Genomic DNA, 115,343 nt, shown 5'->3' with positions numbered 1-115,343 from the left:
GCGCGCATGATTTTCCACGACATCGCCATAATTAACATAAGCATCTTTTAAACCTGTTGGATTGAGCCCCATAAAAGAATAATGAGCCCAGAATAAGGGACCAACTTGACCTTCCTTTGCGTTGTGCTTGATACCTATTGGAATATTTAATTTTTTAAGGTCTGATTTAATCTTTCCATTCCTTGCCCAACCCTGATTATAGACTGCGGTATCAATTGGGTGTGTGGGTGAGGAGGCTGCTAATACATAAGTAATCAAACATTCATCATAGCCTTGGATAGGATGGTTCATACCAAAATCATGACTTGGACTCCAGTGCCACAATAACACGTTCTTCCCATTAGTATAATGATTCCAATCAATCTCACGCCAAAGATCATCTGCCTTTTTAGCTATTTCCTTTTGTAAATTCGAACCATTCTTGAAATACTCACGAACCACAATTAAGGATTGTGTCAAAAATGCCGTTTCAACCAAATCACCACCATTATCTTTCTCACTGAATGCTTTAACTTTGCCTGAATCCCCAAAATACCAATGTGACCATGCTCCTTTGAACCTAGGGATTTTAGCTAAATAATCCATAATATGATTTAAACGAGATTCACCATCTTTTTTTGAAATATATCCTCTTTCCATCCCAACAACGATCCCCATAATACCAAAACCACTTCCTCCGGTAGTAACAACATTTTGGTCATTTTGTGGATATTCCCCATCTATATGGATTCGTTCCCTTGCTAATCCTGAATTTGGTTCAGCACCTTCCCAAAAATATTGAAAAGTTTGTTGTTGGATTTTATTCATCAAAGAATCATTGGACAAGGAAATGCTGTCTACCGATAAACTATCCTTGCTATTGTCAGTCTTTTGTGAATTTTGACAAGCTTGTAATCCTGCCATACTTAGTAATAAACCAATTGTTAGTGAACGTATCTTCATGTTATCTTAAATATTTGGGGAACTAAATCCCAGTTTTTTTAATCCATTTTTTACTTCTGGACTTTTCATTAATAGATTCCAAATTAACTGACTTCTATGATTTTCTATAGAAATAATAATAGGACCTTGATCAATCGCAATATAACTGTCAGCAAACCAAGCTTCATCTAATGAAAAACCATCCTTAAAACCATATTTACCCCATAACTTATCCCCAAGGATATAGTAGAAGAAATTTAAAGCTTCTTTAGACTCTTTTGGCGTAAATGCCATAGATGAAAGTGCTGCTGTAGGAGAAATAACCCCAATATCGTTATTGGCTGATTGAGCACCATATCCTGTAGGAATATCTCCTGCTGTCAACCCCCAATTAGTCTCAGAATATCCATAAAAACCATTTGGATTTGAAATGCAATAAGCTCTGTTAATTAAGGTTTGATTTTTTACTTGTAACTCATAGTCAGCATAAGAATCTTTTAAACCATTTGGATTAATTCCTAGAAAACTATATTGTGCAGTAAATAGGGGACCGCCAAGGTCAGGTCCAAGTGGTAAACTTAAATTATAAAATGTCTTACCATTCTTAATTGCTCCATTTTTAGCCCATCCCTCATCATAAACTTTTTTATTTATCGCAAAATTCGTAGAACCTGCCCCTAAAACGTAGGTTATTAAAGATTCATTCCATCCTTGGATTTTCAAATTCATATCCCAACCATGAACTGGACTCCAATGCCAATACAATACCTCTTGACCATTTTGAAAGAAATTCCATTCTACGGCGTTGAACAGTGCGTTAATGTCTTTGCTTAATTCTAGATCTTGAAAGTATTCTCTGGATACCAGTAAACCTTGAAATAACAAAGAGGTTTCTACTAAATCTGCCCCATCATCTTTATTGCTGAAAGGTTGTGTTTTACCAGTTGATCCATTATACCAATGTGAAAATGCTCCATGATATCGATCTGAACTCTTTAAAAATGCTACTATCTTCTTTGTGCGTTCTAGTCCTGCAGTCCTGCTTATAAAATTTCTATGAATACCAGTAACAATCGCCATCAACCCAAATCCGGTACCACCAGTTGTTACAGTTTCTGTCGAAGTATTCCGCTCCCTGATCATCCCGGATGCAGGATGTGCAAAGTCCCAAAAATAACTGAACGTTTGCTTTTGAACCAATGTTAATAATTCATCTTCACTAATACGTTTAAATTTATCCTTTGGATCATATGCCGTAGTGAAGGCAAGATTATATTGTTTGTTCAATGTTTTATTGAGGTTTCCCTTCAATGTATTCTTAATGAAGATTTCAAACTTCGATAAGGATGTTAAGGGTTGAACCGGCTTAATGGAAATTTTCTTTCCATTATCCATTAATTTAATGCTGCTTAATACGGTACTCTTTTCAGCATTTAATATCTGAATACTAGAACTCAAATCCTGCTCGATAACCGACTCATCAAACGATAATATAAATTCCGGATGCAAGTCAATTCCCTTGGGGTTTGTTCCTAAATCTTTATTGCCTATTGAAATTGATTCTACAGAAAAATTAGATCCTTGACCAGGAGTGGGGTCGCTCGATTTTGAACAACCAATCAGAAATACAGTAATAAGAATGAATATAGAATGCCTCATACTAAATCTTAATGAAAAGGGAAGACCAGAAGATCTTCCCTCTAATTGTATGAAAATTTACCAGCCAGTATTTTGTGTCATTTCAGGTGTTTGAATCAATTGATTATCTGGTATTGGGTAAAGATAATGCTTCGATTCAAATGGCTTGCCTGCAGCTTTCATGGCGTTCTCTGCCTGTTTTGTTCTTACCAAATCAAACCAGCGATCGTGCTCCATAGCAAGTTCTAGCCTGCGTTCTTTCCAGATTGCTAGGCGGATATTTGCTTGACCTGAAGCTGTAGTATTTGCTAATTTAACACGAGTACGAATTGCATTTAATGCAGTTAACGCTTCATTAGTATTTCCAAGCTCATTTGCTGCCTCAGCTTTTATTAAGTAAATCTCCCCCAAACGCATGTATCTAAGGTTTTTATCCGTATCTCCTGCACCGCCATTGGCCGAAGAATAGGCTTTCTCATTATACATTTCGTTCTCTGTATTACCGATTTTTAATCCGTCATACATAACTTCATTCCTGAAAATAATGGTCGCATCTCTTCTGATCTCATCCTTTTCCGCATTAAAAGCATCAACTAAATTTTGAGATGGCGTGTTAAATCCCCAACCAATTCCCGCAGAACCACCACGTGGGCCTTGAGTTTGTGAATATTGTTGAATCCCGTGAGCTATCGAAGAGCCTCTTGCCTGAATCTCAAATATAGATTCTGAGCCATTTTCGCCTTCTAACCTCCAGATCTTTTCATAGTTGGGTTCAAGACTATATTCGCCGGAACTAATTACTGCTTGGGAAAGGTCATAAGCTTGTTGCCACTGACCTTGATATAAATGTACTTTGGCAAGTAAGGCTTGAGCTGCACCTTTGGTAGCTCTTCCTAAATCTTTAGCCGCATATTTTGATTTTGCAGGCAAATGATCTATTGCAAATTGTAAGTCTGCCTCGATATAATCATAAACTTCAGCCTGAGGTACTCTTTTTATTAAGTCTTGCTCTTGAATTGGAATATCACCCCAACCACGAACTAACCAAAAATAATTGAGTGCTCTTAAAAATCGAGCTTCTCCAATATACCTGTTCTTCAATGCCTCATCTGTTAAACCATAGTTTTCTGTATATTCTATGGCATTGGTAGCTCGACCTATTGATTTATACCATTGTTCCCATAATGCTGCAAAAGATCCTGCAGTCGAAGTATAAGTAAGATTATCCAAAATGTCTTTATCACTTCCGGTATCAGTAGGAGAAGAACCCTTTTCTGAATTGTCTGAAATGATTTCAGTAATGCCTAAAAATGAAAATCCATAATTCCAATCAGTAAACATTCCATAAATCCCGTTAACTAAAACCTCTGGTGAGTAGTTTTCCTCACTATCTCCTGCTTCAATGATTTCATTCGATGGAACATCCAAAAAATCCTTTGCACAGCTGCTAACCATCAGTCCGGCAGCCATTAATAATGCTATATTTAAATTTCTAAATTTCATGTTTGTCGTAATTAATTGATTAGAACTGTACATTAACACCAAATAAGAAGTTCCTTGTAGTCGGGTAGGCTGAAAGCTCGATACCTGAGGTCAATGCTGGATTTCCATCACTTGCGATCTCAGGTGAAAATCCTGAATATTTCGTAAACATAAATGGATTTTGAGCAGTGAAATACAATCTCATATTAGATGTAGAGTTATATAATTTCTTGAAAGTATACCCTAAGGTGATGTTATTGATACGGAAATAATTACCTGATTCTAAATAATAACTTGAAGCATATGAATCTCTATCTGCCCCAGGATTTACATTTGAACCATTTGATGATATCCATCTGTTATTGAAAGTATCTTCCGTAATATTTTCACCACCATTAATTCTGGTGCCTTTTAATGCATTATAAATTTTGTTACCAGCTACTCCATATCCTGACAATGAGAAATCGATCGCTTTATAGTTGATTCCTAAATTGACTCCATAGGTTGATGTCGGCATATATGAACCAAAGAAAACTTTATCTCTGTTATCAATTACCCCATCGGCATTTTGATCTTTGTAACGTAAATGGCCTGGTCGTGGTGTTCCATATTTTGCACCGCTAGTAATCTCATCTTGGTTTTGCCAAACACCGTCTGCTTCCCACATCCACCATCCATATAATGGCTGTCCTTGCTTGATTTGTTTAGTGATTTGACCATTTGACAAACTTCCGCCTATAGCTCCGTCATAGGCAGGTTTAACATCGGTTAATTCATTGTGATTATAAGCATAGTTAACTCCTATGTTATAATTAAAATCTTCTGAAACTGAATTCTTCCAGTTTAAGATTACTTCCACACCATTGTTACGTACTTTGCCGCCATGATCATAAAAATTATTTGCAAAAGCAGAGTTCAAAATCGGCTGTACATTCATTAAAACATTGGTGTTTAACTTATTGTAATAATCAACTGAACCTGATAATTTTCTATCGAACATTTCAAAGTCTAATCCAACTCCTGTTTCTTGGGTTTTTTCCCATCTTACTGGTAATGCAGGACTGCCAAAGGCTGCTCCCAAAACTAAATCTTGCCCTGGACCAAATACATAATTGTAATTTGAACTTCCTTCAGCTGTCAATAATTGAGATACATTCAATGGAATGTCTTGATTTCCTAAAACACCCCAGTTTGCCCTTAATTTCAAGAAATTTAATACGGTATTATCTTTCATGAAATCCTCATTGGAAATCGTCCATCCTAATCCAAAAGAAGGGAAGGTGGCAAAATATTCACCTGTATTGCGGAATACGCTTGATCCATCCCGGCGAATAGTTGCTGTTGCATAATATTTGCTGTTGTAATTGTATTGGACCCTTCCAAAATAGGATGCCAATGCTCTTGGCGTGTAATATGTTTGGTTCACAACCTTAGTATAATCGGCAGATGCCATATCTAAATTCCAATACTGCTCTAAAACAGGTAGGTCATATCCCGTGCCTGATAACATATTCGAAATCCCAGATTTCTCCCTTGAAAATCCTGCTACTGCATTGATTTGATGGCCGTTAAAGTTCTTGTCGAATGATAAGAAAGTTTCCCACTGCCATCTGAAATCCTCATTTTTTCTGTAGTTTAAACTATTATTTGCATACCCAACAACATTTGGATTTTTATCTTTTAAATCTTGAAATTCTTGGTCTGTACGTAATGGATTACCGTTTAACCAAGCATCTTTGATATCTGTAAATGTTCTTGAATTAGAAAAAATCTTCGTACCACCAATTCTAGAATTGATTTTTAAGAAATCAAAAATTTGATATTCTCCTTCAATTCCTCCTTGAATACGTGTAGAGTTTAACAGTTCATTCGCACGTTGAATAGCGTAAACAGGATTACCTATTGAGTTTAAATTACCTGTGGTTTCTCCTGCTGCTGTTTGATAACCAGCGATACCTGTACTTGAATTATAAATTGAAGTTCCATATCGTCCATTATCAAACATGACTGGAGCAAGTGGCGTTTGACGATAAGCGTCATTGAATGCTCCAAATGGTTTTGGCGTAGATTTATTGAATGACAAATTTAAATTCTGTGAAAATTTAAGCTTGTTGTCCAAAAATTTGTAGGTATTGTTGTTGCGAATTGTATTACGAACGAATTTTGATCCATCAATAATCCCGTTTTCAGTAAAATTATTTACACTCACAAAGTAGTCAACGATTTCAGAACCTCCTGAAATATTAATTGCATTGTTATAAACCGTACCATTTTGAAGGATTTCATCAAACCAATCGGTGTTATTCGCTTGGTTCGGCTTTAACAGAGTACCTCTTCCAATTCCTTCAATGTTTTCGTTGTAATATTGAATATACTGGGATGCATTAGCCATCTTTACTTGGTTTAACATGTTTTTCATGCCAACATAACCTTCATATCCAATTTTTACATTTCCAACTTTACCTTTTTTGGTGGTAACCATGATGACACCATTTGCAGCACGAACTCCATAGATAGAGGCTGATGAGGCATCTTTTAAAACATCAATGGATTCAATGTCAGATGGATTTATACTATTTAAGTTGTCAGTTGGAAATCCATCTACAATATATAATGGATTTCTCCCTCCAAGTGCAGTTCCAAGACCACGAATGGTCACTTGCGGAGTAGAGCCGGGAGCTTCGGATGCAGTTACATTTAAACCCGCAACCTTACCTTGGATAGATTGCATTGCCGACATGGCCGGTTGTTTTACAATCTCTGCAGCTTTCACACTTCCGATGGCTCCTGTTAAGTCAACCTTCTTCTGCGTACCGTATCCTACTACAACAACCTCCTCCAGTGCCATATTCTCATCGTCCATAAATACATTGATCTGAGATTTATCGCCAACTACAATTGATTGTGATACATATCCAACAAATGAAAATACTAATGAATCGGTAGGGGCAGCCTCTAAGGTATAACGGCCTGCCTCGTCCGTCTGGGTGCCTCCTGAATTTCCTTTAATCGTAACGGAAACTCCAGGTAGTCCAATCATGCTCTGACTATCTTTAACCGTCCCAGTAACGGTCTTGTTTTGTCCATATAGCCAGCTAAAGCTGAGTAGGAAAACAAAGGTCAGTGTAAATAACTTCCTCATATAACAATGGTTTAATTGAGTAAATAATGTTTAGTTAAGTAATAAAAAGTGTTTATTCACTTAACAAATATGTGATGTATTAGTTTGGAATAGAAATTTACCATATCTACATTACTACTACACTTATTATTTACTTGCTCAAACTTATATTAAATAATTGTTAATTATCTGAAATGTAATATTATATATCTTTTATATTCCTTACAAATTCAACTACTAAGTGTATCAAATACACATAATAATATTAACCATCATGATGTAGTGTTGTAGTAGTATTAAGTAAAAATATGGGGTAAAATCCTTCAGAAATTCTAAATTAAATTTAAAATTTTAGCAAATTTTAAGCAAAAAGTACATCAGGTTTTAGCAAAGTAAGTAGGTACTTATATCATTTTATTGACTAGAATTATCAAAAAATAAAAGAGATTTTTATAATTCTAAAAGAAATTCTGTTAAGTTTTTACTGGTGGGTAAATTCAATTTTTTCCGTAATCGATAGCGTCTAATTTCAACCCCACGGGTACTGATATTCAATAGGGAGGCTATTTCTTTACTTGACATATTTAATCTTAAATATGCACAAAGTTTTAGGTCGTTAGGAACCAGTTCAGGATATTCTGACTTTAATTTTTTGAAAAAGTTCTCATGGGCTTCATTAAAACTTTTCTCAAATAAATCCCAGTCTCTGTCATCACTATGCGCTTCATCAATTAGTTTACTTACTTTACGTAACTGCTCATGGCTCAATTTGTTACCATTAGAATCATTTAAATTAGTTAATTCATGATGAAGATTATTCAGCATCTCATTTTTATAGACAATATTCATTGCAGCATTTGCAAGCTCTCGATTTTTATTCTCTAATTCCTGCAATAATTGTATGTTTTTTAATGAAATCAACTTTTTCTCGTTTGCCTCTGCTTCTTTTGCCAAATGGTCTTCCTGCTCTTGTAATAATTTTTTCTTCAATCTCCTCTGGTGATCTAATAATCTCTCTTCGTACCATCTCTTACCTAAATAAATAATCAATCCAAGAAGAATGATGTAGGAGAGAATTGCAACCCAACTAAAATACCATGGTGGCAATATTTTAAAGGAAACCGAAGTTATTTCGGATTGAATTCCATTTGGTGTGACTGATCGAACTTGAAATATGTAATTCCCAAAGGGTAGGTTTGTGAAATCCTTAAATGAAATTTCATCCCAATTTGACCAACCTTCTGTATAACCATCAAGATAATACTGATATTTTAACGGTGCTGAAGAATACCAGGGTGATGCAAATGAAATACGAATATTATTCTCGTTATTAGGTACCTCTAAATTATCATAAATGGAATAGGGGTCTGAAGTTGTATTCCAAATATGGGTTATGATTGGCTTGGGTAAATTTTGTTGGACCGGATAGTGGTTAAAATAAATAGCGAATCCATTGTCAAGGCCAATTAAGGATAAATTCTCATCAACATTCAATATCTGCTCATAATCATTCATCATCCTGCCTTTTAATGAATTCCATGAACTCGAGTCTATCTTTAATTTACCGTCTGTTAGAAATTGTATTTTCGCTAAATGTGATTTTTTTATAAACCAATATGCATTATTCTTTATTGGAATAATTTTGTTTGCTGTAGAAAAAGACGCTAATTGTTTATTTAATTCCTCATAGGGTTTAAAAGACCTTAAAATGTTATCATATAAATAGAATCCTGAATCACTCGCAAAAACTATATTGTTGGCTACATTATAGATCCCATATAATTTTGTGTCTTTAGGTAAGCCATTTGTCTCCAGCTTAAAGTCTAATGCCTCTCTGAAATCTGTAGATAGCTTGAAACTGAATACATTTTGATTGTTGCTTAGCCAAAAATCATTTCCAGAAATTTGCATCGCATGGCGGATTGGATCCTTTTTATAGGAGAATTGCTTAATGAAAGTCGGGGAATCTCCATCTTGCATCAGGCCTACACCTGTATAGTTAGTCTGTAACCAATAATTACTATTTTGGACAGCAAGAAATCCCCAGGCTCCCGTAACTGTAGAAATCCGCCGCATTCCTGATGGTTCTACAATAAAAGTCCCATTATTATGGCCGCAAATTAGACTCCCAGATATATTCTCTAGTTTCCATACCTGACCTTGAGAATTTGGTACTATTTTAAAATTTAATGACTTATAGGTATCGATGCCCTGCCAATCACTTACAAATAAACCCTGATTTGTGCCTAAATAGATCTTGTCTTTATAAATTATCGAACTATATACTGTTCCAATATGCCCAGTTAAGTCTGAATAATAATATAAGGGGCTATTAATGTCAATTCTATCTATTCCATTATCTAATCCTACCCATAAATTTGATTGCTTGTCAACTGCCAAACTTAATACTGTATTGTTCTGAAGTCCATTGTTTTTATTAATATGCTGTACAATCTGTCCATTTTGGTTGATGATGAAAACCCCATTCTGAATGGTTCCAAATGCATATTGATTCCCAAACAATTTAACGCCATTGTTAATCTGGGATTTCTTTAAATACTCCTGTGCTTCAGTTTCCCATGGCACAATACTACCGTCACTATTTAACTTAAACAATCCATTCTTATCCGTACCGATTATAACTTCAGTAGAACTATAAGGAAGCATAGTTAATATGTTAGAACCTAATAATTTACTTAAATCTTTAATAGGAGAGAGACTATTAGATTTTAACTCATGTAAACCTGACGGAATTTGTTCAAAAAACAACCTTCCATTGACTTGAAATCCAAAAAGAAAGGGCTCGCCATTTGCCGTGATGGTTGTAATTTCATTTTGATGATAGAGGTAACTTTTGGAAAATGTATGGAAATAAATCTTTTCACCGTCTATGATGATCCTCCAGATCTCTTCGTTCTTCAGCGCTTGTTTATCCTTAACCAGACCCGTTAGGCTGGTATATTCCATTTTTCCGTATAAAGATCTTTCCCAATAGCCAAATTCACCTGCGCCTCCAACCAAAATCCTTCCTGTTCCATCTATATTTACGCTCCTTAATCCTGCGTAATTCTTCATTCTAAATAAGGTCCACTCTTGACCATCGAAACTTAATAAGCCTTCAGTATTTGCAGAATAAATTATTCCATCAGAGCTTACCGCTAATCCCCAGTTCTGATTTCCTGCTTTATAAGTAGTCTTATTATATTGTTGAACAAATGGTGAGCCTACACGTGGAATGTTCTGGCCATATCCCAAGGTATGTTGACATATTGCCACTATAATAAATAAATAAAAATTTATTTGCTTCATAATCTTCCTTCGTCAAATATAATAAAAGGATTGAGGAACCTTAAATAGTCATTGGCTACTTAATGGAAAATCATTTAATTTGTATATGCTGAAATTTGCAAACGCAAAAATTAACCTCGGATTACATATCCGAAGGAAAAGACCAGATGGGTATCATGACCTGGAAACAATCTTTTATCCAGTAAAGCTCTATGACGTGGTAGAAATTACACCTCATGATACATTGGAGATGAGGATCAGTAACTCAGATCTATCTGCTGATCATCAAAATTTATGTATAAAAGCTTTTAAAATATTGGAAAAAGACCATCCAATTAAACCTGTATCTATTCATTTATTGAAAAATATTCCGATTGGAGCAGGACTTGGTGGTGGATCTTCTGATGCAAGCGCTACATTGCAGCTGCTCAATAACTTCTTTCAGCTTGGTATAAATAATGATCAACTTAAAGATTATGCGGCAAAATTAGGCGCAGATTGCCCTTTTTTTATAGACAATAAACCCATGTACGCTCAAGGGACCGGAACTGAACTTACCGATATTCAGGTAAACTTAGAAGATTATATAATCATTATTATTAAACCGGAAATTCACATTTCTACTGCTGAAGCTTATTCCAATGTCAGTCCTATGATTCCGAAAATTGATTTACGTGAAGCAATTAAATTACCCATCCAAGATTGGAAATATCATATTAAAAATGATTTTGAAATCTCCTTGTTTGAAAAATATCCACTAATTGCTGATATTAAAGCTAAACTTTATGAAAAAGGAGCTATTTACGCTTCAATGAGCGGTTCAGGATCTTCTGTTTTCGGAATCTTCGAAAAAAAACCAGAAATAGAAGATTTAAATAAATACGGAAAAGTTTACTTCCCAGTAGAATTGTAGAAAATTTATCATGCTTAGAATAACCATTTCATTAATCCTAAATATAGTTTTATATGTTTCGGCGTTAAATGCTCAGGAAATTATTCCTTTCAAGTTGAATAATCATTACAACATCATTGTAAAAGCATTAATTAACGAAAAGGACAGTGCCAATTTAATGTTCCAGATCGCGATGAATGAAGCTTCACTTTCTCCTGTCCGGATCAATAAAGTAAATTCTGTTCAATTTGACACAACGGAATTTGCTGAAGGACTTTCAAAGGTTAATAGGATTCAGGTGGCAAATACTACAATAGACAGTATATGGATTTGGAATAATGAATTTTCTGGATATGAATCCGACGGAAAGATTGGTATCCAACTTATGAAAGGCAAAATATTTAAAATAAATTACGACCAATCACAATTTGAATTATTTGATAAGCTGCCTACAACTTCCGACTTTATTCAAATACCATTATCCATTAAAAGGGGCCAATTATTTATCAGCATTAAAACCATATTAGGAAATCAAACCATACCTTCCGACTTCCTATTGCAGTCAGGCTTCTCTGGAGCTTTATTATATAGCAATAATTTTGCAGATCAGCACAACTTGGAAAACACCTTAAAAGTTCTGAACAAAACCACAATGTCAAATTCAGCTGGTCAAAAGATCAACAATTTAATATCCCTGATGCCAAAAATTGAAATTGATCAGTTTATGTTTGAGCATGTACCAGTAAACATTTTTACAGGAGAAATAAAAAACCAAGCAAACAGTTACATCGGAGCCGATCTAATCCATCGGTTCAATTGGATAATAGATATGAAAGCTGGAATAGCCTATATTCAAAAAAACAAAAACTATAATGATCCCTATTATTTCAAGAAACCGAATTAAATTCCATAATATCATAACCAGTAACAGAGCACAAACAAATATATAAATCCATCCTTCATCCAAACAAACCTAACAGCCTAATATACAACTACTATAATTAAACAATATTCTCACCCAATTATCTATGTCCAACTATCCAGGCTCTTATGTCTTATGTCTTTTGTCTTTTGTCTTTTGTCTAACTACTAACTACTAAATACTAAATCGCCTTTTTCTCTCCAAGTATCCAACTTGGTTTAGGCTCTTGAAGTTTAATAATTTTATTAGTGTCAGCGTATTTAGCGATATGAGTCGCTGCTTCATCAATATTATCTGTAAATAACAATAGATCTTGATCTTCAGGGCTGATTGTTCCTTCAGAGATCATTAAATCCACATGTTCATGAATATTTTTATGATATTCCATTCCCATAATAACGATAGGAAACTGTGATATTTTCTTTGTTTGAATGAGCGTTAGTGTTTCAAAAAATTCATCTAAAGTGCCAAATCCGCCCGGCATAATTACGAAAGCAAAAGAATATTTTCTTAATAATTCCTTCCGGACAAAGAAATAGTCAATATTCACAAATTTATCCATGTATGGATTATGCTTTTGTTCATGAGGCAATACAATATTGCAACCAACGGAATAGCCATTGACATCTTTGGCCCCTCTATTAGCAGCTTCCATAATTCCCGGTCCACCACCGGTCATAATGGTAAATCCCATTTCTGCTAATCTTGCAGAAATTTCCCTCGCTTTTATGTAATATGGATGATCCTCTCCAAACCGGGCAGAACCAAAAACTGTGACACAGGGTCCCACAAAATGTAGGGTCCTGAAACCTTTCATAAATTGGAATATAACCCCAATAGCATATTTTAGCTCATTCCAGCGACCTCGAGCTCCTTTTAGAAAACTGATTTCTTCTCGTACAAATTTATTACTCATGTTCTAAAGGGCTGTTAATTAATTCACTAGCTTCGTTCAGTAAAACTTTCTGTTTATCTTTAGGTATTTGGATTCTATCAAGGACTTGCGGTGATTTAACAAGGTCTTTCACTAGAATAATTTGATTTTTAAGAAGCATGGCTTTATCCTGCTCTGTTAGGTTGGTTAAGCAGGTAACAGGATACTCAGCATTACTATCAACTCTTGATTTTAAACAACTTGATTTTGGATAATCCCATGATAAAAGATTCATCCCGTAATATTCACCAAATGCGATGGAATCTGTAGTTAAATAAGCATTGGTAACTAGCCAACCATCAGTAAACTGCCTGTCCTGATTAAAAAAGTGATAAGAGATCCCTGTAATATCTTCTTTTCGGGATTTAAAATACATAGGCGTTGTTACGGAAACTTTCGCATCTGCATCATTTCGAAACTTACATTCAATCGCTAGCATTTCATCGCCCTTTACTGCAACTACATCGATTTCATGACTTACTGAATGTCCCTGAACAGTCTGACCAGTTACTGCTTCATATCCATCTTCTTGAAATAGTCTTGCAATCCATTTTTCAAAATAAAAACCTTCAGGACCCAATTCTCGAAGTGCCTTTTTTAAACTATATCTTGCTGCATAAGAGTTTTTCTTTCCTCGTAATGCATTAAATGCCATTTCATATAGCTCTTTCGTTGATATTCCGTCATAAACTTTTCCTTTAATCGTATCATAGACCATATTAACCTCATTTTCATTTGCTCCAGATCTAGTTAAGGAACGACGTAACGCTGTTTCATCAAATGGAACCAACTCTCCAGAATATTTTTTTACCCGCATGTTTTTCTTTTCTAAATGAAATTACAAAATATCTTAGTCTAAACACAAAATTTATACCCAACTGGAAACATTTTATATTTTCAATCGTTATATTGTAAAGGATTAAATTTCGAAAATTATGAGCGGTATTTTAAATTTTGCAATCGACAAAGTAAAGGAAAAACTAGATGAATCTTGCGAGTATGGAAACGTAGGAACATCAGAACGAATATTATCTGTAATTGCCGGTGGTTTTATACTGGGTATGGGGGCTAAAAAATTATTTAAAAACCCAATAACAGCATTTTCTGGAATTACTTTAGGAGGTGCTTTAATCTTTAGAGGAGTGACTGGAAGTTGCCCTATTAAAGAGGCTATTGAAGGAAAACAGCCTGAGGCCACAGTTATAGAACACAGGTATTTCGTAAAATAATATTCACTCTTATATTTATAATCGGTTTCATTATTAATGAAGCCGATTTTTTTTAATCAATATTTTATGAAAAGAATTGTTGTATTCACCGGCGCTGGAATTTCTGTTGAAAGTGGGTTGCCCACATTCAGAGGTTCTGACGGTTTATGGGAAGGTCATCGCATCGAAGACGTAGCAACCCCCGAAACATGGAGCCGTAATCCTGAATTGGTGCAAAGTTTTTATAACAAGAGGCGTACAGATTGCCTTGCTGCAAATCCTAATAAAGCACATCACAAATTAGCGGAGTTAGAGAAAGATTTCGATGTACACATTATAACCCAAAACATTGATGACCTTCATGAGCGTGCAGGGAGTAAAAATGTGATCCATCTACATGGCCAAATCAGAAAATCTCAATCCTCAATTGACCCAAATCTTATTTATGATATTGAGGGCGATAAGATTGATATGGGAGATAATTGTGAATTGGGCTCACAGCTTAGACCTCATGTTGTTTGGTTTGGTGAACCAGTACCTATGATGAATGAAGCATACAAGTTGGCCAAGTCTGCTGATGTCTTTGTGACTATTGGAACTTCATTGCAAGTTTATCCTGCGGCTAATCTTATATATGAAACTAAACCTGATTGTAAATTAATTTTAATTGATCCGAATGCTGAACAATATCATGTGCCACCGGTAGTCGTAAAAATTTCCGAAAAAGCAAGTGTAGGCGTGGATTATTTGGCGAAGCTTATTGCCAAATAAAATTTTGTACATAACAATATGTGTATTGTAAATCAGATAATTATGATGTTTATATAAACATATATTTTATAAAATGATTAAACTGAATGAATAAAAAAAAGGCTCAAACAAAATTTTATTTTGTTTGAGCCTTTTGTGTTTTATAATAAATTAAAAATGAAGTATTTATGTATTTTAATTCAATCTATTATTGATACTTGTTGTAAGTTTCAATAATTGCTGATCTCATTTGAGAAAATAGGTCCAAAACCTTTTTTAAAAATTCTTCATCAAGCATTTCGAAGACTCCATTAACTCCTCCAACTACATCTACTTCCGCAATTTTATAAGATTGCTCTAAAGTTCCTTGTTCAAACTTAATAATGAATTTTTGATTCATGCCAAAGATTGTAATCTTACAATCTGGATGTGGAAGTTCTGCTAAAACACGCATAATATGTCAGTTAATAAATAAAAAAGTTCTGGTCAATTAAGACCAGAACTTCAAAAATATAAATTATTACTATTCTAAACGACTCCTTGTGCTTTCATTGCTTCTGCGACTTTAATAAAACCGCCAATGTTAGCTCCTCTAAGGTAATTTACATACCCTGTAGGTTCTTTACCAAATCTTACACATGTTTTATGAATATTCTCCATAATTAGCTTCAACCGATGATCAACCTTCTCATGTGACCATTGTTGTCCTATTGCATTTTGTGACATCTCTAAACCTGATACCGCAACGCCGCCTGCATTTGCCGCTTTTCCAGGACCGAAATGAATCTTAGCCTGAAGATAAACTTTAATAGCCTCTGCCGTAGATGGCATGTTTGCACCTTCAGCAACTATTGTACATCCATTCTTTACTAATTTTTTAGCATCAGCCTCATTGATCTCATTTTGTGTCGCACATGGTAATGCTATATCACATTTAAACTGCCAAGGATTTTCCTTTGCATGGTAACTTGCTGAACTGTATTTCTTAGCATATTTCGCCAAATCCCGACCTAAAGTTGCTATAAATGTTAACTTTTCTAAGGTAAATCCTTCCTTATCATAGATGGTTCCTTGACTATTTGAAAGGGTAATAACTTTAGCTCCTAGTTGAATTGCTTTTTCTGCTGCATAATACGCAACATTGCCAGCTCCGGAGATACTGATCGTTTTTCCTTCAATAGTTTCGTTGTTATAATCTAAAACACATTGAACAAAATATAGTAAGCCATATCCAGTTGCTTCAGGACGAATATAAGAACCGCCCCATTGTGTGCCTTTTCCTGTTAATACGCCTGAAAAATTATTCTGTAATCTTTTATACTGACCAAATAAATAGCCTATTTCTCTTGTTCCAACTCCAATATCACCTGCCGGAACATCTGTTTCAGATCCGATATGTCGCTGTAGCTCTGTCATAAAACTTTGGCAGAAACGCATAATCTCATTGTCTGATTTTCCTTTTGGATCAAAATCTGAACCACCTTTTCCTCCGCCAATTGGAAGTCCTGTCAAACTATTTTTAAATACCTGCTCAAAGGCTAGGAATTTCAAAATGCTAAGATTAACATCGGGTGCAAACCTTAAGCCGCCTTTATAAGGACCAATCGCTGAGTTCATTTGAACACGATAGCCTCGGTTTACTTGAATTTGATTTTGATCGTCTAACCATGCTACACGGAATGAAACCACTCGCTCGGGCTCAACCATTCGCTCAAGTATCTTCAAATCAACAAAATCAGTTCTATTTTCTACGATATAAGGAATTAAATCCTCTACAACCTCTGTAACTGCTTGTAGAAATTCAGGCTCATTTGGATTACGCTGATCTACTTGCTTAATGAAATTCTTAAAATTAAGAGACATTTATTGATAAATAATTATATGATTCACCGCAATATTACCAAAAATATCATAAAAATGCCAATATTTTAGCTTTTTAATTCCTACTATTAATTTCCTAATTTTATTTTATGAAAGATATTCAAACCTTCGATGCACTTTTAATTAAAAATGGTTACAATCGTATTTCCCTAATGAATCAGGAGACTCCTTTAGTGCACCTCAGACATTTGAGTAAAGAATTAGATACAGAAATTTTTATAAAAAGGGATGACCTTTCCGAATTGGGGACAGGTGGAAATAAATTAAGAAAATTGGAATTTTTATTAGCTGAAGCCAAATCCCAAAGGGCAAACCGGATCATAACAGTAGGGGCAAGACAATCCAACCATGCCCGCTTAACGGCAATTACTGCAAAAATGATGGGGTTTGAAGTGGACCTTGTTCTTAAGAATTCTGTTCCATTGGATACTGAAAGTTATCAACTAAATGGAAATCTTGTCCTTGATAATATAGTGGATGCCAATATACATGAAATCCCTAATGATGGAACTGCATCAACCTTTATATCTAATTTAGCAAAACACTATGCTTCGGAAGGAGAGACCGTCTACATCATTCCAGTAGGAGGGTCAAATACCATTGGTGGATTGGGGTATGCAAGGGCTGCCTATCAAATAGAAAACCAAGCTTCTGAATTGGGATTGGATTTTCAACATATCGCACTTGCGAGTGGTTCTGGCGGTACCCATGCAGGATTGGTTGCAGGCTATCTGATTATGGAAAAGAAAATGTTTATTCATGCATATAATGTACAGCATGAAAGAGAACCTCTTCTTAGAGAAACTCATGACATTACAAATCAAATATTGGATATTTTTCATTTGAAAAATCAATTTGCTAGTCTAAATGACTATTTGTTAAGTAATGAATATGTTGGGGAAGCTTATGGCATACCTAATGAAGAAACTTTGAAAACGATAAAACACCTGGCTAAAACTGAGGGTATTATCCTTGACCCTGTATATACCGGAAAAGCATTTACCGGCCTTGTACATGATATCAAAAAAGGAAAATTCCCAAAAGGCAAACCTATATTATTTATTCATACCGGCGGAACTGCCGGCGTATTTGCATATAGCAATTGGTTTTAATTCCATATATTTAACAACTAAACCTTTTATTAACATGTTACGTAAAGATTTCATCAAGTCAATCAGTATCCTAGGAGCAGCAAGTTATTTTTCCAATTCATTGGCATATGCAACAGATATTTCTTCAAATCCTGTTAAAATAAAAAAAGGATTAGGCTATTATATGATCAAAGAAGAACTCTCTGTTCTTGATAAATTTAAACTTGTAAAGGATTTGGGATTTGATGGAATTGAATTTAATAGTCCATTGGAAATCCCTATCCAAGAATTATTAAATGCAAGGGAAAAAACAGGCATTGAAATCCCATCTACCGTCAACAAGGATCATTGGGGCAAACCTTTATCTGATCCCGATCCCGCAGTTCGCAATTTTACGATTGAATCAGTTGCAAAATCTCTTCAACAAACTAAGGAGCTAGGAGGGGACACCGTTTTAGTAGTGCCGGGAGTTGTTAGTGATACTGTTTCCTACAAAACTGCTTATGATAATGCACTTGATTCTATCAAAAGGCTTATTCCTCATGCTGAAAAGACCGGAATTAAAATTGGAATTGAAAATGTATGGAATAACTTGATTTTAAGCCCTGTTGAAGCAAAAGAATTTTTAGATAAGATTAATCATCCTTTAGTTGGTTGGTATTTTGACTTGGGAAATATCCTTCGATATGGATGGCCTGAACACTGGCTAGAAATATTAGGCGATAAAGTCTTTAAACTACATGTCAAAGAATTTAGCAAAAAAATTATGAACGAACAGGGACTAGGGAAGGGGTTTGGCGTTGAATTAACCGAAGGTGATGTTAATTGGTCTAAGGTGATGAAGACTATTAATGATATTGATTATAAGGGTGAATATATGACTTTGGAAGTTGGTTCTGGTGATCGTATTTTTTTAAAGAAAGTTTCCGAACAATTAGACCGCATTATACAAATGAAATTATAGGAAACTTCCTTTGCTTGAATTGAGTTTTATGATTAATTGATAATGATTACGATTCCTTCATTAGCCCAGGCCGCATGCTGGTAAAAACTCTGCAGTTTAACAAAATATTCTCGCAAATATTCAAATGCATGCGCATCCTCCCATATTTCGGGATATACATTAAGTTCTGCCATTTTATGTGGATTAAAACTTAATAATAGCATCTCCAGGTCTATGAATTTAATTTTCTCATTTAAACTTTTTACGGCTTGGGAATCAATATACCTTGCGGGGCCATATCCAAAATCTTGATTCTCGTCGATATCAAGCATTCCTGTTATAACTGCCGAAAGTGGATGCTCATGTTTGGAGATAGAATTTCCTGTCAATAGAAAATGTATTCCATCCCAAGCCTTGTCAATATCCAATTGTGGAACTTCAGTAAGCTCATTTGAATAAAAGTCATCCTCCAATAATTGACTACTATTCAAGTAGGCTGCAATTTTTTCCATGGATACCCTGCGAAGGGTGCAATACATTCCCATAACCCAATTTTATATTAAATTTAAGAAAAAATTCTACTTAAACTTTAACTATACCTCGGAATCCTCTTGCAGCATAATAGGATTCAGCTCCATTATGATAAGTAAATACTCGTCCAAACCGAAAATCTCCAAAAATTGCACCCCCTAAGTCTCTAATCTCAGAATTGGTCTCCAACCAACTAGATGTCTTTAAATCAAAATTTCCTAACGATTGTAATGCAGCATATTCTTCTTCATTCAATATTTTAATCCCCATCTCTTTTGCCAATTGAATGGCTGAGTTTTTTGGTTTATGCTCCTTCCTTGATTCTAATGCATCCTGATCATAACATAGACTCCTGCGTCCTTTGGGGCTTTCTGCTGAACAGTCAATAAAAATTATTTCATCATTATCATAAATGGAAACAACATCTGGCTCTCCCTCGGTTTCTTCCATTTCATTAATGGCTAAAAGTTTCTCCGGAGATTTCAACAGTTTTTGATGGATATCATCCCATTTCATCCCATTATGCCGATGCATGTTTTTCTCAAATCGTTTCTTTAAAATTTCAAGAAGCTCTATACGCCTAGTTTCGTCCAAGTATGTTTGATTTTTCATATCATTTTTTCTTATTCGAATTTACAACAAAATAGTCATAAGCTGCTTTGGAAACCTTAGCAATAATTTCGGCACTTCTCGGTTCTGTTTCTTTTGAATCTGTTACATAAACAGAAATATAGAACACTTCTCCATTCGGAAGAGACACAACTCCAATATCATTGACAGCTGCAATGACTTGAGTTGTTTTATTGACACCTGAATAGCCCGTTTTGTGGGCAACGACTGTGCCTTGTGGTAATAATCCTTTAATTCTGTTCCGTCCTGTACTTGTTGAACGCATGGTATCCCATAGAAATTTATAAGATGCCTCAGATAGCTGTTGCTTGGAATTTTTATAATAATCAAATAATATTTTATTGGAGGTTTTTACTTTAGTCCAATTGTCAAATTGTAAATCCCAGTTGGCCTGCTGAATTTCCTCAATCAATTTTATAGAAAGATCTTGATAGCCTTGATCATCAAAATATTTCTGAACAAAATCAGGACCTCCTAATAATTCGAAAAGAATATCACAACCCACATTATCACTTTCTGCTATGGTATAACGCAGCACTTCATGTAAAGGTAGGGTAGTGCCATTCGGATATTTATCCTTGATTGGGCTGTACATATCTGTTGTGACTGATTTTTTAGATATGCTAATGGGTTGGTCTAAAGTCAATTTACCTTGATCAACTTGATCCAAAATTACAATCCCTAAATGAAATTTATATGTGCTCTGTAATGGAAATGGATGCTCCGAATTAATTAGGATACTTTCAGAAAAATCATTATTGTTAATCGCAACACCAACTTTGGCGTCATAATTTGATAGTATAGCATTTATTTTTGATTCAAGATTTGCTTTGTCTTGTCCAAAGGATATTTGACAGGCTAAAAGAATAAGGAGGGTAAGTGAACTTAGTTTTTGGATCATATTAATTAGGATATGTATTTTTTATTTATCAACGGTCTGATTAAAAAATTTATTGTAATTCAAAAAATCATTTTTATGCAAAGTAAATTTTACTCAAACGTTTGCATCTTCAATTAAGCCCTGTTATAGCTATTTGATAGTTTTCAAAGACTTTTAAGATAATAAATTAACTGTATTTTAGGCCTTATTCCAGAATCAATTATTATTATGAAAAAAAATCTTTTATCATTTAGTTTAGCAATTTTATTAAGTTCTTGTGCCTTTTCTCAGAGTGCAGAAGACCTTCATCAAGTTTATTCCGACTTAACAATTTTTCAAGATGGTTTAGCGAGTAACCTAAAGAAAGGCGTAAATAAAAAGCAAATTAATACAATTAAAAACGAAGACATCAAAATCTTGGCGCAAGAACTACTTGCAGGAAAGAAAATTGACAGTTATAAATTTGCAACCTTTAATGCTTTACTCTCACCAAAAACCTTAGGACAAGAATTGAGTATTGGCGATGGTTATAGTAAATATGAAAATATTACGGGTGTTTACCTTCCTATTGGAAAACATATTGTCATTGCTGATGGAATAATAGAGGGAAAGGATATTAAATTAGTCGTGCCCAATTGGATGCGGAAGGCTCCAAACCCAGATGATCCTACAAAAGACCCAAAAGGATGGGGAATTGAAAAAAAGGAATTCAAGCTTAGAAATGGCGTAAATATTATTGATTTGGAGGATTTTGGTAGTCTTGCTTACATCAACTATTTTTCAGACCAACCAGAAAAGGAAAGCCCTATTAAAATTCACTTCATTTCTGGTAAAGTAAACGGTTACTTTGATATCAATAAACATTCTGATGCCGATTGGAATGCTTTTATCGATCATGCCGTTTTTCCTATCCTTGACGCTAAAGGTAAACATATACAGACCGCCTATCCCGTAGAAGCCTTGAAAAATTATGCCTATGGAAGAGGTAAAGAACTTATCAGCAACTATGACTCATTAGTTTACAGACAACACCGCTTAATGGGTCTGGAAAAATATAATAAAGTTCCAAAAAATAAGATTTTAGCTCGTGTAAACTATAACTATTATATGTTTAGGGATGGAGATGGAGTTGCTTACATGGGTGATAAACAAGGATATGCCATGAAAATGGTTGTTGATCCTAGTTCAGTGATCAAAGGAGATCCTTGTTGGGGCTTTAGCCATGAAGTAGGTCATGTGCACCAAACATCTCCAATGTTAAGTTGGGGTGGCCTTGGTGAAGTGAGCAACAATATTTATTCGCTGTATGTGATGAGATCTTTCGGAAATAAATCAAGGATTTTGGAACAAGATAACTTCAATAAGGCCAAAGCTAATATTATTGATAAAAAAATATCTTACCTACAAGATCCAGACGTATTCAATAGATTAGTTCCTTTTTGGCAATTGCAGCTTTATTTTGAAGGAGCCGGCCAACAACCTGATTTTTACCCAGATTTGTTTGAAAAATTAAGAAATCAAAATGTTAACAATAGACCTTCCAGACAAAAAATTAGAGAAAGATGGGGCCGCGAGGCTGCTGTGGTTGAAAGAAACCCTGCTGTACATCAATTGAATTTTGTGAAAACTGCCTGTGAAGTTTCTCAAACTGATTTAACTGAATTCTTCGACAAGTATGGATTTTTCCACGTAGGAGAGATGGAATACGACGATTATGGAGACTTCAAATACAAAATGACCAAAGAAATGGTGGATGAATGTAGGAATGCAATCAAAGCGATGAATCTAGCAAAGCCAAAAGTTGATATCTCATCCTTATCTGACAAGATTTAATCACTAACTATCAATATTATGAAAGCAGGCATATCTAATTATGCCTGTTTTTTTTTATCACTTTGGCATTACTTTATAAGTCGGATCATCTTCAATATCTACCTCTATAAAACCCTTTGCTTGGTCCAATAGTCTTACGCAATCCGGACTGAGATGTCTTAATGTTACCTTCTTATTTAGATCTTGGTATTTGTGAATTAGTTTTTTCAATATTTCTATCGCAGACATATCCACAACTCTAGATTCCTTGAAATCGATTATGATATGATCTGGATCTTCATTAATATCAAACTTATCCATGAAATTTCTTGTTGATCCAAAAAATAGCGGACCATAAATTTCATAGACCTTAATACCATTTTCATCGGTTGATTTTCTTGCCCGAATCCTTTTTGCATTATCCCATGCGAAGACTAAGGCTGATACGATAACTCCTACAAATACTGCCAACGCCAAATTATGGAGTGCTACCGTTATGGCTGCAACCAAAATACCTACCAAAACATCCGATTTCGGCATTTTAGTTAATAGTCTTAAGAAACCCCATTGGAAAGTTGAAATAGCAACCATCATCATGACACCTACCAATGCTGCCATTGGTATTTGCTCAATAACTGGTCCTCCTACAAGAATAACAAATAGAATTCCCAAGGCACCTACAACAGCTGAAATCCTCGTTCTGGCTCCAGCATTTATATTTACTAAAGTTTGTGCAACCATTGCACAGCCTCCCATACCAGCAAAAAATCCATTCACTATATTTGCCGTTCCTTGTGCCATAGCTTCTTGGTTAGAACTTCCTTTTGTATTTGTGATTTCATCAACCATATTCAACGTTAATAAAGATTCAATCAAACCAACTGCCGCCATAACTGAAGCATATGGAAATATAATTTTTAAGGTTTCAAGATTAAAAGGAACTTCTGGTATATGAAAGGAGGGAAATGCCCCACTAACTTTGGCTATGTCTATAACTTTCTTAGTATCAATATTAAAGAAGTACACCAAGGCAAAAGTAACAATGATGGCAATTAAGGAAGCTGGAATAGCTTTCGTAATCTTAGGAAATATCAAAACGGTAAGTACCGTTAGAATGGTCAATCCCAACATTACATAGAGTGCTGAACCGGTCATCCAAGTTTCTATTCCATCCTGTATAATCTTAAACTGCTTGACTTGGGCCATAAAGATAATAATCGCCAAACCGTTTAAAAATCCGTACATCACCGGTTGAGGAATTAATCGTACAAATTTCCCAAGCTTAAATGCGCCCACCAGGATTTGGAATACCCCTGCAAGTGCTACAGCAGCAAAAAGGTATTCTACACCATGGGTTGAAGCAAGTGCAATTAAGACAACGACCGTAGCACCTGCACCTCCTGAAACCATTCCAGGACGTCCACCTAACAGTGCAGTCACAATACCCATCAAAAATGCAGCATATAGCCCCGTCAATGGACTCAAACCTGCTAGGATAGCAAAAGATAAAGATTCCGGTATCATAGTCATTGACACCGTTAATCCCGCTAAAATCTCATTCTTATAATTAATCTTCTCTTTGGAAAGTAAACTGATAGCTTGAAGCTTCATTAAAATTAAATTAGGGAAGCAAATATGATGTTTTACATCTAAAAATCTAAATAAAATCAGTTAGTCAAATTGATTTTCCTTTAAACTCCAATATATCTCAGTGTTTTTATTGGCATAAAATCCCTCAAGGCCCGCTTGCTCAACAATAAATTGAACATTTTCCTTATTGGAACAAATATAGGTCTGAAAGCTATCCCAATGGCAGGTAATTAGTATTTTCCGATCATAAGTGTATAAATTAGGCTCAAAAATGATCTGTCTGATATCATTAAATATATCCTCAATCCAAACCAATTCCATGGTATCTCCAAATTCTGATCCAACGCATATCCAATCATAACCCAATAGCTGTATGGCTTTCAAAATTGAATTGATCATACTATAGGGCACACTACCTTCACTTGGACTCATGATCTGATATTGATCAATCTTATCTAATAGAGCATCCTCAAGGTCTGTATTTTGGCTTAGGTTATTTAAACCGCCTATTGATGTCCTCAATGCAATATCGATTTCACCAAAAGTCTTTAGGTCGGTTTTATGAATGATTTCTGCCCAAGTAATCGATTTAGTGTGCTTTAGGATTCGTTGCTTAATACTTTCCTCAAATTTCTCATCCCAAAAGTTTTCCAATGTATAGCTGGAAGAATCAAAAATCTGAGCAAATGGATTTAATGAAATGAAAACAGTATCAAATATTCCTTCATAAAATTGTAGAATAGGAACATCGGGAGGAGCACAAATACTATGCTTATCCATAGGAGGGAGGACCCTTGCTTTTTCTTTCATATTTCTTTCTGATTACAGATATACTCAACATCCTAAGTTAATCATTTTACGATTTATTTTGTTATCGCAAAACTAATAAGCATGCTCAATAGGAATGATTTGTAGATTAAAATCAATTAAAAAAACAAAAATTTTAGGATCTACTTATGATTACCTTATGATGTACTTAAGATCAACTTTCCAATATAACCGTATAGAAAAGCAACAATCGGGATATGATGAACAAAATCACCGAAATTCTAATTATATTAATGCCAATAACATTCACATTTACTAAAATTAAATAGAGAAAAGCTATGCCTTGGGATCCAGAAATCTACAATCGTTATAAAGATATACGTTACAAACCCTTTTACGATCTTTTAGAATTGATCGATGAAGATGGAATTGAAAAAGGAATCGACCTTGGATGTGGCACAGGGGAACAAACAGCAATTATAACACATCGCTTTAAAAATGCTGAAATCATTGGAATTGATTCTTCAGCAGAAATGCTGGCTAAATCAAAAGAATACGAGAATAGAAGGCTAAAGTTCAAGTTAGAACCTATTGAGCAAACCATACTCTCTAAGGACAAATGGGATCTTGTATTTAGCAATGCTGCCCTACAATGGATTGACAATCATCAAGAGTTATTTCCACGAATAGTCAAATTATTAAAACCTAATGGCCAATTAGCCATACAGATGCCGGTACAAACAGAAAATGTTTTGAACAAGATCCTGTTGAAGTTAGTTCAAGAAGAACCTTATGCCAGTCAATTGAATCATTTTGTAAGGAATTCTCCTGTATTAACTATGGATGAATATGCTCAAATTCTATTTGAAAATGATTTAACAGATATTGAAATCTATCAAAAGGTTTATCCAATCATTGGAGAAACTGCAGATGACTTCTATGATTTCATAGCAGGCTCAGCAGTAATACCATATATAGAATTACTGAAAGGAGAGGAGAAGGAAGAATTTATTAAGGAATTCAAAAAAAGGATAGGGGAGCACTATAGAAAATTTCCAGCTATCTATGCATTCAAAAGAATCCTTATCTATGCTCGATTAAAGAGTTAAGAAATATTTATAATTATATGTACGTACCACAAGTTAATAAAATGGATGACCTGATTGAGATTTTAGATTTCATGAAGAGGTTTAGTTTTGCTTCCATAATTACGAATATAGACCATATTCCTGTAGCTACGCATCTTCCTTTTATTATAGAATCCCATCAGGATAAAATCATTATTACATCACATTTTGCAAAGGCAAACAGACAATGGCAACATGTAGCCTCAAATAATAATTTGATCATTTTTACGGAGCCACACGCTTACATTTCTCCTCAAAATTATTTGAATGAACAAAACGTTCCCACTTGGAACTATATTTCAATTCATGCCTATGGGAAAGCCGAACTAATTAAAGATGAAGAAGCAATATTCGATATATTAAAATCTACGATAAACTTTTATGAAAAAGATTATTTAACCCAATGGGATAATCTTCCTGAGGACTACAAAACCAATTTAATTAAGGGAATAGTTGCCTTTAGAATTGAGATTGATAAAATCGAAGGCAAGAAAAAGTTAAGTCAGAATCGGAAAGAAATAGAAAAGACCAACATCATTAATAGTTTGAGCCAAAGTAAATCAGGAGCTGATCAGCTCATTGCAGAATACATGAAAAACGAATCAGCATCGACATAATATTATAAATATTAATCATTCTAAAAGATGACCAGCAAAATCTGAATAAAAATCGGTAACGACAACTACATATAGTAAATAGAATATGTTAGTAAAATCTATTTAGTAATTAGTTCGGAATTCTTCAACCTTTTTCAGTTTGACAAAACATATTTATTAAGGTTTTATTCGTGTTTTGTTCGAGTTTTGCTCGTGTCTCGTCCACACCTTGTCCATTTTTAATCCGGAGCTCGTCCGCTTGTGAGCGGACCAAGTCCGGATAAAGTGTGGCTTAGGTGCGGACTATTCACGACTAAAACACGAACAAAACCTAACTTAAAGTCCTCTAAAACATTTAGAAATCCATACTTGGATACATAAAATTGCTATCATTCTTTTTCTGACTAACAAAATCTATTTAATTTTAAGGATATGCAGGAAATTGATCAAATAAAGCTGGTAAAGACAGAATTAAAGGATTTGGAAAGATTATTTGAATTCCAAAAGCAAAAAGAAGGAATATACCTTGCAGCATTTACAGCAAGTGATCCGGGTGATAAAGAAGCATATCTATCTAAATTTGAAAGAATACTCAAGGATCCTAAAATTCAGAACTATACCATTTTTTTAAACAATATAATAGTGGGTAGTATTGCAAAATTTCCTTTGGATGGAAAAATTGAAATTACATACTGGATAGATCGAGATTTATGGGGAAAAGGAATTGCATCAAAATCACTAGCTAAATTAATTGAAATGGATTCCGATAGACCAATTTATGGACGAGTAGCTTTTGATAATTTGGCTTCACAAAAAGTTCTTAAAAAATGCGGATTTATTCGAATTGCTGAAGACAAAGGTTTTGCGAATGCTAGACAAAAAGAAATTGTTGAATATATTTATCAGTTAAGTTAATTAATTATTTTAATTTTAAATTCGAAGGGGAAGAAAATATATATTTATTAGAATTTCAAAATAAAAATACATCCGTTTTACAAATTCACACAAATGAAAATACCTATTATACTTTTATGTACACTCATTGTTCAATCCTGTCAAATAAGCGATTTTGCTAAAAAGGATAAACATTCATTGTATTTAAATACAATAATACCAGCAAATTCGTCGCTTGATATTTCTACCCAAAACACCAAGTCGTTTTCATTTGATACAATAATTAAATCAAAAGGTGAGATTAAACTTAATATTAATAATCAAGATATTGTTATGGATATTGGCCATAAATATACTTTTGATGTTAAGGACGGACAAAAAGTTAAATTTATAAATCCATCAAACCATAGTAACACAATCAGTATTAGGATTTATAATCATTCTTCAAAAATCATTAAAAATATAGAAAAATTAAAACATGATTAGGTTGATTACAATTACTCATAATAGTAATATTCCTTATTAAAACAAACAATACTAAAATGTCAAATAATTTATATTATGTTAAATAGGTTTTTACAATATCCCTTCTATTAATTTTCAAACCCAAACAAAACCAGTCCTTTTTAATCAAAATCTATAGCCCTTCTTTCAGCTAAGAATAATTCAATTTAATTTAAAACCCAGAACAAACAAATTAAAAAAACCTGCACAATCCTTAGCCAAAACCATTAACAAAAAAACGTGAACAAGATTTGCTCACGCTTTTAAATTATTCTTTATCCAATTTTTATTTCAATCAAATTATTCCAAATCTTAATCATCCTGTATTTCTACGAATCCTTATTCACTTGATCTTATAATCTTATAGTCCTGTTCGAATAATTAACACCCTGATCTTCCCAATCCTATAATCCTATAATCCTATAATCCTGTCATTAGAGCGGCTGCAACTGTCAAATTTGTCCTAGGATCAATTATAATTGCTCTTGAATTTTCTGGAAAATCATTTTGATAATCAAATACTAATTCATCGGCGGATTTAATTAATACACGACCTATATCATTTAAGCCGATAGATTGATTATACAATTGTTCTTGGCTGTGTACATCATATTTATAAAGAATCTCAGAAATCTTGATTTTACTCACTTTAGAGTGCGTTTGAAGTAAATAGATCTGACTAGGATCCAATTCTTTATTTTCAAACCAAGAAATATTAGCTTCGAATGATTTATCGGTTTTGGCAGGATGATTTGCACTGACGATAAAATCACCTCTTGAGATATCTATATCATCATCCAAATGCACAATTACTGAAGATCCATTATGGGCTTCTTCAAGGTTTTTTTCTGCAAATTCAATAGCTTTAACCTTTGATTTATAGCCATTTGGCAGAACCAACACCTCTTCTCCTACCTTTAGCCCCTCTCCTAACACTCTACCTGCATAGCCTCTATAGTCATGTAAATCAGAGCTTTGAGGACGAATTACCCATTGTACAGGGAATCTCCAGCCTTGATTTGTTGCTTCTTCAAACTCAATTTCTTCCAAGTAAGTTAATAATGAGGCACCATGGTACCAAGGCATTCTTTGAGAATGCTGCACGATATTGTCGCCCTTTAACGCAGAAACTGGAATAAAATCCACATCCTTCAAGCCTAATTTTTCAGCTAAAGCCAAGTAATCAGTCTTAATATTCTCAAATACAGCGAGTTCATAATCGACCATATCCATTTTGTTGACACATACCAAGACTTTTTTGAGACCAAGTATTTTGGCAATAAATGAATGTCTTTTGGTTTGTTCAATAACTCCTTTTCGAGCATCGATTAAGATGATAATCAAATCAGAGTTTGAGGCACCAGTTACCATGTTTCTGGTATATTGAATATGTCCAGGAGCATCGGCTATGATAAATTTCCTTTTTTCGGTTTGGAAATACTTGTATGCGACATCAATCGTAATACCTTGCTCCCGTTCAGCTTTTAAGCCATCGGTAAGAATAGCTAGGTCAATTGTGCCATCATCATTCTTTCGATTAGCTTTTTGGATGGCTTCCAATTGATCGTCTAGAATAGAATTTGTATCATATAAAAGTCTGCCGATTAGTGTGCTTTTACCATCGTCTACTGATCCAGCAGTTAAAAATTTCAAAATGTTCATTCTCTCGTTCCTCCTCAAATAAATTTAAAAATACCCCTGTTTTTTACGGTCTTCCATAGCTGCTTCAGAGACTTTATCATCAAGTCTAGCGCCACGTTCACTTACTGTGGAAGCTTTAATTTCATCGATGATATCATCTAATTCAGTTGCAATTGAATCTACAGCTGCCGTACAGGTCATGTCACCAACAGTTCTGAATCTTACCGATTTATGTTCTACAACATCATCATTATCAATTTGAAGAACAGGATCAGCAGCCATCCATTGACCGTTTCGGAAAACTACATCTCTTTTATGAGAAAAATAGATGGAAGGCAAAGCAATGTTTTCTCTTTTAATATAATTCCAGACATCAAGTTCAGTCCAGTTTGAGATAGGGAAAACGCGGACATTTTCGCCTTTTTGGATTTTGCCATTGAAGATATTCCACAATTCAGGGCGTTGCCTTTTGGGATCCCACTGGCCAAAATCATCCCTTACGGAAAAAATTCTTTCTTTCGCACGAGCTTTTTCTTCATCTCTACGGGCACCCCCAATGCAGGCATCGAAGCCATATTTCTCGATGGTATCCAATAAGGTAACAGTCTGCAGGGCATTTCTGCTGGCATTTTTACCTTTTTGCTCGACTGCTTTGCCAGCATCGATACTATCCTGCACATAGCCAACGATCAGCTTCTCTCCGATTTCGTTGATCAGCCAATCTCTAAATTCTATTGTTTCAGGAAAGTTATGCCCAGTATCGATATGAACCAATGGAAAAGGGAATTTTCCAGGTCTAAATGCTTTTTTTGCTAAATGAACTAAAGTAATCGAATCTTTGCCACCTGAGAATAAAAGTGCTGGATTTTCAAACTGTCCTGCCACTTCACGTAAAATGTAAATGGCCTCTGCCTCTAAATGATCTAAGTAATCCATTTTGTAAACTAATTATTTATGTGTTACATGTAATCCACACTCCTTCTTCGATTTATCTTCCCACCACCATCTTCCGGCGCGGAAATCTTCACCTTCTTGTACCGCCCGGGTACATGGCTGACAGCCTATACTAACAAACCCTTTATCATGCAATGGATTATAGGGTACGAAATTATCTTTAAGGTATTTTTCAACGTCAGATAATGTCCAGTTATATAAAGGATGAATCTTAATGATTTGGTTTGCATCATCCCATTCAATAAAATCCATTTGATCTCTATTTTGTGATTGTTCAGATCTTATACCCGTAATCCAAATCTGGTATCCTTTTATGGCCCGTTTCAATGGTTCAATTTTTCGGATATAACAACATTCCTTTCTGTCATCAACAGAGTTGTAGAAACTAGATGGACCTTTTGTTTCCAAAAGCTGTTCAACAGACTTTGTTTCAGGATAATAAGCTTTAATCTTAAGCTTATATAAATCCAGAGTTCGGTTCCATACATAATATGTTTCTGGAAACAAACGACCTGTATCAAGGGTAAAAATTGAGATACTCGATTTAGCTTCAGCAATTAAATGAGTAATTACCTGGTCCTCGATACCGAAAGACGTTGAAAAAATTGCATTAGATCCAAAATGCTGGTCTATATAGTGAATAATCGACCTTGCATCAGCTCCTGCTAAATCTGCTTTAATTTGCTCGATCATATTCATTTTGTTTAATTAATTGCTCAGTATGTGCGTTTAATACCGCGATTTTATCCTTTAAATCTCCGTTGATTTGATTTCTTAAATCTGACATTAGATTTAACGTTTCATCAATTTCCTCAGGCAATAAGTCATTCAAGAATTCCTTTAATCGCTTAGCAATAGTCGGTGACTTACCATTGGTTGAAATTCCGATCTTCAAATTACCTTTCTGTACTACCGATCCCAGATAAAAATCACATAAGGAGGGTTTATCTGCAACATTCAATAAAATATGGTGTTCTGCACACAGCTCTCTAACATAATTGTTGAGCTTAGGGTTATTTGTAGCAAGAATCACTAACTGTTTTTCGAACAAATCAGTTGCCGAGAAAGAACGTTTATACAGTTGTATTTGTGGTTTATCGGAAATGAATTCATAGAACTCATCAATTACATGTTCAGCAACGACTTTTACATTTGCATTAGGTGAATTTGCAATAAGAGCTTGAATTTTTTCCAAACCTACAGGACCAGCCCCCACTAGCAAGGTTTCAATCTGGTCTAATTTTACATAAATTGGAAAAAGCGTATTCATTAAGATTCTAAAAATTGAAGTTCTTGTTTCACTATTTCAAATTCCAAGTGTTTTGCAACCACCTCACCCAATACAATGATTGCGGGCACGCCAATTGCAGAAGCTTCCGCTTTCTGAAGAATATCCTCTACCCTGCCTAACACGATCTTTTCATTGGGAAGAGATCCATTCTGAATCAATGCAATAGGTAAATTCCCTTTCCCGTTTTCTTTATATAACTCAATGATTTGGTTTAATTTAGCAAACCCCATTAAAACTACTACTGTAGCATTTGTATTCACTGCAGTATATAAATCTTCTGAGAGAAATCCTGCTTTTGTAGCGCCTGTAATCACCCAGAAAGATTCGGAAATACCTCTATAAGTCAAAGGTATTTGTTGAAGTCCAGTTAAGCTGATTGATGAAGATAAACCCGGCACTACTGCAGTAGGAATATTGAATTTTCTAACATAATCTATTTCTTCTCCACCACGTCCAAAAACGAATGGGTCACCGCCTTTCAAACGCACTACATGTCCATGCGTCAAAGCATAATCGACCAATAGTTGATTGATTTGTTCCTGTGATGTAGAAAGTTGCTCTGCTCTTTTACCAACATAAATCTTAGTACAATTTTCAGAAGCTAAATCTAAAAGCTCTTCATTAACGAGCGCATCATATAAAATTACATCGGCTTTTTGGATGGCTTTAATCCCTTTTAAGGTTATTAGATCTGGATCGCCCGGTCCAGCACCCACCAATGTTACGAATGGTTTAATTTCCTTCATTACTTTCTTCTCCTCTCTTATTGATTTACTACACGCCATTCTTCCCTACGATCTTTAGCTTCAAAGCAGAAAGCTTTGGCTTGTAATAAATAGGTCTTTGCGAATTCCTCAGAAGGCTCGTATTTATTGATTTGTAAAACTCGGTCAGCAAATGATGATGGAAACTGAAATTGTTCAGCATTTACATAATGATTATCAAATTCCTGAATAACAGCAGTTTGTGTTGATACATTTAATCCTTTATCAAGAAGCAATGCCTTAGCGGTCCAAACAAATGAACTATAAGCGTGGTAAATAGCATCCGCATATTGTTGCTTTTCAATTGCCAATTCTGCCAATTCAATTTTTTCTTCCGCTTCCAATAATAGAGTTGCAACTAAATCGATGACAACGCCCGCACATTCCCCTACACCGATTGCGGTTTCAAAACTTTCTTCATGACCCCAGTCAATATGCTCATCAGGAGTTAAGTTGCCCAATTCTGCTAAGGGTTTTAATAACCTATAAAAATGGTCTTTTCCAAGTTGCTCATAATAGTTTAGAAAATTCTGATCTTGTTGTTTATTTGCTTTAAAATCAGCTAAGATAACATCAACAACCTGAAGCACACGTTTCGTAGGAACCTTGATCACACGTTCAGCCACTTTTCCCTTGCCATCGCCCAATGTACCTCCTCCAATCATCACTTGAGCTGCAGGAACTACATTTCCATTAACTTTTACTGAACTACCATGGAAACCAATATGTGCCAGACCATGTTGTCCACAAGAATTCATACAACCTGAAATCTTAATTTTTAATTCCTTTTCCTTGATGAAATCTTGGTGAAATTCATGGATATAGTTTTCAAGGACTCTAGCCATTTCTGTAGAATTAGAAATACCTAGGTTACAAGTATCCGTTCCTGGGCAGGTTGTAATATCCGCGGTACTATCGTAGCCAGGCTTCGCAAAACCCAAACTCAATAATACATTATAAATTGCAGGTAGAGATTCAGGCCTTGCATATTTAAACAATAGATTTTGATCTTGTGTAATTCTGATATCATCAGCAATAAGATTTCTTAATCCATCGACAAGAATCCTTGCTTTTTCGGTAGAGATATCACCCGTCTGAATATTGGCATATACGCCGTAGAATCCTTTTTGCTTTTGTTCGAAGGTGTTGGTGGATTTCCATAATTCAAATCCAAGAAGGTCATGAGGAATAACTTCCTCAGAAATTGTATTAGGAGCTGCCGGTTGCTTAATAGCTTCCCTATCCACAAGTACTATTTTATTTTTAACAGCAATCTTTTCTTCTTCAATTAGATTAAGGACAGTTTCAAGACCTAACTTTTGAACCAAATATTTAAATCTAGCTTTGTTACGGTTATTTCTTTCACCATTACGGTCAAAAACACGTAATGTAGCCTCTATGTAAGGAATAAATTCATCCTCATGTAAAAATTCATAAACTTCATGAGCAAGAATTGGTTGAGCCCCTAAGCCACCGCCAAGCATGACTTTAAAGCCTCTTTCTTCCTTGCCGTTAACAACCCGGATTTTTGGAATGAATCCAAAATCATGAATGTAAGAGAATGCCGTATCTTTATCACTAGAAGAGAAAGACATTTTGAATTTTCTACCCATTTCAGCACATACAGGATTTCTCAAGAAATATTCGAATGTTTTTTGCGCATAGGGAGAAACATCAAAAGGTTCATCAGGATCAATTCCAGCAGCTGGAGAAGCCGTTACATTACGTACGGTATTTCCACAAGCCTCCCTGAGTGTAATATCATCTTCAGCTAATTTAGCCCACAATTCCGGCGTTTTATCCAAGCTAACATAATGAATCTGTATATCTTGTCTGGTAGTTAGATGAAGGTTTTTGCTGGCATACTCATCAGAGATATCCGCAATCTTCAGAATCTGTTTAAAGGTAATTTTTCCAAAAGGAAGCTTTATCCTGACCATCTGTACACCGGGCTGACGTTGGCCATACACTCCCCTAGCCAATCTTAAAGATCTGAACTTTTCTTCAGGAAGTTCACCTTGTTGATAAGCTCTGATTTTTTTCTCTAGTTCTATAATTTCCTGCGCTACTACAGGATTTTCCAATTCTGTCCTAAAACTCTGCATTCTCTCTTCTATTATTAAAAAGGTAACTAAACACCCTTTTGATTAGGTTATCGTTAATGTTTCTTTGACAAATGTATAAAATAATTATAAAATAACTATACAAAGTCTACCAAATTACTATATATTTGTGTAATTAATTGAAACAGATGCTCAAAAAACACCATAAAACATTATTTAAATCATTAATAATTAGCGTGTTAATACTTTTTGTAACATTTTCTTGTTCGCCGAAAGTTGAACAAGGATATGATAAAGAAAAGGGATATATCGGTACAATTTCCATTTCCGGGGCATTTGCTTTATACCCTTTAGCGGTTTTATGGAGCGAGGATTTTAAGAAGATACATCCAAATGTGCGATTTAATATTTCGGCTGGAGGTGCAGGAAAAGGAATTTCAGATGTATTGTCCAATATGGTTGACATCGGCTTAGTTTCAAGGGATTTACACCCAATTGAATTAGAAAAGGGCGCCTTACCTATTGTTGTTGCCAATGACGCAGTAATTGGAACGATAAATAGTAATCATCCAAATATCAGCTCATTATTAAAAAGAGGTTTGAGCCAAGAAGAGCTCAAAGGGATTTTTGTAACTGGAAAAATAAAAAAATGGAGCGATCTGGATCCGAGCTTTGTTTCGAAGAATATTGAGGTCTATGTAAGATCCGATGCTGCAGGAGCAGCAGAAACCTGGGCTAAATATTTTGGAGCATCTCAAGAAGATTTACAAGGGATTGGAATTTTTGGAGACCCTGGACTTGCGCAAGCAATAAAAGATAATCCATTATCGATTGGTTTTAATAACGTCAACTATGTTTTTGACCTTAAAACTAAAAAGACGACCGATCATATTTCTGCATTACCATTAGATTTAAATGCAGACCATAGAATTGAACCTGCCGAGGATTTTTATACTGATTTAGACAGTTTAACAGCTGCTATAGCACAAAGCAAATATCCATCACCACCGTCAAGGGAATTGATGTTTGTTTTGAATAAAGATCATAACTCAAAGTTGCTACAAGAATTTGTAAGATTTGTTATGACAGAAAAGCAACAGGGATATTTATTAGAAAATGGTTTTGTTCCGTTGGAAAAAGAATTAATTGAAAAAGAAAGCAAAAAACTTATTGCCAGTGAATTATAGACTTATAAAAGATTTAGTAATAAAGAACCTCTCGGGCGTTCTCTTGGGTATATGTTTATTGGTAATCATTGCAATTGTCATAGGATTAAGCATTAAATCGGAGCCATTAATCTCCACGGAGTCCTTATGGAATATTTTAAGCAGTAGTGTTTGGTCACCTATGAAGGGCAATTTTGGTTTTTTACCTTTTATAATGGGGACGGTTTGGGTAACCTTGATATCACTAGTTATTGCGGTTCCATTGTGTTTGGCTGCTTCAGTTTACCTTGTGGAATATGCCGGAAATCGATTAAGGAACTTTGTTTTGCCATTGGTCAATGTTTTGGCGGCTATTCCACCCGTATTATATGGTGTTTGGGGCGTTTTGTTTGTCGTGCCGCTAATAGGAAATTACATAGCTCCCCTTTTTGGCATCAGCACAACAGGTTACTCTGTTTTTTCAGGAGGCATTGTACTAGCGGTTATGATTTTTCCGATTATGGTGAGCATTATGGTTGAGGTACTGCAAACAATCCCTAAAGAATTGAGATCAGTATCCTTATCCTTAGGCGCAACTAAACTTGAAACCATTCAGCAGGTTGTTCTTAAAAAAGCAAGACCCGGCATTATGGCGGCTATAGTTCTAGCTGTATCCAGGGCATTTGGTGAAACGATCGCGGTATTGATGGTGTGTGGAAACATCCCTAAAATTCCTCAATCCATATTTGATGCTGGCTATCCACTTCCGGCATTGATTGCAAATAATTTTGGAGAAATGATGTCTATCCCACTTTATGATTCGGCCTTGATGTTTGCGGCCTTATTACTATTCATCATCATATTGGGATTTAATTTGATTTCAAGGGGTATACTTAAGAGAATGGAGGCAAAAAATATATGAGCAATATAAACAGACGATTAAGGAAAGAGCGAATTGCTAAGATATTGATGCAGGCTTCGGGAATAATTATTACCGGCTCCTTATTCTTTATCATCGGTACCATTCTCTATAAAGGTCTTCCCTACCTCAGTTTGGATATGATCACCAAAACTCCACAAGGGGGATTTTATATTGGTAAAGAAGGCGGGATATTGAATGCAATCCTGGGTTCACTTTATTTAGCCGGTCTGTCGACTTTTCTAGCAACACTTATTGGTATACCAATCTGTCTTTATTTAAATATCTATAGCAAAAAAGGATCTAGAATAAGCAGGTTTTCCAAACTTGTCTTTGATGTGCTCTTTGGAATTCCTTCTATCGTTTATGGTGCTATTGCATTTAGTATTATGGTTTGGTTGGGAGTTCGTGCATCCCTTATTGGCGGTGTCATTACCATTACCTTGTTGACTATTCCGATTGTGGTAAGAACTATAGACGAATTGATACAGACGATTCCTACAGACCTTAACCATGTGACCACCTCATTGGGAGCAACACGTTGGGAATCGGCTAAGGTTCTATTAACCTATATTAAACCAGGTTTGTTTACGGCAATTTTACTGGCATTTGGCAGGGCGATTGGAGATGTAGCCGGAGTTTTATTGACGACAGGATTTAGTGACAATATTCCGGTTTATTTAGATGAGCCGACAGCAACATTACCATTAGCTATATTCTTTCAACTGAGCAGTCCTATTCCTGAAGTTCAAGGAAGAGCATATGCATCAGCATTGATTTTAACATTCATTATTTTATTTATCGTAATATGTACGCAATACCTAGCATCGAGACAGAAAAAACACAAAGTATAATCCATCAGGTAAATCCACATATACAGATAAAAGATTTAAATGTATATGTAGAGGATCAGCATATTTTAAAGAACATTAACTTAGAGATACCCAACAATTGTATCACTTCGATTATTGGTCCATCAGGATGTGGAAAGACTACATTATTAAAAACACTTAATAGATTATTGGACGATTCCACGGAAGTGAAAGTGACAGGTTCTGTTCTGGTCAATGGTGAAGATATTTACGGACCAGATGCCGAGGTTACCCATATTCGAAAAAAGATGGGTTTGTTATCACAGAAACCCTTTCCTTTACCCATGTCCATCTTTGATAATATTGCATATGGGCCAAAGATTCATGGAAATAGGGACAAAAAATCATTACAAGCAATTGTGGAAAGGCAGTTAAAAAATGTCGGTCTGTGGGAGGAAGTTAAGGATAGGTTGGACAGTTCTGCCAGTAAACTATCGATTGGTCAACAACAAAGGCTATGTCTGGCAAGGGGCTTAGCGGTAGAGCCTGAAATTATACTTGGAGATGAATCAACATCGGCCTTAGATCCCATTTCTACTCAGGTTATCGAGAATTTACTGATTCAACTAAAACAAGATTATACGATTGTTCTTGTAACACATATCCTCCGTCAAGCAAGAAGGGTTTCCGATTATATCCTATTCCTTTATAATGGCGAGGTTGTGGAATTTGGGAGGTCTGAAGATATATTATTGAATCCTCAGAATGAAATTACGCAACAGTATGTTAAGGGATTTATTTCATAATTCATATAGATAGAAAAAGGGAGCGATTTTAATTAATCGCTCCCTTGTTTTTATAAAGTATTTTTAATTTTTTAGGATCTATTTTCTCCTTCAGGACCTTCCTCGATAACTTCGGTAATTTCCTTTAATCCATCCTCATCGGAATCTTTTCTAAAAGGAGCTGCTTCATCAAACTCGCCTTCCCACTTTGCAACTACAACAGTTGCCAAACAGTTACCAATCACATTCACAGAAGTTCTTGCCATATCCATCAATTCATCTATACCAAGGATAGCAGCAATTACAAAGACAGGTAAGCCGAATTGGTCAGCTGTTGCGATCAAAATAATTAAAGAAGCTCTAGGTACTGCAGCCACACCCTTAGAAGTAATCATTAGGGTAAAAGCGATCATCAGCTGTTGTCCGAAGGACAAATCAATTCCTGCTGCCTGGGCAACAAAAATAGATGCTAATGATAAATATAATGAAGTACCATCTAAATTAAAGCTATAGCCAGTTGGAATTACAAATGAAACTATTTTTCTAGGCACACCAAATTTTTCCATGGCGCTCATTGCCTTAGGAAGCGCTGCATCTGAACTCGTTGTTGCAAACGCGATGGATACCGGTTCTTTAATAGCATTAACAAACTGTTTAACTGGAATTTTGAGGTAAAGAGCGACCGGTAATAATACGAATCCTAAGAAGAAAATTAACGCCAAATAAAGGGTTGCAAGGAGCATAAATAAGTTTTTGAGAATATCGACTCCTAGATGTCCGACGGTATATGCCATTGCGGCCCCTACCCCTATTGGGGCAAAGAGCATGACCAAATTGGTAAACTTAAACATGGCCTCTGAGAGAGATTCTGTAAAATCTACAAAAGGCTTTCGTTTCTTTTCATCCACCATGGCTAGTCCGATACCGAATATTACGGCAAAGACCACAATTTGAAGTACTTTATTTTCGTAAACAGATTTTACGATATTTTCAGGAAATGTATCTCTAAAGAAAGAGGTAAATTTATATAACCAATGTGCGCTTTCGTCAATATGTTCTAATGCGACTTTATCTGCATCAGAAATAGCAGAGGTTTTAGGAAGTTCCTCATGCGGCATATGTTCGATATCGATTCCAACACCTGCTTGTGTTAAGTTGATAGCACCTAGTCCAATAAAAATGGCACATGTAGTTGCACAGAAGAAGTACAACATGGATTTCCATGCCATACGGCCAACCTGTTTCAGGTCAGAATGTCCTGCAATACCAAATACTAAAGTAGAGAACAAGATAGGACCAACGATGGTTTTCACCAATTTTATGAATCCTTGGCTTAAAGGCTGTAAGGCCTTCGCAACATCAGGAAAGTCGAGTCCAACGAAGATACCCAGCACCATACAGGTTAAGATCCATGTGGTCAGGCCTTTTCGAACGATTGCATTCCAAATAAGTACAATTGCCGTAATCCAGCGCACGGCCATCATAGCAGCAGGAGGAATTGGAACAAGATCAAATTCGTAAAGCAAGGTAAGAATGGAAGCTATTGCAACAGTAAAAAGTAGAATATATCCTGTAGTTTTTTTAGACATGCAGATTTATTAGGGGGTTATTTATTTCTTATTTTCATTTTTTAGACGAACAAAAATAAAAAATTAGAGCTGCAAACCAAATAATTTACAGCATTGTATTCAAGGAATGACAATTATTCTATTAATTATTGACCACAAAACATGAATAAAGACAATATTAATAATCGAAATAGAGGAAAAAATAAATTATAAAATAAATAAACAAAAAAACCACCCTTAACTTAAGGATGGTTTTGATATCTTATTATTTGATTATTCAGCGTGCAACCAAGCTTTTTTAGCTAGAAGCTCATCTTCGGTTTCACGTACATCTTCATCATCAATACAACAATCTACAGGGCATACCGCTGCACATTGAGGTTCATCGTGGAAACCTTTACATTCTGTACATTTATCGGATACGATATAATATACTTCATTAGAAATTGCTTCCTGTGATTCATTGGCATCTAGTGTAACACCATCGCCAAAGTCTATTATTCCATCTAATGCTGTACCATCAGAAAATTTCCAGCTAACTCCAGCATCGTAAATTGCATTGTTTGGGCATTCCGGTTCACATGCTCCACAATTTATACACTCGTCAGTAATTTTAATTGCCATTTATGTCCTTACAATAAAATATTAAACTAATTTTGCAACTCAAAGTTAGTACTATTGATATATACTCAAAAATAAAAGTATACAAAATTAGTAGTTATTTACTTTGATATGGCAAATATACGGCAAAAAAACTACAGAATAATTCTAAATAGTAAGATTTTGAAAAAAGAACAAAGAATAAATGCATTCGTAAAACTGGGTGAATTGTTAGATTCAGTGGAATTTAAGAACGATTCTTTCCTTGAATCGTTGGTTCATAAGAATGCATGGTATACCCCATCAAATGTAAAGCAACAGATACAGGCAATTGCCAATAATCTAAAGAAAGAGAAATTGGAGAATTGGTTAAAGGATGTTCCAAACCATAGCATTCAAAAATCTGTTGGATTAGTTTTAGCCGGGAATTTACCGTTGGTAGGGTTTCATGATATCATGACGGTTCTATTGGCTGGCTTTGTGGCAAAGATTAAAGTATCTTCAGATGATGCGGGACTTACCAAATTTATCTTAGACAAGTTGTTGTTAATAGACCCAGATTTTAAGGACAAGGTATTATTTGTAGAAAAATTAGAAAATTATGATCTCGTAATTGCGACTGGCAGTAATAATTCAGCGCGGTACTTCGAATATTATTTTGGGAAAAAGCCACATATTATCCGTAAGAACAGGAATTCACTATCCGTTTTGACGGGTAATGAGTCAGATCAAGAATTGAACGGATTAGGCCATGATATTTTTGATTTTTTTGGGTTGGGTTGTCGATCAGTTTCTAAGCTATTTATTCCCCGGGGCTATAACATAACCCGTTTGATGGAAAATCTTGAGTCCTTTCATGAGATTAAAAATCATAGTAAATACAATAATAATTATGATTTTAATAAATCTATTTATTTGATCAATAAAAACAAGCATTTTGACAACGGCTTTTTATTGTTGAAGGAAGATGAAAACCTAGCTTCTCCCCTTGCAGTTGTACACTTTGAGTATTATGACAGATTAGAAAGAGTTGAAGAATTCATTATTGTTCATTCAAATGAAATTCAATGTATAACGACTGATGCAGATTTATCCAACATTGATGTTCCGGTATTTCCATTAGGCGCGAGTCAACATCCTACTCTTGATGATTATGCAGATAATGTGAACACATTGGCGTTTTTATTAGCGAACCAATAATTAGCATTTATTGTCGTTATATGATTATGAATTCGTAAAAAGTTATAATTTTGTTTGACTATGTATGTAATCAAGGTTAAAGGTGTTGCAAAAATTCCGGACTATGTCCAATTACGGGATGATGCATTTACACTTTTGGCATATTTCCGCGTGGATAGGCCAGACAAATCATTAGATAAAATCGGTCTTGGAGATAAAGCGGACTATATTATGGAAGTTGTCCGCGAATTGCCATTTGGCCAAATAAAGAAAATCGACTTATAAATATTATGGGAGAAACAAATACGGTTATAAAACTAAAACATGTAGATATCTATCAACAAAAGCATCTGGTTTTATCAGATGTCAGTCTAGATATCGCTCAAGGAGAATTCTTATATTTAATAGGTCAATCAGGATCGGGTAAGAGTAGTTTGTTAAAGATCATCTATGGTGATCTGTACATTGCTACGGGAGAGGGTATGATTGCAGGCTTTGATCTTAAAAAGTTGCACGAGAATGATGTACCCTATCTAAGAAGGAAACTTGGGATTGTATTTCAAGATTTTCATTTATTGAATGACCGTACCGTTGAGAAGAACCTTGAATTTGCTTTAAAGGCTACAGGTTGGAAGGAAAAGGCACTGATAGAGAATAGAATAATCGATGTTTTAGAAAAAGTTGGTTTACGTTCGAAATTAAAGAAAATGCCGCATGAGTTATCAGGCGGTGAGCAACAGCGTGTTGTAATTGCAAGGGCATTGTTAAACAATCCGGAAATCATTTTAGCTGATGAGCCAACAGGAAACTTAGACCCGGCGACATCTGAGGAGATTGTTTTATTATTACGTGATATTGCAGCATCAGGGACTGCCGTTTTAATGGCGACACATGATTACCAAATTATAAGAAATATGCCTGCCCGCATCTTAAAAACTGCGGACGGAGGGCTTCATGACAATGTCAGTATCTAATAGCTGACATTTAAGATTTAATCCGACATTTTTGCTAGTGGTTCATTGAAACACTGACAGCATGTCGGATTTTTTGTGTTGGCAAAAATTTTGTTGATATGCGAGTTAAGGTTAAAAATACAATACTATAGGAGATGATAAACGAGAACGAGAATATTCAAGACCCAGAGATGAACAATTCGGAGGAAAATGCGGAGCAAGGCTCAGCAATAACTGAAGAACTTAGCAATAAATTGAATGAATCAAATGACAAATACGCTCGTTTGGTTGCTGAATTTGACAATTACAAGAAAAGGACAGCAAAAGAAAAGATTGATTTGATGCAATCTGCTGGAAAAGATGTCATTCTAAAATTATTACCTGTAGTGGACGATTTTGATCGTTCATTAAGTTTTATGAAAGATGTACCTTCTGACGATCCGATGAAGCAAGGTATAGATCTAGTATATCATAAATTGAAAAAAACAATAGAACAACTTGGTGTAAAGGAAATCGATGTGTTAGGACAACCATTTGATCCGGAATATCAAGAAGCTATTACTCTTATACCTTCACCTACCCCAGATTTAAAAGATAAAGTTATTGATGTTATTGAAAAAGGATATACATTAAATGACAGTGTTATCAGATTTGCAAAAGTAGTTGTAGGCCAATAAATATAAAAGATGTCAAAAAGAGATTATTACGATGTCCTAGGGGTCAGCAGAACGGCAGAAGTAACAGAGATTAAAACATCCTATCGTAAGTTAGCTATCAAGTACCATCCGGATAAGAATCCTGGTGATAAAGAAGCTGAGGACAAATTCAAGGAAGCTGCAGAGGCTTATGAAGTATTAAGTAATACTGAAAAGAGAAGGCGCTATGACCAATTTGGCCATGCAGGGAATTCTGCATCCGGCTATGGTGGTGGCGGAATGAATATGGATGACATCTTCAGTCAATTTGGAGATATATTCGGTGGCGGCAATCCTTTTGAGAGCTTTTTTGGTGGAGGAGCCGGAGGTTCACGTGGCGGACGTCGAGTTCAACGCGGTACCAACCTTCGCATAAAGGTTAAACTTACTTTAGAGGAAATCGCTAAAGGAGTTGAGAAGAAAGTAAAAGTAAATAAACAAATTAAGTGTAATACATGTGACGGTACAGGTGCGAAGGATAAGAACTCATACCATACCTGTAACACATGTGGAGGTTCAGGTTCAGTAAGGCGTGTTACCAATACGATATTGGGCCAGATGCAAACGACTAGTACCTGTCCTACTTGTAACGGCGAAGGAGTTGAGATCACTGCTAAATGTACATCCTGTAAAGGTGAAGGCTTAGTTCGTGGCGAGGAAACAATCTCAATCAATATTCCAGCAGGCGTTAGTGAAGGAATGCAACTTTCCATGAGTGGTAAAGGAAATGCAGCACCTCGAGGTGGTATCCCCGGAGATCTAATTATTTTGGTTGAAGAGGTGCCTCATGAAACTCTTAAACGAGATGGCATCAATGTAATTTATGATTTATATGTAAATTTTGCAGATGCTGCATTAGGTACAAGTGTTGAAATACCGACGATTGACGGCAAAGCAAAAATAAAGATTGAACCTGGAACCCAAGGTGGCAAAATATTGAGACTTAAAGGAAAAGGTTTGCCTGAGGTAAATTCATACCATAAGGGTGACCAATTGGTTTATGTCAATGTATGGACTCCTAAAACGGTTTCAAAGGAAGAGAAAGAATTATTGGAGAAACTTAAAAATTCGGCAAACTTCAAACCTCAACCAGGGAAAAGTGAGAAATCATTCTTCGAGAGAATTAAAGAGTATTTTGAGTAAGAGACGTTAGACATAAGACATAAGACATAGACGTAATAGGTATGTCTGATAGATAGGAAAAAGGCTTGGAGTGTTCCAAGCCTTTTTTGGTTTTGTAATTTTAGGATATTTTGAGATGAGTGGACAGTTGTTTAAATTTTAGGATATTTTGAGATGACTGGAAAATTGTATGAAGTTTGAAATATGTCACACCTACGGCGTTGAATTCTACTATCTAAAATAAATTTCTATAGACATTGCATCCCTACGGGATTCATTGGATATTCCATCCCTCCGGGATTTGACAAATATATTATCCTGATGGGATTTGAAAATATGCTTCCAAACAATTGCTTTACTAATGCAATAAGAGTTTGATAAAAAAGTGGTTTAGGGGATTGTATTTCCTAAACCACTTTTAAGTATTTTTTTACAAAAATGACATAACAATCAAACCGGTCAACTCAATTTAGGGATGGACAACTATCTCGGCTCTAATGTCTTATGTCTTATGTCTTATGTCTAACCTACCGCCTCTCTAATTCTCACTAATTTTTCAAGGAGACCTTCAAGAAGGTCAAGATGAAGCATATTAGCTCCATCGGATTTAGCGTTTGCGGGGTCTGGGTGGGTTTCGATGAATAATCCGTCAGCGCCGACAGCAATTGCTGCCTTAGCGATGGTTTCAATCAATTCTGGTTTTCCGCCTGTAACACCTGAACTTTGATTCGGTTGTTGTAATGAGTGAGTACAGTCCATGACAGTTGGTACATTAAAAGATTTCATTACAGGAAAACCTCTAAAGTCAACGATAAGGTCTTGATAACCAAAAGTATTACCGCGGTCAGTCAATATCACTTTATTATTTCCAGAATCTTGGACTTTCTCGACAGCAAATTTCATGGATTCTGCAGATAGAAATTGTCCTTTTTTAATATTTACGACTTTACCCGTTTCAGCAGCAGCAGCTAAAAGGTCAGATTGTCTACATAGAAACGCTGGAATTTGCAGAACATCCACATAGGCAGCAGCCATTGCAGCTTCATGACTTTCATGAATATCAGTGACCGTTGGGACACCAAATGTAGCACCTACTTTTTCCAGAATCTTCAATGCTTTTTCATCGCCTATTCCAGTAAAAGAACTACCCTTAGATCGGTTAGCTTTACGATATGATCCTTTAAAAATATAAGGGATGTTTAACTTATCTGTGATATTTACGATTTTATCAGCAATGCGTAAAGCTATTTCTTCACCTTCAATGGCACATGGTCCTGCCATTAAGAAGAATGAAGTGGAATTGCCATTTTTAATATTTGGCAAATATGTATTAATCATATAATTTTTAATTACCTAGTTCCGACATAAATTTGATGCGCATCAATTGAATATCTTCAAAGGAATAATCCTCCTCACCCAATTCATCCAATGCAGTTTCTATAGCATCATTCTCAGCAGTTTTAAAATAATCATAAACTTCATCTTGGCGATCCTGATCGATCATTTCATCAACGAAATAACCAATATTAAGTTTTGTGCCTGAGTTTACGATTGATTCAACTTCTCTTAATAAATCCTCATAGCTAATTCCTTTAGAAGAAGCAATATCTTCTAAACTAATTTTTCTATCGATATTTTGAATGATAGAGACCTTTAAAGCGGACTTATTTGCTGTACTCTTAATAACAAGGTCCTGAGGTCTGTCAATATCATTATCTTCGACGTATTTTTTGATCAGCTCAACAAATGGCGCCCCAAATTTGATTGCTTTACCTGAACCTACCCCTTGGATTTGCTTAAGCTCATCAATGGTTATAGGATAATGAGTACACATTTCATCCAATGAAGGATCCTGGAAGATTACGAATGGAGGCAAAGATTTTTGCTTGGCAATCTTCTTTCTAAGATCTTTTAGCATTTTCAAAAGCTCAGCATCCAAAGCACCAGCCTGACCAGAAACCTCATCTGAACTATCAGATTTTGCGGTTTCCATTGGCTTGTTCAGCAAAAACTTCATAGGATAAGGATTATTAATATACCTCTTCCCTCCTTCAGTTAACTGTAATAAGCCATAATGATCTATATCTTTCTTGATAAAATCAGCTAATTCAGCTTGTCTGATTAAAGAATTCCAATAGTTAATTCCTTGTTCTTTACCTGATCCAAATAAGGGATGTGTATCGTGTTTGTATTTAGAGATCGGTTGATTATTTTGACCAATCAATACATTGATAATGTGCTGATCATCAAACTTATCACCCTGTTCTTTAATAAAATTTAAGACTGTCAATAGTGGTTCTTCCGCATCCAGATATGTTTTTGGAGCCCTACAGTTATCACACATCGAATTACAACCAGTTTCATCGAATTTTTCTCCAAAATAATGAAGAATCTGTTTCCGACGACATACAGCTGATTCAGAGTAATCAATAACTTCTTTCAATATTTGGGTACCGATTTCCTTTTCGGAAACGGGTTTATCCTTCATGAACTTGGTGAGTTTCTCGACATCCTTTTCAGAATAGAATGCTAAACAGTAACCTTCGCCACCATCACGTCCTGCCCTACCCGTTTCTTGGTAATACCCTTCCATGGATTTCGGAATGTCATGATGAATAACATATCTCACATCAGGCTTATCGATTCCCATTCCGAATGCGATTGTTGCTACGATCACTTCGATATCCTCCATTAGGAATTTATCCTGCGTATCAGCACGAGTTTTGGCATCTAATCCAGCATGATAAGGTAATGCTTTGATTCCATTGATATTCAATACCTCAGCAATTTCCTCCACTTTTTTGCGACTTAGGCAGTACACAATTCCCGCTTTGCCGGCATTATTTTTTATAAAGCGAACGATCTGTTTAATAACATCTTCTTTAGGTCGAACTTCATAATATAAGTTAGTTCTGTTAAAAGAAGATTTAAACAAGGTAGCATCGGTCATCTGCAGATTCTTTCGAATATCAGACTGTACTTTTGGTGTAGCCGTTGCTGTTAGAGCTATGATAGGGATATTCTCACCGATTTCATTAATTACCTGGCGAATTTTACGGTATTCAGGTCTGAAGTCATGTCCCCATTCTGAAATACAGTGAGCTTCATCGACAGCAACAAAAGATACGGTAATACTTCTTAAAAAGTTTACATTCTCTTCTTTTGCGAGCGATTCAGGCGCAACGTACAATAGTTTGGTTTTACCATCCTGAACATCCTGCTTGACGCGTTGGATTTCATTTTTAGTGAGGGATGAGTTCAAAAAGTGGGCAATGCTATCTCTGCCACCAAAAGCTCGAACTTGGTCGACTTGGTTTTTCATTAGGGCAATAAGCGGCGAAATTACGATTGCAGTTCCTTCACTCATAAGAGCGGGTAACTGATAACAGATAGATTTTCCACCACCGGTAGGCATGATTACAAAAGTATCTTTCTTATTCAGAACATTTGTAATAATGGCTTCCTGATCGCCTTTAAAAGTATCGAACCCAAAAAAATCTTGAAGATTATCGAAAAGTGATTTTTCTATTTCCATTGACTATGCAAAATAAATAGATGTAATAACGGTATGAATAATACGTGTTAAATAATGTATTTTTGTAGCGAACACATCATATTTATATATAAAATTAAGGAAATATTACGTGAAAAACAATATAGATATCAAATCGTTGGCGCAGAGCACTTTTGAGCTAGAAGCAGCCAATGTATTGGCTCTATCGGAAAAAATCGATACTGACTTCGTGGGAGTTATAGAGAAGATTTTGGACCTTAAAGGAAGAGTGATTTTAACAGGTATTGGTAAAAGTGCGATCATAGCACAAAAGATCGTAGCAACACTAAATTCAACGGGAACACCATCTATTTTCATGCATGCCGCAGATGCGATACATGGGGATTTAGGCATTATCCAATCCGATGATTTGATTATTGCTATTTCAAAAAGTGGCAATACACCTGAGATTAAAGTTTTAGTTCCCTACCTTAAACAGACAGGCAATATTTTAGTAGCCATGGTAGGAAACAAACAATCCTTCCTAGCAGAAAATGCTGATTATATCTTAGACACAAGCATCACACGGGAGGCCTGTCCCAATAACCTTGCTCCGACCACCAGTACCACGGTACAGTTGGCCATGGGCGATGCAATTGCAGTGTGTCTACAAACATTACGACAATTTACGGATCAAGATTTTGCCAAATACCATCCAGGAGGGGCATTAGGAAAGCAACTTTATTTAAAAGTTGGAGATCTATCAGATAACAATGGACTTCCTAAAGTAGATCCGACTTCTGACGTTCGGACGGTATTAATTAGCATTACAAAATTTAGGTTAGGAGCCACTGTAGTTGTAGAAAACAATAAGATATCCGGAATTATTACGGATGGGGATATTCGAAGAATGCTCGAAAAACATACGGATGTTTCAGGTTTAAATGCAAAAGAAATCATGTCTTTAAATCCAAAAACTATAGAACGCAGTGAATTGGCCGCAAATGCCCTGCATTTGATGAGGCAAAATAGCATATCCCAATTAGTGGTAACATCTGAGGGTCAATATGCTGGTATCATTCACCTTCAGGACATTCTTAAAGAAGGGATTATTTAGAATTTAGATTGTAAAATTGTTGTTGAATTATTTCAATTTATTGTCAAAGAATCGTATTCTTATAAAAATGGTCTTAGATTTGATTAAGTAAAGCAACGAAAAAATTGAAACAATGAAAAAGATTACAAGCATATGTGCAGTAGTGATTGCATTTATTAGTTTAACTGCGATGGGAATGTTGACGTCAGAATTTAAATTTGAGAAGGAAACACATGACTTTGGTAAAATTCCATTGAATAAACCAGTTTCTTACGAGTATAAATTCACAAATTCTGGTGACGAACCTATTATTATTTCAGATGTACAACCTACATGTGGATGTTCAGTAGCGGAATTCACAAAAACTCCGGTAAAACCAAGTGAAGGTGGAACTATTAAAGTGACTTTCAATGCTGCGGCAAAAGGTCCATTCACAAAGTCATTTATTGTAAAATCAAATACAAAAACTCCTGTTAAAACGCTTACAATCAAAGGTATCGTAGAATAAGGATTAGGAAATATATTTAAGATTTGAAATCTTAAATACTATGAAATAAGAAAGCCAAACAAGATGAGTTTGGCTTTCTTATTTTAGGACAAGCACAGTTTTATTTGTACTTTTGTAAGGATAAAAAACATAATTAAATTATAATGCCAACTATTTCTCAAAAGGGCATCAACATGCCCGCCTCCCCTATTAGAAAACTAACTCCATTTGCAGATCAGGCAAAGCGAGAAGGGAAAAAGATCTATCATTTGAATATTGGCCAACCTGATATCGAAACGCCAGAAATCATGTTGAATGCTTTAAAAAATATCGAATTTAAAGTATGGGCTTATACACCGTCAGAAGGGACTTTATCGTATAGAACTAAATTAGCAGAGTATTATAATAAAATTCACTATAACATCACTCCAAATGATATTCTTGTCACAAATGGAGGATCAGAAGCTATTACGATAGCTATGCAGGCCTGTTTAAATCCTGGTGAAGAGGTAATTATTCCAGAACCCTTTTATGCGAATTATAATGGGTTTGCTTGTTCATCAGATATTATTGTTAAACCCATTATGTCAACAATAGACAATGGATTTGCACTACCGTCTATAGCAGACTTTGAGAAGGTAATTACTGAGAAAACAAAGGCAATTGCTATTTGTAACCCCAATAATCCAACGGGATATCTATATTCCAGAGAGGAGCTTGAAGCCTTAAAAGAGCTTTGTTTAAAGCATGACCTATATTTATTTTCAGATGAGGCATATAGAGAATTCTGCTATGATGGCAGGGAATTTATTTCCCCTATGCAATTAGAAGGATTAGAAGAATATGTTGTTGTATTTGACACGGTTTCGAAGCGTTATTCTGCATGTGGAGCACGTATTGGCTGTATCATTACGAAGAACAAGGAATTATATCAAACAGCATTAAAGTTTGCGCAAGCGAGGTTAAGTCCATCATTAGAGGGGCAAATTGCCGGTGAGGCTGCGGTTGATACGCCAGATAGTTACTTTGAAGCTGTTTCAAAAGAATATACTGCGAGAAGAGATACACTAGTTGAAGGCTTGAATAAAATTGAAGGGGTCTTCTGTCCGAATCCAGGTGGCGCATTTTATGTTATTGCGAAACTACCGATAGATAATGCTGATAAATTCTGTCAATGGATGTTGGAGAAATTCTCATATCATAATGAAACAGTCATGATGGCACCGGCAACGGGGTTCTATTCGACTCCAGGAGCTGGATTGAATGAGGTTCGTTTAGCATATGTCCTAAATCAAGAGGATCTTAAAAAGGCAATGACCTGCCTTGAAAAAGGATTGGAAGAATATCCCGGAAGAACAAAATAATTAAACACTATCAATACTAAAAGCCGTATTCAAATTTTAATTTGGATGCGGCTTTTTTTATGGATTTCGAAAGTCTTTACCTCTTATTCAATGAAAAAATCTTTATTAATAATATAGATTTTATTAAATAGATACGTTAATAAATAAATACATCTAATTGATATTCTATGATTTATAAATAAAATACAACAATTATTAAACTAATGCGTTTATATAGTATAAACTAATGAAGAATATTTATGGATAAATTAAAGAAATTCGAATTAATGGAGAAAATATCCAGAGAATTAGAGGACATTAGAAATAGCCAGCAGGCTGTTTTAGAGAAAATTGCTAAAGTTGAAATTGATAATATAGAATTGGGAGATAAAACAATAGAAACAAAAATCCCTGAAATCTATCAACGTACAGCAGACAATTCTGAAGCTATTCTGGAGATCCTGAATTCCTTCCAAGAAAAAACCGATGAGTTTGGAAGCAAAAATAATATCGATCAATTGAAAGAACAACAAGAGATTGATAATATGAAATAATGGAAATGGCCTCGAATGAGGCCATTTTTATTTTGTATTCAATGCCCTAAGCTTGGGGCATTTCTATTTTTTGTTTGACGAGGTCAATTACAAATTTTAATTGTTCTTCCTGATTTAATTCAGAGTTATCCAATACAATTGCATCATCTGCCTGACGAAGTGGACTTTCAGCCCTGGTACTATCAATATGATCCCGATGGGAAAGATTTTCCTTTACTTCTTCCATGGTCAATACTTCTCCTTTGGCAGATAATTCAGCAAATCTTCTTTCGGCTCTAACCTGAGGACTAGCGGTCATGAATATTTTCAGGTCTGCATTTGGAAAAACAGTAGTTCCAATATCCCTTCCATCCATAACGATATTGCGTTTTTTTCCTAATGCTTGCTGTTGTTTCACCATTGCGGTTCTGACAGCTTTAATAGCACTAACCTCACTTACATATTCGGAAACTTCCATTGTTCTGATTTCTTCAGAAACATCGATTCCATTCAATAATATTTGAGTTTTTTCAGGATTAGGTATAAAATCTATGTGTATATCGTCCAATGCTTTAGTAATAGCATCATTATCATTGATATCGATGTTATTTTGCTGAACGTATAAAGTGACTGCTCTATACATCGCTCCACTGTCAATAAAGACATAATTAAGGTTCTTTGCGAGAGCTTTTGCTACTGTGCTTTTACCACAAGAAGAGAATCCGTCGATTGCAATTACAAAATTTTTCATAGGAAATTAATTAACCCCTCCGATCATCACTCCAGGTTTATTAACAATTGGGATTTTAATTAGATTTTCATCCACAATACTTTCCGGTAGAAACACGTATTTTTTATCATATATGGTCCCATCAATATAATAGCTTACCCAGTATTCATTTGTTAATCCAAATACCTGGGGATCGATAGCTTCAATTTTTTGGGAGGATAAAGAATCCATGTCACCGATAAAGTGTCTTAAAGTGGTTGTTTTTACATCTCTTCCATCCTTTTGACCATAACCTCTAGAGGAAACTAAAACATTCTGAATCTGCTTATCTTTTTCATTAACAAGGTACACATTCCAAACTTTCGAGGTTGGAGTTTCTGTTTCCAGTACTATCGCTACTGAAATATCTTCAACAATATTTAAAGGCAGATCCTTTTTCATAGAACTATTTCTTTTTTGCTTTTGTTGTCTTAGCAGATTTAGTAGTCTTAGTTGTTTTAGTAGCTTTTACAGTTTTTGATTTTTTTGTTCCATTAGATTTAGAATCTTCTTCTGCCCATTTCATAACATCGGCATAAGTAATTTTCTCTACTTCTGTACCTTTTGGAATTTTAAGGTTTTGCTTACCAAATCTTACAAAAGGACCCCACCTACCATTTTCAATTTTAGCTTCTGGGTTTTCATCAAAAATCTTAATGACCTTATCTTTATCTTTTTGGCGTTTTTCTTCAATGATTTGAATTGCCTGCTCTTGTTCTACATCTAATGGGTCTAAACCTTTTGGTAAGGAGTAGAAGCTGCTATTATGACGAATATAAGGTCCAAAACGACCAATTGCTACGGTCATTTCTTTACCTTCGAACTCCCCTACTTTTTTAGGAAGCTTAAATAATTCTAAAGCTTCTTCAAGCGTAATTGTTTCGATCATTTGACCTTTTCTCAATGAAGCAAATACAGGTTTTTCTTCATCTTCAGGAGTTCCTATCTGTACAAGTGGTCCGAAACGACCGACCCGAACAGAAATTGGTTTACCGCTCACTGGGTCTACCCCTAATTCACGTTCATGCGTTGCTCTATCCGCATTATCTAAAGTATTCTGAACTTCTGAATGAAATGGGCCGTAGAAATTAGACAACATATGCGTCCATTCCTTATATCCTTGAGCGATTTCATCAAATTCTTTTTCAACTTTCGCGGTGAAGTGATAATCAACAATACCTTTAAAGTGTTGAACTAAAAAGTCATTTACAAGTACACCGATATCCGTAGGGAACATTTTATTACGTTCCGCACCACTTATTTCGGTTTTTGTTTGTGTACTTACAGAACCCTTATCTAATGTTAAGACTCTAAAAGCCCTTTCTTTACCGTCACGATCTTCTTTGACTACATAGCCACGATTTTGAATTGTTGAAATGGTTGGAGCATAAGTAGAGGGTCTACCTATACCTAATTCTTCCAATTTCTTAACTAAGGAAGCTTCAGTGAATCTAGCTGGCGGTCTGGAGAATCTTTCCGTAGCGTTCATCATCTCAAGGTTTAAATTTAATCCTTGAGTTAATGGTGGAAGGATAGCATTATCCGTGTTGTCAAGGTCAATATCTTCATTTTCATCATCAGATGATTCGAAGTAAACCTTTAGAAAACCGTCAAATTTCATGATTTCACCAGAAGCAACTAATTCTTCAGGTCTAGTTGAGACAGAGATTTTAGCTATAGTCTTTTCAAATTCTGCTTCGCTCATTTGAGAAGCAATGGAACGTTTCCATATCAATTCATACAGACGTCTTTCTGAATTATCGCCTTCAATAGTGTGTTCATTAAAGTATGTTGGACGAATAGCTTCGTGGGCTTCTTGAGCACCAGCGCTTTTCGTACGGAATTGTCTTAGTTTATGGTATTTGTCACCATATGCATTAATAATCTCAGCCTTGGCCCCTTGTAATGCCGTATCCGAAAGATTTACGGAGTCTGTACGCATATAGGTTATGCGACCAGCTTCATATAATCTTTGAGCAACTTGCATGGTCCTAGCAACAGAAAAACCAAGTTTTCTACTGGCTTCTTGCTGTAAGGTAGATGTTGTAAAAGGTGCAGAAGGTGAACGTTTTGAAGGTTTAGTTTCAAGACTTTTAATAGAATAAATAGCATTAGCGCAGTCATTTAAGAACTGGTTTGCCTCTTCAACAGTAGGGAATCTGTTGGGTAACTCAGCTTTAAAGCGTTCTTTTACTTTGCCTGTATTAAAAATAGCAACAATTTTAAATGCTGCTTCCGCATTGAATTTATTGATTTCTCTTTCACGTTCGACAATTAATCGAACAGCCACTGATTGAACGCGGCCAGCAGATAAAGAAGGTTTTACTTTGCGCCATAAAACTGGGGATAATTCAAAACCTACTAATCTGTCTAAAACACGTCGTGCTTGTTGAGCATTTACCAGGTTGAAATCAATTTTTCTTGGGGATTCAATAGCTTTTAAAATGGCAGGCTTTGTAATTTCATGGAAAACAATACGCTTTGTTTTATCGTCATTAAGTCCCAGAGTTTCGAAAAGATGCCAAGAAATGGCTTCCCCCTCCCGGTCCTCATCGGAGGCTAACCATACTGTTTCTGCAGACTTAGCTAATTTCTTCAATTCACTTACTAAAGATTTTTTATCAGAAGGCACTTCATACTTCTGTTTGAAGTTATCTTCCGTATCAATTGCGTCATCAGTTTTCACTAAATCGCGGATATGACCATAACTGGATTTTACTAAAAAATCTTTTCCTAAATACCCTTCTATTGTTTTAGCCTTCGCAGGAGACTCAACTATCAATAAATTTTTTGCCATTTAAACTCTATGATTTCATGCAAAGAAAACGATTTCAAAATGGAATGCAAATTCTTTTTTACAGCATCTGATAAAAAAGTAAGCATAATCCAAACTCAATTAATCCAAATATCCAATAAATAAAATACAGCAAAAACGACAGAAGCAATACCATTAGTGGTCATAAATGCCCTATCAACTTTACTTAAATCTGTTGGACTTACTATGCGGTGCTGATATATTAATAAAGCACCATAAAATGCAATACCTATATAATAAAGAATACCTACAGGCATAAATAATACAGGTAATAAAATAAATATAAATGACAGGACATGAAGAACTTCAGAAATCCTGAGGGCATTTTTGGCGCCAAAATTAGCTGGGATAGAATTTAATCCATTTTCCTTATCAAATTCTTCATCTTGTAATGCATAAATAATATCAAAACCACTTACCCACGTTAGCACAGCCAATCCATAAAAAATTGGCACAATATTAAACTGACCGGTAACAGCTAGGTAAGCACCCACAGGTGCCAGGCCTAATCCAATTCCCAATACAATATGACATAAAGGAGATATTCTTTTCATATAGGAATAGAATAAAATCACGAATAATGCCACTGGAGCCAGGATAAAGCACATGATGTTGATAAAGTAGCAGGCCGCCATAAACACAATACAATTTATAATTGTAAATAAAAGTGCTTGTTTTGGACTGATACGTCCGGCAGGAATATCACGTACGGCAGTTCGAGGATTTAAAGCATCAATATCGCGGTCCAGGTATCTATTGAAAGCCATCGCAGCATTTCTTGCCGTCACCATACAGATTAACATGAGGAGAAATAATTTCCAATCAAATTGATAATCGGTGGTATGTATGGCAAGGAAAAATCCAATGATTGCAAAAGGTAAAGCAAAAATACTATGTGCAAATAGCACTAATGACATATATTTCTTCATAACCTAAACTACTGGGGCAATAAAGTTTTTATTAATGTCATCAATTTTTTCAAGTACTTTCTCGCAACCAAGTTTTGTTTCTGAAGAAGTTAAAACATGTTCAGGGACTTCTTCAAACCATACTTTTAATGCTTTTCTAAATTTAGCAATATTCTGATCTGACTTTACGATAGAATGCTTATCGGCTTTTGTAAATAAAAGGAAAAAAGGGATTCCTTGTTCACCTAACCAATAACAGAAGTCTAAATCAATCTTTTGAGGTTCATGTCGGCTATCAATTAATACGAATACACATTGAAGGTTTTGACGTTTAGTCAAATATTCACGAATGAATTTTTCCCAGGTTGCTCTATTCTTCTTAGAAGTTTGGGCAAATCCATAGCCTGGTAAATCCACTAAATACCAATCATCATTAATTATAAAATGATTAATCAACTGGGTTTTACCAGGTTTTTGAGAGGTTTTTGCCAGTCCTTTACGTCTTGTAATAGCATTTATTAACGAAGATTTTCCGACGTTGGATCTTCCAATAAATGCATATTCCGGTTTATTAGCTTCTGGAAGCTTAGTGACGTCCGTATTACTGGTTAAGAATTCTGCTCGATTAATATTCATATTGCAAAGGTACAATTTAATACAGTTTTATTTTTCATCCGAATTGCTATTAGGTCATTTCAAGTCAATAAAAATTCATAATTTCATCGGCAAAACAATTTATATGCTCGAAATTAGGAACATTGTAAAACAATACGCCCATCATAAAGCCTTAGATGATGTATCCATCCATGTCCCTACAGGCAAAATCTTTGGATTATTGGGGCCAAATGGAGCTGGAAAGACCTCTTTAATAAGGATAATCAATCAAATTACAGCTCCTGATTCTGGCGAAATAATTTTTGACGGACAACGGTTGAACTCTTCTCATATAGGTAAAATAGGCTATCTACCAGAGGAAAGAGGCTTATACAAAAAAATGTTGATTGGGGATCAGATGATTTACCTTGCTCAGTTGAAAGGTCTGAGCAAGCAATTGGCAAAAGAAAAAATTAAGTTTTGGTTTGAAAAATTAAAAATTGAGAGTTGGTGGGATAAAAAAGTTGAAGACCTAAGTAAGGGTATGCAACAAAAAGTTCAATTCGTGGCTACAGTTCTCCACGAACCTCAATTAATCATTCTGGACGAACCATTTTCAGGATTTGACCCCGTAAATGCACAAGTTATACAAGATGAAATCCTTGAATTAAATAAAAAAGGAGCTACGATCATCTATTCAACACATCGTATGGAGTCGGTTGAAGCTTTATGTGACAATATTGCCCTTCTTAATAAATCTAAAGTAATTTTGGAAGGCTCCGTTAAAGAGATTAAGAATAACTACAGAAATCAAACCTACAAAATTGAGTATCATAAAAAACCAGAAGTTGATGCCGTTTTTCTTGACTCAAGTCTTTATCAAAAATTAGAAGAACATAAAAATGGATCCAACAGTATGACTATTCAAATTCCAGAAGATAAATCACTGAATGATGTGCTATTCCATTTAATTCCTCAAGTTGAAATTCAACAAATATTTGAAATCATTCCATCTATGCATGATATATTTATTGATAAAGTAACTAACAATATTTAACCCAATTTATATGAACAAAATCTTATTAATCATCCAAAGAGAATACTTGAGCAGGGTTAAGAAAAAATCATTTTTATTGACCACTTTTTTGGTGCCACTATTCTTTATTGGAATGTACGTAGGAGTTTTCTTTTTGACTAAGAAAAGCTTTGAAGATTCTAAGGCTTTAATCTATGTTGTAGATAATACTAAGGAAGTTGGGTCACAATTAAAAAACACAGAAAAATTAACCTTCACAGAATCTACGAATGAGCTGAATACACAGATTCAGGAAATCAAGGATCTAGATGGTAATACCAATATTTTGTTTATTCCAGAAGATTTTTATAAAACTCATCAGATTGAATTTTTATCATCAGGAAAGCCAAATATCAGTACAAAATCAGATGTAGAATCGCAATTGGGAGATATTTTATTGAATTACCAGTACAAGGAGCTTAACATCGATCCATCTAAAATCAAAAGTATAGACACGAAGGTTCACACAGCTGCGAAAGAAATTACTTCAACAGGTGAAGCAAAGGACAGTGATACTCGGATTGCAATGGGAATTGCAATGGCCTTGTCGGTATTAATTTATCTTTCGTTATTTCTATATGGTGCCCAGGTTATGCGCGGTATAATAGAAGAGAAATCAAACCGGATTATAGAAGTTATTATCTCTTCTGTAAAACCATTCCAATTGATGATGGGTAAAATCATAGGGATAGGCCTTGTGGGAATTACCCAATTTCTATTATGGATTATTCTAAGTTTTGGTCTTATTGCAATAGCATCAAATACTTTAATAGATAAGAGTGAGTTTCAACAAGAAATGATGAAAACAAGGCCTCAAGGTATGGAATTAGAAGGCGGGCAATCAGAAATTCAAAATGGATCAATAATTTCAGAAATTAATACGGCTATGGATGCTGTCAATATTCCTGAATTATTAATCAGTTTCTTTTTGTTTTTTATTGGCGGCTACATGCTTTATAGTGCTTTATTTGCTGCTGTAGGTTCAGCTGTAGACAATGAAACGGAGGCAAATCAATTTACGATGCCGATCACCACTCCGTTATTATTGGCCTATATATTATCCTTTGGCGTATTGATTAATAATCCACATGGACCAATTGCGGTTTGGCTGAGCTTTATTCCATTAACCTCCCCTATTGCGATGTTAGTACGTATTCCATTTGGAGTTCCGACTTGGCAAATTGCATTATCCTTTATTTTATTAGTTGGAGGATTTATATTCACAACCTGGGTAGCAGCAAGGATCTATAGAATCGGGATATTGATGTATGGGAAGAAAGCTAGTTTTAAGGAGCTAATAAAATGGTTCAGATATAACGGATAACAAATTATCCTAAGCATAATGCCCCTCTCAACGATATTTGAGAGGGGCTTTTTTAAAATTTTTATACCTTTACCGCTTCGGTACAATTTATCTAAACAGATTACAAATGAATAATAAAATTAACCTGTCCGTATTCAGAAAGTTCTTTGCTTCGAATACATCAGGCGGAATTCTTCTTTTTATATGTGTCATCATCTCTCTAGTGATAGCAAACACTTCATTTTCATCCAATTTTAATGATTTACTGAACATCAGAATAGGATTTGAGAATGAAACCATCCATTTAAATTACAGTATTAAACAGTGGATAGATGATGGATTAATGGCAGTATTTTTTCTATTAGTTGGTTTAGAGATAAAAAGGGAATTGGTAGAAGGAGAACTTTCTTCGCCAAAGAATGCTATTTTACCCATTTTAGCAGCTATAGGAGGTGCAATAGTCCCAGCCCTTATTTATCTTTTATTTAATAATGGACTTCCTACAGAGCATGGCTGGGGAATTCCAATGGCGACAGATATTGCCTTTGCATTAGCCATTATCTCCTTGTTGGACAAAAGAGTTCCAGCGAGCTTGAAGATTTTCCTTGCAGCACTAGCGATAGTTGATGACCTCCTTGCAATTTTAGTAATAGCAGTATTTTATTCAACAGAATTGCATTTCACCTATTTAATGTATGCAGGAGGTATATTGGCGCTTCTTATTGTCTTCAATAAAATCGGGGTCAAAAATGTATGGGCATATATAATTCCAGGAGTTTTCATTTGGTATTTCATACATCATTCAGGAATTCACGCTACCATTGCGGGGGTTTTAGTAGCTATGACCTTACCAACTACTCCAGATGAAAAGGAATCAACATTAGAGAAGTTAGAACATGCTTTGGCCAACCCCGTAAATTTCATCATTATTCCATTATTTGCACTTGTAAACACAAACATAAGTATACATAGTGAAATGATCGGAGGGTTAACTACTCCGTTAGGATTAGGAATTATATTAGGTTTATTTTTTGGGAAAACAATTGGTATTTTCTTAACCACTTGGCTCTGTGTAAAAAGTAAGCTGGCAAATTTACCGGATATGGCGGGGTGGAAACACATGATTGGTGTGGGGATGTTGGGAGGAATAGGATTTACGATGTCAATTTTCATATCTATGTTATCCTTCAAGGATCCCCTATTTATTGAAGAAGCGAAGTTCGCGGTATTGATAGGTTCTTTAATTTCAGGTACTTGTGGTTATATTTACCTGTCATCGATTGCAAAAAAAGATAAATCTAAAGTTGAATAGAATTTATAAGTTATAACGTATTTTTTAAATATATATTAAAAGAATGCATGCATATATAAAATAATATGCATGCATTATACTTTTAAGAAATATTTAAAAAATATGATTTATAGTTATAGGAAAATTTGAGCTACATATATTTGGGAATTTTGGGTTTAGAATTGCCATAAAAAGAATAAAGCTTGAGTCAATCGGGCGATCGCTCAAGCTTTAAAAAATAACCTCTTTTATGAGGTAATCAACCTAAACCTATGACAAAGATAGATATTTAGTTGTGAAACTTCCAAATTTATTAAGGGAATTAAGCCGTAATCCTGTATATAAAATATTTAACTTGCTGGAAATGAGGGAGATAATTTTTTAAAAGATAAAGGTTTTCAAACGGGGAGAATGAAAACCTTTAATAACCAATTATAAACCTAAATTATGATACCACAAAGATAGTGTACATTTTACACATATGCAAATCTTTTTTTGATTTTTTTATTTGTTCATTGTAATAGGTATGAAAATTGATTATCTTATATTTGAATAAATCATTGATATATTATGTTTACAGGCATTATTGAAACTTTAGGAACTGTTAAGAAAATTGAAGCGGAACAAAGTAATATTCATTTATTCATTGAATCTGAGATCTCCCCTGCCCTTAAAATAGACCAAAGTGTATCTCATAATGGAGTATGTTTAACGATAGTTGGCATAGAAGGCAATGTTCACCAAGTCACAGCCATTCATGAAACTTTGGAAAAAAGTAATTTAGGAAAATTAAAAGTTGACGATATAGTTAATTTAGAAAGGTGCGTAAAAGTTGATGGACGGCTTGATGGTCATATTGTGCAAGGTCATGTTGATCAAACGGCCATTTGTACATCAGTAGAACCTCAAGATGGAAGTGTTGTTTACACTTTTGAATACGATGCGAGTTTAAATAACATAACTGTTGAAAAAGGTTCGATTACGGTGAATGGCATTAGCCTAACAGTAATAAACTCTGGCATCAATACCTTTTCAGTTGCGATCATCCCTTATACATTAGACAATACCAATTTAAAGGCTATCGAAATAGGAAGTACTGTAAATTTAGAATTCGATATCTTAGGAAAGTATGTAAATAAACTGATGGAATTGAGAAAATAGATAAAAAGGGCTTTTAAAGTGAAAAGCCCATTACTTCTTTTTTCTTTCTTGACTTATATTTTTCAGGAACCACTTCTAAAATTTCGTTTTTCAGCATATTAATGGCGTGTTTCTTAACGTAATTTTGAGGTGTTACAAGACTTATTTCACGTACTGGTTCTGGAGATTTGAAATACCTTACATGAGACAATTGATCTTCATCATAATTTGAAATACTCATTTCAGGCATGATTGTTAATCCGCCATTCAATTCAACCATTCTTTTTAAAGTCTCGACACTTCCGGTATTGTAATCAAAAGTTCCCTCCTTCGATTGATTGTGTTTATAATTACAAATATTCAACACTTGACCGCGCATACAATGCCCTTCATTTAATAACCAAAGTTTTTCATCAGAGATGTCTTCAGTACTAATCATCTTTTTTTCAAAGACATTGCTCCTTTCAGAAACATACGCGACGAATGTTTCATAAAAAAGGGGGATTTCCTGAATAGAAGGATCATGCAAGGGAGTTGACAGGATACCACAATCTAAAGTACCTTGTTTCATTTCCTGGATTATTTGCTCAGTAGTATATTCCCAAATCTGAAGTTTAATCTTATTGTATTTCTTCATGAAATTTGATATTACATTAGGCAATAAATAAGGTGCCACAGTTGGAATCACACCAATTTTTAACTCCCCTGATAATTCACCTCTCTCCGATTGCAGGATTTCAGGAATTTTTTTGCTTTCAGTCAAAATTGTCCTAGCTTGTTCAATGATTTTTTCACCGATTTCAGTTGGAACAACAGGCTGTCTACTTCTGTCAAAAATTTTTACACCTAATGATTCTTCCAACTTTTGAATTTGCATACTTAAAGTAGGTTGAGTAACAAAACATTTTTCTGCAGCTGCAACAAAACTTCTATATGTATCAACGGCAATGATATATTCTAATTGAACTAGGGTCATACTATAAATTTTAACTATACAAAAGTACGTAAGATATAGCAATGATTATCTTTCCTGTTGAAATAGGACATTAAAAAAACAAAGCCCGAGAAAATCCCGGGCTTCATGTTAATCAACAGAAACTTTTATTGCTTCTGATTGTATTTCATTTCTAAATCTAAAATAATATCTCTCTTTTTACCTTCTATTAATGAAAGGTTTCCGGCAACAAAAACGCCCTTTTCATCGGTTTTAGTATTTCTAATCCCATAAACTGAAGATTCATCAGCAGGATCAGATTCACCTTCATAACGATATAAAACATCAATTTCATAGACTGCAGCTTCATTTAACAATCCATCAAATTCGACATTATAATCAATGGTGTATCCTTTATTCGCGAGATTGTCCAAAGCTTCTGTTACTGTTGCATATTTAAATGTTTTATCCATAGTATTTCCTTACATTCATTTATTATAAAACACATAACTTTGGCTATTGTTTAGGATAAAAAAATAATTTTATGGCGCATACTCCACCTCCCATCAAGCATTCAGCAGCAGAAGCATTTGAAAGGTTAATAGAGGTATTGAATACCTTAAGAATTGAATGTCCATGGGACAGGAAACAAACAATGGAATCATTAAGGCATTTAACAATTGAAGAATTATATGAGCTAACGGATGCCATTCTTGAAAAAGACTATCAGGAAATTAAAAAAGAATTAGGTGACATCTTAATGCATTTGGTCTTTTACGCAAAGATTGCTGAAGAAGAAGAAAAATTCAACATTATTGATGTTTTAAATTCTGTTTGCGATAAGTTAATAAATCGGCATCCCCATATTTATGGAGACATTGAAGTGAAGGACGATGAAGAAGTGAAGCAAAACTGGGAAAGCATTAAATTAAAAGAAGGCAACAGCTCTGTTTTACAAGGTGTTCCACAAAGCCTACCTGCCTTAGTAAAAGCATATAGGATTCAAGATAAAGTACGTGGGGTTGGATTTGATTGGGAGGACAAAAAAGAGGTTTGGAAAAAAGTTGAGGAGGAATTAGCTGAATTTAAGGCTGAGTTTGATTTAGATAGTGATCTTATAAATACTGAAAAAGCCGAACAGGAGTTTGGCGATCTATTATTTTCTTTAATCAATTATGGAAGACATTTAGGAATTAACCCAGAAAATGCCTTAGAAAAAACGAACAAAAAGTTTATTCATCGATTTACTTATCTTGAAAATAAAGCTAAGGAGAAAGGCTTAGTTTTAAAAGACATGACTCTGGAGGAAATGGATGTATATTGGAATGAAGCTAAAAAATTGAAATAATTGCTGATCAATTTTATTCTTAATAACTTTAATAAAGATCAAAACCAATAATATGCGACACCTATTAAAGTTTTTCAAGTGGTTAGGAATTTCCCTTGCCTCCATCCTACTCATTGCCGTCATTTATCTTTATGCAACAGGTAAAGACTTTTTATTAAAAGGAGTATATGTTACCTACCTACATGGTCATAAAACGGCCTATTTAGATGATTACCGTTTTTTTGATAATCATACCATATCTGCAGGAAATCCTCAACCATGGAATAAATCCAATGAATATAATCAGGTAGCCATAACAGACAGCTTAAAAAGTATTCACAGAAATTCAAAATCAGTCGCTTATCTAATCATCCATCAAGACAGTCTATGGTTTGAAGAATATTATGATGGGTATTCAGATTCTTCAAAGTCCAATTCATTTTCAATGGCAAAAAGTATGGTTGCTGCATTATTGGGGCAAGCTATTCAGAATGGGGATGTGAAAAGTCTTCAGCAAAAGGTAAAAGATTTCGTTCCAGAAATAGTTGGTCACTATGCTGATTCATTGAAATTGGTTGATCTAGTATCTATGAGTTCCGGCATGAAATGGGAAGAAAAATATTATGATCCTTTTTCCATTACCACTCGTTTATATTTTGATCAGGATATCGTCGGAACCTTAGATCAGTTGCCAATTGATCAAAAACCTGGTCAGCAATTTATTTATAAAAGTGGAGATACTCAACTATTAGGTATTGCACTAGAAAGAGCAACAAAAAAAACTTTATCAGAATTATTGTCAACAGGTTTCTGGAAACCAATGGGAGCTGAACATGATGCATTATGGCAGGTTGATAGCTATAAACATGGAATTGAAAAAGCTTATTGCTGTGTAGCGTCCAATGCCAGAGATTTTGCGAGGTTTGGAAAGCTTTACCTTCAGCATGGGAAGTGGAATGGAGAAATTTTGTTGGACTCCAGCTACATTGCGCAATCCATCAGCAATACATTTCCGGATTCACCTCAATATGGTTATGGTTGGTGGATTGGGAAATACAACGAAAAAGATTATTTCTATATGGATGGACATCTTGGACAATACGTGATTGTTATCCCAGAGGATGAGCTGATTATTGTTAGGTTAGGCCATGGCATTGGAAAAAAACCAAGGACAGACAAATCATCACAGTTTTATAATTTTATTGACCAGGCCTATATCATGCTGGGAGATCGAATAAAATAGGTTATACAAATCATTTTATGAAAAGATTGTTATAGAGAAAAATTGTATTTTTGTAAGAATGAAAGAATTAGCCGTCATCTTCGATATGGATGGTGTAATTGCCCACACCAATCCCTACCACGCCAAAGCCTTTGAAGCATTTTTCGATAAATATCAAATTCCTTATTCTGACGAGGAATTTGAGAAACATATGTACGGAAAGCATAATAGTTATATTTTCACGCATTTTTTTAAAAGACCTATTGTTGGCAATGAATTATTAAGCTTAGAGCAAGAGAAAGAAGGTTTATTTAGAGAAATCTATAAACTTGAAGCGAAACCAATCCCCTATTTACCAGATTTTTTAAGTAACCTAAAAGATCATCATGTTAAATTAGGAGTAGCTACATCTGCTCCAAGAGCAAATATGGATTTGATTCTTGATGCTATCATCATCCGAGATTTTTTCCAATCAACCTTAGGTTCAGAAAATGTTCAACTTCATAAACCACATCCAGAAGTATACTTGAAATCAGCACAAAACCTGAATATAGATCCGAATCAGTGCTTTGTTTTTGAAGATTCGTTTTCGGGAGTTACGGCGGGATTAAATGCAAACATGAATGTTATTGGGGTATTGAGTTCTCATAAAAAAGAAGATTTGCCTAAATGTCTAGATTATATAGATAACTATAAAAATATGGATATAGGTAAATTAAAAGAACTCCTTAAAGAGAATGTGGAATAGTGCATTAGAACTTATTCCATCTCCAGGAGCATGGGTTTTGTACTTTTTTTGTGCGATGCTAATTGGAGTTTCCAAAACAGGAATACAGAATGTTGGTACTTTTACAATTCCAATGTTTGCTTTGTTATTTGGTGCAAAATTCTCCACCGGAATTGTCTTAATCCTACTTTGCATGGCCGACCTCCTAGCAGTAATCTATTATAGGAAACAGTTTGTATGGTCAGAAATAAGGTCTATGCTTCCATATTCATTAATTGGATTAGTTATAGGACTCTTTGTTGGAGATTTAATCGATGACCAAACCTTTAAATTTATTATGGGGGCATGTATTTTTGTCAGCGTGCTCTTAATGATTTGGGGAACGAATAAGTCAAAACAAAATCCAGAGGGCAAAGATTTTACGGATAATTGGTGGTATTCTCCATCATTTGGTCTTTTGGTTGGATTTTCAACAATGATTGGAAATGCTGCTGGACCAGCACTTACGATCTTCCTCCTCACAAGAAAATTAAAAAAAGTTACCCTTGTTGCTACAGGTGCATGGTTTATCATGATCCTAAACTTTTCAAAGATTCCCCTTCAATTACTTGTCTGGAAAAACTTAACATGGGAAGGACTTATCTTAAATATTTTAGCAATACCCTTTATTTTGCTAGGCGGTTATATAGGCATTAAACTTGTAAAAATTATTCCAGAACGTGAGTTTAAAATTGTTATTCTGGCCTTAGTAATCATTTCATCCCTCATGCTCATGTTTGGGTAAAATAAAAAAAGACATAAGACATTATAATTATAATGTCTTATGTCTTTTTTTATTTATTTTTTATCTACTGACTAATTCTAAAACCCTGTTGAATCAACTGGAGTTTCAGTGTTTTCAGTTTCAGGAGCTTTATCAATTAATTCCATAAATTGATCTAGCTTAGGGGTAATGATAATTTGAGTTCTACGGTTTTTAGTTTTTCCTTCAGCAGTATTATTACTTGCGACAGGATTATATTCACCACGACCACCAGCTGTTAAGCGTTTCGGATCAACACCATAAGTATTCTGTAATGCTTGAACAACAGAAGAAGCTCTCAAGGTACTTAAATCCCAGTTGTTTCTAATGTTAGCTTTTGAAATAGGGTCTGTATCTGTATTACCTTCAATTAATACATCGTAATCTTTATAATCTTGGATAATCTTAGCAATTTTTGAAAGCGTTTCGCCAGCACGGTCTGAAATTTCATAACTACCAGATTTGTAAAGCATATTATCCGATAATGATATATAAACAACACCTTTCAAAACTTGAACATCAACATCATTCATTTCTTCTCGGCTTAAAGAGCGTGTCAAGTTGTTGGTCAACACCATATTAAGTGAATCACTTTTTTGTTTGGTATTTACCAAATGTTGAATGTATTTATTGGAAGCATTAATTTCATCCACCAATTTTGAAATATTAACATTTCCTTGGGTGTTTTGACTTATACTGTTATCGAGAGTTCCTTGCAGTTTAGCTAATGCTTCTCTTAATCCCGCATTATTTTTACGTTCCTGCTCCAATTGTTCTTCCAAACTCTTTACTCTAGTTTTACTTTCAGCAAGATCCAACTGACTCTGATTATATTTGTCACCCAATTCTTTATACTGTGCCTCTAGAGCTCTATGTGTCTTTTTACTAACACCACATGAGGAAATCAGTATTACAGACATTAATAGTAGTGGTACGCTAATTCTCTTTATCATAACGCTTGATTTTATTTATTTACTTATTATTATATGGTACAGTTAGCAAAATAGATGCCTTTTATTAAATCTATTCTTTTGAAGAGATTGGAAATGAAGAAAATAATTGATTAATATATCCATAAAGGAAGTTTTTTTAGTTTTTTATTTCTTTTAAATCTAAATTGTTTTATTGGAATTAAGGGGCCAAAAAATAATATTTTAATTGATAATCAATAAAATATTTTTAATGCTGGAAGGAAATTAATTGTTTACATAACTCAAAAATTATTTAAAAAGACCTATGTAACATTGAACAATGAATTATTGATATTAGATAAAAAAAAGGCTTGAAATCGGGGAGATTTCAAGCCTTAACTAACCAATTATTAACCTAAATTATGAATACTAACTAATATTCAAAGTCTGTGCCAAAAAAATCAATTAGATTTATTTATTGTCATTTTAAAATCATAAGGATAAATCCAATCATTAATGATAATTTTGTCTATGCAACATTTAAATACCTATTTAAAAAATCTGAACATAGAAGAGTTGAATCCAATGCAGGAAGAGGCTCTAAAACAGTTCAGTCATGAACGAGATTTTGTTTTATTATCCCCAACTGGTTCCGGCAAAACATTAGCATTCAGTTTATTATTATTCAAACTACTTGGCGATAACCTTGCAAAAGGCGCGAATGCAATGATTGTTGTACCAACGAGAGAATTGGCACTTCAAATTGAATCTGTTATTAAACAAATGAATAGTAGTTTGAATGTTGCCCTCTTATATGGAGGTAACAATAATCAAATCGAGAAGGATAAGTTAAAACAGCATCCAGCATTGATTATTGGAACACCGGGCAGAATCATTTATCATATTGACAGAGTTCCTACCCTTTTGGAGAACTGTCATACGCTGGTATTGGATGAATTTGATAAATCCTTAGAATTAGGTTTCCAGGATCAATTGAGTTATATCGTCAATGCATGTCGTGATGTTAAACATAAGATCCTAACTTCTGCCACCGACATGGAAGAGATTCCAGCATTTCTAAGGCTTAATGATCCGATAAAATTAGATTATTTTGATAGTAATGCTTTAAGGCCGGACTTGACCTATTATAAAGTTAAGAGCAGTTCGAAGCTCAAATTAGAATCTTTATTCAAATTACTTTGTAAAATAGGCAATGAACGAGTTTTAGTTTTCTGTAATCATCGAGAAGCAGTGGACAATATTTCGGAGATCCTTGAGGGCAAAGGAATTTCTAGTATCCCCTATCACGGAGGTTTAGAGCAATTCATGCGCGAGTTGACGATTATTAAAATCAAAAATGGGAGTCAAAATATCCTAATAACTACAGATTTAGCTGCAAGAGGTTTAGATATTCCAGAAATGAACCATGTCGTTCATTATCAATTTCCGTACAAAGAGGAAGATTTTATACATAGGAATGGACGTGCTGGAAGGAATGGACAAAAGGGATTTGTCTATGGCATACTTACAGATGAAGACCGTGGTGCTACCTTCTTGGAAGATGCAGAGCTAATAGATTTAGACGGATTCTATCCTATTCCTGAAGAACCTTTGTATAAGACCTTAAGAATAAATGCTGGTAAAAAGCAAAAAGTTAACAAGGTGGATATAGTTGGTTACATCCTTAATCTCCCAGGAGTTTCAAAGGAAGATTTAGGTTTAATCGTAGTAAAACCACATGATTCTTATATTGCAATTAAATCAGATGTGGCAAATTCGGTTGTTAAAAATGGAAGCAACGGAAAAATAAAAGGTCAAAAAGTAAGGATTAACTTAATTTGATTTATTAATATACTTTAAAATAGTACTTGGAACAAGATGGCTGATATCACCATTATTCTTCCAAATATCTCGAACAATGGTCGATGAAATATGGGCCTCTCCACTCCTACTTACCAAAAAATAAGTTTCGACTTGAGGGGCCAATAATAAATTATTCTGCGCAATAATATTTTCGTAATCTAAATCAGTACCGTTCCTTAAACCTCTTAAAATAAAATTAGCGCCAATTGATAGACAATAATCTACGGTCAATCCATTATAGAAACTAACCTCAATTTGTTCATTATTCTGATATAATTCAGTAATAGAATTTTTTCTACTTTCAACATCCATCATACCAATTTTGGAGCTATTAACACCAATTGCAATATAAATTTTATCAAAAAGAGGTTGTGCTCTTGCAATAAGATCTTGATGAGCGATTGTAAAAGGATCAAATGACCCTGGAAAAACTGCTATTTTCATAGTTAAATGGTATAAAAGCTAAAAGATGAATTTCCATACTGTCTTGTCTCAACATAATTAGGATGTTCCAACATTTTGCGGTTACTTGGGTGCTCAACAATTAATAAGCCATCTTCTTTCAACAAATTATTCTCAAGGACCATCTGTGCTAACAAGGGTAATTGCCCTATGTCATAGGGTGGATCGGCAAAAATTAAATCATATTTATCTTTATCGGCTTTAATATATTTAAACACATCTGCTTTACGTGTTTTTATTTGTTGTAAATCAAGTTTTTTGGCAGTTTCAGAAATATAAAGAATGCACTTACCATGTAGGTCAACCGAGGTAACTTTTCCAGCACCTCTTGAAGCTAATTCGAAAGATATATTACCGGTTCCAGCAAATAGATCAAGGCATTCCAAACCATCAAAATCAATTTTGTTGTTTAAGATATTAAATAAGGCTTCTTTAGCAATATCAGTTGTTGGTCTGACAGGAAGGTTTTGTGGTGGGTTAAGTCTCAAACCTGCTGCCTTACCTCCTATTATTCGCATATGGGTAAATCTAATAAATAACTTTTCACAAAATTTTCTGAAACTTCCTCCGTTGAAATCGCTGATTTCGTAGCATTAATTTCAACTATTTCATTTGAGAAGGATTTCAATTTGTTTAAAAATGAATTTTCAATCTCGATTCCTGAATATAAAATCTTATTCACCTTAGCATCAATTCCGAAATTATCAAAAACATTAAGTAGAAAATAACTCAGATCATCATCACTGATGATTTCAAAAGTATTATAAAACTTAAATTGTCCATTAATAAATAGGTAAATATCCGCTGAATTATCATCAAAAACTACCCCTAATACATCCCCTTTCAAAGGAATGTAAGGTCTAGCCTGAATGAGGTTCAGTTTAAATTCTGGAATAAATTTAGCATCCGGAAAAAGTGTTTTCCATCGGTGGAAAAGTAATACATCATATTGAAACAAAGCCTGAATCTGTAGGAAATCAATAGAACTCCTTATCATTTCCTGAGATGGATTCTCCATAAATTCATGAAATTTTTCTAAATCAACCTCTTGAAATAAATCATCAGGAATAAAAGTTAAATTATGAGTTGGGATACTCACAAATACGTTTTGAAATGGTAAACTCAATAACTTTAGGGCTTCTTCTGATGGAGCATGGCTTTCGAAATTCATATACATCAAAAGCTGATTATCCTGATCGATAACAAATAGCTTATCGTATTGATAATTTGCTTTCACTATCAAGGTATATTGCGTTATATAATGTAGATGAAAATGTTTTGAAGTATAATTCATTCTTTACTGATGGTATCTCACAAAATTAGTTTTTAAAATTGGATTGACCAACCTTTTGGATAACTTTGGATTGTGCATATAAAAGATACCCTAATTCAACAATTTTCACATCAAGCTACCAAACAGCAGGAAGAGGTATTTGAGATTCTTTCCGAGTTTTTATATACGTTTGCTGAAGAATCTTGTTTTATACTTAAAGGATATGCTGGGACGGGAAAAACCACAATCATTAGTGCATTAGTTAAGTCCTTAAGTCGTCTTCAAAAAAGATCTGTTTTGCTGGCTCCAACTGGCCGCGCAGCCAAGGTCATGTCATCATATTCCGGGCGAAATGCACTTACCATTCATAAAAAGATCTATAGAAAGAAAAATGCTGCTTCATTGGATATGAGTTTCACTTTGGCAGAGAACAACCATGAAAACACATTATTCATTGTTGATGAAGCCTCGATGATTAGCAATGAAAGTCATAGTATGTTTTCTAATGGGCTTTTGCACGATTTGATAGAATATGTTCAATCAGGGGAAAATTGTTGTCTAATGTTAGTTGGAGATACTGCTCAATTGCCACCAGTAGGTTTGGTGAATAGCCCTGCATTAGATCCAGAATACATGGGCTCAGAATTCGATCTACATGTTTTTTCTTATGAATTGACGGATGTCGTAAGACAAAATAAAAATTCCGGAATACTTTATAATGCCACTAAAATTAGGAATGACATCAAATTAGATGAGGAATTTGCTGAATATAGCTATCCTCAATTCATAACAAAATCCTTTAAGGATATATTCAGGATGAATGGTGAGCGTTTAATTGAAGGATTACATTATGCTTATGATAAGTTTGGCTTAGAAAATTCCATGGTAATTTGTCGATCAAATAAGTCAGCAAACCTATATAATCAGCATATAAGAAATCAAATACTCTTTCGAGATGAAGAGATTACCGGCGGGGACATCATCATGATTGTAAAAAACAACTATTATTGGTTGCAGGAAAATGATGAAAAAAACACCGGATTTATCGCAAATGGTGACATGGCCATCATTAAGAAAGTATCCAATGTACATGAAATGCATGGTTTCAGATTCGCAGATCTATTTTTAGAATTTATGGACAACAATGAAGGTGATGCAATCCGATGCAGGGTACTTTTAGATAGTCTATATGTAGATTCGCCGAACCTCCCATATGATAAACAGCAAGAACTTTACAACAGTATAGCTGAAGATTATAAGGATATTCCAACGAAAAAAGACCGTATGGATGCGATAAAAAAGGATCCATACTACAATGCCTTGCAAATAAAATTTGCCTATGCGATAACCTGCCACAAAGCTCAAGGTGGACAGTGGCCGTTGGTATTTGTAGATCAAGGATATATGACAGATGAAATGTTGACCACTGAGTTTATGCGCTGGCTATATACTGCAATTACAAGGGCAACCCAAGAACTATTTCTCGTTAATTTTAATGAGAAATTCTATGAAGGTTAATCCTATCAAAAATAATACAGTTTAGCTTCTTTTTTAGCCATATAAAAGGATATTTTCGCAGATTAATTATGACTAATTTAATCTAATGAAGTATTTATTATCCCTCATTTTTTTGCTAAGTATTTCTCTTAGTCAAGGTCAGGAAAAGTCTACCTTAGCCAAACCAAATTACCAACTTGCATCCAAATTCTCGCCCAGTAAACTGAGCAAATTAATTTTTTCTACAGAGGTAAATCCAAACTGGATTAATTTTGGAGACAAATTTTGGTATGAATACAACAGTCCGAGCGGTAAAAAATGGTATTTGGTTGACCCAAAAACGAAAAAGAAATCCGAACTGTTTGATCATGCTGAGATGGCCGCACGTATAACTTCAATTGTTAAAAATCCTTTTGATGCACAACATCTTGAAATCAGGAATCTTAGATTTATGGACAATGAGAACCTAATTCGATTTGAAGTCCAAAGCAGCAAAGACACTGTAAAAACAAAAGAAGAGATCAAAAAATTAACGAATAAAAAAGATTCCATTAAAAAGAAACTTTTTTATTTTGAATACAACCTATCTAACAACAATCTAAAAGAGTTGAGCGAGGAGAGCAAAGAGAAAACTAAATTATTCTGGGCAAACTTTAACCCTGATACATCAAGGGTTTATTATGCAAAGAATTACAATTTATATTGGATGGACTATTCCAATTATCTAAAAGCTCAAAAAGATGAAAAGGACTCCACTATTGTTGAAAATCAAATTACAAAAGATGGTGTTCAATATTATGCATGGGGTGGAGATGAATATAGTGTTACTACAGGCGACAAAAAATCAGAAGAAGAGGAAAAGAAAAAGAGAAAACCTGTGTGGATCAATTGGTCTCCTAATGGCAAATATTTTACTTTAACCCGCAAAGACAATAGAGAATATTCAGCTTTATGGGTAATCAATAATGTTGCAGCTAAACGACCAACACTTGAAACTTATAAATATTTAATGCCTGGGGAAACTGACTCCACTGAGGTTGAATTTTATATTTTTGATGCTGCAAACCATTCAGCAAAACAAGTTAATGTCTCAGCCTTTAAAAATCAAACTATCAGCAATTGGAATAAAGACCGGAATAAAGATAGTTACAAGGGTAAGCATTTTATAAACTATTGGTTAGGTGATAATGAAGAATTTTATATAGCACGATCAAGCAGAGACTTAAAAAGAATCGACATTGTTGCTGTGAATATTAATGGACAAACTAGAACAGTTATAGAGGAACGTTCTAATGTCTATTTAGACGTGAAGAAACCCTATCTTGTAAATAATGGTTCTCAGTTAATTCATTGGTCGCAGAGAGATGGTTGGGGACATTTTTATTTATATAATAAAAACGGAACATTAGTAAATCAAATAACCAAAGGATCATTTCATTGTGATGATTTAACGAGGTATATTGAAGCGTCAGGCACTTTATATTTCGTTGCTAATGGAAAAGAAAAAAATATTGATCCCTATTACAGTTATTATTATTCTGTAAATAAAAACGGCGGAGCGATTAAATTATTAACTCCTGGAGATTTTGATCATCAAGTTTTGGCGAGTGAAAGCAGTAATTATTTCATTGACAATTTTTCAAGGGTAAATACGGCACCTGTGAGCAACTTATATAGTTCAACCGGTCAACTGTTGATGAAGTTAGAAGAAACTGATCTTTCTAATTTAATGGCGGCTGGGTATAAATTTCCTGAACCATTCAAAGTTAAGGCTGGAGATGGGATTACCGATCTTTATGGGGTCATGTATAAGCCATTTGATTTCGATTCAACAAAAACCTACCCTATCATTGAATATGTTTACCCAGGACCACAAACAGAAGCGGTAAACAAAAGTTTCGGTAGATCAATGGATCGTATAGATCGATTGGCACAAATGGGTTTCATCGTTGTTTCCGTTGGGAATAGAGGGGGCCACCCATCGAGATCTAAATGGTACCATACTTATGGATATGGAAATTTAAGAGATTATGGATTGGAGGATAAAAAAGTAGTTGCTGAACAACTTGCAGATCAGCATCCTTTTATTGATATAACAAAAGTTGGAATTACGGGACACTCAGGTGGTGGATTTATGTCTACTGCAGCAATGTTGGTTTACCCTGACTTTTTTAAAGTAGCGGTATCTGGAGCAGGAAACCATGAAAACAATATTTATAATCGTTGGTGGAGTGAAAGACATCACGGTGTTAAAGAAGAAATAAGCGCCAAAGGAGATACTACATTCTCGTATAATATTCAAAAGAACACTGAACTTGCGAAAAACTTGAAAGGAAAATTGTTAATTGCAACTGGTGATATAGATAACAATGTTCACCCTGCCAATTCAATTCGAATGGTAGATGCGTTAATAAGAGCAAATAAACGATTTGATTTCTTGTTGTTGCCAGGACAAAGACATGGTTTTGGAGATATGACAGAATACTTCTTTTGGAGAATGGCAGATTATTTCAGCCAACATTTACTAGGGGCATCTGAAATGCAAGAAACAGACATCATGGAAATGAATAGGGAAAAACCTACAAAGTAAATGACATCAAAGAAAACAGAAATATTGAAAGAAGCCCTAAATCATTTTGGGGCTTCTGAATTCAATGAGGAACTTTTAAAAGAAATAGACCTCAATACTTTATTGGAATGGAGTATTCTTGAAAAAGAACCTCGACTTTGTTTTAGAAGTTCCTGGGCTTTGGAACATATCCTTCTTAAAAATAATAAGCATTTTGACAGTATCTACGAAGATTTGGTAGAGAATTACAGCCAACTTAAGAATTGGAGCAGTTTAAGAAGTTATTCAAAATTAATGATGTGGTTATTATCTAAGAAAAATGAAACGATCATCTTATCAGATTCTGAATTGGAAAAAATGCTTGAAAAAAGCTTTAAATTAATAGAAGATATCACATGTCCTGTTGCAGTAAAGGTGAATGCTTATGATATCCTTTTTGGGTTAATCCCCTACTACGATTGGTTGGCAATTGAATTAAAGCTATTGATCGAACTGGATTTAGAAAAAGAAAATACCCCTGCCTTAAGAAGCAGAGGTATCAAAATATTGAATAAGCTCGGCAAATTAAAATAAGGTATTTCCTTTATTAAAATGATTTTTGCCTAAATGCTTAAAAGCCATTTCTGTACATTCCCTGCCTCGAGATGTTCTCATCAGATACCCTTCTTGGATTAAGAATGGTTCATATACTTCTTCAATAGTTCCTTCATCCTCTCCGACTGCAGTTGCAATAGTTTTCAAGCCTACAGGACCACCTTTAAATTTTTCAATTATCGTACTCAGAATCTTATTATCCATTTCATCCAGTCCATGTTCATCAACATTTAATGCATTCAAAGCAAATTGAGAAATAGCTTTATCAATGGAGCCATTACCTTTGATTTGTGCGAAATCACGTGTTCTACGGAGTAATGCATTTGCAATTCTAGGAGTTCCTCTACTTCGCCTTGCGATTTCAAAAGCACCTTCTTCAGAAATTGGCACCTTTAAAATGATAGCAGAACGCATGACGATATCTGTTAATAGTTTGGAATCATAATATTGAAGTCTAGAATTAATTCCAAATCGAGCACGCAAAGGAGCTGTTAAGAGACCTGAACGTGTTGTAGCACCTACTAATGTAAAAGGATTTAAAGAAATTTGTACAGAACGTGCATTTGGTCCTGTTTCCAGCATGATATCAATTTTAAAGTCCTCCATTGCGGAATATAAATATTCTTCCACCAGAGGGCTTAAACGGTGAATCTCATCAATAAACAATATATCTCCTTCATCAAGGTTGGTCAAGAGTCCAGCTAAATCTCCAGGTTTATCCAGAACCGGCCCGGAAGTAATCTTAATACCAACTCCCATTTCATTGGCGATGATATGAGAAAGCGTTGTTTTTCCCAATCCGGGAGGCCCATGCAATAGAACATGGTCAAGAGCTTCGCCTCTTAATTTTGCTGCTTTAACGAAAATAGAAAGGTTCTCCAATATCTTAGCCTGACCAGTAAAGTCTTCAAAACTTTGCGGTCGAAGAACGCGCTCCAAATCTTTGTCTGTAGGCGTTAATCGTTCTGGGTTAGGATCAAGATTTTCATTCATATTGTGAGACTCTATTTTTATTAAACATTATCTTTCATACTTCTTAAAGAAGCTTCCAATTTTCATCTGAATTACACCAAAAAAAGCTTCCTTAAAAATCTTAGTGCTCATTTTGGAAGTTCCTAATGTTCTGTCGGTAAATATAATTGGAATTTCAACCACATTGAATCCATATTGGATTGCAGTAAATTTCATTTCAATCTGAAATGCATAACCTACAAACTTGATTTGATCAAGTGGAATGGTTTCCAAAACAGTCCTTCGAAAACAAACAAATCCGGCCGTAGCGTCTTGAATATTAATCCTGGTTATTAACCTGACATAAGCAGAGGCGAAATAAGACATTAACACCCTGTTCATAGGCCAATTTACAACATTCACTCCTTTGATGTACCGAGAACCGATACACATATCAGCTCCGCCGTTCTTACAGGTATCACGCAGTCTGATTAGGTCATCGGGGTTATGGCTAAAGTCCGCATCCATTTCAAATACATATTCATAATCATGCTTTAAAGCCCATTTGAATCCGTGAATATAGGCCGTACCCAAACCTAACTTTCCTTTTCTTTCTTCGATAAATAACTTGCCTGAAAACTCTTCCTGTTGCAAGCTTTTAACAATACTAGCTGTTCCATCAGGAGAACCATCATCAACAATAAGAATATGAAACTCTACTTCTAAGGAAAAGACTTTACGAATAATGCGTTCAATGTTTTCCTTTTCGTTGTATGTTGGAATAATAACTAAACTATCTGCCACGTTTGATTTTTGAAATGGTAAAGTTAATCAAAAAGCCGAATAGTATTATCATTCGGCTTTTATTCTAATTGACTCCGTGCATCAATTTTTTAATATATGGAGAGAGGACAATCAATATTGCACCGGCAATCAAGGAATAAAGTCCTAATTGTTTGTATCCATCCGTATAAGTGATAAGTTTATCCATTAAGGAATCTCCTTCCCTAGCCTCTGCCATATTAGCTCCTATTAATCCAGCTACATATTGGCCATAGGCGCTCGCTAAGAACCACATCCCCATCATAATACCCTGTAATTTAGCTGGGGATAATTTTGTCATAATAGATAATCCAATAGGTGACAGACATAATTCCCCTATTGTGATTACCAATAGAGCAAGAGTAAAGACATCCAAAGAGGTCATTCCATCAATGGCAAAAAATCGGGTTGCATATAGGACATAAAATCCCAATCCTAAGAATAGAAAACCTAGTCCAAATTTTATAACTGTATTGGGTTCAACTTTACGTTTTGCTAGCCATAACCATAACAAACCAAACAAAGGAGCTAAAACAATAATAAAAAATGCCCCTCCTGAGTTATTTACGCCATTTGGATCTAAGGTAAATGTTCCTCCTAAAATAGTATCATTAAGGTTTTTAGCAGCGAAAATACTTAATGAGCCGCCACTTTGTTCATAAATACCCCAGAATACAATGGAAAATAATATAAAGATTAATGCAGCAATCAATTTATTGCGTTCAATTTTTCCAACCTTTGACATTTCATAGAACAAGTAAATCAAAGTTAAAGGTCCAATTATGTACATAAAATAATCGGTATACTCTGTTTTGGAAACCATGACTTGAACTATTGGGATTAACAATAAAGTGCCAATATATACGGCATATTCCATCCATTTGGGTAAGGGATTGGATTTTACTATTGCGTCTGGGTGTCCAGGCTGTAAACCGATTGGTCCCAATTCATGTTTGGTAAATTGAAAGTTGATCAAACTGATTATCATACCTACAGCGGCCAATCCGAAAGCAACATTCCATCGATGAGCTTCATCAATTACAGAACTTAACATATACCCCTTGCCGATGGCCACGCAAATATAACCACCCAAAAAAGCACCTAGGTTAATTCCTGCATAAAACAAGGAAAATCCAGCATCGCGACGATTGTCGCCGTCTTTGTACAGCTCTCCAACCATAGTGGATATGTTTGGCTTAAAAAATCCTGTACCAATGATAATAAATGCTAATCCAAAAAAGAAAAAGTTATGCGTATCGATCGATAACAATATGGAGCCTACGATCATCAGGAGACCGCCAAAAAATAAAGATTTCCTAAATCCTAAGATTTTATCTGCGAAAAGGCCACCAATAAATGTAAATGCATAAACAAATGCTTGTGTAGCTCCGTATTGCAAATTTGCCTCTTTTTCACCAAAATTAAGCTGTGTAATCATAAAGAACACGAGCATTCCTCGCATTCCATAAAAACAGAACCTCTCCCACATCTCTGAAAAAAACAACCTCCAGATTTGCTTCGGATACTTCCCTTTAAAGTTTTGAATTTCTTCAAGAGAATTTTGTGTTTGTGTAGCCATTTTATGATTATAAATTTAGTCTATTTAACACCATGCATTAATTTCTTTACTATGGGATGAAGTGACATCACAATGATTCCCGCAACAATTGGTACAATAGTAAAAATCAAAAAGAAAGTACTTAGAGAATATTGCTTGGTAATCACATCAATTTGACCACCAATAATTGCTGCTAATTTATTTCCAATAGCAAGTGCCAAATACCACATTCCAAACATAAAACCTATCATTCTTGCAGGAGCAAGTTTAGAGACATAGGATAACCCAACTGGAGATAAGCAAAGTTCACCTAAAGTATGAAACATATAAGCTAAAATCAACCAAATCATGGACACTTTAACCCCATCCTGGATTCCATTTGCTCCAAAAGCTAGCAAGCCAAATCCAATGGCCATAACAATAAGTCCCATACCATATTTTACGGTTGCAGGTGGATTAAATTTTGAGTCCCAAATTTTAGAAACAAAATTGGCAAATGTAATAATGAAAAAGGAATTCATAATGGAGAACCATGAAACAGCAATTTCAGATGATTCTGCAGTAAACTCTCTGTATAGCATCCAGATCGCTACTGCCCAAACTCCTGCAAAACAAATGAATTGAACAATATTGGATATAGGTGCTTTGCCGTAAGTTTTTTTCGTTAACATGATGACAACATAAGTTACCAGCATCAGAGGAACTACAGTCAACAAGGTATTAACAACATTAAATATGGTTAATGAATTCCCTGATAAGGTTCTATCGACACTATCGCGTGCAAAAATTACTAAGGATGAGGCTCCTTGTTCAAAGGACATCCAAAAGAATATGACGAAAAAGGCAAAAATAATGACGGCGATTAATCTATCTCTTACAACTTTTGTATATCGAGATAAACGGGAGATTACCACAAACAAAAATATAATCAAGGCAGCAATAATCGCCACATTCTGTCCAGCCATAGTACCAATCTGTAGGCTTGATAAGATATCAATGCCAGCGATTTTAGATAAAGGATCATTAAATGCATATCCTAATCCTAGAATTGTCATAATAACGATCAAGAAAATATCTAATTTCGTGAATGGGTTTGGTTTGTCGTCCGGGTTGTTAGCATCTAGAGCCGTTTCTTTTTGGATTTTCTGATCAGCGGTTGGAGGATCACCAACTTTTCCAAAGATGGGTTTTGCATACCAAAATTGTAAGGTTCCTAAAAACATAAAGATTCCTGCGAGGCCAAAGCCCCAATGCCAACCTACTTTTTCACCTAAATACCCACATAACATCATACCAAAAAATGCACCTGAATTTACGCCCATATAAAAGATGGTATACGCAGCATCTTTTTTCTGAGGGAATTTTTTATACATTTCTGATAAAATAGAAGTCATATTAGGCTTAAAGAATCCTGTTCCTAAAACCAAAGCTCCTAATCCCAAATAAAGAAATAATGGAGTATCAAATGCCATAAACAAGTGGCCTAAAGTCATGATTGCTGCACCCACAACGACTGCATATCGATAACCGAGGTATTTGTCAGCAAGGATACCACCAAAGATTGGGGAAATATACAATAACATGGCATAGGTACCATATAATGCTCCTGCCTGAACAGGATCCCAGCCCCAGCCAGAAAAAGGACTTCCGGAAATTATGGCACTCGTTAAAAAATTAATTAATAAAACGCGCATTCCATAAAACGAAAAGCGCTCCCACATTTCTGTAAAAAATAAGACAAATAGACCTGAAGGATGTCCTAAGACCAAACTCCCATCTATTCCCTGTTTTTCTAGTTCCTCAGAGAATGAAGCATCTGATTGTTGACTCATATAAATTTCTGTATTCTAATTTTTGATCTGTAAAATTAAAAAAAGCCGAATAGTTTAACAATTCGGCTTTAAATAATTTCATTTATGTGTTAGCTTAATTAATACCATGCATCATTTTCTTCAATTTACCGTTGAAAATCAACAATAATAAGGCAACGAAGATTGGAAGTGATGCAATAATCAAGAAAAACGTTGTCATAGAATATTTTTGAGTAATTTCATCGATAAATGATCCTGTCATACCAGCAATAAAGTTTGCAATGGCAGATGCCGTAAACCATAACCCAAATAATAATCCTGCAAATTTTTTAGGAGATAGCTTACTTACATAGGATAATCCGACAGGTGATACGCATAATTCACCCGTTGTATGGAAGAAGTATGCTAAAATCAACCAAATCATACTCACGGAAGCAGATTGCGCTCCCGAAGGAATGGACATGGAGCCATAAGCCAATGCAATAAACCCAACGGCCACTAAGATAAGTCCAAATGCAAACTTAACAGGTCCAGAAGGATTCCAAACTTTTTCCCATAATTTAGAGAATGATGATGCTAGCGTAACTATAAAAAACGAGTTTAATATTTGAAACCAAGAAACAGTTACCTCAGTATTTTCAACTGAAAACTCTCTATTAATTTTCCAAATACCTAAGGCCCATATTATTGCAAATGAAATTGCAGTAAATATTATTGTCAATGGGTATTTACTGAATATTTTCAGTGATAATTGAAAAAGAACATAAGTAACAATTAGAATTGGAAATATAGTTAATGCGGCATCTACCCATTTAAAAATCTCTCCTGCATTTCCTTCCAATACTCGTTGGGTATAGTTTTTAGCGAAAATGGTCATAGAACCACCAGCTTGTTCAAATGCAAAGAAAAAGAATATACTGGCAATCATCAATACTGCAACTACGATTAAACGATCTCTTACAATATTCTTTGGAGTATGGTCTTCTTCCTGTATATTGTGAACATGTTCTTCAGGAGCATGAACCGTTCCTGGTTTTTCACCAATGACACCGAATATTTTCTGTCCAAAATAGAATTGAATCATTCCGAAGAACATAAAAACACCGGCTAATCCAAAACCATAATGCCAGCCAACTTTTTCACCAATATATCCACACAATAACATCCCTAAAAACGCACCTGAGTTGATACCCATATAAAAAATAGTATAACCAGCATCTTTTTTAGCCGATGTATCAGGGTATAATTGTCCAACCATTGAAGAAATATTTGGTTTGAACATTCCATTACCCAAAATCATTAATACTAATCCGATAAAGAAAAATGTTTTAGATGAACCTTCAAGCGCCATGGATGCATGTCCTAATGTCATAATGAGTGCTCCCCATAGTATGGCTTTTCGATAACCAGTAAATTTATCGGCAATCATCCCACCAATTAAAGGAGTCAGATAGACTAATCCGGTGTACCATGCATAAAGTCTCATTGCCTCAGCATTGGACCATCCCCATCCACCATGAGCTATTTCTGAAAGTAAGAATACAGTTAATAAAGCACGCATTCCATAATAACTGAAACGCTCCCACATCTCAGTGAAAAATAGGACAAATAAACTTGCAGGATGCCCCATCACCATCTTATCGTCAACCCCTTGTTTGGCAAGGTGCTGGACCAATTCTTGGTCTTTTTCTTGATTCATCGGTTATTATTATTTATGTTAATAAAGAATTTTAATACAGAACAATATTTTTTCCAGATAGCAAATTAACAAATTTTTATTTACAATTAATACCATAACAATTTAGCAACCTAGATTTAACATTTTTATCTTATGATAGGTTTTTTAACGAAAAGTTTAATCAAAATTGAAAGGTTTATGATATTTTTAAGCTATCAAATTCTAAACAAATCATATATCTTTTTGAAGAATTAAAAACAAAATTCCTTTATTAAAATTAAATAGCTAAAAATTCCTCCATATATCAATTAATATTGAATTAACCCCATTATTATTTCAATACTGAATATTTGATATTAAAATCAATAATTATAAAATCAAATTATAATATCATTAATTGTGTAAGCAATTTTTTACGTATAAGTTTTTGGAAACTTTCACTAATTATTCTCCAATAAATAGATGTTCGCCAAAAAATATTGGCAAAAAATCAAAAAGCCGTATCAAACTTTTGAAATTTTGACACGGCTTTTGATTTTTTCTTAATAAAAAGGTTATTTATATTTTTCTAATAATGCTTTTGTTAATTTAATACCTTCATCTTCAGAAATTTTATCACCCTCAAACTCAATACCTACATAGCCCTTATACCCTGCAGATTTAACAATTTCCATCATTTTTGAATAATCAATTCCAGTATCATTACCGTTAGCATCAAAAGCATGTGATTTTGCACTTACTCCTTTAGCATACGGCATTAAATCCTTCACACCTTGGTATCTATCATATTCATAGAAATTTCCAAAATCTGGCAAACTACCTGCGTTTTTCTTACCTACCGTTTTTAAAACATCGGCTAACCAATCTCCATGCGAAGAAATACCACCATGGTTTTCAACTACCACAGAAATTTTACCTTTTTTGCCATAATCAGCCAAAGTTGATAAACTTTTAACGACTTGCTCCTTCACCTCTTCTTTAGTCCCCTCACCTGCTGCATTAACGCGAATTGCGTGGCAACCCAAGAAATTGGCAGCATCAATCCATTTATAATGATTCTCAACTGCTTGTTTGCGTTTTGCCTCATCTCTATCGCCCAAGCTGCCTTCACCGTCAACCATGATTAAGACATTCTTTACTCCATTGTCTTTTGCACGATTATTCAAATCCTTTAAGTAAGTCATATCTTTTGCTTTATCCTTAAAGAATTGATTGACATACTCAACACCATATATTCCAAAATTCTTCGCTGTATATTCTGGGAAATCAATGTTTTTTAAATCGCCTTTGAATAATTTCTTATGCAATGACCATTCCGCTAACGAAATCTGAAACCAGTCTTTTTTAGCAGCAAATACATCTAACGAAGGTGCTAGTGTCATTCCTGCAGTTACTAGACCTAAGTTTCTTAAAAACTCTCTTCTTGAACTCATGATTGTTGTTATATTATGTTATTAGATATTAGCCCATCCTGACGTTAATACATCTACTAGATGCATCGTCTTAATGGGTAGTTGATTTTTCTCAATATATGCCTGTAATTGTAAAAGACAGGATGAATCAGTTGAAATAATATAATCTGCCTTTACATTCATTGCATTTTGTACTTTTTGCTCTGCCATTGCCGTTGAAATACCTTCAAACTTCACGGAAAACGTTCCTCCAAAACCACAGCAGGTTTCTTGATCCCGCATTTCAACTATTTCCAATCCACCAACATGACTTAATAATTGCCTAGGCTCTTCTTTTATCTTACATTCACGTAGTGCCGAACAGGAATCATGATATACTGCAGTTCCCACCAATTCCGCACCAAAATATTCTTTCTGTAAAACATTAACAAGGAAATCACTGATTTCAAAGATATTACGTTGGATAGAACGACACTTATTGTGCTCGATGGAATTTGTAAATAAATCATCATATCCGCCTCTAACCATGCCGACACAGGAAGCCGATGGACTTACAATTGGATGGATATCATTGAAATCATTAAGGAATTTTTGACCTATAGTTTTTGCATCGTCCCAGAAGCCGGCGTTGTATGCTGGCTGTCCGCAACAAGTTTGGTCCGTATTATAAATAACATCACAGCCAGCTTTCTCTAAAAGTTTTACCGTATTAAAGGCTGTTTCTGGATATAGTTGATCTATAAAACAAGGTATAAATAACTCTACTTTATGCATTAATTGCTTTGAATAATCTGTAATTTATTAAATTTTAAAACACGAAACAACAACAAAAACCCTATTATAAAATATACCGCAAGGAATAATGCTGAATACCGTATGTTTTGAGTCATTTGTTCTATTAAACCGAAACTAAAAAGCCCGATTACAATTGCTATTTTTTCTGAAACGTCGTAAAAACTAAAAAATGATGTGGTATCCTCAATATTTTCAGGAATAAGTTTTGAGTAAGTTGATCGTGATAAGGATTGAATCCCTCCCATTAATAGCCCCACCATAAATGCCATTCCATAGAAGTGATATTTATTTTCCATAAAATATGAAGCACAACAAATCAAAATCCAAAAAAATACTACGACAATTAGAACTTTGATACTACCAAATTTCTTAGCTGCAAATGACATAATAAATGCACCTCCAATTGCGACAATCTGTATAAGAAGGATAGAACTAATTAAAATATTGGTACCTAAATTCAGTTCTTTTTCACCAAATGCCGCAGCTACTATCAATAAGGTTTGGATCCCCATAGAATAAAAGAAATAGGCTGGCAAGAACCTTTTAATGGCTTCAATCTTATTTATCTGGGCAAGAACTGTTTTAAACTCTTGTTTTACTTTAATAAAGAAAGGAAGTTTCTCAGCACCAACAGTTGGTCTATTTCTTGGCAAGAATCTAAATGGAATCTGCGCAAACAATAACCACCACAATCCAACAAATAGAAAGGAAAGGCGTGCCGGTAAGGATGCATCGGTAATTCCAAACCATTCCGGTTTGAAAATAAATACAAAACAAATCAATTGTAAGGTGACACAACCAATATATCCATATGCAAATCCTTGGGCACTAACCCTATCTTGTTGATCAGGTGTGGCTATGACAGGTAAATAGGAGTTGTTAAATGCTACACCTCCAATATAGCCCATAGCTGCTAATGCATAACAGAATATCCCCCACTCTAATGTGTTTATTTTAAAGAAAAACATCCCCATACAGGCGATTGCGCCAACATAGGTGAAGAATTTCATAAAAAACTTTCGTTTTCCGGCAGCGTCAGAATAAGCCGAAATGAAAGGCAGGCCAATTGCCATCAATAAATAAGCAATGGATAATGCGAAATTTGATAAAGCTGTGTTGATAATCTCAAAACCAAAAAATGATACCGTATGATTGGTATCAGGATTTTTTGTAATTGCAGTATAATAAACTGGGAAAACAGTAGAATTTATAACCAAATTATAGGCTGAATTGGCCCAATCATACATGGACCAAGATCTTATTAGCCTTTTATCGTTCTTTTGGAATATTTTCATAAGAATTACTTATGCGAATATACTATTTGATTTTAGAACTGATTTAATAATTTTCGTAGATGTGTGACACAATCCTAACCATCTCCTTTCTCACTGGAACGGAGCTTCCTATAAAATTGTTGTTTAAGAAAGAAAATGCATATCGCTTTCCTTTTTTACTGATTATATAACCACTTTGACAGTGAACTGAATTGATAGTCCCTGTTTTTGCCCATACAAACGCTTTTCCTCCAGGAGTTGGATAAACATTCTTTAATGTCCCTTCCAAACCTCCAGCAGGAAATAAATAAAGTTTAGCTTGTTCATCCCGAACAAGATTATTTATCTGAATTAAAACTTCTACCATACTTCTTGGAGTAATCTTATTATAACTAGAAAGACCACTGCCATCTCTTAATTCTATCGAATCAGAAAGTTTACTATAAAAATTATCTTTCATGTATTGTCGCAAATCTTCTGTTCTAAAATTATTGTACTTCATGAAGGATGCGACCATGTTTAACTGTTCTGCCAAGAAATTATCACTTGGAAGCATCATCTCCCGTTCAACAGCTCTTTTTCCAACTGAATTAACAATTTTAAAGTCAGAAGGAAGATTTTTTTGAACTAAGCCAACATCCTTTTTTAATGTATCCTGCAATAAAAGAACTAATAAACTATCACTTGGTCGAAACGGTTTTTCATTGACATATTTAGCAGGCAATGGTAGCTCATTAATTTCATAGGTATTATTTTCTAATGCCCTGTGAATTCTATATCTGGTCGTTGTATCTGACAGTTGTTTCAAATCTCTTTCAAAATAGTTAGGATAGACTTTAAGTTTTCCGTTCACTTCTCGGAATTGAGCCACATTACCATAAATTGGAAAAGGAAATAATTCCGGTTGATAATAAAATTCATAATCTTCAATTGACCAGCCATTTCTATAGGTCGGTTCTTGGGTAGGACTGCTTGAATAAAACAACTTCTTATTGCTGTTTTTCAAAAAGTTATAAACTTTACCATTATCTAACCTAGGATGTAAAAATGAAGGATCACCGGTACCCCAAAATATCAATGAGTCTCCCCTTTCAACATAAGCTAATCCAGGAATAGAATCTCCGATTAACTTTAAAGAAGCAAACAATGTGAAAACTTTAGTATTTGATGCGGGCGTGAAATGTCTATCTTCATTACGACCATACACAAATTGTTGCTGATCAACATCATATAGGCTAAATCCGTAATAATGTTTATTTAGGATTTCAGAATTATCAAATTGATCATTTAAGTTAAGTATGTTTTGGGCTTTGGCTTGAAAACAAACCAATATCCCAAATAGAATAATGAAGCTTCTCATAACGTAAACATAGTAATTGTTTAGAATTTAATAAAGATTGAAACAAACATTTTATAATGGAAAAAGAATTATATATAATTTTTTCAATTTCATGGAGGAAAATAAATCTATTATATAAAAAATGGGCTAATCAATTTGATTAGCCCATTCATTATGGATTGAATTTACTTATTAATTCTGTTTTAATGCACCATTACTTCTATCAATTTCAACTTGAGGTAACGGCCAGTAATCACTTTTTGCAGAATAAGATAAACCTTTATATGCCGAAAGATGAGTACCTTCAAATGCAGAATAACTTTCTAATACTGATTTTGCAATACCCCAGCGAACTAAGTCGAAGAATCTATGACCTTCCATAGCCAGTTCCAATCGACGCTCAGTTCTTACAGCATTTCTAGCGGCATCTTGACTCGCAAAGGAAGCATAAGGTTTTACGCTATAAGCAGCAGCATTTACCCCGCTTGCCGTTTTCTTGGGTTCAAGTTTTGCCGCACGATTACGGATATCATTAACCAGCTTCAAAGCGCCCGCTAAGTTTCCAGCTTCTACCTCACATTCAGCAGCCATTAACCAAACATCAGCCAAACGGATAATGTTTACATCTAACCCGGTTAAGTAATTTTCACCTGGTGCTGCATTGGTAGAGAACTGTGATTGCGGAATCATGGTTTTAATACCTACGAATGGTCCTGCATATTTTGCATCACGGATCCATGCATTTCCTGGCATAATTCCATAATCTAGGTAAGAAACACCACGACGGCCCACAGTATAGTCTAATCTTGGGTCAAACTTTAATTTTACATCCAAAACATAAGAAGCCGTTGGATTCTTAAGGTCAGAGAGGTATGGAGTTGCACGGTATGCTGAAGTTGATAATGGTAAACCACTTGCATCTACTTGAAAAGCATTAACTAAATCAACTGTTGGTTGATAAAAACCACAACATCCTACTGGAGATGTACCATATAAACCAGACAACATATCACCTACATTGGAGTTATCAGCCGCACCATTTGAGTTGATTGCATGCTTTGAAACCATAACTGCTTCAGGTCCATTTTCTTTCGTTACATCAAAATTATTCCAATATGGCATCGATACGATATCTTTTCCGGCCATCACTTCTTTAAATAAAGTTAAGGCTTGCGCATATTTCTTTTGATATAAATAAAGTTTTCCTAAATAAGCTTTTGCAGCATTTTTATCCATTCTACCAAATTCACTGTTAATTTTAGTAGCTGGTAGATTTGTAATTGCAAATTTTAAATCCTCCTCAATTACAGGCAAAACATCTTTATCATTCGGAACATTTTGAGCTTCTGCCGTAGTTGTAGCTTCAGTAATTATTGGAATATTTCTAAAAATTCGCCACATAAAAAAGTTGTAGTGGGCACGAAGCATTCTTGCTTCTCCTTGTATTTCCTTAGCCCTTTCTGCCGAAATCTCTTTAGGACCGGCTTGATCATTTGCCAACAATTTTAATGTATTGTTACAACGCAGTACCCCCTCAAAATACACCTGCCACATCGTACTTAAATTATCATTTGTACTGATTGCAGTGAAATTTTCTATCATATTCATATTGGTTTGATCTGTAAGTTCAGATCCTTTATGAGCATTGTCAGCGGCCATTTCTCCAAAAATCCATTGACTTGGTGCAGCTGCATAGTTTCCCCATGTACCACTCACGTTACCATTTAAGATACTATATGCACCAATTAGGGCTCCTTCAACCCCATCCTTGTTGCCTACCTGAGGCTCAGATAGCTGGCCTTGCGGTAATTTCTGTAAAAACTCTTTCCCACAGGAACTAATCAATAGCATCCCTGCGCCTAAAAGAATCATTATTTTATTTCGTTTCATGATTGTTCAAATTAAATTTCTCAACTATTAAAATCCTAAATTAAGCCCAAATGTATACTGACGCGCTTGCGGATAAACCCCAAAATCAACACCCAATGCTGGATAGTCAGAAGGTGTTGCTGTCACTTCTGGATCCAATCCTTCGTATTTAGTGATTGTAAATAGGTTGGTTACCCCCATATAAAGTCTCAATTTTGTAAAGGATGTATTCTCTCCAAATAATTTCTTCGCTGGGATATTATATCCTAGTTGAAAATTTTTCAGTTTTAAGAAACTACCATCTTGAATGTAATAACTTGAGGTTGCATACTCCATTGCACTTATATCACCATTCGGATTTGGTAACGAAGGAATATTACTTCCTGTATTGGTTGGACTCCACTCATCTAATAATCGTACGCTTTTCTGACCTCTAAATACCCCGAAATCTGTAAAGTATCGTGTTGCCTCATACAAGTCATTACCCTGAGAACCATAGAAGTATAATAGTAAATCAAAGTCTTTATACGTTGCATTAATGTTAAAGGAGTAAACAAAATCCGGATGCGGATTACCAATGATTGTTCTATCTCCTGGATCAATTTCACCATTTCCATTAATGTCTGCATATTTTAAACCTCCCGGTCTTGCAAACTCATATGATGGAGAACCTTGCACATCAGCATCGCTTTGATAAATACCGACTACTTGATATCCATAGAATGAACCAAATGGTTGGCCTTTCTGTAAAATTGAAGTTTCCATCGATCTGAAGGCTCCGTAATTCACCTGTGATACAGTTGGTGCTAATTCTTCAACCTTGTTTACATATCTTGAGAAATTGGCTGAAAGATCTAAAGTGAACGGTTTCTCTTGTCTGTGACCATAATGGTATCCCAATGAGAACTCTATACCTTTGTTGCTCATATCACCAATATTTTGATAAGGAGATGCTGCCCTACCAGCTGCCGCTGCCGGAAGTGGTACCAAAAACAACATATCTGTAGTTTTCTTATCAAACCAATCAATGGAACCATCCAAATCTCCATTTAATACTGTGAAATCTAAACCTAAGTTTAAGGATTTAACTTGCTCCCATTTAATATCAGGATTGGCATATGAGTTTTGCCAAATACCATTAACCACACCATTATTAATTGGATATGAAGATTGAGTTAATGATGCTAAATAACGATTTAAATATTGGAATCCTGGAATACGTTGATTACCCGTAACACCGTAACCTGCACGAAGTTTTAAGTCGGTTAACCATTCTGCTCCTTTTGCAAATTCTTCTTGTGAAATACGCCAAGCAGCACTTACCCCTGGAAATACCCCATATAAATGGTTTGTACCAAAATTCGAGGAACCGTCCCTACGAGCAATTAAACTCAATAAATATCTGTCTTTGTATGCGTAATCTGCTTTACCCATTAAAGAGAACATGCTACCAATTGATCCGGAACCATTATTATTAAAGTTTGAACTACCTGCATTTAGATATAGGTAATCTAAACTATTCATAATGAAGTAACCATTTCTACTACCATCAATACCACGATTTCTATTTTTAATTGCCTCGGTACCTACCATAACATTCAAACTATGGTCATCACCCAAATTTGGCTTATAATTCAAGGTATTCGTCCATGTCCATTCTGTAGTATATCCATGGTATTCACTCATACCATTATTAAAGCTACCTTCAGAGAATTCAGGATTAGGATAATTATAACTTACACCGTTATAATTCTCATAACGCAAACCAAAATTAGTTCTTAGTGTTAATCCGGGTATAATATCATATTCTGCAAATGCATTTCCGAAAAAGAAGTTTGATCTATTCATGTTGTCTTTTGCGCGGAAAGCCATAGCTACAGGATTTTGCCCATTTCCTAAATCCTTACCAAAAGATCCTGCAAAATTTCCTCCTTCATCATATACAGGAATAATGTTTTGGATCCGGTATGCAAATCCAAGTACCGATCCCTCACCCTGATAACCACCTGCTGTGTTAGGATTTACACCCATACCATAGCCTTCAGTATAAGCATAGGATAGGTTTTCACCAAATCTTAATTTTTTATCAAAAGCATTAAATTGCGTGTTAGTTCTTGCATTATACCTACGGAATCCTGTATGTATTAAGCTACCTTTTTGATCTAGATATCCTCCTGAAAAAGCGTATTGCGAGGTTTCATTTCCTCCATTTGCTGCTAATTGATAGGATTGAATAGGTGCAGTTTGTGACAACTCATTAAACCAATTTGTACCAGCCTTATTAGCTTTTGTAATTTGATAGAATGATGAACGATCCTTTGCAAAATAATTATACTTAGACATATCGGCATCTGCAGGTGTCACATCCCAATTCGTTTTTGAACCAGCTAACAAATAATCCTGCAGCTGCAAATTAGTTCCATTAAACTTATTATCAATATCTAAAAGCTGTTGTGGCGTTAACATTTTTGGAAATGAACCTTTATTTGGAACTCCTGCTCCTGCATAGGCATCTAAGGTGATGTTGGTTCTTCCAGATTTACCTGTTTTGGTGGTCACAATCACAACACCATTGTTCGCACGCGCACCATATATAGAAGCCGCAGAAGCGTCTTTCAATACCTGCATGGATTCAATATCATTCTGATTCAACCAACTTAACTTGCCTTCAAATGGCACACCATCGATAATGTATAATGGTTCGTTGTTGTTAATTGTACTATATCCACGAATTCGGATTTGAGGAGTCGATCCAGGCGCACCATCATTTACAATCTGAACCCCGGTTGCTCTTCCCTGAAGCGCTTCAACAGCACTACCTGCAGGTTGAGATTTTAATTCGGACACGTTTACAACTGCAACCGAACCAGTTAAATCCTTTTTACGTTGTGTTCCGTAACCCGTAACGACAACTTCATCAAGATTGCTGCTATCTTCAGAAAGTGAAATAGTTATTGGCTGGGTGCTTGTCGTAACCGTATACCTGGACGATGAATACCCAACGTATGTAATTTCTAGGATGTCATTAGGTTGAGCGTCAATTTCAAAATTTCCTGAAACATCTGATGATGTACTTGAAGATTTTCCTACAATCTTTATTGTAGCTCCAGCAACTGGCTCCTGGGTGGCCTGGTTTATAATCTTACCTCTTACTGGACTTTGCATAGCATAAAGCGGATGCATAGCGATTTTATTCCAAATTGATGATTCTGATGCTGAGGTATTACTCATCGCGAGTAATCCCATCGAGATCAAAAGACCATTTTTTAGCAATCTTTTGGGAATAAAAGAACTGCTATGGAATTTCATTGATCTTCCCATAATAGAATTTGTTAGTTAGTTAAATTATTAGTTTAATTTTTAGATGATTTATTTTTTTTTTGGCATAGCAATGCCATGGATTAAAAAAGATAAATTTTAAACCCTAAACAACCCCAATTAGGAATTGCTACATTTTAATAATTAAAATGCAATAGAATATTACGTTGGTTTTTTTGTTGGGGATAAGTAATTGTGGTTCATAAGCTGTTAGTTAAAGTTATTAGTTTATTAGTTATTAAGTTTTGTCAAAATTGACACTAATTATTGGTATTTAAATTAGATTCAAAGTGTACAAAAAACACTTTCAATTATTAAAATCAACATCCCCATCAATTAAAAATAGAATATATAATGACAGGTGGAATTAACTTTATTTTAGATTTCAGTTTACAATTAAAACTAATTTATGAAATATTTTTAATAAACAAGAGTTTTATGCAACAAAATGTTTACAACAAAAAAAAAGAGGCTGCTGCCTCTTTTATAAATTATTTTTATCGAATCTCAATTAATATCCTAAGACATAATGAAGTCCACCTATTAGCTGTTTTTGGAAATTCTCTTCATGTAAGGATTCTTTTGTATGCCCCAGTCCAGTATAGAACATTTTAATTCCTTCGAACTTTTGATACCAAGCAATCGGATGAAATTCTCCCATTTTCCCATCTTTATAGGAAGTTTCATCTAAGGTCATTAAAATCTTAAGATCAGGCTTTACATTTGAAAAATCATACCACTCATCCTTATGCTTCCATACCTTTGGAAGATGTTTGGTTGCTAAATGCTTCCTATTAACTACATCAATTTTTGCTTCTTGAACTGCTGGATGGCTTGCGAAATAAGCACCAACTAGATTATTATACCAAGGCCAATCATACTCAGTATCAGTCGCTGCATGTACACCCATAAAACCTTTTCCTGACTTCAAAAAATTCTGAAAGGCTACTTTTTGAGCTGAATCTAAAATAGTACCTGTAGTACTAAAGAATAAAACTGCATCAAAATTCTTTAATGAATCAGCCAAAAAAACATTCGCATCTTCAGTATGAAACATGCCTATATTCTCTTTCTTTAATAATTCCGAAAGAACTTTTACCCCTTCCTCTATATTATCGTGCCTAAAACCCGCCGTCTTTGTAAATACCAAAACTTTTTTGGGTTTAACAATATTCGCAGCAAATGCAAAACAAATGCTGAAACAGCTAATCAAAGCTAGTATGTAAATTCTCTTCATTAGATTTATTTTGTTTGTGATTGGTAGTAATCTAAACTTTCAATAATCGAATCTTCTTCGACATATTTATTATAATCGCAATCTCCGATATTCCTTAATAAAGCAAACCCCAATTTACTACCCTCATTCTTTTTATCATTCCTCATCAATTCCAAAAGCTCAGGATAAACTGCTGAGTTCAATTTATAGCTTGGGTATTTACTCTTCAGAAATGAAACTATTTCGTCTAATTCGGCCTTCTCTAAATTGTTAAGTTTATAAGAAAGGTAGGCCTCACAAATCATTCCGATTGCAATTGCTTCACCGTGCAATAAAGGATTCACATCATTAACCAAAGAATACCCTTCAACTGCATGTCCAATAGTATGTCCAAAGTTTAAAATTTTTCGTAATCCTTTTTCTGTAGGATCTTCAAGAATAACATTATTCTTAATTACGACTGAATCGTAAACTAAGCCCTCAGGTATCAATGGTAATTCAACTGACTTACAGCGGTTATATAAATCTTTATCTTTTATTAAACCGTGTTTGATAACCTCAGCAAATCCCGACAAAACCTGTCTATCATCCAAGGTTTCTAAAAACTTATTCGAGATAAAAACAGCCTTAGGTTGCGAAAAGGTACCTATTATATTTTTAACATTATCTAAATCAATTCCCGTTTTCCCACCAACTGAAGCATCAACCTGAGATAATAAAGTGGTAGGAACATTCAAAAAGTCAATCCCTCTTTTATAGGTTGAAGCAGCAAAGCCTCCCATATCAGTTACAACCCCACCACCTAGATTGATCATTAATGCTTTCCTATCTGCACCAAAATCTAACATAGTCTTCCAGACTCCTATACAAAAATCTATGTTCTTGTTCTCCTCACCAGGGTCAACCTCAATAATATCATAATCAACAATATCCGGAATTGCTGCTTGTATGACTGGCAAACAGTGATCATTGGTATTGCGATCTACTAATATCAAAAGCTGTGAATAATCATGGTCAATTAGGAAGGATTGTAATTCATTTAAATCATTATCGAAAACAACTTCGTATCCTAAACTATTTATCTTTTTCATATTTAATTTCTACCTAAAGATAGATTTTTTTTCTGAATGTAATCGGTTATTTATAATTGTAGACAGATATTTTACAGGAGGTTTCTTCCTAAATTATTTTAACCTTATTCCCGTCAAACTCTACCAAATCCCCTACTTTCACTTTTAATCTTTTTCTATAATCCACTTGACCATTGTATTTTACAAGACCTTCTTCTACTACCCATTGAGCCATGGCTCCATGCTCCACCCAATTCATGACTTTCAGTAATTGGATCAATTGGATATAGTCTCCTTCTAATGTAAACGTTTGCATAAACAAAAGTAATTTTATTCATGAGCATTTACGATAATACCTTGTTTTTTATTCAAAAAAAAGCCTAATTTTACCCGCATCAAATTAAAGTAATATGGACATAGCTTCACCCTTAAAGCTTGACTTTAACAACACAGAAATTGCCTTTCAGGGTAAAACCGATAAGGATCTGAATAAAGCTTATTGGCTTTTTAAAATGGTTGCCAGCAATGCATTGATCAAAATTGGCACACCAATCACAAATTTCTCTCTAAATATTGGACTTCCAATCCAGGGAATTATCAAAAACACTATTTATAAACAGTTCTGCGGCGGGGAAAGTATCGAAGATTGCAATAAAGCAATTCAAGACCTTGGCAAAGGACATGTAACTACTATTCTTGATTATTCTGTGGAAGGTGAAGAATCAGAAAAAAGCTTTGATGATTGCTGCCAAGAAATCCTAAGAACTGTCGCGGCTGCAAAAAATAATCCTTTAATTTCTTTTTGTGTGTTCAAACCTACCGGACTCGGAAGATTTGATCTCCTTGCAAAAATTGATGCTAAAGAAGCATTAAATGATGAAGAAAAAGCAGAATACGATCGATTATTAAATAGATGTGATAGAATCTGTAAAGCTTGTTATGATGGAAATATTCGAGTACTAGTTGATGCTGAGCATTCCTGGATACAAGATACTATTGATGACATAGCTAGAGAAATGATGGAAAAATACAATCATGATAGGCCAATTGTTTATAATACCTATCAATTGTATCGCCATGATAAATTAGCATCGTTGAAAGCTGATTTCGCATATGCGAAAACTCAGGACTTCCATTTAGGAGCTAAAATTGTACGTGGTGCTTATATGGAAATAGAAAGAGAAAGAGCCAAAGAAAATGGATACCCATCTCCTATTCAACCGGATAAGAAAGCTTCTGATACAGATTATAATGAAGCAATTCACTTTTGTCTAGATCATATTGATAGAATTGGGTTGATGGCAGGAACACATAATGAGCAAAGTTGTAGGATTTTAGCTGAAGAATTAGAAAACAGAAATATCCCACATAACACAGCAAATGTATTTTTCGCACAACTTTTAGGAATGTCTGACAATCTATCATTTAATTTAGCTGCTGCTGGATATAATGTTGCAAAATATATGCCTTATGGACCAGTTAAAGCCGTTATGCCTTATCTGTTTCGCAGGGCTCAAGAAAACACCTCAGTAGGTGGTCAAACCGGTCGTGAACTAGGATTGATAATGAAAGAATTGAAACGACGAAAAACTGTTAAAAATAATTAACCACAGAAAGTCTCCATTAATTGGAGACTTTCTTATTTTTGCCGAATGACCCAAGAGAATTTTGAGAAATACCTGAGACTTAAAGAAATTGCAACCCCATTCAAGGCCCTTTTATTTGATGTAGATGGTACATTGGCAGATAATATGTATGCTCATAAAGCTGCTTACGTTGAAACTGCCCGTGAATATGGTATCCTATTAGATCCAAATATTATTGATGAAACTGCTGGTTGGCCTACTGTTTCAGTGGCTGATGAAATTTCAAACCGATATGCAGTGAAATTGGATCGACACGAATTTGCAAAAAGAAAATCCGCAATTTTTATTGAGCAGTATATACAAAAAACAAAACCTGTCGATTTTGTGAGACAGGTACTTTATGACTTTGTAGATATCCGAAAAATTGGAATTGTTTCTGGAGGAACTCGCTCTACATTAAATATTACGCTGGAAGTAATTGATGTAATTGGAAAATTTGAAACTTTAGTCTGTGCTGGAGACACTCCTGAAGGAAAACCTTCTCCCCAACCGTTTCTCTTAGCAGCACAACATTTGCAGATCGACCCGAAAGATTGCTTAGTATTTGAAGATGGTGAACCCGGAGTACAGGGTGCTATTTCTGCCGGAATGTCTTGGGTTAGAATCGATCAGATTTAATTAAAAATTTGTTATTATTCTAATCCCTCCATTTGTGTAATTCATATCAGCCCTTTTAAAACTTCCTACAGGTAGTTTTAAATAGGGTTCAACAGAAATATTAAGATTCTTATTCATCTTCATTTCTTTACCAATTGAAAAATTGACGAAACCTCCAAAGCCATTAGTATTAACGTTCTCATCTTCTGTTTTAATGGCTCTTGAAATTTGCTGAACTTCAGTTTTAACATCAGTTTCATTCTCAGGAAGTCCATTGCCAAATAGTTCGCTGTTCGCGTTTTCTACATAATGCGTATATCTATTCTGATTGAAAACTGCTGCATAAGTAATTCCTGAAGATGCATAAAACCCATCTTTAGATTTCACCCGTATATCTAAAGGAATTTCCAAAGCCTGAACATTTCCCGTAATTGCATTTACATTCGGTAAAATCAAAGCATTGCTACCCATATACTGTTGAGTTAATCCATTTGCAGTAATTTTTTGAATGGCATCCTTACTAGCAACAACTGGTGTTTCAGCGTTTGCTACCGGATCCTTCATAATTGAAACATCATACCTATTGTAGGCTAGTCCAGTTCGAACGCTTAAATGTTTATTTACATTAAATGCCAATAATAAACCTCCTCCAAAATTAAACTTGTCATTGGTAGAATTAGGAGAAACAAATAAGCCTAAATCAAACTTTTCTTTCAAATTGAATTGTCTATTTTTTAAAACTGGCTCTTGCCCATTTTTAGCTTCTTGGGTATTATATGCTAATTCTTGATTGATGTTATTTCCTGAAATTAAATATGCTTCGTTATCAGAATGTAAATTTGATCGATAATTGTTTGAATGCTTTAAATCCAGGGTACTCGGAAGCATGATCAGGGAATGATTTCCAACAGCTCCTGTATTTAAAGTTGACAAATTAAGAGTTTGATTGGTTTCTGCATAATTGCCCCCCTTATCTTCGCTGAAAGCAAGAGAATTATTCAATTGATTGATATCTTGAAATGAACTTTTCAACTCAACATGAGATGGGTTAGATTCCAAAATTGACCCTGAACCAATTTCATCAGTAGTTGGTTTATTCCCCTTAATATTTAAATCTTGTTTGGCAACTTGAATATTACTATCAAGAACAGGTTCTTGAATTGACCAATTTTTGGCAACAAAGAAACCCAAAAGCAGTATTGCTGCAGCGCTAGCTGCCCAATAGAAAGTTTTGTTTCTTTTAGGAACTACAGGATCATAATTTCTTTGGAAATTCTCCCATGAGCCCTCCTTATAAGGAAGTTCATCCATGGATTTCATCCGCTCGATGATCTGATCTACAATATCATTTTTATTTTTCTTTTCCATTTTCTAAACGAATCAGGATTTTATATTTTCTATATCAATTTGACTCAAATACAATTTGCGGAGCTTTTGTTTAGCCCTTGTCAAATATGTCCTTGAGGTACTTTCAGGAATATTAAGTTCCTTCCCTATTTCTTCATGCGAAAAACCTTCAATTTCATATAAATTGAAAATTGAACGTTGAATATCCGGTAGCTGTTGTATCAAGAGTAACATATCTTCATATTCGAGATTGCTTCCATTTTCTACTGAATAATGAATCGTATCGCTACTACTTAGATCATCCAGCATATACATTTGTTTTCTAACCCTTAGAGCATCAATCGAGGTGTTTACAGCAATCCTTGCAATCCATGATTTAAATGTTTTCTCCAATACATTAGGATCATCATGCAATGAAAATGAATCAATCTTATTGAAAACCTTTACAAAACACTCATTTGAAATCTCCTCAGCCTCCATTTCATGCTTCATATAACGAATCACAATTGCCATGATATATCCATAGAATTTTTTGTAAAGAAAAGATTTACTCTTTTCAGAATTTGACATAGCACATTGCTCCAAAGCACTTCTTAAAGTCAACGGAACACTATTATTGAGATATTTTTTAAAAATTCCCACCTACGTCTTTCTCAATTTCTTCTTATTAAAAAATTATAGATGAAGCTACGCTTTATTCATATTTTTTACGTACTTAATATTCATTTAATCTATGAACGTAATAAAACAAATTCATGCTACAGTTGGTATAAAATAATGATTAAGGTCATTAATTCCTTACCTAAATATTGGTAAATTTAACAAACACAAAATTAACGACTATGAGAGCCATCTTATTTCCTACAGATTTTTCTGAAATCGCTAATAATGCATTCCTTTATGCATTACATATTGCCAAATCAATCGATGCAAAAATTTATGTTCTTTATACATATTTAGAACCTGTATTATCAGCGACGCACGGTGGGCAACCAGAACTATTAGGTGAAGTTTATCAAACAATTGAACTCAATCAATTTGAAATCTATAAAAAGAAAACGCAGAAATTACGTGATATAGCTGTGGAAAAAGGCATGCAGGATGTGGAATTGCTCTTTTTGTTCGAAGAAGGTCCTGTTGCTCCAGTTGTAAAAAATATCGTTGACCGTGAAAAAATCCATCTTGTTGTTATGGGAACCCATGGTGAATCAGGATTTCTGTCCAAACTTATTGGAACAAATACGGTTAACGTAATTAAGTCTATTCAAAATCCTGTATTGGCAGTGCCACCACATGCAGTTTACCAAGGGATAAAAAGAACAGTTTTCACAACTCTATTCCGTGATAAAGATAAACCCGCATTAAAAGAAATGTTATTAATGGCAAAGGCTGTTAATGCAAAAATCGATTGCTTACATGTTTTACATAACGATAGAGTCGCTGATGTACTCTTTCAAACGGAAGCTTGGCAAAAGGAATTTCCAGATGCTGAAATAAACTATGTATTGCTGGACGAAGTTGAATCAATAGAAAATACAATTGCGAATTATATTCTTGAAAACAATATTGATATATTAGGGGTCGTTAAAAGAAATCGAAATTTCTTTGACAGATTATTTAACAGCAGTATCAGTAATAATCTTGCATTTCATTCAAAAGTACCAATATTAGTATTTCACGAAGAAAAATAACTATGCAACAGGTGATCAAAAAATTAGAATCATTAAAACGGTTGAACGAGAAAGCTGAAAAGTTTACTGAAATAATTGATGAGAACTTTTTGCAACATGGTGTACTTTTTTTTATACCCTTAGAAAAATATGAAGTCAAGATTCTAATTCCCGCACCTCACCATAAAGCAATTCTTCAAAATGGAACTCCGACATTTAAACAGGTATTAAATCATAAAGAGGCAATGATGTTAAAATAAAAAATAGCATCTGTTCCGAAACAACCCCGCCATTAAGAAATGGCGGGGTTGTTTTTTTAAGGGCTTTTTAGAAAGCCTCTTATTGTTTTATCGGTATCCGGTTAGACCCGATTTCATTATGTATTCTAAAAAATAGTTTTGGTTTCATTCTAGTCTTGCTCGTGTTTTGCTCGTGTCTCATCCGCAGCTCATTTTGATATAATCCGGACCTCGTCCGCTTGTGAGCGGACGAGCTGTGGAAAAGGTCCAAGCAAGGTGCGGACCATTCACGACTAAAACACGAGCAAAACCAAAGTCAGACCAGTATTGTCTTATTCAGAAATAAAAAAAATCATAGACATAAAAAATTGGGAATACAGGTAGTTGTAAACCATTATTTGTAAATTAAATCATAAAATGATAAAACAATATGGAGATAAACTCAGTAGAGAAAATGATAACGTGTAAACCTTAAATAGCTATGGGTGATGAGTAATTAAATTGGGAATGATAAATCTAAGGAAAGAGTATTTTTGAGCCTCCTATCGGAATCGAACCAATGACCTACTGATTACAAGTCAGTTGCTCTACCAGCTGAGCTAAGGAGGCATTTTGCTGTAAAACGATGCAAATATGTAAACTTCACATGAATTATCCAAGGCATTTTATTCTTAATAATGTAGTCTAAACCCTAATACAATGAGCTACAAGCTATTATTTCTAAATTACAAAATAGAAACAGCCAAATTGACACTACAACACTAAATAAACATGTCATTTTAACAGTTAAATTTTAAAAAACCCAAAAGGCATTCCTTTTGTTAACTTATTATCACATTAAAAACTAACTTTAATATGAATTTTAACAACTTTACAATAAAGGCCCAAGAGGCCATACAAAAAGCTTCAGAAATTGCTTCTGGCCACCAGCAACAAGCAATTGAGCCAGCGCATATCATGAAAGCTTTACTTACAGTAGATGAAAATGTGATTGGCCATTTACTGAAAAAATTAAATGTAAACATTAGCTATCTCTCCCAGGAAGTCGATAAAATAATTGAATCGTATCTTAAGGTAAGTGGCAGCAATGTTTATTTAAGCAATAGTGCAACCGCAGTATTACAAAAAGCACAATCTTTCCTGAAAGAATTCAATGATGAATTCGTATCTATTGAACATATCCTTTTAGGATTGCTATTATCTGGAGATAAAGTCGCTACATTATTGAAAGATCAGGGGGTCACTGAAAAAGATTTAAAAACGGCTATAAAAGAATTGAGAGGGAACTCAAGAGTAACTGATCAAAATGCTGAAGCAACTTACAATGCTTTAAATAAATATGCTAGAAACTTGAATGAGTATGCAGAATCAGGAAAATTAGACCCTATCATTGGCCGAGATGAAGAGATTAGAAGAGTAATGCAGATTCTTTCTCGAAGAACAAAAAACAACCCCATACTTGTCGGTGAACCTGGTGTTGGTAAAACTGCCATTGCCGAAGGAATTGCATATAGAATAATTAAAGGTGATGCTCCTGAAAATTTAAAGACCAAAACGGTTTTCTCGTTAGACATGGGTTCCCTCGTTGCTGGAGCAAAATATAAAGGAGAATTCGAAGAAAGGTTAAAAGCAGTTGTAAAAGAAGTCTCTGATAGTGATGGAGAAATTATTCTATTTATTGATGAGATTCATACACTAGTTGGCGCCGGAGGTGGTGAGGGTGCAATGGATGCTGCAAACATACTTAAACCTGCACTTGCTCGTGGTGAGCTGAGGACAATTGGTGCAACAACATTAAATGAATATCAAAAATATTTTGAAAAAGATAAAGCTTTAGAGCGTAGGTTTCAAAAGGTAATGGTTGAAGAACCAGATACTCAAGATGCCATCTCCATTCTTCGCGGAGTGAAAGAGCGTTATGAAACTCACCATAAAGTTCGAATCTTAGATGAAGCTATTATTTCTGCGGTCGAATTATCCCAACGATATATAACAGATCGTTTCTTGCCTGATAAAGCTATCGATTTAGTTGATGAAGCTGCTTCGAAATTAAGATTGGAAATGGATTCTGTTCCTCAAGTTGTTGATGAACTAGAGCGTAGGATTATGCAGCTTGAAATTGAGCGTGAAGCAATTAAAAGAGAAAAAGACGAGAAAAAAGTTTCAGAACTTTCTGAAACAATTGCAAATCTTGCAAATGAGAGAGATTCTTTACGTGCTAAATGGCAATCGGAAAAAACACTTGTAGATCAAGTAAATCAGGAAGCTCAAAACATCGAGAATTATAAACTCGAAGCAGAACAAGCCGAACGTGCCGGAGATTACGGAAAAGTAGCGGAACTGAGGTACGGAAAAATCAAAGAAGCTCAAGACAAAGTGGACAGCTTGAAAAAAGAGCTTTCCGAAAAACAAGATAGCAGTCGAATGCTCAAAGAAGAAGTAACTTCTGAGGATATTGCCGATGTCGTGTCTAAATGGACAGGAATACCTGTCAGTAAAATGATCCAATCCGAAAGAGAAAAATTATTGAACCTAGAGGAAGAACTTCATAAAAGAGTTGCTGGTCAAGATGAAGCAATTGAAGCTATTGCAGATGCTATACGGAGGTCTAGAGCAGGATTAAGTGATGCTAAGAGACCGATAGGTTCATTTATTTTCTTAGGAACAACAGGTGTTGGTAAAACGGAACTTGCAAAAGCATTGGCAGAATATCTTTTTGATGACGAACAAGCAATGATCAGAATTGACATGTCTGAGTATCAAGAAAGACATGCTGTGTCTAGGTTAATTGGAGCGCCTCCAGGATATGTTGGTTACGATGAAGGTGGTCAGTTAACAGAAGCGGTTAGACGTAGGCCATATTCTGTAGTTCTTTTAGACGAGATTGAAAAAGCCCATCCTGATGTCTTCAATATATTATTGCAAGTATTGGATGATGGTCATTTGACTGATAATAAAGGAAGAGTGGTCAACTTTAAAAATACGATTATTATTATGACTTCGAATACAGGGTCACATATCATTCAAGAGAATTTCTCAAAATTGAATGATGATAATCGAGATGAAGTAGTCGCAAAAACAAAAGATGAAGTTTTAGATTTATTACAGAAATCAATTCGACCTGAATTCTTAAATCGAATTGATGAAGTAATTATGTTTACACCATTGTCTAGGGATGAAATTGGGGACATTGTAAGAATGCAATTCAATAGAGTTCAAAAACAATTGTCTGAACAAAATATATTTCTAACTGCTTCAGAGGAAGCTTTAGATTGGTTAGCACAATTAGGTTATGACCCTATTTATGGTGCGAGACCTCTAAAAAGGGTCATTCAAAAAAGGATTCTAAATGAACTTTCTAAGGAAATTCTTTCAGGAAAAATATCCAGAGATTCAATAATTGAACTCGATGCCTTTGATGGACAATTCGTTTTTCTAAATAAAAGTGAAGAAAAATAGATTAAAGAAAAAAGCCTGCAATTAAATTTAAATTGCAGGCTTTTTTTATATCTGATCTGAATAGACATATCTGATTTCCTCTCGGAGATTATACCTTGAAGCCATCACCTCTCCATATGCCCCTGCAGTACGGATGGCGATAAAATCACCGCGTTCTGATTCAGGAAGTGAAACTTCCTTGCCAAAACAATCTGAACTCTCACAGATTGGTCCCACTACATCATAATTCAATGATTTATCATTTTCACTTGTCCCTAATTTTTCAATCTTATGGTAAGCTTGATATAATGCCGGGCGCATTAATTCCGTCATTCCAGCATCTAATATTAAAAAGTTCTTTTTAACTCCACTCTTGGTATAGAGAACTTTACTAACTAAACTTCCGGATTGTGCAACCAATGCTCGTCCTAATTCAAAATGAACCTCTTGTTGGGCTGTTCTTTCTAAAAACTTATCAAAAACTTCAAAATAAGCTTCAAAATCAGCAAATGGGTGTGCATCAGGCTCATAATAATCAACACCTAATCCACCACCAACATTTAAAACCTTAATTGCGGTTCCTCTTTCCTCAAACCAATTCTTCCATTCATTTACCTTAACACATAAACTTTTGAAAACATTAATATCGGTAATTTGAGACCCTACATGGAAATGTAATCCTAATAATTCTAAATGCTCACATCCTCGTAAGACGGCAGCCGCCTTCTCTAACTCAGAATTTGGTACACCAAATTTATTTTCATCTAAACCTGTTGTAATATAATGATGGGTATGGGCATCAACATTTGGATTAATTCTTAATGATACTTGAGCTTTAACCCCATTTTCTTTAGCTAATTCATTAATCACCAGTAATTCTTGAATCGATTCAACATTGAAAGCAAAAATTTGATGTTTTAAAGCTAGGACAATCTCTTTATCAGACTTCCCTACCCCTGCAAATGTAATTTGACTTGCTGAAAATCCAGCCTCTATAGATTTTTGAACCTCATTACCACTTACACAATCCGCTGCAAAGCCTTTCTCCTGAATTAACCCCAAAATCCGGTCATTAAAGTTTGCCTTTAATGCATAATGAACATGAAATCCTCTTTTATCAGCTGCAGATTTTGCCTTGGACAAAGTCTCGTTCAGCAAGTCTAAATCATAGTAATAAAAAGGTGTTTCAAATCCCTTTAATTGGTTTAAGTTAATTTGATGTATGTTCATTTTTACTAAAAAATTCTATTATGTAATGATCTTAAAGCTTCTACTTTGTGTTCTGAATCTAAAAGCATGGAAACATTATAATCAGAACCTCCATAAGAAACCATTCTTAATGGGAGGTGTTTGACAGCATCTAGAACACGTGCTGCATATCCATGGGTATTCGCACCAAAATCTCCAACCACACAAATAATGGTTTGATCCTTGTCTACACTTACCTTTCCAAAATCTTCAACTTCCCTGATAATGTCTTCAAGGTTCTTTGTTTCATCAATTGTTAAGGAAACTGCAACTTCAGAAGTTGTAATCATATCAATTGGTGTTTTATAACGTTCAAAGATTTCGAAGATTTTTCTTAAAAAGCCGTATGCCAATAACATTCTAGAGGAATGGATATGAATAGCCGTGATATCATCCTTTGCCGCTACTGCACGAATTGCTCCTTTTTTTCCACCATTTTGCGAAATCAATGTACCAAATGCTTTGGGATCCATTGTATTCAATAGACGAACGGGAACATTATATCTTTGCGCAGGGAAAACACTTTGAGGATGAAGAATCTTTGCACCGAAATAAGCTAATTCTGCAGCTTCATCAAAACTCAATTCTGCAATTGGAGTCGTATTTTTAACAATCCTTGGATCATTATTATGCATCCCATCAATATCTGTCCAGATCTGAATTTCATCCGCCTGAATAGCAGCTCCAATTAATGAAGCCGTATAATCAGAACCTCCCCTTCTTAAGTTATCAATCTCACCAAACGAATTCCTACAGATATATCCTTGGGTAATAAATAAACTATTTTCAGGGTGTTCAGCTAGGATTGCCTCCAGTTTTTCTTTAATATATGGTACTATAGGTTCATTATCCTCATCGATTTTCATAAAATCCAATGCAGGTAATAACACCGATTTAACACCTTTTTCAGCAAGATAAAAATGCCATAAAGTCGTAGACATAAGCTCACCTTGTGCCAAAATAATTTTCTCCTCGGTTGGAGTAAAAAGGTCATTTGATAATGAGGCGATTAAATTAAAATGATAATCTATTAATTCCTTACCCTGCTTATATCCGATCTCTGTGCTGAAAAGGTCCTTGATTAAAGCTTCGTATTTATTCTTGTGTTCCTTGATTAATTCTTTGGCTTCATCCTTCTTACCATTTAAATATGCTTTTGAGATTTCAACCAATGCATTAGTAGTTCCAGCAACTGCTGAAAGAACAACAATTTGACGCTCTGTGGGATTAACGATATCCGTTAAACTTTGGATACGTTCAGCACTTCCTACGGATGTTCCACCGAATTTTAGAATTTTCATATCTATTATTAACTATATGTTTTTACGAGGGTGTGAATATAAGTCTTTTGAACAAAAAAAGCGGCACAAATGCAAATAAAAGCTTTTGTGCCGCATATATTATAATGCGGAAGAATTACTTCTTCAGATTTTCAATCAATAATTGAGCTAATTCCTCTCCTATTCTTTCCTGAGCTTCATTCGTTGCAGCTCCAATATGTGGCGTTAAGGATATTTTAGGATGTTTCAAAATTTCAACTCTTGGAGTCGGTTCATCATCAAAAACATCCAAACCAGCAAATGACACTTTACCCGAATTTAAAGCTTCTACTAAAGCTAATTCATCGATCACTCCTCCACGGGATGCATTAACTAGACCTACGCCATCTTTCAATAATGAAAACTCTTCTTTACCGATAACTGGCTTGTCCGTAAATGGAACATGTAATGAAATAAAATCTGATTCTCTGAAAATTGTTTCAATATCCACTTGTTCCACAGGTACATTGACAGATACTCCGCCAGCAAAATTCAAGCTCAATGAATTAGGACCTTCGAATAAATCAGAATAAATAACAGTCATACCAAGACCTAACCCAATCTTTGCAGTTTCACGTCCTATACGTCCAAAACCAACAACACCTAAAACTTTTCCTTGAAGTTCAGAACCTGCAGCATAAGCTTTCTTAAGACCCGCAAATTTGCTATCTCCCTCAACTGGCATTTTACGGTTAGAATCATATAAAAATCTAACACCATTCAACAAGTGAGCGAAAACTAACTCGGCAACAGAATGCGATGAAGCAGCTGGAGTATTAACTACAGCAATTCCTTTTGACCTCGCATAATCCACATCAATGTTATCCATTCCAACACCACCGCGACCAATAACTTTGATATTAGGACAAACATCAATCAATGGTTGACGAAGTTTCGTTGCACTACGAACCGTAACAGCATCGTATTCATTTAATCTATGAACTAATTCATCTTGAGGAATGTGGTTTGTATCAACTACAAAACCAGCATCTTCCAATATTTTTTTTCCGATTGGGTCAATCCCATCGTTTGCTAAAATCTTCATAACGTCTTATTTCTTTCCTTCTTCAAATTCTCTCATTGTGTCAACTAACGCATTAATAGAAGAAATGGTCAATGCGTTGTAAATGGAAGCTCTAAAACCTCCTACTGATCTATGTCCCTTTATTCCAATTAAATTACGCTCTTTTGCTAAAGCTAAAAATTCAGCTTCCAATTCTGGTGTATCCATCACAAAAGTAACATTCATTCTTGAACGATCCTCTAAAGCAGCAGTGCCTTTAAAGAATGGATTACGATCGATTTCATCGTATAAAGTGCGTGCTTTAATTATATTCTCCTGTTCAATAACATCAATTCCTCCTTTAGCTTTTAACCAGCGAAGGTTTAACATAGAAACATAAATTGAAAAAACTGGAGGTGTATTGTACATAGAACCAGCTTTGGCATGTGCTTCGTAATCAAAAATAGTAGGAATCGTACGGCCAGACTTCCCAAATAGTTCATCTTTAATAATGACTAAGGTTACTCCAGCTGGACCCATATTTTTTTGAGCACCTGCATAAATTAAATCAAATTCCGAAATATTAAGAGTTCTACTTAAAATATCAGAAGACATATCAACTACCGTAGGAACAGCAGTTTTTGGTTTGTCAAAAACCTCAGTACCGTAAATAGTATTATTCGATGTGTAATGGAAATAAGCTGAATCTGTAGGAATAACAAAATCCTTTGGAATATAATTGTAGTTCTTATCACTAGAACTAGCAACAATATCTACTTGACCTATTTTCTTCGCTTCTTTAGCAGCTTTGGTTGCCCATACTCCTGTATCTAAATAGGAAGCTTTTCCATTTTCAGGAAGTAAGTTCATTGGAACCATTGCAAACTGTTGGCTCGCCCCACCTTGAAGAAATAAAATTGAATAGCCCGTAGGAACATTTAATAATTCGCGAACTAAACTTTCAGTCTCATTTACTACTTCTTCAAATTCCTTGGAACGGTGCGAAATCTCCAAAATAGATAATCCTGTACCATTAAAATCAATTACCGCTTTTGAAGCTTCTTCAAAAACCTCCTTTGGTAAAATACATGGGCCTGCACCGAAATTATGTTTCATTACACTGTTTTAAAATGTTATAAATTAATAGGTTAACGTTTAATCAAACGTTTGACCTAATTTTGAATGCCCAAAGGTAAAATTTTTTTGAAAATTTTTAAAACAAAATCCATATTTGTTTAAAATATCTTAAATTAAAAAGACATTTAATACCATATTTTTATTCTGCTTTAAAAGTTGTTTATACAACATTCCTATTAAAAAATATCAACAAACTGCACTTATTGTTGATATCTTTAATCCTGAAATTCGTACCAAAACAGTAAAAATTTATGTATCTTCGCCTGTTACGTGTCTTTTATAGAACGAACAAATATTATATTGATTGAAACCAAAATATAATGGCTGAAGAAACAGAAAACGAAAACAATTTAGTTCCTGCTGAAAACAGGATTATCCCCATCAATATCGAAGACCAAATGAAAGCGGCGTACATCGATTATTCGATGTCCGTGATTGTGTCTCGAGCTCTTCCAGATGCTCGCGATGGTCTTAAACCTGTACATAGACGTGTTTTGTACGGTATGTTGGACTTAGGGGTAACGAGTGGTAAACCATATAAAAAATCCGCTCGTATTGTTGGAGATGTACTCGGTAAGTATCACCCACATGGTGATTCATCGGTATATGACACCATGGTTCGTATGGCTCAAAACTGGTCCTTACGTTATCCATTAGTTGATGGACAAGGTAACTATGGTTCAATTGACGGTGACCCTCCTGCAGCAATGCGTTATACTGAGGCTAGATTGAGAAAAATCGCCGAAGAAATGTTGGCGGACATCAATAAAGATACTGTTGACTTTCAGTTAAACTTTGATGACTCCCTGGAAGAACCAACTGTATTACCAACCCGTATTCCGAACCTTTTAGTGAATGGTACTTCTGGTATTGCAGTAGGTATGGCAACCAATATGGCTCCACATAACTTAACTGAAGTAATCGATGGAACTATTGCCTATATTGATAATAGAGATATTGAAATATCTGAATTAATGACTTTCGTTAAAGCCCCTGACTTCCCTACTGGAGGATTAATTTATGGGTATCATGGAGTTAAGGAAGCTTTTGAAACAGGTAGAGGACGTATCGTTATGCGTGCTAAAGCTGAAATCGAAACAACGAAATCAGGAAAAGAAGTCATTATCGTAACTGAAATTCCATATCAAGTAAACAAGTCGGACATGATCAAAAGAACTGCCGATCTTGTTCAAGAAAAGAAAATTGAAGGTATTTCAGAAATCAGGGATGAATCTTCTAAAGACATTCGTATAGTATATGAAATTAAAAGAGATGCCAATGCGAATGTTGTACTAAACAATTTATATAAACATACTGCACTTCAAACATCATTCTCTGTCAATAATATTGCTCTAGTCAAAGGTAGACCACAAATGATGAACTTAAAGGATATGATCCATGAGTTCGTTGAGCATAGACATGATGTTGTAATCCGAAGAACAAAATTCGAATTAGCAGAGGCTGAAAAAAGAGCTCATATTCTTGAAGGTTATTTAATTGCATTAGACCATTTAGATGAGGTAATCCAATTAATCCGTAACTCGGATACACCTGAGGATGCCCGAGTAGGTTTGATGGAAAGATTTGGACTTACCGATATCCAAGCAAGAGCAATTCTAGATATGACCCTAAGAAGGTTAACAGGTCTAGAACGTGACAAAATTAAAGAAGAGTATGCTGAATTAATGAAAACTATCGATTACTTAAAAGAAATCCTAGCTGATGAATCGCTCCGATTCAAAATCATTAAGGATGAGCTTATCGAAGTAAAAGAAAAATACGGCGACGAAAGACGCTCTCAAATCGTTCACTCGGCTGAAGATCTTCGAATGGAAGATTTTATCGATGATGAGGAAGTGGTTATCACAATATCTCATAACAGCTACGTTAAACGTACTCCATTAACTGAATATCGTGTTCAAGGTCGTGGTGGTAAAGGCGCAATTGGCTCTACTACCCGTGATGAAGACTTTACAGAACATATTATTACAGCGTCAGCCCATAACTACCTATTGTTATTTACTGAAGCTGGACGTTGTTTCTGGCTAAGGGCATTTGAAATCCCTGAAGGAAGCCGTACTTCAAAAGGTCGTGCACTTCAAAATATCATCAACATCCCTAAGGATGAAAAAATAAAGGCATATATCAAGGTTACAAATCTGAAGGATCAAGAATACCTTGAGAACAACTTTATTATTATGTGTACCAAGAAAGGTACTATTAAGAAAACATCTTTAGAAGCCTATTCTAGACCAAGAGCGAATGGTATAAATGCCATTAATATCAATGAAGGTGATCAATTACTAGAAGCTACATTGACGAATGGTACAAGTGAAATTGTAATGGCATTGAAATCAGGTCGTGCGATTAGATTTAATGAATCCACAGTAAGACCAATGGGTAGAACAGCAACTGGAGTTCGCGGAATCACGCTTGCAGGTGAAAAGGACGAGGTTGTTGGCATGATTAGTGTTAATAATCAAGAAACAACTGTTTTGGTAGTTTCTGAGAAAGGTTACGGAAAACGTACTGATATTGATGATTACCGAATCACAAACCGTGGTGGTAAAGGTGTAAAAACCATTAACGTGACGGATAAAACTGGTGAATTGGTTGCAATTAAGGGCGTTACTGATGAAAATGATTTAATGATCATCAATAAATCAGGTATTGTAATCAGAATTGGTGTCGAGAGCTTAAGAGTGATGGGTCGTGCTACACAAGGTGTGAAATTAATCACATTAAAAGAGACCGACGAAATCGCTTCAGTTACTAAAGTTGATAGACAAGAGGAAGAAGAAGAATTAGAAGTTGAAGGAACTGAAGGATTAGACAACCCAACAGAAAATGATTCAGCTAACAACGATAATGAAGAACAAGAATAAATTTATTTCAGGTGCTTTTGGGGCATTGTTAATCTTGGGTGCTAATAATGCATTTGCCCAATCTGCTTATAAAGAAGCGGGTAATGCATTTGCATTATATACGCAGAATGGTGATATCAAAAATCTAGATAATGCTAGAAAACAAATTGATAACATCTATAAAACAAAGCGTGACTCCTCAAAAACTAAAGTAAATGTCCTTAGAGGGATGATTCTAAGCTCTTTAGCATATGCTGATTCAACAAGGACTATTAAATTAAATGCAGATCCTATTGACTTAACTTATCAAACTCTAAACAAGATTGATAAGAAAGATTATGATGGTTATGCTGGAGAAATCAGTTATATCAATCAGAACCTTGCTGCTGCTTTAATTTATCGTGCGAATAAATTCTTAGAAAACAAAAAGTTTGATGAAGCATTTGCAGACTTTAGTAAAGTTGATGCATTAGATGCTAAAAGTGGTGATGTTACTTATAATCTTGCCCTATTAGCGACTAAGGCTGGTAAACTTGATGAAGCTGTAAAATATTATGGTAAAATTCACGAAGCTGGAAATATGACGGCTGCCCAATTCCTTGAATTGGCAAACCTTTATGATCAGCAAACTGAGAAACAAAAGGCACTGACAACTCTTGAGGAAGGAAGGACTAAATATCCAGATGATAAATCCCTTCTATTTTCATTGATTGACAAATATGCAAAAAGTAATGCCTTCGATGCGATAGTTCCAATTATTGAACAGGCAATAAAATTAGAGCCTGAAAATATTGAACTAAATTATCTAGCTGGTTATTCAAATGAGAATGCAAATAATTTGGAAATTGCAAAAACATATTATCAAAAAGTATTGGAATTAGATCCCAATAATTATGAGTCTAATCTAGCACTTGGTTTGATTAATTTAAATGCATTTCTGAAAGATTTGGATAATCAAGAATCTCAATATGATGCACAGAATTATTTGTTAAAAGCGAATGAAATTAAGCCTTATGAAATTAATGCATTAAAATCATTAGCCTTATTTTATCAGAAAACTGGGGATGACACACAATTGGATCGTGTAAATCTACTACTGAATCAACTCACAAATTAAACACAAACAATAAATAGATATGAATTTTAAAAAATCGATATTATTTGTAGGATTGCTTTTTGCAACAGGATCCACTGCATTATTTGCACAATCGGGGAATGTAAAAAAAGCAAAAGCAGCCATTGTAAAATTTGAAGAACTTAAAGGTGCAGGTTCTGCCGAATTAGGAAAATCAAACCTTACAGCTGCCAAAGAAGCAATAGATGCTGCTGTGGTACATGAAAAAACAAAGGATGATCCTGAAGCTTGGACATATTATGCATTGGTATATTCTAATTTAGCATCTCTTGATAAAAATGCTGAAGATGCTGTAAAAGCACAAGATGGTATCAAAAAAGCTACTGAATTAGATGCAGATAAAAAGCATGCAGAAAACATCAAAGTTGCTGGTCAAACATTAGGGCAGTTCAAATTTAATCAAGGGGTAGCTGCTTGGGATAAACAAGATTATAAAACAGCTTATACTGATTTCTCTGATGCTTTGGTTTATCTTCCTGGTGATACGACGCTTACCTTCTATTCAGGACTTGCTGCTGTTCAAAATAAGGAATTTGATAAAGCTATTGAAAAATATAAGGAATTGGTGCCAATCAAGGAATACTCTAGCCATAAAACAATTATGGTAGATCTTCCTAAGCTTTATCTTTCTAAACAAGATACTGCTGCTGCTATAGAAGCTGCTGCTGCAGCGGTTGCCGCTTATCCTAATGATAACGATGCGGTAGTTCAAAATATTGAATTGAACTTGATCACGGGTAATGAGGCTAAAATCATTTCTGATATCGAAGCGCAATTAGCTAAAGACCCTCAGAACAAAAGTCTTCATTATTATTTAGGATTAGCAAATGGTGCTGCTAATAATCCTGAGAAGGCTTTAGCTTCTTACCAAAAAGCATTAGAAATTGACCCAAATTACTTAGAAGCGAATACCAACGCGGCTGTTGTAATTATGAATGGTGGTCGTGAAGAATTAATGAAACTTAACGAAGACAAGTCTGTTCCTGCTTCTGACTACAACAAAAAAGTTGAAGAAATCAAAGGAAAAATTGCTAGAGCAGTTCCTTATCTTGAGAAAGCTGTAGAGTTGGACCCTAAAAACGTTGATGCACTAAGAAATCTTAAAAATTATTATGATTTCATGAACGACGAAGCTAAGTCTGCTGAATTACAAGCTAAAATTGAAGCTTTAAACTAAAAAAAATAATAGTACAAAAAAGCCGACTAAATATTTAGTCGGCTTTTTTTATGTCTCCTATCTCCTTCTTAAAAATAGTTTCCTCATCTTGCAATAAGGAATGACAGGCATATGGTGGGTAACAGGGCCATATTAAAAAGAGGCGTCTGTCATTCCCGAGCTAAAGCTCGGGAAACCATTTAATCGTTAACTTAAAATATGTCACACCTACGGCGTTGAATTCTTTGGTGTAAATTATATTTCTATAGACATTGCATCCCTACGGGATTCATTGAATATTACATCCCTCCGGGATTTGACAAATATATTATCCCGATGGGATTTAAATTTTTTGTACAATGAACATTAGACAACTGTCTCGGCTCTAATGTCTTATGTCTTTTGTCTAATGTCTTTGTCTAATGTCTTATGTCTTTTGTCTTATGTCTATTGTAACCCTACCCCAAAGCAACATCCAATACCATCATTACGACAAATCCCAATACAAAACCTAAGATTGGGATATCTGAATGTTCTTCTTGTTGAGTTTCGGGAATTACCTCTTCAATAACAACAAAAAGCATTGCTCCTGCAGCGAAGGATAATGCATAAGGAAGAATTGGCATAAAAAATCCTACAGCAAAAGCTCCTAAAACAGCAAAAATGGGTTCTACTATTGCCGACAACTGTCCGTACTGAAAACTTTTCCATCGCGATAACCCCATCCTTCTTAATGGCATAGATACAGCAATTCCTTCTGGAAAGTTTTGCAAGCCAATACCCATAGCCAATAAAACTGCACCTGTAATGCTTGCTTCAGGAATACCCGATGCGGCACCTCCAAATAAGACACCCACTGCCAGACCTTCAGGAATATTGTGTAATGCTATAGCTATCGTCAATAATGTAGTTCTACGCAAAGAGGATTTTGGACCTTCAGTTTTTAGAAAGTTCAGGTGTAAATGGGGCATTAATTTGTCTAATCCAAAAATAAATAATGCGCCCAATACAAATCCAATAGCTGAAGGCATAACTTTCTTAAAGCCTTCCCCAGCACTCATTTCAATTGCCGGTGCCAATAAGGACCAAAAACTTGCTGCTATCATAACCCCACCGGTAAACCCTAACATCCCATTCAGCAAGCGTTTATTAACTCCTTTAAAAAGGAAAACACTGGAAGCACCTAATGCAGTGACACCCCAAGTAAATAATCCAGCAAATAATGCCGCGACAATTGCATTTTGCCTCCCTAAAAAAGCTACTAATTCATCAATCATTTGTTCGGTCCAAAATAAATTTTCTGAAAATAGGTATTCTTTACAAGAAAATTATAAATTTTTCTGCCTTTTACTATTTAAAAAGTGTTTAAAAATAAAAAAGGCCGTGAAAATCTAGTCATGGTCGGAAGAAATTCCGACCATTTTTTATGTTTTAAAAACTTTACCTGGGTCGCCTCCTGCAAATATGATTAGAATAGCAGTTATCATATCCCGGAGCTCCATGGCTATT

At 34.8% G+C, this 115,343-nt stretch carries 100 protein-coding genes and 1 tRNA gene (1 of these 101 running past the window's edge); 44 read left to right on the top strand and 57 right to left on the bottom strand.

What is annotated here, in order from left to right:
- The 5 genes from E0Y80_RS14305 to E0Y80_RS14285 all read right to left on the bottom strand — a co-directional run.
- Positions 1-942, bottom strand: the 5' portion of a protein-coding gene (locus E0Y80_RS14305) for a glucoamylase family protein (RefSeq protein WP_156308354.1). 429 nt of this gene lie to the left of the window's left edge; only the first 942 of its 1,371 coding nucleotides appear in the window; it begins with the start codon at positions 940-942; its stop codon lies beyond the left edge, outside the window.
- Positions 943-948: 6 nt separating this feature from the next.
- Positions 949-2,580 carry a glucoamylase family protein gene (locus E0Y80_RS14300; RefSeq protein ID WP_156308353.1) on the bottom strand — a complete coding sequence of 544 codons (1,632 nt, stop codon included), beginning with the start codon at positions 2,578-2,580 and terminating at the stop codon, positions 949-951.
- Positions 2,581-2,637: 57 nt separating this feature from the next.
- A complete protein-coding gene (locus E0Y80_RS14295) occupies positions 2,638-4,062 on the bottom strand; it encodes a RagB/SusD family nutrient uptake outer membrane protein (protein WP_156308352.1) in 1,425 nt (474 codons plus the stop codon).
- 19 nt (positions 4,063-4,081) lie between these two features.
- Positions 4,082-7,183 carry a SusC/RagA family TonB-linked outer membrane protein gene (locus E0Y80_RS14290; protein WP_156308351.1) on the bottom strand — a complete coding sequence of 1,034 codons (3,102 nt, stop codon included), beginning with the start codon at positions 7,181-7,183 and terminating at the stop codon, positions 4,082-4,084.
- Between the two features lie 429 nt (positions 7,184-7,612).
- A complete protein-coding gene (locus E0Y80_RS14285; RefSeq protein WP_156308350.1) occupies positions 7,613-10,471 on the bottom strand; it encodes a triple tyrosine motif-containing protein in 2,859 nt (952 codons plus the stop codon).
- 85 nt (positions 10,472-10,556) lie between these two features.
- Here E0Y80_RS14285 and ispE point away from each other — a divergent pair, with 85 nt between their 5' ends.
- Positions 10,557-11,363 carry a 4-(cytidine 5'-diphospho)-2-C-methyl-D-erythritol kinase gene (gene ispE / locus E0Y80_RS14280; protein ID WP_156308349.1) on the top strand — a complete coding sequence of 269 codons (807 nt, stop codon included), beginning with the start codon at positions 10,557-10,559 and terminating at the stop codon, positions 11,361-11,363.
- A 10-nt stretch (positions 11,364-11,373) separates the two neighbouring features.
- Entirely contained in the window at positions 11,374-12,246 is an 873-nt protein-coding gene (locus tag E0Y80_RS14275; RefSeq protein WP_156308348.1) for a hypothetical protein, read from the top strand.
- Positions 12,247-12,445: 199 nt separating this feature from the next.
- On the opposite strand, the gene E0Y80_RS14270 is transcribed toward E0Y80_RS14275, so the two are convergent.
- Both E0Y80_RS14270 and E0Y80_RS14265 read right to left on the bottom strand, forming a co-directional pair.
- The gene (locus E0Y80_RS14270; protein ID WP_156308347.1) at positions 12,446-13,180 is read right to left on the bottom strand and encodes an LOG family protein; all 735 of its coding nucleotides are present in this window, start codon (positions 13,178-13,180) and stop codon (positions 12,446-12,448) included.
- Positions 13,173-14,015 (bottom strand): ATP cone domain-containing protein, encoded by an 843-nt coding sequence (locus E0Y80_RS14265; protein WP_156308346.1) that lies wholly within the window; start codon positions 14,013-14,015, stop codon positions 13,173-13,175. The genes E0Y80_RS14270 and E0Y80_RS14265 overlap by 8 nt, the downstream gene beginning before the upstream one ends.
- A gap of 118 nt (positions 14,016-14,133) precedes the next feature.
- Between E0Y80_RS14265 and E0Y80_RS14260 the strand changes: the two genes are divergently transcribed.
- Both E0Y80_RS14260 and E0Y80_RS14255 read left to right on the top strand, forming a co-directional pair.
- Positions 14,134-14,427, top strand: a complete 294-nt coding sequence (locus E0Y80_RS14260; protein ID WP_156308345.1) for a YgaP family membrane protein — start codon at positions 14,134-14,136, stop codon at positions 14,425-14,427.
- A 66-nt stretch (positions 14,428-14,493) separates the two neighbouring features.
- The gene (locus E0Y80_RS14255; protein WP_156308344.1) at positions 14,494-15,177 is read left to right on the top strand and encodes an SIR2 family NAD-dependent protein deacylase; all 684 of its coding nucleotides are present in this window, start codon (positions 14,494-14,496) and stop codon (positions 15,175-15,177) included.
- A gap of 187 nt (positions 15,178-15,364) precedes the next feature.
- On the opposite strand, the gene E0Y80_RS14250 is transcribed toward E0Y80_RS14255, so the two are convergent.
- A complete protein-coding gene (locus tag E0Y80_RS14250) occupies positions 15,365-15,610 on the bottom strand; it encodes a hypothetical protein (RefSeq protein ID WP_156308343.1) in 246 nt (81 codons plus the stop codon).
- A gap of 74 nt (positions 15,611-15,684) precedes the next feature.
- On the bottom strand, positions 15,685-17,019 hold the full coding sequence (gdhA, locus tag E0Y80_RS14245) for an NADP-specific glutamate dehydrogenase (protein WP_156308342.1): 1,335 nt from the start codon (positions 17,017-17,019) through the stop codon (positions 15,685-15,687).
- 107 nt (positions 17,020-17,126) lie between these two features.
- Here gdhA and E0Y80_RS14240 point away from each other — a divergent pair, with 107 nt between their 5' ends.
- The gene (locus tag E0Y80_RS14240) at positions 17,127-18,149 is read left to right on the top strand and encodes a D-cysteine desulfhydrase family protein (RefSeq protein ID WP_156308341.1); all 1,023 of its coding nucleotides are present in this window, start codon (positions 17,127-17,129) and stop codon (positions 18,147-18,149) included.
- 34 nt (positions 18,150-18,183) lie between these two features.
- Positions 18,184-19,092, top strand: a complete 909-nt coding sequence (locus tag E0Y80_RS14235) for a sugar phosphate isomerase/epimerase family protein (protein WP_156308340.1) — start codon at positions 18,184-18,186, stop codon at positions 19,090-19,092.
- Between the two features lie 32 nt (positions 19,093-19,124).
- Here the strand turns inward: E0Y80_RS14235 and E0Y80_RS14230 are convergent, their stop codons facing one another.
- From E0Y80_RS14230 to bla, 3 genes are read right to left on the bottom strand one after another with little or no spacing between them, the layout of a single operon-like run.
- Positions 19,125-19,616 carry a YfbM family protein gene (locus E0Y80_RS14230; RefSeq protein ID WP_156308339.1) on the bottom strand — a complete coding sequence of 164 codons (492 nt, stop codon included), beginning with the start codon at positions 19,614-19,616 and terminating at the stop codon, positions 19,125-19,127.
- A 37-nt stretch (positions 19,617-19,653) separates the two neighbouring features.
- Positions 19,654-20,214, bottom strand: a complete 561-nt coding sequence (locus E0Y80_RS14225; RefSeq protein WP_156308338.1) for a DUF4256 domain-containing protein — start codon at positions 20,212-20,214, stop codon at positions 19,654-19,656.
- A 1-nt stretch (position 20,215) separates the two neighbouring features.
- Complete coding sequence (gene bla, locus E0Y80_RS14220; RefSeq protein ID WP_156308337.1) at positions 20,216-21,133, bottom strand: class A beta-lactamase; 918 nt, start codon at positions 21,131-21,133, stop codon at positions 20,216-20,218.
- A gap of 207 nt (positions 21,134-21,340) precedes the next feature.
- Here bla and E0Y80_RS14215 point away from each other — a divergent pair, with 207 nt between their 5' ends.
- On the top strand, positions 21,341-22,945 hold the full coding sequence (locus tag E0Y80_RS14215; protein ID WP_156308336.1) for a M60 family metallopeptidase: 1,605 nt from the start codon (positions 21,341-21,343) through the stop codon (positions 22,943-22,945).
- Between the two features lie 57 nt (positions 22,946-23,002).
- On the opposite strand, the gene E0Y80_RS14210 is transcribed toward E0Y80_RS14215, so the two are convergent.
- Positions 23,003-24,535 (bottom strand): SulP family inorganic anion transporter, encoded by a 1,533-nt coding sequence (locus tag E0Y80_RS14210; RefSeq protein ID WP_156308335.1) that lies wholly within the window; start codon positions 24,533-24,535, stop codon positions 23,003-23,005.
- A 60-nt stretch (positions 24,536-24,595) separates the two neighbouring features.
- Positions 24,596-25,324, bottom strand: a complete 729-nt coding sequence (locus E0Y80_RS14205) for a DUF2711 family protein (RefSeq protein ID WP_156308334.1) — start codon at positions 25,322-25,324, stop codon at positions 24,596-24,598.
- A gap of 296 nt (positions 25,325-25,620) precedes the next feature.
- Here E0Y80_RS14205 and E0Y80_RS14200 point away from each other — a divergent pair, with 296 nt between their 5' ends.
- The 4 genes from E0Y80_RS14200 to E0Y80_RS14185 all read left to right on the top strand — a co-directional run bounded on the left by E0Y80_RS14200 (position 25,621) and on the right by E0Y80_RS14185 (position 28,385).
- Complete coding sequence (locus tag E0Y80_RS14200) at positions 25,621-26,391, top strand: methyltransferase domain-containing protein (protein ID WP_156308333.1); 771 nt, start codon at positions 25,621-25,623, stop codon at positions 26,389-26,391.
- A 17-nt stretch (positions 26,392-26,408) separates the two neighbouring features.
- On the top strand, positions 26,409-27,026 hold the full coding sequence (locus E0Y80_RS14195) for an FMN-binding negative transcriptional regulator (RefSeq protein ID WP_156308332.1): 618 nt from the start codon (positions 26,409-26,411) through the stop codon (positions 27,024-27,026).
- A gap of 411 nt (positions 27,027-27,437) precedes the next feature.
- Positions 27,438-27,920: a GNAT family N-acetyltransferase gene (locus E0Y80_RS14190; protein WP_156308331.1), complete on the top strand. Its 483-nt coding sequence runs from the start codon at positions 27,438-27,440 to the stop codon at positions 27,918-27,920.
- A 93-nt stretch (positions 27,921-28,013) separates the two neighbouring features.
- The gene (locus tag E0Y80_RS14185; protein WP_156308330.1) at positions 28,014-28,385 is read left to right on the top strand and encodes a hypothetical protein; all 372 of its coding nucleotides are present in this window, start codon (positions 28,014-28,016) and stop codon (positions 28,383-28,385) included.
- A 438-nt stretch (positions 28,386-28,823) separates the two neighbouring features.
- On the opposite strand, the gene E0Y80_RS14180 is transcribed toward E0Y80_RS14185, so the two are convergent.
- Genes E0Y80_RS14180 through E0Y80_RS14155 form a run of 6 tightly spaced genes read right to left on the bottom strand, consistent with a single transcriptional unit; the run spans position 28,824 to position 35,158 of the window.
- Positions 28,824-30,065: a sulfate adenylyltransferase subunit 1 gene (locus E0Y80_RS14180; protein ID WP_156308329.1), complete on the bottom strand. Its 1,242-nt coding sequence runs from the start codon at positions 30,063-30,065 to the stop codon at positions 28,824-28,826.
- A 24-nt stretch (positions 30,066-30,089) separates the two neighbouring features.
- Complete coding sequence (gene cysD, locus E0Y80_RS14175) at positions 30,090-30,980, bottom strand: sulfate adenylyltransferase subunit CysD (RefSeq protein WP_156308328.1); 891 nt, start codon at positions 30,978-30,980, stop codon at positions 30,090-30,092.
- Between the two features lie 12 nt (positions 30,981-30,992).
- A complete protein-coding gene (locus E0Y80_RS14170) occupies positions 30,993-31,691 on the bottom strand; it encodes a phosphoadenylyl-sulfate reductase (protein WP_156308327.1) in 699 nt (232 codons plus the stop codon).
- A complete protein-coding gene (locus E0Y80_RS14165) occupies positions 31,675-32,268 on the bottom strand; it encodes a precorrin-2 dehydrogenase/sirohydrochlorin ferrochelatase family protein (protein WP_156308326.1) in 594 nt (197 codons plus the stop codon). The genes E0Y80_RS14170 and E0Y80_RS14165 overlap by 17 nt, the downstream gene beginning before the upstream one ends.
- Positions 32,268-33,035: a uroporphyrinogen-III C-methyltransferase gene (gene cobA, locus E0Y80_RS14160; protein WP_156308325.1), complete on the bottom strand. Its 768-nt coding sequence runs from the start codon at positions 33,033-33,035 to the stop codon at positions 32,268-32,270. The genes E0Y80_RS14165 and cobA overlap by 1 nt, the downstream gene beginning before the upstream one ends.
- A 17-nt stretch (positions 33,036-33,052) precedes the next feature.
- A complete protein-coding gene (locus E0Y80_RS14155) occupies positions 33,053-35,158 on the bottom strand; it encodes a HEPN domain-containing protein (protein ID WP_156308324.1) in 2,106 nt (701 codons plus the stop codon).
- A gap of 146 nt (positions 35,159-35,304) precedes the next feature.
- On the opposite strand from E0Y80_RS14155, the gene E0Y80_RS14150 reads away from it, so the two are divergent.
- Genes E0Y80_RS14150 through E0Y80_RS14135 form a run of 4 tightly spaced genes read left to right on the top strand, consistent with a single transcriptional unit; the run spans position 35,305 to position 38,798 of the window.
- Complete coding sequence (locus tag E0Y80_RS14150; RefSeq protein WP_156308323.1) at positions 35,305-36,303, top strand: PstS family phosphate ABC transporter substrate-binding protein; 999 nt, start codon at positions 35,305-35,307, stop codon at positions 36,301-36,303.
- Positions 36,263-37,183, top strand: a complete 921-nt coding sequence (gene pstC / locus E0Y80_RS14145; protein WP_231596054.1) for a phosphate ABC transporter permease subunit PstC — start codon at positions 36,263-36,265, stop codon at positions 37,181-37,183. Before E0Y80_RS14150 ends, pstC begins: the two co-directional genes overlap by 41 nt.
- Positions 37,180-38,034, top strand: coding sequence for a PstA family ABC transporter permease (locus E0Y80_RS14140; RefSeq protein WP_156308322.1), 855 nt, complete (start codon positions 37,180-37,182; stop codon positions 38,032-38,034). The genes pstC and E0Y80_RS14140 overlap by 4 nt, the downstream gene beginning before the upstream one ends.
- Positions 37,989-38,798: a phosphate ABC transporter ATP-binding protein gene (locus tag E0Y80_RS14135; RefSeq protein WP_156308321.1), complete on the top strand. Its 810-nt coding sequence runs from the start codon at positions 37,989-37,991 to the stop codon at positions 38,796-38,798. The genes E0Y80_RS14140 and E0Y80_RS14135 overlap by 46 nt, the downstream gene beginning before the upstream one ends.
- Before the next feature lie 71 nt (positions 38,799-38,869).
- On the opposite strand, the gene E0Y80_RS14130 is transcribed toward E0Y80_RS14135, so the two are convergent.
- Both E0Y80_RS14130 and E0Y80_RS14125 read right to left on the bottom strand, forming a co-directional pair.
- The gene (locus E0Y80_RS14130) at positions 38,870-40,366 is read right to left on the bottom strand and encodes a dicarboxylate/amino acid:cation symporter (protein ID WP_156308320.1); all 1,497 of its coding nucleotides are present in this window, start codon (positions 40,364-40,366) and stop codon (positions 38,870-38,872) included.
- A gap of 252 nt (positions 40,367-40,618) precedes the next feature.
- Complete coding sequence (locus E0Y80_RS14125; protein WP_156308319.1) at positions 40,619-40,969, bottom strand: 4Fe-4S dicluster domain-containing protein; 351 nt, start codon at positions 40,967-40,969, stop codon at positions 40,619-40,621.
- Positions 40,970-41,128: 159 nt separating this feature from the next.
- Here E0Y80_RS14125 and E0Y80_RS14120 point away from each other — a divergent pair, with 159 nt between their 5' ends.
- From E0Y80_RS14120 to dnaJ, 5 genes are all read left to right on the top strand, one after another.
- On the top strand, positions 41,129-42,145 hold the full coding sequence (locus E0Y80_RS14120) for an acyl-CoA reductase (RefSeq protein ID WP_156308318.1): 1,017 nt from the start codon (positions 41,129-41,131) through the stop codon (positions 42,143-42,145).
- 60 nt (positions 42,146-42,205) lie between these two features.
- On the top strand, positions 42,206-42,409 hold the full coding sequence (locus E0Y80_RS14115) for a fructose-6-phosphate aldolase (RefSeq protein ID WP_156308317.1): 204 nt from the start codon (positions 42,206-42,208) through the stop codon (positions 42,407-42,409).
- 5 nt (positions 42,410-42,414) lie between these two features.
- The gene (locus E0Y80_RS14110) at positions 42,415-43,098 is read left to right on the top strand and encodes a cell division ATP-binding protein FtsE (RefSeq protein WP_394350245.1); all 684 of its coding nucleotides are present in this window, start codon (positions 42,415-42,417) and stop codon (positions 43,096-43,098) included.
- A gap of 134 nt (positions 43,099-43,232) precedes the next feature.
- Complete coding sequence (locus tag E0Y80_RS14105; protein WP_156308315.1) at positions 43,233-43,754, top strand: nucleotide exchange factor GrpE; 522 nt, start codon at positions 43,233-43,235, stop codon at positions 43,752-43,754.
- 9 nt (positions 43,755-43,763) lie between these two features.
- Complete coding sequence (dnaJ, locus tag E0Y80_RS14100; RefSeq protein WP_156308314.1) at positions 43,764-44,915, top strand: molecular chaperone DnaJ; 1,152 nt, start codon at positions 43,764-43,766, stop codon at positions 44,913-44,915.
- Between the two features lie 501 nt (positions 44,916-45,416).
- On the opposite strand, the gene kdsA is transcribed toward dnaJ, so the two are convergent.
- Positions 45,417-46,232 (bottom strand): 3-deoxy-8-phosphooctulonate synthase, encoded by an 816-nt coding sequence (gene kdsA / locus E0Y80_RS14095; RefSeq protein ID WP_156308313.1) that lies wholly within the window; start codon positions 46,230-46,232, stop codon positions 45,417-45,419.
- A 7-nt stretch (positions 46,233-46,239) separates the two neighbouring features.
- Entirely contained in the window at positions 46,240-48,429 is a 2,190-nt protein-coding gene (gene recQ / locus E0Y80_RS14090) for a DNA helicase RecQ (RefSeq protein ID WP_156308312.1), read from the bottom strand.
- 109 nt (positions 48,430-48,538) lie between these two features.
- On the opposite strand from recQ, the gene E0Y80_RS14085 reads away from it, so the two are divergent.
- From E0Y80_RS14085 to E0Y80_RS14070, 4 genes are all read left to right on the top strand, one after another.
- Entirely contained in the window at positions 48,539-49,504 is a 966-nt protein-coding gene (locus E0Y80_RS14085; protein ID WP_156308311.1) for a KpsF/GutQ family sugar-phosphate isomerase, read from the top strand.
- Between the two features lie 112 nt (positions 49,505-49,616).
- On the top strand, positions 49,617-49,991 hold the full coding sequence (locus E0Y80_RS14080) for a DUF1573 domain-containing protein (protein ID WP_156308310.1): 375 nt from the start codon (positions 49,617-49,619) through the stop codon (positions 49,989-49,991).
- 143 nt (positions 49,992-50,134) lie between these two features.
- On the top strand, positions 50,135-51,334 hold the full coding sequence (locus tag E0Y80_RS14075; protein ID WP_156308309.1) for a pyridoxal phosphate-dependent aminotransferase: 1,200 nt from the start codon (positions 50,135-50,137) through the stop codon (positions 51,332-51,334).
- Between the two features lie 239 nt (positions 51,335-51,573).
- The gene (locus E0Y80_RS14070) at positions 51,574-51,867 is read left to right on the top strand and encodes a hypothetical protein (protein WP_156308308.1); all 294 of its coding nucleotides are present in this window, start codon (positions 51,574-51,576) and stop codon (positions 51,865-51,867) included.
- Positions 51,868-51,913: 46 nt separating this feature from the next.
- Here E0Y80_RS14070 and cmk read toward each other — a convergent pair whose 3' ends face one another.
- The 5 genes from cmk to yihA form a co-directional block, all read right to left on the bottom strand.
- Complete coding sequence (gene cmk / locus E0Y80_RS14065) at positions 51,914-52,597, bottom strand: (d)CMP kinase (protein WP_156308307.1); 684 nt, start codon at positions 52,595-52,597, stop codon at positions 51,914-51,916.
- A 6-nt stretch (positions 52,598-52,603) separates the two neighbouring features.
- Positions 52,604-53,017 carry a hypothetical protein gene (locus tag E0Y80_RS14060; protein WP_156308306.1) on the bottom strand — a complete coding sequence of 138 codons (414 nt, stop codon included), beginning with the start codon at positions 53,015-53,017 and terminating at the stop codon, positions 52,604-52,606.
- 4 nt (positions 53,018-53,021) lie between these two features.
- A complete protein-coding gene (gene topA, locus E0Y80_RS14055) occupies positions 53,022-55,412 on the bottom strand; it encodes a type I DNA topoisomerase (RefSeq protein WP_156308305.1) in 2,391 nt (796 codons plus the stop codon).
- A 95-nt stretch (positions 55,413-55,507) separates the two neighbouring features.
- The gene (locus tag E0Y80_RS14050) at positions 55,508-56,359 is read right to left on the bottom strand and encodes a UbiA-like polyprenyltransferase (RefSeq protein ID WP_156308304.1); all 852 of its coding nucleotides are present in this window, start codon (positions 56,357-56,359) and stop codon (positions 55,508-55,510) included.
- Between the two features lie 3 nt (positions 56,360-56,362).
- Complete coding sequence (yihA, locus tag E0Y80_RS14045; protein WP_156308303.1) at positions 56,363-56,974, bottom strand: ribosome biogenesis GTP-binding protein YihA/YsxC; 612 nt, start codon at positions 56,972-56,974, stop codon at positions 56,363-56,365.
- A 103-nt stretch (positions 56,975-57,077) separates the two neighbouring features.
- Between yihA and E0Y80_RS14040 the strand changes: the two genes are divergently transcribed.
- The 4 genes from E0Y80_RS14040 to E0Y80_RS14025 all read left to right on the top strand — a co-directional run bounded on the left by E0Y80_RS14040 (position 57,078) and on the right by E0Y80_RS14025 (position 61,762).
- Positions 57,078-57,989, top strand: coding sequence for an ABC transporter ATP-binding protein (locus tag E0Y80_RS14040; RefSeq protein WP_156308302.1), 912 nt, complete (start codon positions 57,078-57,080; stop codon positions 57,987-57,989).
- A 10-nt stretch (positions 57,990-57,999) separates the two neighbouring features.
- On the top strand, positions 58,000-59,331 hold the full coding sequence (locus E0Y80_RS14035; RefSeq protein ID WP_156308301.1) for an ABC transporter permease: 1,332 nt from the start codon (positions 58,000-58,002) through the stop codon (positions 59,329-59,331).
- 106 nt (positions 59,332-59,437) lie between these two features.
- Positions 59,438-60,622 (top strand): Na+/H+ antiporter NhaA, encoded by a 1,185-nt coding sequence (nhaA, locus tag E0Y80_RS14030; protein ID WP_156308300.1) that lies wholly within the window; start codon positions 59,438-59,440, stop codon positions 60,620-60,622.
- Between the two features lie 549 nt (positions 60,623-61,171).
- On the top strand, positions 61,172-61,762 hold the full coding sequence (locus E0Y80_RS14025) for a riboflavin synthase (RefSeq protein ID WP_156308299.1): 591 nt from the start codon (positions 61,172-61,174) through the stop codon (positions 61,760-61,762).
- A gap of 13 nt (positions 61,763-61,775) precedes the next feature.
- On the opposite strand, the gene E0Y80_RS14020 is transcribed toward E0Y80_RS14025, so the two are convergent.
- Together E0Y80_RS14020 and E0Y80_RS14015 are read right to left on the bottom strand one after the other, a co-directional pair.
- Positions 61,776-62,717, bottom strand: a complete 942-nt coding sequence (locus E0Y80_RS14020) for a hydrogen peroxide-inducible genes activator (protein WP_156308298.1) — start codon at positions 62,715-62,717, stop codon at positions 61,776-61,778.
- Positions 62,718-62,842: 125 nt separating this feature from the next.
- Positions 62,843-63,148 carry a hypothetical protein gene (locus tag E0Y80_RS14015; protein WP_156308297.1) on the bottom strand — a complete coding sequence of 102 codons (306 nt, stop codon included), beginning with the start codon at positions 63,146-63,148 and terminating at the stop codon, positions 62,843-62,845.
- A gap of 71 nt (positions 63,149-63,219) precedes the next feature.
- Here E0Y80_RS14015 and mazG point away from each other — a divergent pair, with 71 nt between their 5' ends.
- Genes mazG through E0Y80_RS13995 form a run of 4 tightly spaced genes read left to right on the top strand, consistent with a single transcriptional unit; the run spans position 63,220 to position 66,735 of the window.
- On the top strand, positions 63,220-64,023 hold the full coding sequence (gene mazG, locus E0Y80_RS14010; RefSeq protein ID WP_156308296.1) for a nucleoside triphosphate pyrophosphohydrolase: 804 nt from the start codon (positions 63,220-63,222) through the stop codon (positions 64,021-64,023).
- Positions 64,024-64,075: 52 nt separating this feature from the next.
- The gene (locus E0Y80_RS14005; RefSeq protein WP_156308295.1) at positions 64,076-65,245 is read left to right on the top strand and encodes a serine hydrolase domain-containing protein; all 1,170 of its coding nucleotides are present in this window, start codon (positions 64,076-64,078) and stop codon (positions 65,243-65,245) included.
- Positions 65,246-65,303: 58 nt separating this feature from the next.
- Entirely contained in the window at positions 65,304-65,972 is a 669-nt protein-coding gene (locus tag E0Y80_RS14000; RefSeq protein WP_156308294.1) for an HAD family hydrolase, read from the top strand.
- Positions 65,962-66,735 (top strand): sulfite exporter TauE/SafE family protein, encoded by a 774-nt coding sequence (locus E0Y80_RS13995; RefSeq protein ID WP_156308293.1) that lies wholly within the window; start codon positions 65,962-65,964, stop codon positions 66,733-66,735. The genes E0Y80_RS14000 and E0Y80_RS13995 overlap by 11 nt, the downstream gene beginning before the upstream one ends.
- A gap of 77 nt (positions 66,736-66,812) precedes the next feature.
- Here E0Y80_RS13995 and E0Y80_RS13990 read toward each other — a convergent pair whose 3' ends face one another.
- Positions 66,813-67,673, bottom strand: coding sequence for an OmpA/MotB family protein (locus tag E0Y80_RS13990; protein WP_394350243.1), 861 nt, complete (start codon positions 67,671-67,673; stop codon positions 66,813-66,815).
- 522 nt (positions 67,674-68,195) lie between these two features.
- On the opposite strand from E0Y80_RS13990, the gene E0Y80_RS13985 reads away from it, so the two are divergent.
- Positions 68,196-69,506 (top strand): DEAD/DEAH box helicase, encoded by a 1,311-nt coding sequence (locus tag E0Y80_RS13985; protein WP_156308291.1) that lies wholly within the window; start codon positions 68,196-68,198, stop codon positions 69,504-69,506.
- Here E0Y80_RS13985 and coaD read toward each other — a convergent pair.
- Genes coaD through E0Y80_RS13970 form a run of 3 tightly spaced genes read right to left on the bottom strand, consistent with a single transcriptional unit; the run spans position 69,498 to position 71,283 of the window.
- Complete coding sequence (coaD, locus tag E0Y80_RS13980) at positions 69,498-69,971, bottom strand: pantetheine-phosphate adenylyltransferase (RefSeq protein ID WP_156308290.1); 474 nt, start codon at positions 69,969-69,971, stop codon at positions 69,498-69,500. The genes E0Y80_RS13985 and coaD overlap by 9 nt on opposite strands.
- A 2-nt stretch (positions 69,972-69,973) precedes the next feature.
- Positions 69,974-70,507: a 16S rRNA (guanine(966)-N(2))-methyltransferase RsmD gene (rsmD, locus tag E0Y80_RS13975; protein ID WP_156308289.1), complete on the bottom strand. Its 534-nt coding sequence runs from the start codon at positions 70,505-70,507 to the stop codon at positions 69,974-69,976.
- The gene (locus tag E0Y80_RS13970; protein WP_156308288.1) at positions 70,498-71,283 is read right to left on the bottom strand and encodes a DUF3822 family protein; all 786 of its coding nucleotides are present in this window, start codon (positions 71,281-71,283) and stop codon (positions 70,498-70,500) included. Before E0Y80_RS13970 ends, rsmD begins: the two co-directional genes overlap by 10 nt.
- Before the next feature lie 72 nt (positions 71,284-71,355).
- Here E0Y80_RS13970 and E0Y80_RS13965 point away from each other — a divergent pair, with 72 nt between their 5' ends.
- The 3 genes from E0Y80_RS13965 (at position 71,356) to E0Y80_RS13955 (ending at position 75,901) form a co-directional block, all read left to right on the top strand.
- On the top strand, positions 71,356-72,780 hold the full coding sequence (locus E0Y80_RS13965) for an ATP-dependent DNA helicase (RefSeq protein ID WP_156308287.1): 1,425 nt from the start codon (positions 71,356-71,358) through the stop codon (positions 72,778-72,780).
- An 85-nt stretch (positions 72,781-72,865) separates the two neighbouring features.
- Positions 72,866-75,349 (top strand): S9 family peptidase, encoded by a 2,484-nt coding sequence (locus tag E0Y80_RS13960; RefSeq protein ID WP_156308286.1) that lies wholly within the window; start codon positions 72,866-72,868, stop codon positions 75,347-75,349.
- Entirely contained in the window at positions 75,350-75,901 is a 552-nt protein-coding gene (locus E0Y80_RS13955) for a hypothetical protein (protein WP_156308285.1), read from the top strand.
- On the opposite strand, the gene ruvB is transcribed toward E0Y80_RS13955, so the two are convergent.
- The 14 genes from ruvB to E0Y80_RS13885 all read right to left on the bottom strand — a co-directional run bounded on the left by ruvB (position 75,893) and on the right by E0Y80_RS13885 (position 95,351).
- Complete coding sequence (ruvB, locus tag E0Y80_RS13950; RefSeq protein WP_156308284.1) at positions 75,893-76,915, bottom strand: Holliday junction branch migration DNA helicase RuvB; 1,023 nt, start codon at positions 76,913-76,915, stop codon at positions 75,893-75,895. The genes E0Y80_RS13955 and ruvB overlap by 9 nt on opposite strands.
- A gap of 27 nt (positions 76,916-76,942) precedes the next feature.
- The gene (locus E0Y80_RS13945; RefSeq protein WP_156308283.1) at positions 76,943-77,677 is read right to left on the bottom strand and encodes a polyprenol monophosphomannose synthase; all 735 of its coding nucleotides are present in this window, start codon (positions 77,675-77,677) and stop codon (positions 76,943-76,945) included.
- Positions 77,678-77,741: 64 nt separating this feature from the next.
- Positions 77,742-79,274 carry a peptide MFS transporter gene (locus tag E0Y80_RS13940; RefSeq protein WP_156308282.1) on the bottom strand — a complete coding sequence of 511 codons (1,533 nt, stop codon included), beginning with the start codon at positions 79,272-79,274 and terminating at the stop codon, positions 77,742-77,744.
- A gap of 20 nt (positions 79,275-79,294) precedes the next feature.
- Positions 79,295-81,085 (bottom strand): peptide MFS transporter, encoded by a 1,791-nt coding sequence (locus E0Y80_RS13935; protein ID WP_156308281.1) that lies wholly within the window; start codon positions 81,083-81,085, stop codon positions 79,295-79,297.
- 94 nt (positions 81,086-81,179) lie between these two features.
- Positions 81,180-82,763: a peptide MFS transporter gene (locus E0Y80_RS13930; RefSeq protein ID WP_156308280.1), complete on the bottom strand. Its 1,584-nt coding sequence runs from the start codon at positions 82,761-82,763 to the stop codon at positions 81,180-81,182.
- Positions 82,764-83,296: 533 nt separating this feature from the next.
- Positions 83,297-84,175, bottom strand: coding sequence for a sugar phosphate isomerase/epimerase family protein (locus tag E0Y80_RS13925; protein ID WP_156308279.1), 879 nt, complete (start codon positions 84,173-84,175; stop codon positions 83,297-83,299).
- A 21-nt stretch (positions 84,176-84,196) separates the two neighbouring features.
- Positions 84,197-84,928, bottom strand: a complete 732-nt coding sequence (locus tag E0Y80_RS13920) for a (Fe-S)-binding protein (RefSeq protein WP_156308278.1) — start codon at positions 84,926-84,928, stop codon at positions 84,197-84,199.
- Positions 84,928-86,244, bottom strand: coding sequence for an MFS transporter (locus E0Y80_RS13915; RefSeq protein ID WP_156308277.1), 1,317 nt, complete (start codon positions 86,242-86,244; stop codon positions 84,928-84,930). Before E0Y80_RS13915 ends, E0Y80_RS13920 begins: the two co-directional genes overlap by 1 nt.
- A gap of 43 nt (positions 86,245-86,287) precedes the next feature.
- Entirely contained in the window at positions 86,288-87,583 is a 1,296-nt protein-coding gene (locus E0Y80_RS13910) for a D-alanyl-D-alanine carboxypeptidase (RefSeq protein WP_156308276.1), read from the bottom strand.
- 171 nt (positions 87,584-87,754) lie between these two features.
- Positions 87,755-89,452 carry a RagB/SusD family nutrient uptake outer membrane protein gene (locus E0Y80_RS13905; RefSeq protein WP_231596052.1) on the bottom strand — a complete coding sequence of 566 codons (1,698 nt, stop codon included), beginning with the start codon at positions 89,450-89,452 and terminating at the stop codon, positions 87,755-87,757.
- Between the two features lie 27 nt (positions 89,453-89,479).
- Positions 89,480-92,752 carry a SusC/RagA family TonB-linked outer membrane protein gene (locus E0Y80_RS13900; RefSeq protein WP_156308274.1) on the bottom strand — a complete coding sequence of 1,091 codons (3,273 nt, stop codon included), beginning with the start codon at positions 92,750-92,752 and terminating at the stop codon, positions 89,480-89,482.
- Positions 92,753-93,260: 508 nt separating this feature from the next.
- Entirely contained in the window at positions 93,261-93,986 is a 726-nt protein-coding gene (locus E0Y80_RS13895) for a ThuA domain-containing protein (RefSeq protein ID WP_156308273.1), read from the bottom strand.
- Between the two features lie 5 nt (positions 93,987-93,991).
- A complete protein-coding gene (gene aroB / locus E0Y80_RS13890) occupies positions 93,992-95,056 on the bottom strand; it encodes a 3-dehydroquinate synthase (RefSeq protein ID WP_156308272.1) in 1,065 nt (354 codons plus the stop codon).
- An 88-nt stretch (positions 95,057-95,144) separates the two neighbouring features.
- Positions 95,145-95,351: an RNA-binding S4 domain-containing protein gene (locus E0Y80_RS13885; protein ID WP_099370971.1), complete on the bottom strand. Its 207-nt coding sequence runs from the start codon at positions 95,349-95,351 to the stop codon at positions 95,145-95,147.
- A 94-nt stretch (positions 95,352-95,445) separates the two neighbouring features.
- On the opposite strand from E0Y80_RS13885, the gene E0Y80_RS13880 reads away from it, so the two are divergent.
- On the top strand, positions 95,446-96,642 hold the full coding sequence (locus tag E0Y80_RS13880) for a proline dehydrogenase family protein (RefSeq protein WP_156308271.1): 1,197 nt from the start codon (positions 95,446-95,448) through the stop codon (positions 96,640-96,642).
- A gap of 45 nt (positions 96,643-96,687) precedes the next feature.
- A complete protein-coding gene (locus E0Y80_RS13875; RefSeq protein WP_156308270.1) occupies positions 96,688-97,299 on the top strand; it encodes an HAD family hydrolase in 612 nt (203 codons plus the stop codon).
- Here E0Y80_RS13875 and E0Y80_RS13870 read toward each other — a convergent pair whose 3' ends face one another.
- The gene (locus E0Y80_RS13870) at positions 97,300-98,646 is read right to left on the bottom strand and encodes a hypothetical protein (RefSeq protein ID WP_156308269.1); all 1,347 of its coding nucleotides are present in this window, start codon (positions 98,644-98,646) and stop codon (positions 97,300-97,302) included. It lies immediately after the preceding gene.
- A gap of 12 nt (positions 98,647-98,658) precedes the next feature.
- Positions 98,659-99,267: an RNA polymerase sigma factor gene (locus tag E0Y80_RS13865; protein WP_156308268.1), complete on the bottom strand. Its 609-nt coding sequence runs from the start codon at positions 99,265-99,267 to the stop codon at positions 98,659-98,661.
- Positions 99,268-99,467: 200 nt separating this feature from the next.
- Here E0Y80_RS13865 and E0Y80_RS13860 point away from each other — a divergent pair, with 200 nt between their 5' ends.
- The gene (locus E0Y80_RS13860) at positions 99,468-100,316 is read left to right on the top strand and encodes a universal stress protein (protein ID WP_156308267.1); all 849 of its coding nucleotides are present in this window, start codon (positions 99,468-99,470) and stop codon (positions 100,314-100,316) included.
- A gap of 11 nt (positions 100,317-100,327) precedes the next feature.
- Positions 100,328-100,555: a hypothetical protein gene (locus E0Y80_RS13855; protein ID WP_197091606.1), complete on the top strand. Its 228-nt coding sequence runs from the start codon at positions 100,328-100,330 to the stop codon at positions 100,553-100,555.
- A 515-nt stretch (positions 100,556-101,070) separates the two neighbouring features.
- Here E0Y80_RS13855 and E0Y80_RS13850 read toward each other — a convergent pair.
- A tRNA-Thr gene (locus E0Y80_RS13850) sits at positions 101,071-101,143 on the bottom strand.
- Positions 101,144-101,389: 246 nt separating this feature from the next.
- On the opposite strand from E0Y80_RS13850, the gene clpB reads away from it, so the two are divergent.
- Positions 101,390-103,993, top strand: a complete 2,604-nt coding sequence (gene clpB / locus E0Y80_RS13845; protein WP_156308265.1) for an ATP-dependent chaperone ClpB — start codon at positions 101,390-101,392, stop codon at positions 103,991-103,993.
- Positions 103,994-104,038: 45 nt separating this feature from the next.
- Here clpB and lysA read toward each other — a convergent pair whose 3' ends face one another.
- The 4 genes from lysA to serC all read right to left on the bottom strand — a co-directional run bounded on the left by lysA (position 104,039) and on the right by serC (position 108,658).
- Positions 104,039-105,202 carry a diaminopimelate decarboxylase gene (gene lysA / locus E0Y80_RS13840; protein ID WP_197091605.1) on the bottom strand — a complete coding sequence of 388 codons (1,164 nt, stop codon included), beginning with the start codon at positions 105,200-105,202 and terminating at the stop codon, positions 104,039-104,041.
- Between the two features lie 5 nt (positions 105,203-105,207).
- Positions 105,208-106,521, bottom strand: coding sequence for an aspartate kinase (locus E0Y80_RS13835; RefSeq protein ID WP_156308264.1), 1,314 nt, complete (start codon positions 106,519-106,521; stop codon positions 105,208-105,210).
- A 115-nt stretch (positions 106,522-106,636) separates the two neighbouring features.
- Positions 106,637-107,584, bottom strand: coding sequence for a D-2-hydroxyacid dehydrogenase (locus tag E0Y80_RS13830; RefSeq protein ID WP_156308263.1), 948 nt, complete (start codon positions 107,582-107,584; stop codon positions 106,637-106,639).
- Positions 107,585-107,590: 6 nt separating this feature from the next.
- Entirely contained in the window at positions 107,591-108,658 is a 1,068-nt protein-coding gene (gene serC / locus E0Y80_RS13825) for a 3-phosphoserine/phosphohydroxythreonine transaminase (RefSeq protein ID WP_156308262.1), read from the bottom strand.
- A gap of 341 nt (positions 108,659-108,999) precedes the next feature.
- Here serC and gyrA point away from each other — a divergent pair, with 341 nt between their 5' ends.
- Genes gyrA through E0Y80_RS13810 form a run of 3 tightly spaced genes read left to right on the top strand, consistent with a single transcriptional unit; the run spans position 109,000 to position 113,855 of the window.
- Positions 109,000-111,564, top strand: coding sequence for a DNA gyrase subunit A (gyrA, locus tag E0Y80_RS13820; RefSeq protein ID WP_156308261.1), 2,565 nt, complete (start codon positions 109,000-109,002; stop codon positions 111,562-111,564).
- Complete coding sequence (locus E0Y80_RS13815; protein WP_156308383.1) at positions 111,548-112,660, top strand: tetratricopeptide repeat protein; 1,113 nt, start codon at positions 111,548-111,550, stop codon at positions 112,658-112,660. Before gyrA ends, E0Y80_RS13815 begins: the two co-directional genes overlap by 17 nt.
- Before the next feature lie 19 nt (positions 112,661-112,679).
- Positions 112,680-113,855, top strand: coding sequence for a tetratricopeptide repeat protein (locus tag E0Y80_RS13810; RefSeq protein ID WP_156308260.1), 1,176 nt, complete (start codon positions 112,680-112,682; stop codon positions 113,853-113,855).
- Positions 113,856-114,292: 437 nt separating this feature from the next.
- Here E0Y80_RS13810 and E0Y80_RS13805 read toward each other — a convergent pair whose 3' ends face one another.
- The gene (locus tag E0Y80_RS13805) at positions 114,293-115,111 is read right to left on the bottom strand and encodes a ZIP family metal transporter (RefSeq protein WP_156308259.1); all 819 of its coding nucleotides are present in this window, start codon (positions 115,109-115,111) and stop codon (positions 114,293-114,295) included.
- Positions 115,112-115,343 lie beyond the last annotated feature (232 nt).

Origin of the sequence: Sphingobacterium endophyticum, from assembly GCF_009733535.1 — a bacterium.
GTDB lineage: Bacteria > Bacteroidota > Bacteroidia > Sphingobacteriales > Sphingobacteriaceae > Sphingobacterium > Sphingobacterium endophyticum.
This window is presented reverse-complemented; position numbering and strand designations above follow the sequence as displayed.

Excerpts from the sequence above, each read along its gene's own strand:
- E0Y80_RS14300 (WP_156308353.1), bottom strand. The coding sequence starts at position 2,580 with ATGAGGCATTCTATATTCATTCTTATTACTGTATTTCTGATTGGTTGT.
- E0Y80_RS14295 (WP_156308352.1), bottom strand. The coding sequence starts at position 4,062 with ATGAAATTTAGAAATTTAAATATAGCATTATTAATGGCTGCCGGACTG.
- E0Y80_RS14290 (WP_156308351.1), bottom strand. The coding sequence starts at position 7,183 with ATGAGGAAGTTATTTACACTGACCTTTGTTTTCCTACTCAGCTTTAGC.
- E0Y80_RS14285 (WP_156308350.1), bottom strand. The coding sequence starts at position 10,471 with ATGAAGCAAATAAATTTTTATTTATTTATTATAGTGGCAATATGTCAA.
- ispE (WP_156308349.1), top strand. The coding sequence starts at position 10,557 with ATGCTGAAATTTGCAAACGCAAAAATTAACCTCGGATTACATATCCGA.
- E0Y80_RS14275 (WP_156308348.1), top strand. The coding sequence starts at position 11,374 with ATGCTTAGAATAACCATTTCATTAATCCTAAATATAGTTTTATATGTT.
- E0Y80_RS14270 (WP_156308347.1), bottom strand. The coding sequence starts at position 13,180 with ATGAGTAATAAATTTGTACGAGAAGAAATCAGTTTTCTAAAAGGAGCT.
- E0Y80_RS14265 (WP_156308346.1), bottom strand. The coding sequence starts at position 14,015 with ATGCGGGTAAAAAAATATTCTGGAGAGTTGGTTCCATTTGATGAAACA.
- E0Y80_RS14260 (WP_156308345.1), top strand. The coding sequence starts at position 14,134 with ATGAGCGGTATTTTAAATTTTGCAATCGACAAAGTAAAGGAAAAACTA.
- E0Y80_RS14255 (WP_156308344.1), top strand. The coding sequence starts at position 14,494 with ATGAAAAGAATTGTTGTATTCACCGGCGCTGGAATTTCTGTTGAAAGT.
- E0Y80_RS14250 (WP_156308343.1), bottom strand. The coding sequence starts at position 15,610 with ATGCGTGTTTTAGCAGAACTTCCACATCCAGATTGTAAGATTACAATC.
- gdhA (WP_156308342.1), bottom strand. The coding sequence starts at position 17,019 with ATGTCTCTTAATTTTAAGAATTTCATTAAGCAAGTAGATCAGCGTAAT.
- E0Y80_RS14240 (WP_156308341.1), top strand. The coding sequence starts at position 17,127 with ATGAAAGATATTCAAACCTTCGATGCACTTTTAATTAAAAATGGTTAC.
- E0Y80_RS14235 (WP_156308340.1), top strand. The coding sequence starts at position 18,184 with ATGTTACGTAAAGATTTCATCAAGTCAATCAGTATCCTAGGAGCAGCA.
- E0Y80_RS14230 (WP_156308339.1), bottom strand. The coding sequence starts at position 19,616 with ATGGGAATGTATTGCACCCTTCGCAGGGTATCCATGGAAAAAATTGCA.
- E0Y80_RS14225 (WP_156308338.1), bottom strand. The coding sequence starts at position 20,214 with ATGAAAAATCAAACATACTTGGACGAAACTAGGCGTATAGAGCTTCTT.
- bla (WP_156308337.1), bottom strand. The coding sequence starts at position 21,133 with ATGATCCAAAAACTAAGTTCACTTACCCTCCTTATTCTTTTAGCCTGT.
- E0Y80_RS14215 (WP_156308336.1), top strand. The coding sequence starts at position 21,341 with ATGAAAAAAAATCTTTTATCATTTAGTTTAGCAATTTTATTAAGTTCT.
- E0Y80_RS14210 (WP_156308335.1), bottom strand. The coding sequence starts at position 24,535 with ATGAAGCTTCAAGCTATCAGTTTACTTTCCAAAGAGAAGATTAATTAT.
- E0Y80_RS14205 (WP_156308334.1), bottom strand. The coding sequence starts at position 25,324 with ATGAAAGAAAAAGCAAGGGTCCTCCCTCCTATGGATAAGCATAGTATT.
- E0Y80_RS14200 (WP_156308333.1), top strand. The coding sequence starts at position 25,621 with ATGCCTTGGGATCCAGAAATCTACAATCGTTATAAAGATATACGTTAC.
- E0Y80_RS14195 (WP_156308332.1), top strand. The coding sequence starts at position 26,409 with ATGTACGTACCACAAGTTAATAAAATGGATGACCTGATTGAGATTTTA.
- E0Y80_RS14190 (WP_156308331.1), top strand. The coding sequence starts at position 27,438 with ATGCAGGAAATTGATCAAATAAAGCTGGTAAAGACAGAATTAAAGGAT.
- E0Y80_RS14185 (WP_156308330.1), top strand. The coding sequence starts at position 28,014 with ATGAAAATACCTATTATACTTTTATGTACACTCATTGTTCAATCCTGT.
- E0Y80_RS14180 (WP_156308329.1), bottom strand. The coding sequence starts at position 30,065 with ATGAACATTTTGAAATTTTTAACTGCTGGATCAGTAGACGATGGTAAA.
- cysD (WP_156308328.1), bottom strand. The coding sequence starts at position 30,980 with ATGGATTACTTAGATCATTTAGAGGCAGAGGCCATTTACATTTTACGT.
- E0Y80_RS14170 (WP_156308327.1), bottom strand. The coding sequence starts at position 31,691 with ATGATCGAGCAAATTAAAGCAGATTTAGCAGGAGCTGATGCAAGGTCG.
- E0Y80_RS14165 (WP_156308326.1), bottom strand. The coding sequence starts at position 32,268 with ATGAATACGCTTTTTCCAATTTATGTAAAATTAGACCAGATTGAAACC.
- cobA (WP_156308325.1), bottom strand. The coding sequence starts at position 33,035 with ATGAAGGAAATTAAACCATTCGTAACATTGGTGGGTGCTGGACCGGGC.
- E0Y80_RS14155 (WP_156308324.1), bottom strand. The coding sequence starts at position 35,158 with ATGCAGAGTTTTAGGACAGAATTGGAAAATCCTGTAGTAGCGCAGGAA.
- E0Y80_RS14150 (WP_156308323.1), top strand. The coding sequence starts at position 35,305 with ATGCTCAAAAAACACCATAAAACATTATTTAAATCATTAATAATTAGC.
- E0Y80_RS14140 (WP_156308322.1), top strand. The coding sequence starts at position 37,180 with ATGAGCAATATAAACAGACGATTAAGGAAAGAGCGAATTGCTAAGATA.
- E0Y80_RS14135 (WP_156308321.1), top strand. The coding sequence starts at position 37,989 with ATGTACGCAATACCTAGCATCGAGACAGAAAAAACACAAAGTATAATC.
- E0Y80_RS14130 (WP_156308320.1), bottom strand. The coding sequence starts at position 40,366 with ATGTCTAAAAAAACTACAGGATATATTCTACTTTTTACTGTTGCAATA.
- E0Y80_RS14125 (WP_156308319.1), bottom strand. The coding sequence starts at position 40,969 with ATGGCAATTAAAATTACTGACGAGTGTATAAATTGTGGAGCATGTGAA.
- E0Y80_RS14115 (WP_156308317.1), top strand. The coding sequence starts at position 42,206 with ATGTATGTAATCAAGGTTAAAGGTGTTGCAAAAATTCCGGACTATGTC.
- E0Y80_RS14110 (WP_394350245.1), top strand. The coding sequence starts at position 42,415 with ATGGGAGAAACAAATACGGTTATAAAACTAAAACATGTAGATATCTAT.
- E0Y80_RS14105 (WP_156308315.1), top strand. The coding sequence starts at position 43,233 with ATGATAAACGAGAACGAGAATATTCAAGACCCAGAGATGAACAATTCG.
- dnaJ (WP_156308314.1), top strand. The coding sequence starts at position 43,764 with ATGTCAAAAAGAGATTATTACGATGTCCTAGGGGTCAGCAGAACGGCA.
- kdsA (WP_156308313.1), bottom strand. The coding sequence starts at position 46,232 with ATGATTAATACATATTTGCCAAATATTAAAAATGGCAATTCCACTTCA.
- recQ (WP_156308312.1), bottom strand. The coding sequence starts at position 48,429 with ATGGAAATAGAAAAATCACTTTTCGATAATCTTCAAGATTTTTTTGGG.
- E0Y80_RS14080 (WP_156308310.1), top strand. The coding sequence starts at position 49,617 with ATGAAAAAGATTACAAGCATATGTGCAGTAGTGATTGCATTTATTAGT.
- E0Y80_RS14075 (WP_156308309.1), top strand. The coding sequence starts at position 50,135 with ATGCCAACTATTTCTCAAAAGGGCATCAACATGCCCGCCTCCCCTATT.
- E0Y80_RS14070 (WP_156308308.1), top strand. The coding sequence starts at position 51,574 with ATGGATAAATTAAAGAAATTCGAATTAATGGAGAAAATATCCAGAGAA.
- cmk (WP_156308307.1), bottom strand. The coding sequence starts at position 52,597 with ATGAAAAATTTTGTAATTGCAATCGACGGATTCTCTTCTTGTGGTAAA.
- E0Y80_RS14060 (WP_156308306.1), bottom strand. The coding sequence starts at position 53,017 with ATGAAAAAGGATCTGCCTTTAAATATTGTTGAAGATATTTCAGTAGCG.
- topA (WP_156308305.1), bottom strand. The coding sequence starts at position 55,412 with ATGGCAAAAAATTTATTGATAGTTGAGTCTCCTGCGAAGGCTAAAACA.
- E0Y80_RS14050 (WP_156308304.1), bottom strand. The coding sequence starts at position 56,359 with ATGAAGAAATATATGTCATTAGTGCTATTTGCACATAGTATTTTTGCT.
- yihA (WP_156308303.1), bottom strand. The coding sequence starts at position 56,974 with ATGAATATTAATCGAGCAGAATTCTTAACCAGTAATACGGACGTCACT.
- E0Y80_RS14040 (WP_156308302.1), top strand. The coding sequence starts at position 57,078 with ATGCTCGAAATTAGGAACATTGTAAAACAATACGCCCATCATAAAGCC.
- E0Y80_RS14035 (WP_156308301.1), top strand. The coding sequence starts at position 58,000 with ATGAACAAAATCTTATTAATCATCCAAAGAGAATACTTGAGCAGGGTT.
- nhaA (WP_156308300.1), top strand. The coding sequence starts at position 59,438 with ATGAATAATAAAATTAACCTGTCCGTATTCAGAAAGTTCTTTGCTTCG.
- E0Y80_RS14025 (WP_156308299.1), top strand. The coding sequence starts at position 61,172 with ATGTTTACAGGCATTATTGAAACTTTAGGAACTGTTAAGAAAATTGAA.
- E0Y80_RS14020 (WP_156308298.1), bottom strand. The coding sequence starts at position 62,717 with ATGACCCTAGTTCAATTAGAATATATCATTGCCGTTGATACATATAGA.
- E0Y80_RS14015 (WP_156308297.1), bottom strand. The coding sequence starts at position 63,148 with ATGGATAAAACATTTAAATATGCAACAGTAACAGAAGCTTTGGACAAT.
- mazG (WP_156308296.1), top strand. The coding sequence starts at position 63,220 with ATGGCGCATACTCCACCTCCCATCAAGCATTCAGCAGCAGAAGCATTT.
- E0Y80_RS14005 (WP_156308295.1), top strand. The coding sequence starts at position 64,076 with ATGCGACACCTATTAAAGTTTTTCAAGTGGTTAGGAATTTCCCTTGCC.
- E0Y80_RS14000 (WP_156308294.1), top strand. The coding sequence starts at position 65,304 with ATGAAAGAATTAGCCGTCATCTTCGATATGGATGGTGTAATTGCCCAC.
- E0Y80_RS13995 (WP_156308293.1), top strand. The coding sequence starts at position 65,962 with ATGTGGAATAGTGCATTAGAACTTATTCCATCTCCAGGAGCATGGGTT.
- E0Y80_RS13990 (WP_394350243.1), bottom strand. The coding sequence starts at position 67,673 with ATGTCTGTAATACTGATTTCCTCATGTGGTGTTAGTAAAAAGACACAT.
- E0Y80_RS13985 (WP_156308291.1), top strand. The coding sequence starts at position 68,196 with ATGCAACATTTAAATACCTATTTAAAAAATCTGAACATAGAAGAGTTG.
- coaD (WP_156308290.1), bottom strand. The coding sequence starts at position 69,971 with ATGAAAATAGCAGTTTTTCCAGGGTCATTTGATCCTTTTACAATCGCT.
- rsmD (WP_156308289.1), bottom strand. The coding sequence starts at position 70,507 with ATGCGAATAATAGGAGGTAAGGCAGCAGGTTTGAGACTTAACCCACCA.
- E0Y80_RS13970 (WP_156308288.1), bottom strand. The coding sequence starts at position 71,283 with ATGAATTATACTTCAAAACATTTTCATCTACATTATATAACGCAATAT.
- E0Y80_RS13960 (WP_156308286.1), top strand. The coding sequence starts at position 72,866 with ATGAAGTATTTATTATCCCTCATTTTTTTGCTAAGTATTTCTCTTAGT.
- E0Y80_RS13955 (WP_156308285.1), top strand. The coding sequence starts at position 75,350 with ATGACATCAAAGAAAACAGAAATATTGAAAGAAGCCCTAAATCATTTT.
- ruvB (WP_156308284.1), bottom strand. The coding sequence starts at position 76,915 with ATGAATGAAAATCTTGATCCTAACCCAGAACGATTAACGCCTACAGAC.
- E0Y80_RS13940 (WP_156308282.1), bottom strand. The coding sequence starts at position 79,274 with ATGGCTACACAAACACAAAATTCTCTTGAAGAAATTCAAAACTTTAAA.
- E0Y80_RS13935 (WP_156308281.1), bottom strand. The coding sequence starts at position 81,085 with ATGAGTCAACAATCAGATGCTTCATTCTCTGAGGAACTAGAAAAACAG.
- E0Y80_RS13930 (WP_156308280.1), bottom strand. The coding sequence starts at position 82,763 with ATGAATCAAGAAAAAGACCAAGAATTGGTCCAGCACCTTGCCAAACAA.
- E0Y80_RS13925 (WP_156308279.1), bottom strand. The coding sequence starts at position 84,175 with ATGAGTTCAAGAAGAGAGTTTTTAAGAAACTTAGGTCTAGTAACTGCA.
- E0Y80_RS13920 (WP_156308278.1), bottom strand. The coding sequence starts at position 84,928 with ATGCATAAAGTAGAGTTATTTATACCTTGTTTTATAGATCAACTATAT.
- E0Y80_RS13915 (WP_156308277.1), bottom strand. The coding sequence starts at position 86,244 with ATGAAAATATTCCAAAAGAACGATAAAAGGCTAATAAGATCTTGGTCC.
- E0Y80_RS13910 (WP_156308276.1), bottom strand. The coding sequence starts at position 87,583 with ATGAGAAGCTTCATTATTCTATTTGGGATATTGGTTTGTTTTCAAGCC.
- E0Y80_RS13905 (WP_231596052.1), bottom strand. The coding sequence starts at position 89,452 with ATGAAACGAAATAAAATAATGATTCTTTTAGGCGCAGGGATGCTATTG.
- E0Y80_RS13900 (WP_156308274.1), bottom strand. The coding sequence starts at position 92,752 with ATGGGAAGATCAATGAAATTCCATAGCAGTTCTTTTATTCCCAAAAGA.
- E0Y80_RS13895 (WP_156308273.1), bottom strand. The coding sequence starts at position 93,986 with ATGAAGAGAATTTACATACTAGCTTTGATTAGCTGTTTCAGCATTTGT.
- aroB (WP_156308272.1), bottom strand. The coding sequence starts at position 95,056 with ATGAAAAAGATAAATAGTTTAGGATACGAAGTTGTTTTCGATAATGAT.
- E0Y80_RS13885 (WP_099370971.1), bottom strand. The coding sequence starts at position 95,351 with ATGCAAACGTTTACATTAGAAGGAGACTATATCCAATTGATCCAATTA.
- E0Y80_RS13880 (WP_156308271.1), top strand. The coding sequence starts at position 95,446 with ATGGACATAGCTTCACCCTTAAAGCTTGACTTTAACAACACAGAAATT.
- E0Y80_RS13875 (WP_156308270.1), top strand. The coding sequence starts at position 96,688 with ATGACCCAAGAGAATTTTGAGAAATACCTGAGACTTAAAGAAATTGCA.
- E0Y80_RS13870 (WP_156308269.1), bottom strand. The coding sequence starts at position 98,646 with ATGGAAAAGAAAAATAAAAATGATATTGTAGATCAGATCATCGAGCGG.
- E0Y80_RS13860 (WP_156308267.1), top strand. The coding sequence starts at position 99,468 with ATGAGAGCCATCTTATTTCCTACAGATTTTTCTGAAATCGCTAATAAT.
- clpB (WP_156308265.1), top strand. The coding sequence starts at position 101,390 with ATGAATTTTAACAACTTTACAATAAAGGCCCAAGAGGCCATACAAAAA.
- lysA (WP_197091605.1), bottom strand. The coding sequence starts at position 105,202 with ATGAACATACATCAAATTAACTTAAACCAATTAAAGGGATTTGAAACA.
- E0Y80_RS13835 (WP_156308264.1), bottom strand. The coding sequence starts at position 106,521 with ATGAAAATTCTAAAATTCGGTGGAACATCCGTAGGAAGTGCTGAACGT.
- E0Y80_RS13830 (WP_156308263.1), bottom strand. The coding sequence starts at position 107,584 with ATGAAGATTTTAGCAAACGATGGGATTGACCCAATCGGAAAAAAAATA.
- serC (WP_156308262.1), bottom strand. The coding sequence starts at position 108,658 with ATGAAACATAATTTCGGTGCAGGCCCATGTATTTTACCAAAGGAGGTT.
- gyrA (WP_156308261.1), top strand. The coding sequence starts at position 109,000 with ATGGCTGAAGAAACAGAAAACGAAAACAATTTAGTTCCTGCTGAAAAC.
- E0Y80_RS13815 (WP_156308383.1), top strand. The coding sequence starts at position 111,548 with ATGAAGAACAAGAATAAATTTATTTCAGGTGCTTTTGGGGCATTGTTA.
- E0Y80_RS13810 (WP_156308260.1), top strand. The coding sequence starts at position 112,680 with ATGAATTTTAAAAAATCGATATTATTTGTAGGATTGCTTTTTGCAACA.
- E0Y80_RS13805 (WP_156308259.1), bottom strand. The coding sequence starts at position 115,111 with ATGATTGATGAATTAGTAGCTTTTTTAGGGAGGCAAAATGCAATTGTC.